The organism is Mesorhizobium sp. BAC0120 (genome assembly GCF_033542235.1).
GTDB lineage: Bacteria > Pseudomonadota > Alphaproteobacteria > Rhizobiales > Rhizobiaceae > JAWRCU01.
In genome coordinates this window covers 1-96661 of the sequence record NZ_JAWRCU010000021.1, presented here as the reverse complement: position 1 = coordinate 96661, position 96661 = coordinate 1, and the positions used below count along the sequence as shown (strand labels likewise).

The window sequence follows — 96661 nt, the reverse complement described above, 5'->3', positions numbered from 1 at the left end:
CCTGCGCCCGAAAGCTACTGATCTTCGCCAATGCCGTCGTCGAGCGCGGCACTCCATGGATAAGAAAAGCACCCCAACAGCATCTCGCCCGCTAATGGTTGCGCTTCTCCCACAAGGGGAGAAGGGGCGCGCTGCGATTTTCGTCTCTGCAAATCTCCTCCGTCGCGGATTCGCGGCGACTTCGATGCCAGGCTCCCCCTTCTCCCCTTGTGGGAGAAGGTGGCCGCGAAGCGGTCGGATGAGGGGTTCTCCAGTGGGCGATTGGATTAAAATTGTCCCTGCGGCAGACCTCAGCAATTTCTCGATATGCTGCAAATTTCATGAAATACGGCAGCTCGATACTGTGCGTAGCTGACACTGCGGCACTATCTCTGGTTGGGAACTGCACCGGCAGTTGCGCGGCAGGGCGGGACCTTTTGCGGGGCCCCGCGGTTGTGCGTAAGCGGCGTCAGTTCCTCAGCCATCAGATAGTCATTCAAACGACGAGGACCCCAATGCACCAGCTCGCTTCACTGCAAGCAACGCGCCTTCTTTCTCTAAAACGTCAGAAGTCGCTGCAGTTCTTCGCTCCAGCATGACTTTCGTTGGTTGACACAGAGAGAGAGCAGAGTTCTCACCGGGCCTTGAGCTACGACGCAGGGGAGGGCGTCGGCACCTGCTTGGCTTGGCGGCGTCGAAACTGATGGAAGATCAGGAAAATTGCAGCAGCGTGCCTCTCAGCGTCACCGAGCAGACGCCAATTCAGATATTCTGGGCGTCATTCCCGAATCCGCCGGGCCCCGCCTGGTCACCCCGCGGGGCGGGGCTATTTATTCCCTTCGCGAGCCTGGATCCCATGCGCTGACACCGGAAGTCCATTTTGCAACCGTGACGCTTGCTCCGGTGTCGGGAAACCAGGCTGCATTGGGAAGCGACAAGCTGCACGCCTACGACGCGTCGGCCGGGTCCATATTCATCCATCCCATGGGTGTGTACGGCCGCAAGATATGGTCTCGCACCAGGGAAGCCCTGATCATCGCGCTGCGGCCCGAGAGGCTGCTCGAGCTGGCGGCGAGCGAATTCGATCTCGGCCATGTGGAGCTTCGGCCGCCGGCCTTTGGAACGGTCGATCCCAGGGCGCTCAACATTGCCAGGCTGCTGAAGGCGGAGCTGACTGACGAAGAGGCGCCGAGCGAGATTTCCGTCGATTCGCTGCTGACGGTCTTCAGCATGCATTTGCTGAGGAATTATTCTGGAGCGGGCAAGCCGGCCGCGGACATGAAGGGCGGGCTCTCCAGCGCGCGTGCACGCACAATTCAGGAATATCTCAACGAGAATTTCCAGCGCAAGCTTACTATCGCCGAGCTTGCCGCCGTGGCCGGTCTGACGCCGTTTCACTTCATTCGGGGTTTCACCAAGAGATTTGGAGAGCCGCCGCACCGCTACATACTTCTCATGCGGCTTGGCCACGCCGAAAAACTGCTGCTCGAAAGCAATATGACGATCGCAGAGATTGCCTATGTCAGCGGATTCTCCAGCCAGAGCCACCTGACCGCCATGATGACCAAACATCGGCACGTCACGCCCGCCGAAATCAGGTCAAGGCGCTAGGATGATTCGAATGTTTAAAGAACTATGAACAGCTACGCCCCAAAAGTTGTAACGTAAGCTTTTCCGCAACTCCAAATTGAGCAGAAATGTGGCAAAATTGTTACGGCTCCTCGACCGTCGCCACATAATCAGCAAGTTTCTGACACGAAGCTAAATTCGTGAAATACCTCTCCCGGGGTTTCTGTCCTTCTGGCTGCCGGACTATCCGGTGTTTCGAGCCGCTTTTGCTTTGAACGTTGGGTGGTGCGGCAGGTCCGTGAGGGCTGGCTGCATGGGGTGGGGTAAATAGCGAAAGGCGCTCGGCCATCGAAAGATGTGAAGTCGAGGGGCCAGTCATGGATGAACTCGTTTCGCTGTCGGCGGCAGCGCGGCGTGTTGCCGGACAATTCAGATATGCCGGGGCGGTGGCGGGTAGCGCTGCCGTCGGGGGCAGGACAATCGCATCTGGCGGAGTGGGGCTCGACCTCGTAGGCGACTGCCTCGCCGTCGCGGGTGCGTACCAGGGGCAACGGTCGTGAGCGGTGCGCCGGCCGTGGAGGCTGCGCAATCCTTTCCCCAGGAGATCTGTTCCAGGGTTCAGTCGATATTGAAGGCCCTGGACAGACAATACGGGGAGAGCCTGCCGGAGTCGAAGCGCGACGTGCTGCTCGCGACCTATCTGTTCGGGCTGACGGCGGTGATCTTCGCGGACGACGCCCCGGACATTCAACTGGCGGCGATCCAGGCCTCCCTCGAATCGGCGATTCCCCCCGCTCGCGCCGCAGCCGCGCTGGACGCCGTGCCGGAGGATGGCGACGCCTGGTTCCTGAGCGCGCTCGAACGCGTCGAGGCGATCGGCAGCAAGCACGGCCATGAGCTCGCCGAGCGCGGCGCTGGTGCCGCGCGCGTCATTCCATTTTCAAGCAAACATTCATCGACGGCGGCATCGGCGGAACCTGCCGCGGTCGACCGCAATGCGGGTGAGGAGGTACTTATCCCATGACGTCCAGGCAAAGCACGATCTCCCAGCTGACAATCGCCCAGCGCAGGCCGGCCCGCTTCGCCGGAAACTGGGTTTTCGGCGCGGCCGACAGCCGTCCGCTCCGGCGTCGCTTGATGGCGGCGCTGCGCATGGCGCATCGCTCGCTCGGCATGAAGCGCGATCGGCTGGGGCTTGGGGCGCTCGGCGCCAGTGGCGTCGCTCGTTTGGGCGGCCTGATCGCAATCGGTTCGCTCGGCTTGTTTACCAGTCCTGCTGGCGCAAATGACGCGCTGGGTGGCGCGACGGTTGCTTCCCCAACCGTGGGGGCCATCGCGATCGGCGCGAATGAGGCCGGATGCGCCACCACCATTGGGCCGAACGCCTATGCCGCGATCGTGGTCGGGTGCCAAGCAAGCGGCGATGTGACCGATCCGACAGCGTATGCGCCGGCAGCGGGGTTCCACGGGCCGATCGTCATCGGGGCTACCTCGACCTCGACAGGCGCTAATGCCTTGACGCTCGGCTACTCGAGCGCCAGTCACGGCGACAACGCCATAGTGATAGGCGTCGGCTCCGTCGCCGGCGTCGCTGGCACCAACCTTGACAGCGCTATAGCCATCGGCCGCGTTGCAACAGCGACCAACCTGCACGCGACGGCGTTAGGTTGGTCCGTTACAGCGAGCGGGGCCGACTCCCTGGCGGTGGGCTCTGGCGCGCAAGCGACCATGGACTACGCGACGGCAGTCGGTCGCGGCGCGCGGGCGACAAATATCGCCACCAGCGCATTCGGAAATTTCGCCGTCGCGCAGGGTAACAGCGCGCTCGCGCTCGGGGCGCAAGCGCGGGCTGTCGGCGACAGCACGGTTGCCGTTGGACAAGGCGCCGGGGCTGGTTCAACCACTGGGAATTCCGGCTCTGTTGCGATGGGTATTGCAGCCGGCACGCTCGTAAGCGGCGCGCAGAACACTGCCATGGGCGGAGGCATCGCGAGCGTTATGCGAGGTGCCGGTTCAGGTGTCACAGGTACCCGCAATGTCGCGCTCGGAACCGGCGACGGCAGCGTTACCTATGACGGTACACTCCAGGCCTCGGCTGGCAACCTGGTGACGGGCAGCGACAATATCGCGATCGGCACCAACGCCGGTATTGGCGTAACTGCTAATGCGACAACATCGATCGGCCTCAACGCAAACGGGTCCGCAGACAACGCCGTTGCGATGGGCTTCGGCTCGACCGCGTCCGGGTTGAATTCCGTCTATCTCGGATCGCGCACTGCTGTGGGAACGGGTGCTCTCGCACAGAGCGCGATCGCTATCGGTACGGATGTGACTGCATCGCAAGTTGATAGCATCGCGATCGGACGTCAAAGCATCGCGGCTGGCAACGGCGCCAGTGCTGTGGGGGTGAGCTCCAATGCTACAGGGTTAAGCTCAGCAGCGTTCGGCCGCTCAGCCAATGCCTCGGGCGACTTCGCCCTGGCGATGGGCAATGCGGCCGTGTCAAGTGGAACCGCCTCCGTTGCGATGGGGTCGGGGGCGCAGGGGACTGATATCGGCACCATAGCGATGGGCAACAATGCGGTGGCCGGTGCGGCGGATGCTGTGGCGATCGGCACCGGCGCGCAGGCCACAGGTGCAAACAGCATCAGCATCGGCGCCGGCAATATCGTCAGCGGCGCGAATTCCGCCGCCATCGGTGACCCGAGCACCATCACCGGCTCGGGCTCCTATTCGCTCGGCAACAACAACACTATCAACGCTAACAACGCCTTCGTGGTCGGTAGCGGCGTAACGGTCGCCACCGGGTTAGATGGCGCAGTGGTGCTCGGCAATGGCTCGTCGGTCTCGGCCGCCGTGCCGGCGCCCAATGTCGTCATCGGCGGCGCGACCTACACCTTCGCGGGCGGCGCGCCGGCGGCGGGCGATGTCGTGAGCGTCGGTTCCGCCGCCGCGCCGCGCCAGATACAGAACGTAGCCGCAGGCCGGATCAGCGGGACCTCGACCGACGCGATCAACGGTTCGCAGCTCTTCGCGACCAACCAGGCGGTCGGCATACTGAACACGACCGTGAACAACATCACGACCGGCGGCGGCATCAAGTATTTCCATGCCAATTCGACGCTGCCGGATTCGGTAGCCGCCGGCACGGATTCGGTCGCCATCGGCCCCAATGCGGTCGCCAACAATGCCGGCGACGTCGCGATCGGCTTGAACTCGGTTTCCGGCCCGACAACTGCGGTCGGCAGCGCCGTCATCGGTGGCGCAACCTACACCTTCGCGGGTGCGACGCCGGCTGGTGGTGCGTTCTCGGTCGGCCGGGTGGGCGCAGAGCGGCAGATCCAGAATGTGGCGGCCGGACAGTTGAGCGGCACGTCAACCGATGCCGTCAACGGCTCGCAGCTCTTCGCGACGAACCAGCAGGTGACGCAGAACACGACCGACATCGCCAATCTCGACAGCAGCCTGACCAATATCGGCGACACCATCAACAACATCGCCGGGGATACGTCCACGGCCTACACCGATGCCAATGGCGACGGCATCCGCTATGTGCGCACCAATGACCGGACGCTGCCGGTCACCGACTCCTTCGCGCAAGGGATCGGCTCCACCGCCGTCGGCTATCAGGCGACCGCCGTGGCCGACAGCTCGCTCGCGCTCGGCCGAGGCAGCAACGTCACCATAGAAGGCGGCGTGGCGCTGGGCTCCGGCTCGGTCTCGGATCGGCCGATCGCTCCCGTCTCCGGCAGCATCATCTCCGGCACCGGCATCATTCCCTACAACACCACAGACCTCGCCCTGCTCGGCGCCGTCTCCGTGGGCGATGCCACGCACTACCGCCAGATCACCAATCTTGCCGATGGCACGGAGGATCAGGACGCGGTGTCGCTCAGGCAGTTGAAGGGGGCGCTGAGCTCGTTTGCGGTGACGGGCACCAAATATTTCCACGCCAACTCGTCGGCCTCGGATTCTGCGGCCGTCGGCGCGGAATCGGTGGCGATCGGTCCTCAGACTACCGTCAACGGCGACAACGGTATCGGCATGGGCAACCACGCCATCGTGCAACAGACGGCGCCCGGCGGCATCGCAATCGGCCAGAATTCCACGGTCAACCTCGCCGATGGCATCGCGCTCGGCACGGGCTCGACCTCGAATGGAATCCAGGCGACGGCCGTCGGCGCCGGCGCAACGGCCAACGAGCCGGGCAGCGTCGCTCTCGGCGCGGGCTCGACGACCGCGGCGGCGGTGGCGACCACCGGCGTCACGATCAAGGGCGTGGACTACGCCTTCGCCGGCGCGAACCCGACGAGCACGGTGAGCGTGGGCAGTGTCGGCAATGAACGCACCATCACCAATGTGGCGGCGGGGCGGATCAGCGAGACCTCGACCGACGCCATCAACGGCAGCCAGCTCCACGCCACCAACCAGGCAATCGAAAACCTGGAGACGGGTGTCGGCGACCTCACCGAGTTTGCCGTGCAGTACAACAAGAACGTGGACGGCTCGAAGTCGAACGCGATAACGCTCGTCGGCGGCGATGTGAACGCGCCTGTCGTGATCCACAATGTCGCCGAGGGCAAGGCACCCACGGATGCTGTCAACGTCACGCAGCTTCAGAACACGCTGACAGAGTCGAAGAGCTATACCGACAAGGTGGCGGGCACCACGCTCCAGACGGCCAATGCCTATACCGACAGCAAGTTCGCCCAGCTCAACATGGATCTGGACGGAATTCGCAGTGAAGCTCACCAGGCGGCTGCAGTCGGCCTCGCCGCAGCGTCGCTGCGCTACGACGACCGGCCCGGCAAGCTCAGCGTGGCCGTCGGCGGCGGCTATTGGCAGGACGAGGGCGCCTTTGCGTTCGGCGCCGGCTACACCAGCGAAAGCGGCCGCGTCCGCGCCAACCTGTCGGGCACGACCACGGATGGGAAGTGGGGCGTCGGTGCAGGTCTGAGCCTGACCTTGAACTGAGGTCTCGGCGAGAGTTGGAGTCCATGTTCGAGATGCGGCGGAGGTGGAGGGGCGCTCAAGCGTTTGACGTAGGCGCTGCCCCTCACCCTTACCCTCTCCCCGTGAAGGACGGGGAGAGGGGGGCACCGACGTTGGCGCTTCTCCGCCTCCGCCTGTTCAGGCATTTGAGCAGGCGGGAGCTTAGCCGCGACGCTGACGTCCCCCTCTCCCTGTCTCTTTACGGGGAGAGGGTAAGGGTGAGGGGCAGCGCCAACCTGACAACAGAAGGCAAACATGATCCTCTCCCGATCATCGGTAGCGGGGACCGCCGAAGGCGGTGGAGGGGGCAATTCCACCATTTTGCGGCGGCCTGTGCGCTCCTGGCCGGCGGCCTTCCGGCCGCCGGCCAGGAGGCTCAGCCTTACAGGATCAAGCCTTCTGACATCGTGCTGCCGCAAGGCGTGGCGCTCGGCAATTATCGGCGCATGATCCAGCCTTTCGAGAACTGGAACCTGATCTGCGACGAGAACCTTCAGGCGAAGAGGAAAGTCTGCAATATCAGCCAGTCCTTCGTCGACGAGAGCCAGGCGCCGGTCTTCAGCTGGTCGCTCGCCGCCGACGAAAGCGGCAAGCCCTTCATGATATTGCGGGCGCCGGCCGGGATCGGCGCGGGAAGCAGCATTTTTCTGAAATTTGCCGGTCGCGAAAAGCCCGTCGGCGTCAAGCTGGAGGGCTGCGACGGGTCGGTTTGCATCGGCTACGTGCCGGTCGGCCCGATCCTTCGAGAGGAGATCGGCAAGGAAGCCACAGCGCAGATTTCCTATTCGATGCCTTCGGGAGCGACGGTTGGCCTCGACGCACCCTTGAAGGGCCTCAAGGCTGCCCTATCCGCGATCAACTAGCGAGACCTTCGAAATGACCGAAGCGACCCGTCAATCCATCCGCGACAGAACTTTGATGCGCCTGCCCGGCATAGAACGGGAGGCGCCGTCCGCGAGTGCTGTGCCTGCACCGCAGCCCGCGCGGCGGATGCTTCGAAACATCGGGCTGGCCGGCTTGCTCGTCGTTCTCGTCGCCGGAGGGGTGGTGCTTTCGCTGCGTGCTTTTCCGGCTCTCGGAAACCTCGTTGCGGGCGACGCTTCCGCCCAATCGCAGAAGACCGCCGACAATGCGCCTGCGGCAGGCGATACGCCCTTTGGAAAGCATGCGGACCAGGCTGGCGTACGCACCTGCGCCAACGTTTTCGCCGCGCTCGGGCAGGCCGTGACGGCCGGCTCAACCTACGCCGTGCAGACGCAATGGGACAATTCGGCGCCTGATGCGCACTCCATGCAAGCCGTGGCCGGCATGACCTACGACCTTCCGGATTACAAGGCGCAGGCGGCAGGTGTCGTCTTTGCCTCGCCCCTCGGGAAGGGTTGCGAGGGCGGATTCGTGCGGGTGGCCCCGTTCCGGAAGTCCTGCCAGGAAGTCGCCGCAACTCTCCCGAAGGGCAGCGTTCTGGCAGACACGCTTGCCGCCTCGACACTTTTCAATCTCGCCGACAATGGAGGCCAGGCCCTGCTGGTTCCTGAGGGCAATACCTGCATTGTCGTCTCCGTGGCACGCATGGGCGGATGAGGACCAAGGCCTCGTGATGCGATGGGGAAGACCAACAGCATGGAGCATGAACATGACTGCCGGCCGTAACGCATCGGACCGAAAAGTGCATAGCGGTTTTCGGGCAAATCCGATGCCCAAAGGAGATAGAGCGGTGTGGCGTTCCTGCTTGAACGCATGCCGCTCCAGCCTTGCGACCTTGTTGCTTGTGGTTCTCGCGAGTCTCCCGCTCGCCAGCCGCGCCGCCGATCTCATGCGTTCGGAGGTCCCTGAGCCTCCGCCGAACGAGGAGAGGGGTATCTGGGGGGCGATCGCCTTCTCGCCCACGGACGGCAAGCACGGCTTCTTCTGGGGCGCGGACAAAAGGAAGGAAGCGGAGGAGATCGCGCTCAAACATTGCGAGCATGCCAAGGGCGAAGCCTGCAAGGTGGTAGAAGTATTCCGCAACCACCGGCATTGGGACGATGACGACGACACCGGGTTTCCCTACCAGCATTGCGCGGCCCTCTCGGTCGGGAAGACCGCCCCTGCAGGCGAGTCATTCTGGGGCGCCGCATCCGCCACGACCCGCCGCGAAGCGGAGGAAAAGGCGACAAGCCAATGCGGTGCCGACAAGAACGAGTGCAAGATCCGCGAATGGGTGTGCACATAGGGAAGCAGGGAAGTGCCGGGGACAGTTTACTTTTTTCCGCTTGCGCCAGCTTCTGAAGCGCCACGGACTTTCTGCGGAAAAAAGTAAACTGTCCCCTGCGCCAAATTTGCGGTGCGCCAAACTTTCCCTGTCAGTAGGCTCTAATGAAGAGAGGGTGAGTGCCAAGCGGCCAGCGCCCCCATCGCTTTATTCCGCATACATTTCGCGCAACGTGCGCAGCACCCGCTTCAGTACGGCGTCGGGCACCTCTCCGAGGTGCTTGACCAGCCTGCGCTTGTCCAGGGCGCGGGACTGTTCGAGAAGGATCAGTCCCTCGACACCGTTGAACCGGACCGGCACCCGGAAACCCGCCTGGCGGCTGCCCGATGTCATCGGCGCAGCGATCACCGTGCGCAGATGGTCATGGATTTCCGGCGGTGACACGATCACACATGGCCGCGTCTTCTGGATTTCACTGCCTACCGTCGGATCAAGCGCGGCGAGCCAGACGTCGCCGCGCTTTACCATGTCAACTTTGCGTCCTCGTCATTGGCGAAGTCGGGCCAGGCCGGCTCGTCATCGCCCTCGGCTGCCAGCCGGCGCGCGTCATCCGCCCAGCCCTTGCGCGGGGGCGTATCGATACGCTCGATGACGATCTTGCCCGCCTCGACGCGCAATTCGATATTATCGCCCGCCTGAGCGCCGAATTCCGCCAGGAGCGGCTTGGGGATGATAACGCCGGCGGAGTGTCCGAACTTCTTGACTGCGCTGATCATGACGGCCTCTTTACTCCTCCTCGCAATATAGCGGCTTGCGGCGTTGGTTACAACATTGTTAGTACAGCGACCGGCAACCGCAAGCCCGCGAGAGATCGAGGACGATCATGTACGAGGCATTCGGATGCTGATCGGCGGTGAATGCACCCAGGCCCCCGACGGCGGCAGCCTGGGGATTCTCGACTATCTCACGCCCAAATATCTCCGTCACAAGCTGGTCCGCGGAGGAGCGCATGCCTAACCGGCCCTTTGGCCTCGACAACGGGGTCACCAATTACGGCGACAAGGAATTCGCGCGCTATCTGCGCCGGTCCTTCGCCAAGTCGATGGGGTACACCGACAAGGCGCTGGACAAGCCGATCGTCGGCATCTGCTACACCGAGAGCGGCTTCAACAATTGCCATCGGCATTTTCCAGAGATGCTGGAGGCGGTGAAGCGCGGCGTGCTCGCCGAAGGGGCCTTGCCGATCGTTTTCCCCGTCATCTCGCTGGGCGAGGTGTTTCTCAGCCCGACTTCGCTGGTCTACCGCAACCTGATGGCGATGACGGTCGAGGAGATGATCCGCGCCCAGCCGATGGACTCGGTGGTGCTGATGGGCGGCTGCGACAAGACCGTGCCGGCGCTGCTGATGGGGGCGGCGTCTGCGGGAAAGCCGGCGGCACTGGTCGTCGCCGGCCCGATACTGACCGGCCGCCATCGCGGCGAGCGCGTCGGCGCCTGCACCGACTGCCGCCGCTTCTGGGCGAACTATCGCGCCGGGACGATTGATGAAGCCGAGATCAATCAGGTCGAAGGCCGGCTGGCCGTGACCGCCGGCACCTGCGCTGTGATGGGGACGGCGAGCACGATGGCGCTGCTTGCCGAGACGCTCGGCATGATGCTCCCCGGCACGGCCGCGATACCGGCGGTGCATGCCGATCGCCTGCGCGCCTCCGAAGAAACCGGTGCGCTGGCCGCGCGCATGGCAATTTCGGGCGGGCCGCTCCCGGACAAGCTGATCACGCGCCAATCGGTCGAGAATGCCTTGCGCGTGCTGCTTGCCGTCTCGGGGTCGACCAATGCGGTCATTCATCTCACTGCGATCGCCGGGCGGCTTGGTATCGAGATCGATCTCGACCGCTTCAACAGGTTGAGCGACGAAACGCCGGTTCTGGTGGACCTGAAGCCGGTCGGATCAGGCTACATGGAGGATTTTCACGCTGCCGGCGGACTCGATGGGGTGCTGCGCGCCATCCCCGGAAAGTTGAACGGCGAATGCATCGACGTTACGGGAGCACCGCTCGCCGAGCGCCTGGCCCGCCCACCGGAAGACCCGATCGACACGAGCGTCATCCGTCCTGCCGAGATGCCGATAAGCCCGGTCGGCGGGCTCATCGCTCTCTCGGGAACACTGGCCCCCTCCGGCGCCATCCTGAAGCGTGCGGCTGCCACACCGGCGCTGCTGGAGCATGAAGGCCGCGCCGTGGTGTTTTCCTCGCTGGAAGACCTCGCCAACCGCATCGACGACCCGGAGCTCGACGTCACCCCCGACGATATCCTCGTCCTGCAGAACGCCGGGCCGCGCAGCCCCTCGGGAATGCCGGAGGCAGGTTATTTGCCGATCCCGAAGAAGCTGGCCCGCCAGGGAGTGAAGGACATGGTGCGCATCTCGGATGCTCGCATGAGCGGGACCGCCTTCGGCACGGTCGTGCTGCACGTCACGCCGGAGGCCGATCTCGGCGGTCCGCTGGCCCTCGTGCGCGACGGCGATCGGATCCGGCTGTCGGCATCGCAAAAGCGCATCGACCTGCTGGTGCCCCCAGACGAGCTTGCTCGACGGCAGCCTGCCGCGCCGGCCGGCCAGGCCGCGGCCGAGCGTGGGTACGCCAGGCTCTACCGCGAAAGCGTTCTGCCGGCGACGCAGGGCTGCGATTTTGATTTCCTCACGTGGCAAGGTCCGAGTCGCACGAAGTCGGGGAGGTAGAACCCTTCTGCTTTTACCAGAGCGCTCTCTCGGGCAACATCGCGCCCTGCAGACCTTACCCGTCTCGGCGCAAACTACGGATGAGCCAGCGCGCTTCGCGCCCCCCTCTGTCCTGCCGGACATCTCCCCCGCAAGGGGGGAGATTGGCTGTCATCGGGGATTTCGCCAATCGCCGACGTCGCATGGTGGCGAAATCAAAGCGGCCGTCCAATCTCCCCCCTTGCGGGGGAGATGTCCGGCAGGACAGAGGGGGGCGCTGTCCCGCCGAGCTGTCCGATAGACCCAACTGCCGTCAGCGATTTGCGGTGGGGTAAGCGACTCCGGCTGTTCACTGCGCCTTCCGCTCCGCCTGCACATCAAAACGAGCCGAGCATCGTCCCCAACAAGATCACTACGATCAATGCAACGATCGGGCCGATGATGCCGGCTACGACGATATCGCCATAGCTTTCCCTATGCGTCGAGCCACAAACGGCGAGCAAGGTAACGACAGCGCCGTTGTGGGGCAGCGTGTCCAGCGTGCCGGCCGCGATGACGGCGACACGGTGCAACAGCGCAGGGTCGAGGCCTGTCTCCTGGGCACGCATCAGGTATGTACTGCCAAGCGCGTCGAGGGCGATGGTGAGACCGCCGGAGGCGGAGCCCGTGAGCGCCGCCAGGATGTTGGTGGCCACCGCGATCGAAACGAGCGGTCCTCCACCGATACCGAGTACCCAGTTGCGTACCATCTCGAAGGCGGGCATCGCCGCAACGACCGCTCCAAATCCTACCAGGCTCGCCACGGCGAGCGCGGGAAGCACGGAGGCGTTGGCGCCGGCGTCGATTGTCTCGCGCAAGGTGGGCAGTCGCCGGAAATTCAAGGCGAGCACGGTCGCTATCGCGGCAGCCAGCGCCGTCACCACAGCCCATACGCCTCCGACGTCGGACAGTGACAGCCCGCCCCATCGGTCTTGCGAAAGAAAGCCGAGATCGAGCGCCGGCAGGATGAGCATCGTCATGCCGAGATTGACGAGGACGACGACGGCGAGCGGCAGCACCGCAAGGATGACAGGCGGCTGAGCTTCGGCTTGCCGGCCATGCGCAATTTCGGCCGGGTCGAACTCCCTGCCGGCGGTGGCGCGTTCGCGCAGCCGGTCGTCGGAGCCGAGACGTTCGGCTGTCGCGGGCGTGCCTTCTCCGAAGCCTTCGCCGGATCTGCGGGCAGCCGCCGCGGCGCGACTAAGCCACCATAGGCCGAAGCAAAGCATGATCGCCGAAGCGACGAGGCCGAGGCCCGGCGCTGCAAATGGCGTCGTGCCGAAGAACGGCATCGGGATGGCATTCTGGATCGATGGCGTTCCCGGCAATGCCGACATGGTGAAGGTGGAGGTTCCGAGCACGATCGTGGCAGGCATCAGACGGCGCGGAATGCCGGCCGACCGGAACAGCTCCTGCGCCATCGGCGCAAGCACGAAGAAGGCGACGAAGAGGCTGACGCCGCCATAGGTGACCAGCGCGCCGGCGATGACGACGGCGAGGATGGCGTGGGCTTTTCCGAGCCGCCGCATCATGAAATCGGCAATGGCAGTCACCGAACCGCTGTCCTCCATCAGCTTGCCGAAAAGTGCGCCGAGCAGGAACAGCGGAAAGAAGCGGGCGAGGAAATCAGCGGCGCTGTTCATGAAGGTCTGCGTCCAATGCGCCAGCACCGGCTCGCCGGCAAAGAGAGCGGCAATGATGGCGCCGAGCGGCGCCAAGAGAAGCACGCTCCAGCCGCGGAAGGCGAGCCAGACCAGCAGCCCGAGCCCGATCAGAATGCCAAGGAGCCCCAAATGTCAGACTCCTTCCAGCAAGCTGTTGAGATCGAGCGACGAGCGGCGGCCGAGATCGTCGCCATGCGTGTCAAGGAATGCGGCGGCAGAGGAGCGCCCCTCGTCGCGCAGCATGGTGAGGAACTTCCATTCCGCGTTGAGCTTCGAGGAGTAACCGAGGTCGGTCATGGCGTCGCTGGCGATCCGGTGGATGCGCATCGCTGCCCAGCGTGCACCTTCGTCATCGTCCACCTGCGCCAGCTTTCGAAGCAAGGCGATCATCCTGAGCTCCTTCAAAAGGACGGCATTGAAGGAGACCTCGTTGATACGGTTGAGGATCTCGCGCGCGGACCGAGGCGTGCCCGGCCTCTCGACCGGGTTGATCTGCACGAGGATGGTGTCCTGGGACTTGCATTCCCGGATGAGCGGCGTGATCGTCGGGTTGCCGGCGTAGCCGCCGTCCCAATAGGCTTCACCGTCGATCTCGACTGCCTGGAACAGCGTCGGCAGGCATGCGGAAGCAAGCAGCACGTCAGGGCTCAATTCGCCGTTACGGAACACGCGGCCGCGGCCGGTGCGGACATTCGTGACCGTCACGAACAGCTTGATCGGACCGTCCGGAAGCCGCCCGAAATCGACAATCTGAGCCAGTATGGCGCGCAGCGGGTTGGCGCCGGCAGGATTGACATCGTAAGGCGAGAATACACGCGCCATCATGTCCATCCCCACGAAAAGGGGCGAGTTGTCGAGCGTCCAGCGGCCGAGCAGGACATCCAGGGGGCTGCGTTGGAAAGGGCTGAAGCGCGCAGCCTCCGAAACCTTGCGCCAGAATGCCTCCAGGGCCTCACGAGCACCTGCGGCGCCGCTGGCGGCGAAGCCATGTGCCATGACGGCCCCATTCATCGCCCCGGCCGAAGTGCCGGAGATGCCCTCGATCGTGAGCCATGATTCCTGCAAGAGCCGATCGAGCACGCCCCAGGTAAAGGCGCCATGGGCGCCGCCGCCTTGAAGAGCAAGGTCGACGCGCAGCGGGCGCTTCTGCATTGGCTTCCGAGTTGCCGGCATGGCCTTGCTGCTTCTGAGCTTGTGCAGTGCACAAAGAGTAGCGCGCAATTGCGTGGTCGTCATCCTCCTCGCGGCAATGAGGGCAGGGCAATTGCATCTGGAAGGCGCGGCGCCGGTGACCCCCTCCCCCTTGTGGGGAGGGATTCAGGGTGGGGGTGCCTCGCGATTACCTTGCAAGATTAGCTGAAGCAGGCGGCACCTCGGCTTGAACTGGCGCGCGTCGCACCCCCACCCTGAATCCCTCCCCACAAGGGGGAGGGGGGCACCAGCGCCGCGCCCCGTGCCACCCCTCACAGCCGGCCGGCGAGATATTTCTTCAGTCGAGCAAGCTCTTGGGGAGACCAGTCTCGGATATCCGTCACCTCGACCCAGCCATCGATGTAGTGCTCCGGGGCAAAGACATGGCCGTGACCGATCGGAGCGCCCAGTGCCATCGATATGTCGACCAGGAGCTGAAGCATTGTCACGATCGGATACCAACGCATCTCAGGCGATACGTCCGGACCGCGTGGAGGCCTCATCCAATCCGGTTCGCGGTAGGCATAGCGATAGCCGAAGAAGGTTACCGGGTCGCTCGCATACTGGAGATAGAGGATGCGCATCGGTCCCCACTGCGAGCCTGGGCTCGCGGCGACACCGTATTGGTTCATGAAGCGGACGAATGACCCGTCCCGAAACAGCGGCAACCAGGCCGGCGAGCCCGGATTGCGGTTGGCTGTGGTCCACCGCCAGAGCCGGCTCGCGTAAGGCGGACCGCTCCACAGCGCGCCGCTGATGGGATCGCCGAGGAGCTCGACCAGGTCTGTCGACAGCTCGGAATTCATCGCGCCGAGGCTAACGCCATGCAGATAGAGTTTCGGGCGGTGGTCCCTCGGAAGGATGCTCCAGTAGCCGTAAACCTCTTTGAACAATGCACGCGCGGCATCGGCGCCGTAGCCCGGCTCTAGGAGCAGGGAAAGCCAGCTTGAGAGGTAAGAGTATTGGAGCGCGACGCTGGCCACGTCGCCGTTGCGCAGATATTCCAGACTGTCCATCGCCGCCGGATCGACCCAACCGGTCCCGGTTGGCGTCACTACGACGAGCACGGAACGCTCGAACGCTGCGACGCGCTTCAGTTCTTCGAGCGCGAGCCTCGCGCGCTCTTCAACGCTTTCAGCCGATCGCAGCCCGACATAGACGCGAATGGGTTCGAGCGCTTGCCTGCCAGCGAAAGCACTTATGTCCCCGCTCGTCGGCCCCGACGAGATGAACTCCCGTCCGGCTCGCCCCAATTCGTCCCATTTGAGCAGGGAGGCGTGGCTGCCGGTCCTGGAGGCGTCGGTCGGCTGCTGGTTTTCGGGCTCGATCAGGGCATCGAATTCCTGGAATGACGAGTCCGCGAGATGCAAAGCGACCCGGAACAGAACGCCGGTGATGACCGACCAGAACAACATGACCGCTGCGAAGAGGCCGACAACATTGGCCACTCTCCCCGGCAAGAAGCGGTTGACCCTCCTCGATATGAAGGCGAGCGTCAGCCTGAATACCCTCGCCAGCACGATCAGCACCGCGAAAGTCGCGAGCGCGATCAGGCCGATCTCGAGCGGCTCAGCGCTCGCGACTGGATCGAGCCCCATGAGTATGCGGATCGAATTCTGCCAATGCGCCGCCTGCCACAGAAAGGCGACCGCCACGAAGGTGCAGATGGCTGCGAGCACGAGTTTGACAACACGCAAGACGCTGCCCCCGGGCTTCGGCAGCTCCATGTAGGTCCAGAGCCACTGCCCGAAGACGCCCAAGCCATACCCGGCTGTCAGAGAGCATCCTGAGAGGATCCCTTGCGTCAGGTAGGTCCGGGGAAGGAGAGATGGCGTCAGCGAGGCGGCAAAGAACAGCGTTGCCAGGAGAAGCCCAGCAGTCGAGAACGAATGCCATACTCTTATGAGCCAGCTTCCCTCCATGGAGTTAGTCTGCACCTCTCCTGGGTTATGTCATCCTGCAGAGCCGTATCGTGCCTCGAGAAGATCGACTTCCCGCACGAGCTTGCGCTGGATGTCGTCGGATATCTTGCGGCTGCGCCCGAGCCGATACAGTTCATCCCGCTCAGCGCGTATGGCCGCCAATCGCAGGCGACGTTCGACTTCTTCGATCGTTCTCACCTGATCGGCCTCGTCACCTGTCTTCAAGCGTCCTTGATGCGCCGACGATAGAGCTCCATCAGCCGGCCGCCAATGTCTGAATAGAGGTCGGCATCGCTGCGCCCTTCTCCCATCTTGTGCTGCAGCGACTCGATGGCCTTGATCGCGGCTTCGGCCGCTGCGATCCGGGCTGCATCCTCCTGCTGCCGACTGGACGACTCCGGCGGCAGTTCGAGGTTTTTCAGGAGAAACGGCAGGCCTATGCTGGCGGCCACGAGGGAAACCACGATGACGCCGCCAGCCAGGAAGATGGCCAGGTCGCGCGCCGGAAACGGCGTGCCGTCATACATCGTCAAGGGAAGTGTCAGAATGCCTGCAAGCGTAATTGCTCCCCTCACGCCGGCAACCGAGGTCGCCACGACCAGACGCCAGCTGGGCTTTCTTATCGTCTGGCCCCTCATTGCCGCGCGAAACAGCGTAAATCTGAGCGACACCCAGACCCAGCCAAGGCGAAGAGCGGCCAGGGCGACATTGATCGCGATCACATAGATCACAAGCCATGCCGGTTCGTGGTGCCCGGTTTGTCTCACGATATCCGCTGCGCCCGAAACGATGTTCGGCAGCTGCTCTCCCAACAAAACGAACATAATGCCGTTCAGGGTAAACTGGACAGTATCCCAGACGGCGGTGCTGCGCACCCGGGTGACCGCGAGAGCTTGCCCCTTTTGCTCTGCATAGCTCATTGCAATGCCGGCTGCGACGGCAGCCAGAATACCTGAGCAATGCAGATGCTCGGCAACAAGGTAGGCCCCGAACGGGATCAGGAGGCTGATGAGGATCTGCGAGGCAGTGTCCTCTCCGAGCTTTCGCGAGACATAGTCCCTGACGTTTGTGACCGCCCAGGTGACGCCAATCCCTATCGCGACACCACCTAGCGCAAGCCACAGGAAGGTCGCGAATGCCTCGCTCAGGGAAAACGTGCCGGTGAGGGCGGCCGCGACGGCAAACTGCATGGAGACGAGCCCGGAGGCATCGTTGAGTAGGGATTCCCCCTCGAGGATGTGCATCAGCCGCTTCGGAATAGGAACACGCGCCGAGATTGCCGACACCGCCACCGGATCCGTCGGGGACAGGATTGCGGCGAGGGCAAAGGCGACAGCCAGCGGCATCGACGGAATCAACCAGTGGATGGCAAGCCCTAGGCCCAGGACCGTGAAGACGACTAACCCGAACGCCAGCTCAAGGATCGTCTCCTTGTCGTGGAAAAGACCCTCCTTGGGTATGCGCCATCCATCGAGGAACAGGAGCGGAGGCAAAAACAAGAGGAAGAAGGTGGTCGGCTCGATCGCGATCCTGGAGCCTGTAACGCCTGCAATGGCGGCGCCCAAGCCAATCTGGACCAGTGGCAATGGCAGGGCGACTGGAGAAAGTCTCGCCAGGACTCCACTCAAGACGACGGCGAGGAGAAGGAATAGTGAGACGGTAACGCTGTCCAATGTCCGCGCTCCCAAGGCCGCCCATGCAGGAAGCCTTGTCCTGGGCTAGATACCAAGATAGCGCTCCAGGAGTTCCGGCCTGGTCCTGATTTCGCTGGTTGGGCCTTCGTGGACGACGTGGCCGTTGTTGATGATGTAGGCACGTTTGGCAAGCGTCAGCGCGGCAGCGATGTTCTGCTCCACCAGCACGATGGTCTGGCCAGCCTCGGCCAGTTCGCGGCAGGTTTCGACAAGATCCTGCACGATGACCGGCGCGAGCCCTTCGAAAGGCTCATCGAGCAGGATTATTTTCGGATCGCGCACAAGCGCACGCCCGATGGCCAGCATCTGCTGCTCGCCACCGGACAGATCGGTGCCGCGGCTCCTGCGCCGTTCCTTCAGCCGCGGGAACATTTCGTAGATGCGCTCCAGCGGCCAGCGGCCCTCAGCAGTCAGTCCGGCGAGAATAAGGTTTTCCTCGACGTCGAGGCTCCCGAAGATGCGGCGGTCCTCGTGGACGAGCTGCATGCCGTGGCGGGCGATGACGTGGCTCTTGCTGCCGGCGATCCGCTTGCCGTCGAATACGATCGATCCGCTGCTTGGCTTCACCACGCCCATCAGGCTCTTCAGTGTCGTGCTCTTGCCCGCGCCGTTGCGGCCGAGCAGCGCCACGACCTCGCTGCGGTCGACCCGCAACGCAACGTCGAACAGGATATGGCTGTCGCCGTAGTGGGCGTTGAGGCCGGTGACTTCGAGCAGGCTCATTCGGCTGCCAACACGCCGCGCACGCCGCCCAGATAGGCTTCCTGCACTTTGGTGTTGCCCTTGATCTCGTCCGGCGTGCCTTCGACCAGCACGCGCCCTTCATGCAGAACAGTGACGCGCTCGACCAGTTCGAAGAGCGAATCCATGTCATGGTCGATGATGATCATCGTGCGCCCGCGCCCGATCGATTTGAGCAGAGCCACGGTCTCGGCGCGCTCGCGCGGGCTCATCCCGGCCAGCGGCTCGTCCAGCAGAAGCAAGCTCGGCGAGGTGGCGAGCGCCAGCCCGATTTCCAGCCGCCGCTTCTCGCCATAGGCCAGTTCCGAAACCGGCCTGTCCAGCCGCGCCGTCAGGTTTACCAGCGCGGCGGTACGCTCGACTTGCTCGTCGAGGCCGGGGACGCTGGAGAGGCTCCTGAACAGGTCGAGCCTGAACTTGCCGCGGGTCTCGCCGAGCGCGGCGATCATCAGGTTACGCCTTACTGTGAGACGATCGAAGAGCTGGTTGATCTGGTAGCTCTTGGTCAGGCCGAGCTGGCAAACATCGGTGATGCCCATTCCGGTGATGTCGCGGCCCTCGAAGACAATCTTGCCCGAGCTCGGCGCGATCTCGCAGGTGAGCATCTTGAAGAAGGTGGTCTTTCCCGCGCCGTTCGGCCCGATGATGCCACGCGTCTCGCCATGGTCGATCGTGAAATCGATGTGGCTGTTGGCGACCAGACCGCCATAACGTTTGCTGAGGCCGGTTGCCTGCAGGATCGGTCCGGCGCGGGGATGACCGCCGCGGCGGCGTGCCGGCATCGGTGCGATGGCGGCCTGCTCGAAGCGCGAAGGGGCGGCCGCTGTCTGGTCCGGCTCGACGGCTTTGCGGCCGCCGGTCGCCAGCCCATATAGATCGACGATCGCGCCGACGATGCCGCGCCTGAGGAAGCATACCAGCAGGACGAAGACGACACCCAGCACTAGCTTCCAGGTGGCCCCGAGATGGAGCGCGTTCTGGAAGAAGTCGCTGAGATAGAGCCACACCGTGGCCCCCAGCAGCGGACCAAAAAGGGTGCCGGCCCCGCCAATCGCCGTCTGCATGACGACCTGGCCGGAGGTCTCGAACATGAAGGCTTCCGGCGGCATGAAGCCCTGCATGACGCCAAGCAGGCCGCCGGCGAAGCCTGCATAGATCGCCGCCACGACGAAGGCGGTCAGCTTGTAGCCGTGAATGTTGTGGCCGAGTGCTGCAGCGCGGAGCGGGTTATCGCGGATCGCCGAAAGGATCGAGCCGACCGGCGATCGCACGATGCGCAGGGCTACCACGATGCCGATGAAATACCAGAACGCGAGGAACGAATACATCGTCCAGTCGGTATTGAATTCGAGCACGGTGAAGCCGAGGTTGAGAACCGGTGTGGGCACTCCGGGCAGTCCGTTCTCTCCGCCGGTGTAGGCCGACAGCGGATTGAACTCGACGAAGAAGAAGACTTCGGCGATCGCCACCGTGATCATGGCGAAATAGATGCCCGTGCGCCTCAGCGCGATCAGGCCGATCACATAGCCGACGATACCCGCCACGGCTGCGCCGATGACGATGGCGGCCATAACATAGGAGAAATCCGTCTGGGTCAGCAGATAGGCGGCAAACATGCCGCCGGTGCCGTAAAAAGCCGACTGGCCGAACGACAGCAAGCCGGTGTAGCCGAACAGGATATCGAAGCCGATGCCGAACAGACCCCAGATGAGAATGCGATTGATCGTGCTTGGCGAGAAGCCGAAATGGGGCAGCACGAACGGCACCAGGATCAGGGCCACTGCCGTCAGAAATTCGACGAGAAGGGGACGTTTGACGTTCATGGCGGACCGCGTCTATTCGCGGCCTGCGGTGCCAAGCAGCCCATGCGGGCGAAGCACCAGGACCAGCGTCATCGCCACGAACAGCATGACATAGGAATAACCCGGGTTGAACATCGAGGTGATGCTGATGATCTCTCCGGCGATGAGCCCGCCGATCACGGCGCCGGGAAAGGAACCGACGCCGCCGATGACCACGACCACGAATGTCTGGACGAGGATCGCTTCGCCGACATCGGGCGCGATCGACACCACCGGAGCATTGACGATGCCGGCAAAACCTGCCGCCATGGAGCCAATGCCGAAGACGAGCATGAAAATCCTGTAGACGTCGATCCCCAGCGAATCGACCATTACCGAGTCCTCGATGCCTGCCCGCACGATCATGCCGATGCGAGTGCGGTAAAGCACGAAATAGAGCGCCAGCAGCGCCACGGCCACTATACCCAGCAACGCCAGCCGGTAGGTCGGGTAAACCATGAAGCCGAGATGAGTGATGCCGGTCAGCGCTGCGGGCGGGGGAACGGTCTGCGACAGGCTGCCGAAGAAGAAGCGGACCGTCTCGACGAAGACGATGCCGAGACCAAAAGTAACCAGAAGCTGGTCCTCGTGCGGTCGCCTGTAGAAATGGCGGATGATCACCCGTTCCATCAGCACGCCGACAACCATCACGAATAGCGAGCCCGCGACTACGGCTGCCAGGAACGAGCCAGAATAGGTGTAGGCCACCCAGCCGGCATAGCCGCCGAGCATGAACATGGCGCCATGTGCGAGGTTCAACACGCCGAGCGTGCCATAGATGATCGTCAGGCCGGAGGCGATCAGCGCCAGAAGCGCGCCGAGCACGAGCCCGTTAAAGCATTGCGAAATGAAGTTTGCCCAATTGATCACTTTGCCCGCCTCGAATGTGAAGCATCTGCCGCGTCATCTGCTCCGCCAGACCTTGGCAGTTTTGCCGGGGAGAACCCAGTCCGCCTGACTGCCGGCCGCAAAGGGCGCCTTCGCATGTCATGGACCCGGCCAAGGCCAAATCGGAAAGCCTTCTCCGCATTTGAGCGGAGAAGGCCAGGGACGGATGTCAGGTATAGTCGCCGAGGCTGCAGCCGAACGCGTCGGGCTTCTGCATGAGCGGAGCGCCCTCGACCACCTCGATCACGTTCCAATAATCCTCGTTGTTCTTCATGTCCTTGGGGTCCTTGCCCTGGACGATGACGACCGGGCGGACACACTGGTGATCTTCCGGGCGATAGTGCACGTCGCCGACGAGGGAAGGAAGCGTCTCGCCCTTCTCATACTGCTTGATCACGTCAGGCGGATAGAAGCTGCCGGCCTCCGATACCATGCGCGCCCAATGGGCAAAGCTGACGTAGGAGTTTTCGGCACCCCATTCGGGCCGGTCCTTGAACTTCTGCTGGAACGCCTCGACGAACTGCTTGGCGAGCGGATACCTGTCCTCGAGCGTCCACCAGAAATCCGTGGCGGCGAAAACGCCGGCAGTCAGTTCAGGACCCACTTCCTTGGCGAGGAACGGGATCTGGTAGGGGATGACCATCTTCATCTGAGGCGTCAGGCCGAATTGCTTGGCCTGCTGGATCGACAGCACGGCATCACGGCCCCAGTTCACGTTGACGATGAACTCAGCGCCCGAATTGGCGATGTTCGTCAGATACTGGCTGAAGTCCTGCGTCCCGAGCGGCGATACCTGGTTCGTCACCATCTCCCAGCCACCCTCCGAGGTCAGGTAGTCGTTCACCGATTTCGTAACGGTGTGGCCGTAGGTATAGTCCGGCGTCATGAATGCCGCCTTCTTGCCCTTGCCATAGGTCTTCACCAGGATCGGACCGATCGCGTTGGCCGCGGTCTGGCCATAGAAGTTCTGGCGGAAGCCATAGCGCACGCAGTCCTTGCCGGTCGTGTCGTTCGAGCCGGAAATCCCTGCGAGGTACAGGATCTTTTCGCGCTGGGCGAATTTGTTGAGCGCAACGGCGACCGCGGACGAGGTCGAGCCCGTCATCAGGATGATCTTGTTCTTGTTGATGAAGTTCTGTTCGGCCTCGACAGCCTGATTGGGCTTCGCCGCGCTGTCGGCGGACAGCAATTCCACCTTCTTTCCGAGCAGCCCCTTGTCGAGCTTCGGCGCAAACGCCTTCATCAGTTCGTGGCCGTTGTTGATGTGCTCGACCGCAAGCTGCCAGCCCTTGAGCTCGTCCGCACCTTGCACCGCATAAGGACCGGTAAGCGGCACGGCGGCGCCAATGTATACGGTGTCACCCTCCGAGCCGGCCGGCCATGTACCGATCGCGGGCTTGTCGTCGGCGGCGAATGCCCGGCGAGTGAACGAAGCGGGCAGGGCAACGCTGCCGGCAAGGGCGGCGCCCGCCTGCAGCAAGCTACGTCGCGACAGATAGGCTGGCATTTGGTCGTCAGACTGCATGTTTTGTTCCTCCCTGCGGTCCTGAATCCATGCGCGCTTTCCAGTCGACGCTGGAAAACGCCTGATCGAGTGGCATTCGCGGCTGCGCGGGAGGCTCGGTCAATGCTACATTCGTTGTATGATTTCGCGCATTGCTCTAGATTAACAAACAAACGCAGGAAGCTTGGGACTGCATGCCGCTGACTGGCCACCCGATCGTGAGCAGGCTGACGGGCGCGATGAAATTGGGGGCGGCCGATCTCGCATGTCTCGAGGCCATCTTCGAGCGCGACCTTTCAATAAAAAGGCAGGGTGAACTTGTCGTCGAAGGATCGGAGTTTCGCAAGCTCTGCTTCGTCAGGGAGGGGTATGCGATACGCTATAGATTGCTTCGCAGCGGCAAGCGGCAAATCCTGAATGTAATCCTTCCCGGCGACGTGATTGGATTTGCGGTCTGCTTTTTTGATCGATCAGCCTATGGAGTCGTTTCGCTCACCGAGCTGTCTTGTGCAGTCTGCTCCTTGGATGCCTACATTCGCCTCTGCTACACGCAGCCTCAATTCGGTCTCGTGCTCAGCTGGCTCGCCGCCCATGAGGCAGCGACTTACGCGGAACACATCGTCAATCTCGGCCGGCGTACTCCGCTCGAAAGGCTGGCGCACTTTCTGCTCGAGCTTCATGCCCGCCTGCGGGAGGTGGGACGCGCGGAAGAGGCGAGCTTCGATCTGCCATTCTCGCAGCCAGTCATGGCTGACGTTCTCGGGCTGAGCGTGCCGCATCTCAATCGCGTCATGCAGCGGCTGCGCGCCGACAACTTCATCGCCAGCAACTCGCGCCGCGTCGAGTTGACCAACCTCGAGGGGCTGCGAAGACTGGCTCAGTACCAGCCGCTGAGCCTCGTCTCCCTCCCTCTGCCGGAGCGGAAGTAGCGATCACTCAACTCGCCTCCGCTTCCGGCGAGGCAGTTATCGGGGCGGAAACACCATCCGGCGTTCGCCCCAGGGACCGCTTTTGCCGGCTCCATTCACATATGCGCAACTTCAAGGGCGCCGCGATAGATCATCTCAACTGCCACATAGAGGATGATGGCGAGACCCACATAGGCGATCCAGCGATGGCGATGGAGCAGCCGGGCAATGAAGGTTGCGGCGAATCCCATTAGCGCAATCGACAGGATCAGGCCGAACACCAGCACGACCGGATGCTCGCGCGCTGCACCGGCCACGGCGAGCACGTTGTCGAGAGACATGGAGATGTCGGCGATGACGATCTGCCATGCTGCCTGCGAGAAAGTTTTGCGCGGGGCGCCAGCCGCTCCTCCCGCCGCGTCGTCCGAGCTTTCGAGCGCCTCTTCAGCTCGGAACTCCTCGGCATTGCTCGTGCGCAACTCCCGCCACATCTTCCAACAGACCCAAAGCAGCAGGATGCCGCCCGCAAGCACGAGGCCGACGACCTGCAGGAGCTGCGTGGTCAACACGGCAAAGATGACGCGCAGCACTGTCGCCGCGCCGATGCCGACCAGGATCGCCTTGCCTCGCTGCTCCTTTGGAAGACCAGCAGCCGCGAGCCCGATCACGATCGCATTGTCGCCGGCCAGTACCAGGTCGATCATGATGACCTTCAGGAATGCGGAAAGGACTTCGGGGGTCAGTAGTTCGTTCATGCAGCACCCGTTTCTGCGAATTGAACGGGTGACTGAATGTCATGGATGGACCGATCGACCGCTGATTACTCAGTGGGTCCGCCGGACGGCGGAGCAGGACGGCTATCGGCTGAAGATTTCCACGGCACCAGGCACCCTGATTGGACATCCAGTCCGACATCGCAGCTCACGGGAGCTGCCAGAGGGGCCCGGCCTGGTGGGGTGCTTTTACTTTTGTGGCGAGGGACTTGCAAGAGAGATTGGGGGTGGTGGGCCCAATTGTGTGTCCTTCATCTTTCATGACGGCGGGATTGAGCCTTTCCCTTCTGGGTCAACGCCGCCCCTCACCCTTACCCTCTCCCCGTAAAGGACGGGGAGAGGGGGCACCATCGCTGTGATTAATCTCCTCCCCTTGAATGCCTTGCAGGGACAAGGGTGAGGGGCGGCGCCAACCTAAAAAATGCAAGGCCCTGACCAGCCGGCAGGGCGAGGGATGCGGCTAGTCGCGCGGATCCAGACGCGCCAGGCGGCCGAGCAGGAAATCGACCTCGGCGCGTGCGGCGGCGGTCAGCGCGCTGCCGGGCTTGCGCTGCGCATCGCTCGCGATGGCGCCGCGCTTCATCATGACGTATTTGCGCACTGCGAGGCCGATACCCTGCTGATGCTCGTAGCGCAGGTAGGGCAGGTGCGCGTCGAACAGGTCGTGCGCCCTGTCGCGTTCTCCGCTGGTGGAGAGCCTTACCAGGTCCACGAGCATGTCCGGGAAGGCATATCCGGTCATGGCGCCGTCGGCACCACGCTCCGTCTCGAAGTCAAGAAAGAGACCGCCATTGCCGCACAGGATCGAGATTGGGCGCATCGAGCCGTTCTTCTGGAAACCGCGCAAGGCCGTGATCTTCTCGAGCCCCGGCCAATCCTCGTGCTTGAGCATGAAGCAGGCGGGATTGTCGGTGACGATGCGGCGGATCACGTCCGGCGTCATGATAACCGAGAGCGTGAGCGGATAATCCTGCAGGACGAAGGGCACGTCTTCGCCGATCGCTTCGGATGCGTTGCGGAAATAGGTGACGATCTGGTCGTCGGTCCTGAGCGAAGGCGGCGGTGCGATCATGACCGCCTTGGCTCCCGCATCCATGGACGAACGGGCAAGTGCGCGCATGGCGGCGAAGCCGGGCGACGACACGCCGACGATCACCGGCAGTCCGGTGCGCTTCACGATCCGCTTGACCAGCTCGAGCGACTCGGTCGCCTCCAGCTTCGGCGCCTCGCCCATGATGCCGAGGATGGTCATGCCGTCGATGCCGCATTTTTCGTAGAAGCCGACCATGGTGTCGACGGACTTCCAGTCGAGCCGGCCGTCCGCTTCGAACGGAGTCGGCGCAATGGCATAGACGCCCTTGGTGTCGGCACCCAATGTCATGCAAAACCTCCACAGTCGAACGCAAATGGGACCCGACCCGAGAGGGCCGGCGCGAAGCGTTCATAATACAGGCAGCGGCCCGCCGTCACTATGAGCCCATCCCGCGCCCATGAGCGAAGCGGAGCAAGGCGCGCGGCGGGCTCAGGAGGTCGACAGCGGGGGTTCCGGCGGTGAACCGAGAATGTTGGCCACCGTCCGCAGGCCCGTCGACAGCTGGTCGATATCCACGGAACCGAGGGAAACGCGAATGGCCGGATACGGCAGGTTGTCGTTTGCCAGGAATGACGAGGCCCGTGCGACGGCAACGCCGAGCGAACGCGCGTGAGCGATGAAATCCGCCTCATTATGTCCATCGGGCAGGTGAATCCATCGGTGGAGGCTCTGCGGATGCGCCGAAAACCCGCAGGGGCCCATGATCTGCTGGAACAGCCCGTGGCGTCGAGAAAGGGCGTCGCGCTGCCAATGAACGAGATCCATCGCGGTGCCGTCTTCCACCCAACGCGTCGCGATCTCCTCCATGAGCGGCGTCGCCATCCAGCTCGTCACGAGGTGCCGGTTGGTTGCCGTCGTTACGTATCTCGCGGGCATTGCCATGTAGCCGATGCGCAAGCCGGGCATCACGACCTTGGTGAAGCTCGTGACATAGAATGTGCGTTCGGGTGCCAGCGCATAAAGTGTCGGCGGCTTGTTCGTGACCAGTGGGCCGAGCGCGTCGTTCTCGATCAGTGGGACGTCGAATTTCGCGGCGATCGCCACAATCTCTCGCCGCCTGGCTTCCGGAAGCAGGCTGCCGGTCGGATTGATCACCGTCGGCTGCACAACAAGAGCGTTGATCTTCTCGTCGGCACAGAGCTTCTCGAATTCGCCGGGCAGGATGCCCTGATCGTCGACGCCGACCGCCGCGAGACGCACGCCCATATAGTTCGCGAGAGGTCGAAGCGAATGATGGCCCAGGATCTCGGTGGCGACCACGGCGCCCGGCGGAGCCACCGTCATCAGCGCGACCGCGAGCGCCGAGGTCGCGCCGTTGGTGACGCAGACGTTCTGCGGCGGCGTTTCGCTCCCGCATTCTCGAAGCCACCGCACTGCCGCCGTCCTGTGGCGCGAGCCCGTGCTCCCGGGGCGGAAGGCGTGCACGATGCGCGGCGAAAGGTCGGCGGCGAGCGCGGCGAGCGCCGCCTTCATCCTTTCCTCGTGGATGTCCTCGCAGACCGGCTTCAGGATCGACAGATCGATGATTTCAGGAACGCGCTGCAAGGTGAAGGGAGGGCCCCGATCCGGCTGCGCGAGCTTGACGAAGGTGCCTCTTCCCGCTTCGCCCGACAGCAGGCCACGGCGCGTGAGATCGTCATAGGCGCGGCTGACCGTCTGGATGGAGACGTTGAGGTCCTGCGCCATGTGGCGTTGGGGGAGGAGCCGCGTGCCCCCCGGCAGGCTGCCATCCGAGATTGCCGCGGCGATCTCGTCCGCGAGCGACTTGTAGATCGGTGCGGTCAACCGCTTCGGGTCTGGCTTCCAGTCGCTCATCCTGATGCGGACCTCATATCCCTCGCGCATGGGGCTAGGGCCCCGTTCCCCTGCTGCTTCATAGGCGAGCCGCGATCCCTCGTCCACGAAACGATATCAGGACAAGCTGCATATCGTTATGCTACAATAAACCAATTGACCATATCAATATACGCCATTACGCTGATCTATGTCATGACAAGTTGTGACGGAGCGTAGCAACCGCGCGCCGCAGCCCTTTGCTGGTGCGTGCCAATTCCTGGAATTTCGCGAGATGGAAAATCAGAATTCGATACAGACCCCACCGCAAGTGCCTGTGGTGCCTGATCGCATGAGCGCCGTATTGCTCACCGGGCATGGTGGTCTCGACCGGCTCGTCTACACGACGGATCATCCGGTGCCTGAATGCGCTGCGGACGAGGTTCTGGTGGAAGTGGGGGCCTGCGGGCTCAACAACACGGATATCTGGGTGCGCGAGGGCGCGTATGGCGCCGAGGACGACCCGCAGGCCGTCTCCACGTGGCGGCGCGGGCGCTCGACGCTCGAGTTTCCCCGCATTCAGGGCGCCGACATAGCGGGCAGAATCGTCAAGGTGGGGTCAGCTGTTTCGGAAGAGCGGCTGGGCGAGCGCGTCATCGTCGACGGCTCGATTTACAATCGCTCCGACGACAGCCTGGCCGACATCGATTACATCGGCCACGGGCGCGATGGCGGCTACGCCGAGTATGTCGCCGTGCCGACCGACCACGCCCACGCCATCCGTTCCGATATGTCGGACGCGGAGCTTGCCACCTTCTGGTGCTCCTACCACACAGGCGAGCAGATGCTGGAGCGCGCTGCCGTAAAGGCCGCCGAGCGGGTGCTCATCACCGGCGCGTCGGGGGGAGTGGGTTCCGGGCTGATCCAGCTATGCCGGGCGCGCGGAGCAATTCCTTATGCCGTGGTCGGAAAAGGCAAGGAGAAGGCCGTGCTCGACATCGGCGCCGAGGCGGCGATCGTGCGCGATTGCGCGGATCTGAGGGCGGAAATTCGCAAGGTGCTCGGCGACAAGGAAATCGACGTGGTCGCCGATCTGGTCGCCGGCCCTATGTTCCGGAGCCTCTTGAACATCCTGCGTCCGGAAGGGCGCTATACGACGGCGGGCGCGATTGCCGGCCCGGTGGTGGAACTCGATCTTCGCACCATGTATCTCAAACAGCTTCAGCTCAACGGTTCCTCGCAGGGAACGCGCGCGGCCTTCCGGCGCGTGATCGATCTGATCGAAGGCAAGCAGCTGAAAGCGTTGGTCGCGGCGACCTATCCGCTGTCGCGGATCCATGACGCCCAGCGCCATTTCATGTCCAAGTCTTTCGTCGGCAACATCGTGGTCATCCCGGATGCAAAGGGTCGATAGATCAGGCTGCAGGACGACGTCGACCGGCGATGCGGTCGCGGCACGCATTGACATCATACACACCGCGGGCGGATAATACTTTCAACGTTTCTTCCGGAGGAGGGAACGATGGGAAAGGTTTCTTTCGCCACCAGCCTAGCTGCGCTCTCAGTCGGAACGATCGTTTCGCTGACCGTCGCAGCAAATGCGCTCCCAGCCTACGTTGGTCAGATGCCTCGAGGCGAGATGCGTTCTGACACTTGGCAGGTACATTGGCGGCATTATTGGGGGCGCGGGTACTACGGTTGGCGCGGCTGGCGGGGTCCTTATGCGCCCCGCTATTGGCCTTACAGAAATTACTACCGGTATTATCCTTACTATCCAAGCTATTATTTACCATACGACTACAATTATTATTTGCCATATGGTTATCCTCCCTATGCCTACTATAGACCTTACATCTACTATCCTCCGAGCGTATCCGTCTGGCTCGACTTCTAAGGCAAGATGAAACAGAGCGGAGCGGCGTGCGTTCGGGCAGGACCGCCATGCCGCTCTATCTTTTTGTTTGCACATCAGATTATCCGAAGCCGCTATGCCCCTTTTCGGTCCGAGACCTTAGAGCTCGCGAGGCGCTGGGCTGACTGAGAGACCGTGCTTTGCTGAAGAGAAGTTAGGGGGTCTTTCGGTTTGCTGACTACACGATAAGGGCTTGCTTGGTTGACTAACCGTCGGTAATCGAGCACCGCTCCCAAGCTTGAAGGATACGCAATGACTGACGAGAATTCCCAAGAGGATGTGATCACTCTGACCGCGCAGGTCGTTTCGGCATATGTCTCCAAGAACCCGTTGCCGAGAGTGGCGCTTCCCGAACTGATCGGACAGATCCACAGTTCGCTTCAGGCTCTGAAGGCGCCGCCGGCCGAGCCGGTAGCGCCGCTCGTTCCGGCCGTTCCGATCAAGAAGTCGGTCACGCCGGACTACATCGTTTCTCTGGAAGATGGGCGTAAATTCAAGTCGTTGAAGCGCCACTTGATGACCCACTATGGACTCACCCCCGACGAGTACCGCCAGAAGTGGGGTTTGCCCGCCAGCTATCCCATGGTGGCGCCAAACTATGCGGCCGCTCGGTCTCAACTGGCCAAGGACATGGGCCTGGGCCGGAAGGCGGAGGAGGTCAAAAAGCCGAAGCGAGCACGGTCCAAGCAGCGCTAGTTCAGGCAGCTTCTCCTGCCGGCTGCCGAAGGTCAGTCGACCACGTTATAGCCGCCGTCAACGTAAAGAACCTGGCCGGTGATGAGGCGCGCCGCATCATGGGCCAGAAATGCGGTCGCGGCACCGACATCGTCGATATCGACAAGTTCGCGTGACGGCGCCTTGCCCTTCGCCTTCTCAAGCAGATCGTCGAAGTCGGCGATGCCCGAGGCGGCGCGAGTGGCGAGGGGACCGGGCGATATGGCGTGGACCCGGATGCCTTTGGGACCGAGCTCGGCCGCCATGTAGCGCACGGCGCTCTCGAGAGCTGCCTTGGCGACCCCCATGATGTTGTAGTTCTCGACGACCCTCTGCGACCCGTAGTAGGTCATCGTGAACAGGGTGCCGCCGTTCTTCATCAGCGGTTCGGCAAGATGCGCCATGCGCATGAACGACCAGCAGGAGATTTCCATGGTCGTCAGAAAGCCGTCGCGCGGCGCATCGGTCACTCGTCCAGCGAGAGTTTCCCTGGGCGAGAAGGCAATCGAGTGGATCAGGAAATCCAGCTCACCCCAGCTGTCGCTGATGTGCTCGAAGACCGCCTCCAGCTGGCCGGGCACTGACACATCCATCGGCATGAAGATGCTTGCTTCAACCTCGGTCGCCAGCGGCTCGACGAATTTCTTCGCCTTGTCGTTCAGATAGGTGAGGGCAAGGTCCGCGCCGAAGGCGCGAAAGGCGCGGGCACAGCCCCATGCAATCGAACGATCGTTGGCAATGCCGACGATCAGGCCTTTGCGACCCTCGAGAAGCTGGGCCTTGACTAAAGGAAGGGTCATGGCTGTCTCCGCTGATTCAGGTGCTTTGTGCGAGCCCGGTGAGCGCAGCGGTGTGTCGCGCCACCATCAGCTCCTCGTCGGTCCGGAGGACGAGCAGGGCGACGCGGCTGTTGGCGGTGGAGATCAGCGTCTCGCCAGCCTCATTCGCTGCGGCGTCCAGTTCCGCGCCGAGCCATTCGAGCCGATCGGCTATGCGGGCGCGAATGGCAGCGGAATTCTCCCCGACACCGGCCGTGAAGACGAAGGCGTCGAGCCCGCCGAGCGCCGCCGCAAGCTGGCCGGCATTGAGAGCGCAGCGATGGATGAAGTGGTCGATGGCGAAGGCTGCCGCAGGGCTGTCGCTCGCCAGCAGATCACGCATGTCGCTGGAAATGCCTGAGAGCCCCTTCAGTCCGGACTGGCGATAAAGGAGGTCCGAGACCGAGTCGGCGCTCATCCCCTTCTGCGCGATCAGGTATAACACGACGCCGGGATCGAGCTGGCCGGGACGCGTGCCCATCGGCACGCCGTCAAGGGCGGTGAAGCCCATCGTGCTGTCGATGCTCTCTCCGTCGCGGAGGGCGCACATCGAGGCGCCGCTGCCAAGATGTGCGACGATCGTGCGACCTGCCGCCGCTTCAGGTGCCACGTCGCGCAACCGCTCTGCAATGTATTCGTAGGACAGACCGTGGAAGCCGTAGCGCCGCACGCCGGCGTCATAGAAGCTCCGCGGAAGCGCGTAGCAGGCAACATGCGCGGGATGCCCACGGTGGAAGGCTGTATCGAAGCATGCCACCTGAGGGACGGTCGGATCGATCTCCATTGCCAGACGGATGGGGGCGAGGTTGTTCGGCTGGTGCAACGGTGCCAGCTCCTGATAGCTGGCGAGCTGGTCAAGCACGGTCTCGTCGATCAGGACCGGACGCACGTAGTCTGGCCCGCCATGGACCACCCGGTGGCCGATGGCACGCAGTTCGAACCCTTCGAGCGTACGCAGCCACGAGCGCGTCTCGGCTATGGCCATGGGCAGGTCCGCGACGGCATCGGCGGCTAAGCTGCGGTCGATCAGCGTGCGCTCGTTATCGGCCGCGCGAAACCGCGGACGCGTGCCGATGCCATCCAAGTGACCACGAAGCTGGCGCGCCAGCTGACCCTCAACCACTCCGAAAATCTGAAACTTCAGGCTGGACGAACCAGCGTTGACGACCAGGATTGCGTCCATGTCAGGCGGCCGCCACCTGGGCTGATCGGCGCCGCGCCGCCGCATAGAGCGATGCGACTGCGCAAGATGCTAGCCGCGTGCGAACCGAATCTGCGCGCGAGGTGAGGACAATCGGCACTCGCGCTCCCAGCACGATGCCGGCGGCATCGGCGTGAGCAAGGAAGGTCAGGTTCTTTGCCAGCATGTTGCCGGCCTCGAGGTCGGGCACGACTAGGATCTGGGCGCGCCCCGCAACCGGCGAGGTGATGCCCTTGATGCGCGCGGCCTCCGGATCGACGGCATTGTCAAATGCGAGCGGACCGTCCAGCACGCCGCCGGTGATCTGACCTCGCTCCGCCATCTTGCAAAGCGCAGCAGCTTCGATGGTCGTAGGGATCTTGGTGGTGACTGTCTCAACTGCCGACAGGATCGCAACCCGGGGTTCGCCAAGCCCGATGCCGGTAAACAGGTCGATCGCGTTCTGCACGATGTCGCGCTTGGCGTCGAGGTCGGGAGCTATGTTGATGGCGGCATCGGTGATGAAGAGGGTATCGGCGTGGCCCGGCACGTCCATCACGAAGACATGACTGATGCGGCGTTGGGTCCTGAGACCGGTCGCCGAAGCGGTCACCTCGCGCATCAACTCGTCGGTATGCAGCCCGCCTTTCATCAGCATCTCGCCACGGCCCTCTCGCACCAGCTCGACGCTGCGGGCGGCTGCAGCGTGGCTATGAGCGACGTCGATGATCTGGTGGTTGCCGATGTCGAGCCGGTGCTCGGCGGCGACCGCTCGCACCTTCGCTTCGGGGCCCACCAGGATTGGCAGGATCAGACCGGCCTCGGCCGCCTCGATGGCGCCGCGAAGCGATGTCTCGTCACAGGGATGGACCACGATCGTCATGGCCGGGGCGTGCATGCGCGCGGCCTCGATCAGGCGGTCGTATTTGGAGGGTTGCGTCGGGCTCGGGGGCGTATTCAGCACCTGGACCTCCTTGACGTAGTAGATATCACGATGCCTTGCGCTCCGGGGAGCGCAGCTTTCGGGCGGGCTCACGTTCGATGCGGAACAGGGATCTCATCCGCTCGAGCCTGTCGGCCTCTTCGTCGGTCAGCTGCCCGCGGGCCCCAAGCAATTCGAGCAGGGTGTCAAAGGCAGCCTGTCGTTCCTCGACATTCTCCGGCAACAAATCCGGGATGGCCGATAGCGCGCTGTCCTCGTCGATGAGCAGCAGGAAGAACTGCTCACGCAGCATGGCCTTGAATTCTTCAAGCGTTCTGGTTGACTCGTCGGCAGCCGTCTCGCGGATGCGCCGGATGGCCTCGAAGCCTCGCTCGTCGGTAGTGCCACCTGGCATGCGAATGTAGAGCATCGCGCGAGCAAGCCCTTCCGAAACGCCGCCGCGGGTCATGTGAGATTTGAGCTCTGCGATGCGCGACTGAACTAGGGCGGCATGCAGCATGTTCTTTGCCGCCTTGCGAGGCGGCCGTGCGGAATTCTGGTCGATGCCCAGCGCTGCCTGATGGGCTCGCGAGCCATAGACCGTATGGAAGACTTCTTCGGACCACTTTTCGCTCGCCTTGCGCCATGCCTCGAGCCCGTCGACGATCCGCTCCGATGCTTCCCGCTGGAGCCCCAGGAAGAAGTTTTCGGGCGAGACTGGCTTTCGGTCCTCGCGGACCCGCTCGGCAGCTGCTCCGATCCATGCGCTCCACGGATTTGCAGATCCAAACATTTCGTATTGCAGGCGCAACGGGTGCAGGCGCTGCATGGCGTCAGCCATGACCGGCGTCGCCAGCGCTCGGACCCAAGGCTGGGCAAAGGCCCGGTAGAGAGAAAGATTGATTTCGGACATGCGGGCGACCGCTGCGAAGCGACGCTCGTCGTCGAGGTCATTCCCTCCGAGCGCGCGGATATCGTCAAGCGTGCGAGCCTCGCAGCGCATCACCCATTGACCGGTCACGAGGTCGGGACGCTCGACCGCCTCGCCCTTCGGCTCCAGCACTGCCTCGTAGAGGCCGGGCGGCAGCACGTCGATGAAATCGATGTTGGATGCGAACTCGTCGTGCTCCTTGCGGGCGACGCCTGCAGAAACGAATATGCCCAAGTGGCCGATCTTGTCGTGAATGCAGTACACGATGGTCTGCCCATTGGCCCGGATGTCTTCGACGCTGTCGTAGAGATCGAGGATCCAGTCGAGGGCCTGCTGCGGCGGGGTGACGTTGTCGCCGCTCGAACAGAAGACGAGGATCGGCGAGCGGATGTTGCGCAGGTCGACGGCCGTGCCGTCTGACGTGCGGATCTCGCCGGCCGCGAGCTTGTTGCCGACGAAAAGCTCGTCGACGATGAATTGCATCTCCTCGGCATTGAGCATCACGTGGCCGCCCCACCAACGCTCGAAACCCAGATACCGCTCGGCTTCGGTGTCGATTTTGGAGTAGAGGTTATACTGCTTGGTCCAGAGCGTGTTTGCGGGATTCTGGTTCTCGAAGTTCTGCACAAGCCAGGCGCCGTCGAACTTGCCCGCGCCGAGATCGCTTGTCAGCGCGGTCAGCCAGCTGCCGCCGAGCAGGCCGCCTGTATAGCGCATCGGATACTTGCCTTTGACGCCGGCCCAATAAGACAGCGGCGAGCCTGCCACGATGATCGGGCCGAACAGTTCGGGCCGCAGTGACGCAAGGATGGTGACTGCCCAACCGGCCTGGCAGTTCCCGATCACGCACGGCTTTCCCTCGGCTTCGGGATGGCGGCTTATCACTCTCTCCAGAAAGACCGCTTCCGCCCGCGCGATGTCCTCGATCGTCTGGCCGGGTTCCGGTTCCGGCAGGAAGCCGATGAAATAGCAGGGATGGCCGGCGTTCAGTGCGACGCCGATCTCGCTGTCGGCCTTGAAGCCGCCAATGCCGGGGCCATGGCCGGCCCGAGGATCCACTATGACGAAAGGTCTTTTCCTGGGATCGAGAACGATCCGTGGCGGAGGAACGATGCGCACCAGCGCATAGTTGACGGGTCGTGCCAGGGTCCGACCGTCACATACGAGCTCGGCTTCATAATCAAGGACGTGAGGCGCGGTTTCGGCTGCGTGCTCGCGGTATTGAACGGCCCGCTGACGCATCACATCCAGAAACAGAATGGAGCGCTGATATGAATCGACTGCGTATGAGATTGCCTCGGCAAACATCACGAACTCCTCCGCTACTCACGTCTTCCTCGCGCTCAGCGGTATTTCAGAGAGCCCGCGGCCATGCGCCTTGGCAACCGCCGGCCCCCAGGGCGTGACGTTGACCTGCATTGAGCCATGATCAAAGTGAGGGAGGGTAACTTACCGTAGGATTCAGGGCTGTCATAATTCCGTCAAACGCCCGGCCCTCGGTGCTTGGCGGGCAATCGAGCAAGTGTGCACTCGCAGGTCGTCAGCGGGCGGGGTGAGGTGCCCTCTGCCGTTTTCATTAGCAGGGAACGATGTATTCCATCCCGCGTTTCTCGGCTGAACACGCAAAGGGGCGTGTTCTGTCGGGGGCAATGTGATGGAAGGCCAATCTGATGCATCCGAGGCTGGCTGGGCGGGGCGTACCGCGCTCGTCGACGCGCGTCTCGTCCACTTCGCTCTGATCGGCATATTCATCCTCTCATTTGCCTCCGCACTTTACTTTGCGCGCGACTTCTTCATGCCGGTGGTTCTGGCATTCCTGCTGGCTCTGACACTCAGCCCGGTTGTTCGCTTCATGGCCAAGCGCGGCATCCCGGCCGCGCTGTCGGCGACACTGCTTGTACTGGTCGCCTTTGCTGCAATTGGTAGCACTGGCTACTTGCTCAGCGCACCGGTCGTGCAACTCATTTCGGACGCACCGTCGATCGGTCGCCAAGTGACGGAGAAGCTGTCAGAGTTCCGAAGACCCTTCCAACATCTGCTGGGGGTTTTTCAGCAGGTCGAGCAACTAACGGAGGTGGTCGACCAACCGGGTGTGAACCGAGTGGTCGTGGCTCAACCAGCCATCGTCTCCCAGGCTGCCGGCACGTTGGCCTCAGCGGCGACGTCCTTGGCAATAATGTTCGTGCTGTCGCTCTTCCTGCTCGCGTCTGGCACGATGTTCTACGAGAAGATCGTGCAGTCGTTCGCCAAGCTAAGCGAGAAGAAGCGCGCCTTGCGGATCATGTACGACGTCGAGCGGGAAATCTCCCGCTATCTCTTGACCATCGCGCTGATCAACAGCGGACTCGGTCTGGCCGTCGGTTTGGGGTTGTGGGTGATCGGGATGCCGAACCCGCTTCTTTGGGGCGTAGCGGCCGGCCTGCTCAATTTTCTGCCCTATGTCGGGGCGACGCTTACGATACTTACCGTGGCCGCTATGGCGCTCGTCTCCTTCGACAGCATGTCCTACGCCCTGTTAGCGCCAGCCTATATCATGCTTTGCGACATCATCGAGGGACAGGTCGTTACACCCTTTGTGCTGGGCCGGCGGTTGGAAATCAACGCGGTGGCCATCTTCATTGCCGTGGCCTTCTGGTCCTGGCTGTGGGGATTCGTCGGCGCCCTCATCGCAGTGCCGCTGCTGGTGGCGGTGAAAGTGTTCTGCGACCATTTCGAGAGCCTGCACCACGTCGGCAATTTCTTATCGGCACAGCAGGCTATCGAGGAGCCACAGCCTGCGGAAGCTGAAGGCCCGGCGTCGTAGCGCCCGTGTTTTTCGTTTCCCCTACTCGCCTCTCGGCTCGATGTGCCCCCGGAAGCTTTGTAGTTGCAATCATTCTCATCAAGTCGGACGCGCCCCGCTACGTCGGCGGGGCGCAGTCCATCAATCAGTTCGGCCAATTCTGGCGGTCATACCAATCATCGACATCGCGACGAATTTGATCCTTTGCGAGGCCATACCGTTCCTGAATCTTGCCTTCGAGCTGGTCGCGGCGTCCGTTGATCCGGTCCAGATCGTCGTCGGTCAGCTTGCCCCACTGCTCCTTCACCTGGCCCTTGATTTGCTTCCAGTTGCCTTCGACACGGTTCCAGTCCATGGTGTTTTCTCCGTTGCTACTGGGATGGTTTCGCCTGCAGTTAACGCTGCTGTGGCAAATAAGTTCGACCGTAAGTGAGGCGAAAACGACGTATGTCCCGCGCAGCGGTAGCGTTCACAAGTGCTGGGCAGGTAACATAAGCGGGCCGTTATTGCACAGCTCGACCGGCTTGGCTTGGTTTGTTGCCCGCCACCCGAGCCCTACTCCGAAGGCGTTATCCCATCTATTTTTCGCTGTGCGCGCTGCACAAGAACTACTTCCCCCTCATCAAGTGAGGCAACCACCTGGTCGGGGAGGGGGGCGATGGAGCCGGGCTCGAATAGCTGGGCAATCCACTCTCCGCTATTCCAATAACGAATGAGCCAGCCACGGTAGGATGCTTCATTAATCGGCGGCCGCCCGTCAAGGTCGCGAGCTGTTTCGGTCGATGTCTCTAGGGAAGGTTGAGTTTTTTGCTCGGCGCCCATGGCTCAATCCTCCTCTCGCCAACAGTGCAGCTTAAAACTCGTTTCGAGTGCTAGAGTTCCGGATCTCTGCTTGTGGCTCGGGGCCGGCATCGAAGCGCAACCAGTTGCGTTACGCCGTTGTCGATAGTGGGCGAGATCGCGGATGCCCGCGTCAACGTAGCGCAAATATTCGGGGTGCCATCGGCCTGAAATGGGACCAAAAGCTTCAGCTACCGCAGCCTCTGCTTTAGGGCGCCAGGATCTCACGCCCCTCCGACGCCAGGCTCTGCAACCCTCGTTCTCGGGAGCGCTGCTGATCTTTCGCTCTTCTCAGCGCGGGGGTCGCGGATCCTCGCGCCGGTCTCCGTGTCAAACAGGAATACGGCCTGGTCGGCAAAAGTGACGCCTATCGTCTCGTCCATGTCATAGTGTGCCGACTTGTCGGCCTTGACGGTGAGCGCAGCCTCGCCGAGCCGGCATGTGATCAGCGTGTGGTCGCCGATGAGCTCGAGCGCGTAAACGCGCGCCCTTATCCTGCCTTGCGACGGCGCCGTCACCCGGCAGTCCTCGGGGCGCAGCCCGGCAGTGATCTTCTTGCGGCTTTCTGCGAGCCCGGTCTCGAACCGCGCGTCCGGGTGGATGAAAGTGCCCTGGGAAAGCTCGCCCTCCAGGAAGTTCATGGGCGGCGAGCCGATGAAGCCCGCGACGAACAGATTGGCGGGGTCGTCATAGATCTGCCGCGGCGTGGCGATCTGCTGCACGACGCCACGGTTCATGATCGCCACGCGATTGGCGAGCGTCATCGCCTCGATCTGGTCGTGCGTGACGTAGATTGTGGTCACACCGAGATCGGCCTGCAGGCGCTTCAGCTCGGAGCGCATGTGGCCGCGCAACTTGGCGTCGAGGTTGGAGAGCGGCTCGTCCATCAGGAACACGCTCGGTCGCCGCACGATGGCGCGCGCCAGCGCAATGCGCTGCCTCTGCCCACCGGAAAGCTGGCGGGGATAGCGGTCGAGGAACTCCTCCAGATGCACCTTGCCTGCGGCGCTGCGCACCGACCTGTCACGCTCGGCGGGCGGAACTTTCCTGAGCTTCAGTGGATAGGCGATGTTCTCGGCGACCGTCATGTGCGGATAGAGCGCGTAGGACTGAAACACCATCGCGATGTCGCGATATTTGGGCAGCACGTTCGTGATGTCCCGCTCGCCGATGAGGATCCGGCCGGAGGTGACGGATTCCAGCCCGGCTACCATGCGCAAAGCTGTCGTCTTGCCGCAGCCGGAAGGTCCGAGCAGGACCAGGAATTCGCCGTCTTCGATCGTCAGGTCGAGACCTTTGACGACTTTAACCGTACCGAAGGATTTGTGGATATCGGCAAGCGTGACCCGCATCAATCAACCCTTCACGGCGCCGACCAGCAGGCCGCGCGCAATGTGTCTTTGCAGAATGGTCGAGATCAGCACCACCGGCGCGATCATCACGACGATCAGCACCGACATGTTCCACCATTGTGGTCCGCGCGTGGTGTTCTGGGCCGAGACCAGCACGGGCATGGTCTGTGCCTTCGCGTTGGAAAGAAAGAGGGCGAGCAGATACTCGTTCCAGGCAAGGATCAGCACCAGGAGGAAGGTAGCGACGAGCCCTGATCGAACCAGCGGCAGCGCGATGGTGAAGAACACGCGGAACTTCGAGGCGCCGTCGATCTCGGCGCTCTCCTCGAGGTCGAGCGGAATGGCGGCGAAGAAGTCGCGCGTCAGCCAGACCACGATCGGCAGGTTGACGGCGGTGTAGGTGGCAATCAGCGCAACCTGCGTGTCAAGTAGCCTGAGCTGCTGGAACATCACGTAGATCGGCAGGACCGCGACGATCGGCGGCATGATGCGGTTGGAGATGATCCAGAATTCGACGTCGTTGTTGCCGACCGCGAGCCGTGTTCGACGCACCAGCGTGAGCAGCGCGATCACGAACAGCGCCAGCGCCACGCCCACTGCGAGCTCCCAGGCGATACCGAAACTGGCAACCGCCCCGATGACGGCAGCAAGCAGCACGAGGAAGATAGCTACGCCGGCCAGCTTCACCTGGAATCGGATGCGCACCAAGGCATAGGCAGCGAGCGAGCCGATCAGCACTGCGAGCACGGTGCTAACCAGCGCGACGACGACGGAGTTGAGGTAGGGCCCGAGCGTGTTGTTCTCCAGGAGCATGAAATTCCAGGCATCGAGCGAGGGGGTGAAGTCGACGAAGGGTATGTAGAAGGGACCGTTGTCGACCTCGCCCGCACCCTTGAACGAGGTGATCAGCACCCAGTAAAGCGGAACCAGCACCACCAGCGACCATAAGATGAGCAGCGCATAGGTGATGACCTGCGCCGCGGGTGCCTGGCTGTCGACGGAGGCCGGTTCGAACAGCCGGCGGAAAAGGGTGCGATTCTCGGCCGTCATTGCTCGAACCGGCGCGCCGGCCGGACCACGAAATTGAAGAACGACACGCAGGCGATCGTCGAGATAAAGAGCAGCATGTACCCGACGGCGGCGGAGCCGCCGAGATCTTGCGTACGCCAGGCGATAAAGGAGTGCAGTGTCATGGATTCCGTCGCGAGCCCCGGGCCGCCGCCGGTGAGCACGTTGGGGAGGTCGATGATCTTGAAGGCCTCGATCAGCCGGATCAGGACGATTGTGGCGGCGACCGGCGCGATGGCCGGCCAGGTGATGTCGCGGAAGATCTGGAAGCCGCTGGCGCCGTCGAGGCGGGCGGCCTCGATCTGGTCGCGCGACTGGTTTTCGATGGCCGCCAGCAGCACGATGAACATGAACGGCGTCCACTGCCAGGTGTCGCCGATCAAGACCATCAGACGGGCCGACCATGCCTCGTTCGCCCACGACCATTCGGTGACCCCGAAGGTGCGCAGCAGGGGCGCGAAAGGGCCCTTCTGCATGTCGGCCAGCATGCGGAAGGTGTAGGCGATCCCGACAGGCGTGACCATCAGAGGAATGAAGAACAGGACGCGAAAAAAGTTGCGTGCCCGGATCGGCTGGCCGCAGAGAAGCGCCAGCCCGAGGCCGAGTCCGAATTGCACTGCAACGCCGATGATCACATAAAGCAGCGTGTTGATCGCCGTGCCAGGCACCCCGCCAGGGGCGAACGTCGCCACCGCGACGGTTGCGAGGCCGAAGGCGAGGGCAATCGAGATGATCCGGCCGAGCGTGCCGAGGACGGTCGCTCGGCCCCGCAGCAAATACCGGGCAAGGATGAGAAGCAGCCCTGCCGCAATCAACGCCAGCAGGCCCCACTGCAGGACGCCCATATCGCCGAACTTGCCGAGGAGGTGATACTGTTGCGACCCCGTCAACAGCTTGCGGTAGTTGACCAGCCCTATGAATTTCAGCGTGAAGCCGCCCGGCGCGAGCGCGAAGCGCGACAGCGACAGATAGGCAGAGATCAGCAGCGGGAAAATCGCGAAACAGAGCAGCACGATGACGGCCGGCATCACCATGACGGGCCCGGACTGGCGGTCCAGCCATTCGGCCCAGCCGCGATGTTTGGCTGTTGCGGGAAGCGTGTCGGTGGTTGCGGTCATTCGGTACCGGATGTGCCGAAACGGTCGAGACCGGCACGGGTAGTGACCCGCGCCGGCTCGATGTTCAGATCCTAATCCTTGGCGCCGATGGTCGCCTTGTAGAACTTGAGCTGCTCGTCCTTGCCGATCTCGTCGTTCAGCTCGTTCCAGCCGTCCTCGACGGCTTTGACCGTGGCTTCCTTGTCGATTTCGCCGGCGAGGAAGCGAGAAATCGCCTCGTCGAGCACGACCTGCTGGTATTTCTGGTTTTGCGGAATACGTAGGTCGAGGATCATGTTGGGGCTGTTCATGCTCTGGTTGATTGCGCCCAGATAGACCTTGGCCTCTTCTTCGCTCATGCCGGCATTCTTCCAGAGATCGCTATAAGAGAGCTGCGACGTCCGGTAGGGGTTGAAACCAGTCCCACCGATCGTCACGTCGGAATTCGACTGCTCCGGTTGCGTCATGTAGGAGAAATAGGCAAAGGCGGCGTCCTTCACCTTAGGATCGGCAGCCGCGTTGATGCCGCCGCCCCAGCCACCAAAGGCCGCGAAGGGAGCATGATTGACCCCATCGATCGCATGCGGGCAGCTTTCAGCCGTGCAAGCCTCCAGCTTTCCGGTTTCCCAATTGAGGACCTCCTTCGAGCCGGGCATGATCGCGGCGCCCCACTTGCCCATCACCTTGGACTGCTTGGGATCAATCGAGATCGTGCCGACGTCGCCCCAGTCGAGGTTCAACGCGCAGCGGCCCGACGCAAAAAGCGGGCGCGTGTCGGCGACGTCGAGATTGAGCTCGTCCGGCGGACCGTATTTCGTCGATTCCTGCAGGAAATCGAGCGCCTTGCGAAAGGCTTCATTGTTGACCAGCGGCGTCATGTCTTTCGTGTTGAAGAACGTGCCCTGGCTGGTGCCCCGCGACTGGGTCATCGAGCCGACCACGTCGGTGACGAACCAGTAGCTCTGCGCATTGCGCTTCTTGGCGATGCAGGAGCCGAAATCCGGCGTGCCGTCGCCATTCATGTCCTTGCCGTGCACCGCCTTGGCCACGGCGAGATATTCGTCCCACGTCGTGGGCACCTTCTGCCCGGCGGCGTCGAGGACGTCCTTGCGGTAGTACATCATGTGGAAGTCACCATCGAGCGTGACCATGTAGGCCTTGCCGCTATACTTCTCCGAGAAGTCGCGGAAGAAAGCGCCGACGTCGTCCTGCTTGATGTCCTTGTCGCCTTCGATGCGCGTGGTCAGGTCATCGAGATAACCGCCGGCGATGTAGTCGACCATCCATTGCGGAGCGAAGACCGCGGCGTCGACGGAATTGGTGCCGCTCGCCCAGTCGGTCAGGATCTTCTGATAGAGATCGGAAAACGGCACCGCGATCACGTTGATCTTCGCGCCGGTGAGCTTTTCGAACTCGGGGGCGCGCCGCTGCAGCGGCTCTTGGATCGCCCCGGTCTGGGTTATGACGTTCACAGTCACGCCGGCAAACGGCTTGTCCTGTGCGAGCGCAGGCATGCATGCCGCCGCACAGGCGGCCGAAGCGCCGGCCAACAAGGCTGCAATTCTCATCGAGTTCCTCCTCCCTGTTGATGCAATCCGACCTCATCGAATTGCGGTTAGAATCTGATCCTCCCGTCAGCTGAAGCGTCTTCGCCGCCATCGACATGGCGGCAGAAGGGCGATCTTAGGTCGTGGCTTCGCTGGAATCCATTCCTCCCATTGATACCGCTTCGGCCAGTCGGCTTGTCCCGACATATGAGCTCCGGACCTCCCCTGTCCGAGCACAACTGTAGCATAGTTACAGGAACTTCAACGTCAACGCCGCGGCTGGCCAGAATTTTCCACCTTTTCGATTTCAGCTTTGGGCGGCGGTCGCAATCATGTAATTTTACTACCTAGGGCAGACGCCCGATTTCCTTCGAGGGATCCCCTTCAGACGATGCGTACTGAGCGGGTCTCCCGCAGGAGCTTCTTCATTGCCGTTATCCGCTCCCGGTGGTTCGGATCGCGGCGCATGGCTACGGCCGTCGAGAGAATATCGACGACGGTCAAAGCTGCGATCCGCGAAATGGTCGGCGTGTAGATGTTGGTATTGTCGAGCGTCTCGATCAGAACAGGCACGTCGCAATGCTCCACCAGCGGCGAGGGCGCCCCGATGAGACCGACCACCTTGGCACCGTTCTCCCGCGCGATCCGGGCCACTTCGATGATCGACCGGGTCGTTCCCGTGTTGGAAATGACCACCGCGACGTCGCCGGGCTTCATCATGGCGGCCGACATGAGTTGCTGGTGGGAATCCTGCTCGGCGCCGCACGGCACGCCGAAAAGCGGGAACTTCTGCTGCGCATCCTGGGCAACAATGCCCGACGCGCCGAAGCCGAAGAACTCGATCGCACGAGCTTGCGCAAGAATGTCGATCGCTTTCTCGAGCTGGGTCTTGTCCAGATGCTTACGGGCCCAATCGAGGCTCGTCATCGTGTAGTCGAAGATTTTCCCGGCAACGGCCTCGATGCTGTCTGTGTCGAGCAGCACCGAATGCGTCGCCGGCGTTCCGAGCGCGAGGCTTTGCGCAAGACGCAATTTGAAGTCCTGGAAGCCGGTGCAGCCGATCGAGGTCGCGAAGCGGATAACCGTCGGCTGGCTGACAGCTGCGAGCGCAGCCGTTTCAGCCACCGTCGCATTCAGGATGCGGCGCGGATCGGCGAGGACGACATCAGCGACCTTGCGATCGGATTTGCGCAGCTGATCCCGTTTCGTGCGAACGATCTCGATGATGTTCATGTTCGCGATCCGCCGCTCTTCAAGTCGCTCATCCAGGGCCATGCTCGCTTTGCCCTCGCGGCTTCCATTCCCGCACTGGTAGCACGTGACGCTGGAGCGTGGCCGTGTGCGATCAGTCGCTGCCGGGCGGCCGGCCGCCCGCTTTGTTACCCGCAGCGGCGGAGGAGGCCGTAGCTCCGGCGGCAGCTGCGATCTCAGAAAGGCGATCGAACCCGGCGCCGGATGTCGGGATTTCGATGTCGAACACCTCGGCAATCACCTGTGTCCAGCCGTGAATGAAATAGGTCCAGCCGTCTTCCACCTGCAGCGCCTTTGCCTGCTGCTGGCGCCGCGCCTGGTCGAGGAAAAGCAGGTCGCCGCGATAATTGAGTTCCCACGCGATGGCTCGATCGGGAAAGCGCGCTGCGTCCGTCAGCGGGGACCCAGGCGCGTCCTTTCCCAAACCTGTCGCGTTGATCACCAGCGAAGCCGGAGGCAGCGTGGACATTACATGGTCATTGGCGTCCGGACGTTCTGGGAGCACATATTCGACCGGCACGTCGCATTCGATCTGGCGGTGGATGCCCGCTATCTCGTCGAGCCGCTCGGGGCTGCGATCGGAGACGACGATCCGCGAGGGGACATCCTTGCCGCGCGACCGGCGCATGAGGTGCCAGGTGATGGCAATCGTGGAACCTCCAGCGCCCATCGAAAAGAGCGCGCCGCCGGTGCGGGCGAAATAGTCCTGGCCGAGGAAGCTATCGAGGGTAAGCCCGGAGGAGATCGGGTCCTTCGCCTTGCAGATGAACCGGCCGTCGCGCTTCGAGAGGCAGCTGGTCTCGCCCATGAGTCGCGCATGCGGATCGATCTCGTCGAACATGTCACGGCAGGCCCGGTAGAAATCGATCTTGTGGGTCGTCACGAGCGCGCCGAGCGAGAGCGGATCGTCCCGAATGAAAGCCGCCGCTTCGCGATAGAGCGCAGCATCGGCATGAAGCGGGAAGTCCATCCCGACAATGGCGGCATCTTCGAGGCCGAGGTGCTTTGCCCAGGCCGGAAAGACCCTCATTATGGAGCTCTTGCCGGTGCTGACGCCGATGAAATAGATCGTCGGGCGGCGTGCGGAAGTGTATCTCATGAGAGCAAACCGTGTGTTGCGGCCGCAGCGACGGCGCCCCTGGTTGGTGCCGAGCGAAGCGAGGCGGAGCGGGGGTCCGCGTCGCCATATGCGATTGCCCTGCGGGCGCCTTTCATGCCGGATGCCTCATCAGCTGCCCCACAGCTTCGGCGGAGCGCGGAACATAGTGTTCGTTCTCGATCAGAGCCCAGCCTTTGCTGTCGTCGGCGACCACCCGATGCCGCATCCCGCGGGAGCGTTCGATGATGCCGTAGTCCTGGCCTGAATCCGCTGGATAGCTGAACATCATCACGAAATCCTCCGCACCGGTGTTGACGGACCGGTGGATCCAATACGGCGGAACGTAGCAGATGACCTGAGGACCGATCTCGACGACCCGCGTTTCGCCCTGCGGCGATTCCATGAGCATCAAGCCAACGCCCTTCTGGCCGTAATATACCTCCGGCCGGTCGGCGCGGGCATGGATATGGCCACGCGTCATAAAGAACTCGGCTCCGATCCTTCCGGGGCTCATTCGCGTCAATCCGAAGATCATGTCGCCCGCGTCGGCCGACGGTCGAAATTCCGACACCTCGTAGGCGATCGGATCCCCAGCCTTGTCGAGAGCAAGCTGGAACGCGCGCTCGTCCTCATAGAGGCCGTGCAGGTCGCTCATTCGTTTCACATAGCGTCCCGTACCCCCGGTCATCCTCCCCGATGCGAGCTCGACCGCGCAGCTGGCGGGTTCGCGCAGTTTCATACGTCTCTCCGTTCTGTAGCGGAACTACATAAAGCGAGCGCTTGAGGGAAATCAATAGCCCCTGAAGTCGCAATTCCTGCGGGTCGAATTCGCGTTGACCCAAAGATTTCTGTAACTATGCTACCAAATAAGTTCGCGCGCGTGCAGGCTCATCAATGGATGCCTTTGCGTGCAATGATGGTCGGCGCCATCCTCCTCCAATATCATTCGATGTGGTTGCTGCGCCGCTGAGGCGACCTAAGGGGAAACACGAATGAGCCGCGATCTGATTCTGGCCATCGATGTAGGTACGGGCAGCGTGCGAGCTGCGCTGGTCGACCGACAAGGCAAGATCGTTTCGCTGCGCGCCTCGGAGCACGATCAGGTCGTTCCGGCCTTTGGCTGGTCGGAGCAGCGACCGCGCGACTGGTGGACCGGGGTCGCAAGCGCGATCCGCGCCGTCCTCGAAAGCGTGGAGGGCGCCCGCACAAGGATCTCCAGTGTCGCGGCCTGCGGGCAGATGCACGGGACCGTGCTGATCGACGAAAACGGTGAGCTTACCCGCGAAACGGTGCCGCTTTGGAACGACAAGCGCACAAGCGCCCTGGTGGCGAGCTTCGAGACGCGCTTTGCTGCTTCGGACTACCTCGCCGACTGCGCCAATCCCGCCACCCCGGCCTGGCCCGGTTTCAAGCTGCAATGGATCCGGGACAATGATCCGACGGCATATCGGCGGGCCGCCGCGGTCATGATGCCCAAGGACCACATCAATTTCCGGCTGACCGGCGAGGTCGCCATGGATCGCACGGATGCTGCCTGCAGCTTCCTCATGGATCCTCGGACAGGCCAGTGGTCGAATCTGATGTGCGAGAGACTCGATCTCGACATCGCCAAGCTCCCGCAAATCCGCATGCCGGTGGAGATTCTTGGACATGTCACCAAAGCTGCGGCTGACGAGACCGGGCTCAGCGTCGGCTTACCCGTGCTCGTCGGAGGCGGCGATTATCCCGTGGCGCTTCTCGGCTCGGGCGTCTGCCGGCCGGGTCTCGGCTCGGATGTGACGGGCACATCCTCGATCATCACCCTGGTTTCGGAAAAGCCGTTGCTCGATCCCGAGATGTGCAATGTCGGCACGCCCGAAGGCAATTGGGGCGCCTTCATGCTGCTCGAAAGCGGCGGAGATGCCGTGCGCTGGGCGCGTCGTGCTTTCCACGAGAAAGCACTCGGCTATGAGGAAATCGTCGCGAAAGCGGCGGAGGCGCCCGCAGGCTCCGAGCGGCTCTTCTTCATGCCCTATCTGGTGGGGGAGCGGCTCGGCAAGCACCGCAACGCCCGCGCACAGTTCTTCGGCATCACGGCAGGTCACGGACTTGCCCACCTGCATCGCGCAGTGCTCGAAGGTGTTGCCTTCGCTGTGACGCGGCAGATACGCGTGATGGAAACGAAATCCGGCCGGAAGCTGGAACGCGTCGTCGCGTCCGGCGGAGGCGCCAAGACTAAGCTGTGGCTCAAGATCAAGGCCAGCGCTTACGGAATTCCGATCGTCGTGCCGCAAGAGCCGGAATGCGGCGTTGTTGGCTGCGCTATCCTTGCTGCAACTGCCGAAGGGCGTTTCTCCAGCCTGCAGCAAGGCGCCGATGCCTTCGTGAGCTATGCGGAGGAAGTTGCTCCCGACCCGCGATGGGCAGAGACCTATGCCGGGATGCAGCCGGTTTTCGATAGGCTCTATCGCCATTCGCAGGCACTCTATGACGATCTGGACCGGTTGGCCTGATCCCTGCGACCAGAATAGCGCTAAGGCACGATCAGCACCTTCACCTCGCCCGGCGCAGGCGCCGAAGCGATGGTTTCGGCGGCCGCCTCCAGCGGGATCACGCGTGAAATCAGGGGCGCGACGGCAATCCTGCCAGACGTGATCAGGTTGGCGGCGCGCGCCTGGGTGAACGGGTTGATGAAGGCAAAGTGAAGCTGGACTTCCCGGAACAGCAGATCGAAGGGCTCGATCGGTACCTTCAATCCTTGCGGAAGCACGCCCAAAATGACGATACGGCCACCCGCCCGTGTCAGCGGCGCGGCGCAGGCGACGGTTTCCGGCACGCCGGCGCATTCGAGCGTCAGGTCCGCCCCCTTCGGCCACAGGCGAGCAGCCTCGTCCGGCGTGGCGGCGGTCTCCGTCGCGCCGAACTCACGGGCGAGCTCATGTTTGGCCGGGTGGCGGGTGAGAAGCATGGTTTCGGCTCCGGCAAGGCGCGCGAGCTGGAGCGCGAGCAGGCCGATCACGCCGCCGCCGATGACAAGCACGCGCTCGCCGGCCAGAGGCGCACCCATGTCGACCCCGTGCAGCGTGCAGGCGAGCGGCTCGCAAAATGCGCCATGCAAGGGATCGAGATCGGCCGGAAGCGGCACTGCCTTGCGCGCCGGGAAGACGGCATACTCGGCAAAACCGCCGTCGCGGTGGATGCCCGTAGCGACGTTGCGCTCGCATAAATTCACCCGGCCGCGCAGGCATGCCTCGCAGCGCCCGCACCAGTCATTGGGATCGCAGACGACGCGAGAGCCCTCTGCTATGTCGACGCCGGCACCGGCGCCGATCACAACGCCCGAGAATTCGTGCCCGAGCGTTACCGGCGGCTTGCACGGGAACTCACCTTTGAAGAGGTGGCGGTCGGTCCCGCAAATGCCGGCCGCCTCGACCCGGATCAGCACCTCGCCTGGACCGGGATCCGGCACCGGGAGCTCGGCCGTGCGGATATCGTGGGTGGCCATCAATCGGGTCGCACGCATGGCTCTCTATCCCTCTTGTCGTCGCGAAGGCCGGCGTGAATGGGACGGCCGCTTCGTTGTGCTTGCCAGAGGACTACCCCTCGCGCGCATCTCCGTCCAGGCGAGCGCGCCCCTGGAGCAGAATGGAGACGCGGCACCTCGAACGGCGGTACTCGACTCAACTTTCATGCAGGCTGGTGAGCAATTCAAGCACGAGCCTCATTTGCTGTTCCGGATTGTCCGACCTTTTTCGAAGGATCAGCCGCTCGCTCTTCCACTCCAGATCGCCATCGGATTGTGCGAGGTGATCGCCAAATGTCCCTCGCGGATCGGATCCGGACTGGAAGGTCAACGCAATCGCCTTCGGGCCGGCCGCGATTTTCACGATCTTCAGGGATCGGCCAAGCGTCCGTATGGCTGCAAGCTCGAGCAGGGTGCGTACCGGTCCAGGAGGCGGCCCGAAGCGATCGGCAATTTCGTCGGCAAGGCGGTCAATGTCGGCCGGTTCGGAAGCCCGTGCGGCGCGATGATAGAGATTGAGCCGGATTTCGGGTTCAGGGATGTAATCCTCGGGCACTCTGGCGGGTGTGTTGATCTGGAAATCGGTGCTCAGATGGCGGATCTGCTCCCCGCCCACTCGCCGGATCGCTTCGCTCAATAGCTCCTGATAGAGGCCGATCCCGATCAACCTGACATGCCCGGCCTGCTCCTCGCCCATCAGGTCTCCGGCGCCGCGCAAACCGAGGTCGCGCGCGGCGATTTCCATGCCTGCCCCGAGCTGGTCAAACACCCGCAGCGTATCCAGCCGCTTCAACGTGCTCTCCGGTAGCTCGCTTCCCGGCTCGGTCATGAGATAGCAGAATGCCTGCTGCGATCCGCGCCCCACACGCCCGCGAAGCTGGTGCAACTCGGCCAGGCCGAACAGTTCGGCTCTGAGCACGATCATGGTGTTGGCGGCGGGGACGTCCAGTCCGCTCTCGATGATGCTGGTCGACAGAAGCACGTCTCCCCGACCTTCCGAGAATGCGACGAAGGTTTCGTCCACTTTGGCGGCCGGCAGCTTTCCATGGACGACCTTGATATCGAGATCGGCTGCGACTGCGCGCAACTGCCCGAGCGTCGGCTCGATATCCTCTATTCTCGGCACGACAACGAAACTCTGCCCGCCGCGCCGCTTCTCGCGCCGCAGGGCCACCCCAACAAGTTCTCGCTCGAATGGTATGCAGAAGGTGCGAATCGGCCGGCGCCGAGAAGGCGGGGTCGTGATCACCGAGAGGTCCTGCAGGCCTATCAAGGCGATTTGGAGCGTACGGGGGATTGGCGTGGCGGTGAGGGTCAGGACATGGATCCCGTCTGCCATCTTCCTGAGCTTACGCTTGTGGGCAGCGCCAAAGCGATGCTCCTCATCTATCACCAGAAGCCCTGCATCGGCGAAAGCCACGGTCTTGCCCGCCAGGGCATGGGTGCCGACCACCACCTGCACGCTGCCGTCGGCCAGCCCCTTTTTCGCGTAGGCCGCCTCTTTGCGTCCGACCAGACGCGATAGATGTGCCACCTCGATACCAAGGCCGGCGAAGCGGCGTTTGAACGTGTTGAAGTGCTGCCGGGCCAGAACGGTGGTGGGCACGGCGATGGCGACCTGCTTTCCCGAGAATGCGGCTGCTGCCGCGGCCCTGAGAGCAACCTCTGTTTTGCCGAACCCCACGTCGCCGACCACCAGCCGATCCATCGGCTGACCGGACGCGAGGTCCTTCAGCACAGCTTCGATGGCACTGCTCTGATCGGGTGTTTCGGAAAACGGGAATCTCGCCACAAAACGCTCATAGGCGGGCAAAGGCGGCAGCAGTTTCGGTGCCTTCGCCTCCTTGCGTCGTGCGGCGTATGCGTGCATGGCGCGCGCCGTCCGTTCGAGTACACGCTCAATCTCGCTGCGGCGTCTCAGCCACCCATCACCGTCCAGCCGGTCCAGAGGCACCGCACCTTCATTCGAACCATATTGCCAGAGCTTGTCGGCATCATCCGAGGGAACAAGCAGGGTGGCATCCTTGGCATAGCCGAGCCGGATCGCCTCTTGCGGGCTTTCAGGCGCATCCACTCGCTCCAGGTCGCGCAGCGCGCCGATGCCGTGGTCGATGTGGACCACCAGATCGCCGAGGTGGAATTGCGCGGCCTCGCTGAGCGAGTATGCCGGCCTGATGGAGCGCGCATCCTGGCCGCCTCTGATGCGGCTGCCGAGCACGTCGGGTGCTGCGACGACGGCAATACCGCGTTCCTCATCCAGGAACCCTTCCTCCAGATCGGCCTTCAGGGAGAGGATGGAGGGCTTGCCAGCCTTCAGAACAGCCTGCCAGTCGGAGACAGCTTCCGGATGGCGAGCAGTCGCACCCTCGGCGCGGCGGCAGAGCCTTTCGAGAATATCCCCGGAGGCTGCCGTCAAGACGATCCGTCTTTCTGCGGCTATCTGGCCGTGCAGGAAATCGACAAAGGCACGCCCGGGACGGGGGGCGGAGGCGAAGAAGGGCACTGGTTTGGCGCTGCCTCTGGATTGAAGCCGAATAGCCCGGTGGGCGACGAGATCACTCCATTGCTGGGGCTCGAGAAATAGCAGGCTGGGTTCCGGGACTGAGTGCCTGGAGGGCGCCTTCCCCTCGGGAGTGCCTATTCGGTCGCGATATGCTTCCGATATAGCTGCCAGGACGGCTTCGCAGCGCTTGCCAGCCGACGGTTCTATCACAAGCCGAGCTGTCGGCAGGTAATCGAACAGCGTCTCCATCTGTGGCTGGGCACGGGAATGCGCCTCACCTTCAGGCGGCCTCAGGCCGTGAGCAGGTATCCCTTCCAATACGGCATCCAGGAGCAGGAATTCGAGCGCTCCTTGCGTGCGCTGACTTAGGGGATCATACGGGCGAATGGCGCCGATCTTCCCGTTTCGCATCTCCAGCCGGACCGGAGAAGGGGAACCGGCGGGAAAGATGTCGATGACTTCACCACGCAAGGCGGCTTCGCCCACTTCGTCCACCCGATCGTCGAGCACATAGCCGGCAAGCTCGCAAAAGCAGCGGAATTCGTCAGGATCGAGATGCTGTCCAACCCGCAGCTCAAATGTGCGCAGCGCCGATCTCGGCGGAACGCGCTGCAGGGCCGCATCGGGTGTGGTAATGACGATGCGGGTTCGCTCTGCAGGCCGGGTCAGCATGCGCAGCACCTTCATGCGTTCGCCGATGATCTCGCGCGACGGCAGGATGCGGTCATAGGGGAGGCAATCCCAGGGCGGAAAGACCACGATCCAGTGGGAACACACCGCTTGCAGGAATCGGGCGACGCGCCTCGCTCGGCGCTCGCTCGCGGTTACGAACACGAGGTCGGTGTCGTCACTCTGCTCTACCAGCGCAAGCAGATCGATCGCGGTGGCTCCGACCGGCAATTTTCCAGACATCACGAACCTCGCGGAGCAGCCTCACCCGGCAATGAGGGGAATCTGATAAGAAGTTCACCGCCGCAGCGGCCTCAACCTCCGCGATGCTTCCGGGTTCCGCGCCGATGAGAGAATTGCCTGTCGCGCCGCTCTATCGCTTTGTTCAAGCATCGGATTGGTCCGAAAACCGCCCCGCTCTTCGATGCTCCAAAGGCAGGTTGTCACCTCGCCACCACCGCATAACGCGGCACTTGCCGGAAGCGGAGGCGGTCGAGGCAGAGATAGACGACGGGCGTGGTGTAGAGCGTCAGCAATTGCGAGACGAGGAGCCCTCCCACGATGGCGATGCCGAGCGGCTGGCGTATCTCGGCGCCGGTGCCCGTTTCAAGCGCCAGCGGGAGCGCGCCTAGCAGCGCCGCGCAGGTCGTCATCATGATCGGCCGGAACCTCATGACGCAGGCCTTGTGGATGGCTTCGCGCGGAGAGAGGCGCTCCAGCCGCTCCGCCTGCAGTGCCATGTCGATCATCATGATCGCGCTCTTCTTCACGATCCCGATCAGGAGGATGATGCCAATCAGTGAAATGACGTCGAACTCCATGCCGGTGAAGATCAGTGCAAGCAGCGCGCCGATGCCAGCGGAGGGGAGGGTCGAAAGTATCGTGATGGGGTGGATATAGCTCTCATAGAGAATGCCGAGCACGATGTAGATCGTGGCGAGCGCTGCAGCGACGAGGAGAAGCTCGTTCACCAGCGCCGAGCGGAAGGCGGAGGCCGTCCCGGCCAGCGACCCGCGGATCGTGACGGGCATACCAAATTCGGCCATGGCCCTGTCGATCGCTGCGGTCGCGTCGCCGAGCTTGGCACCTGCGGAGAGGTTGAACGAAATGGTCGTGGCGACGAAGTGTCACTGATGGCTGATCGACACCGGCGTGGTTGCAGGCGCATATTGGCTGAAGGCGGAAAGCGGCACCATGTGTCTCGCCCGAGCGGATGGTGAGGCAGAAATTCCTGCCACGCCCAAGGGCCGGGATATGACCAAAATGTAATTTTGGATCGCTCGTGCATTCAAAGCTGCATCACGCATCCTTGAATGCGCGGAAACCAAATGGCTCACTTGTAAGCTGATAGGCGGGGCCATCTATATTACCGTCCCGCTGAGGTCTGGCCGATCCCAGTCCCCCAACCACCCTGAAAGGCTTGTTGTTCTTGTCAGCTAGTGGGCGGCATCATGAAGACTTCCAAAAACAGCCAAGGGAAACCGCGTAGGCGCGCTGGCGGCATCGTGCTTCTGGTCGCGCTCGTGTTGCTGGGCGGCGGCTACGGCCTGTGGCGCAATCACGTCGATGCGACGGTAAAGGCCGAGCAAGCAGCAAAGTCATCGCAGCCTGCGCCCAAAGTCCCGGTCACTGTGGCTAACGTGCAGAAATCCGATTTCGCTCTCTACCTGTACGGCCTCGGAACGGTCACGCCCCTGAACAGCGTCACCATCTCCAGCCGCGTCACCGGCGTCGTCATTCAGGTGCCGGTCAAGCAGGGGCAGATGGTCAGGCAGGGCGACCTGCTCGCCGAGATCGATCCCGCACCGTATCAGGCGGCGCTCGACCAAGCGAAGGCCAGGCATGCGCAGGACGAAGCAACGCTCAAGAATGCGCAGGGCGTCCTCAATCGCCTTTCCACCCTCCTGCAAAAGACCTTCGAAACGCAGCAGGATGTCGACAACCAGCAGGCCGTCGTCAACTCGACGGCCGCCGAGATCGAGGGCGACAAAGCCGCAATCGAGTCGGCCCAGCTCAATCTCGACTGGACCAGGATCACCTCGCCGCTGACCGGGAAGACGAGCTTCCGCACGATCGACCCCGGCAACATCGTGCAGGCCAATCAAAGCCCCGGCCTTTTCACGGTCGTTCAGCTTCAACCCATCTACGTGTCCTTCACCGAGCCTCAGGAGCAGATATCGGCCATCAACAAGACCTCCGCGGCCGGCCCCGTTTCGATCGACGCGCTTGGCCCGGACATGAAGACTGTGCTCGCGACCGGCAAGCTCGAGGCGGTCCAGAACCAGGTCGACCAGGCGTCGGGCACGATTTCGCTCAAGGCGACATTCGAGAACCAGGACAATGCATTGTGGCCTGGCATGTCGGTCAACACGCGTATGCGCATCGGCATGCTGCCCCAGGCAGTCGTCGTGCCCGACGAAGCCGTGCAGCACGGCCCGGACGGGCTCTTCGCCTATGTGGTCGGCGACGACGGCAAAGCCCATCGTCAAGCGATCGAGGCAGGTCCGTCCGATGGCGGCAACACCGTCGTCACCAACGGCCTGAACCCTGGGCAGCGTGTCGTGGTCGCCGGGCAGTACCGGGTGGTAGACGGCTCAAGCGTCGACGCGAAGCCTGCTCCTCAACCAGAAAGCGGCGGACAGATCCATACCGGTACCGCGCAGGCGGGGAGTACAGGCTGATGGCAGCGATCGGCGTCTCCGCACCCTTCATCCGCTTTCCCATCGCCACATCGCTCTTGATGGTGGGAGTGCTGTTCGTCGGCGTGGTCGCGTATTTCACCTTGCCGGTCGCACCGATGCCGAATGTCGACTTTCCCACCATCCAGGTGTCGACCAATCTGCCGGGCGCCGATCCGATCACCATGGCATCGTCGGTGACGCAGCCGCTCGAGACGCAGTTTGCGCAGATTCCCGGCATTGCCGAAATGTCGTCGAGCAGCCTGTCCGGCTCCAGCCAGATCACGTTGCAATTCGATCTCGACGTCCAAATTGCAGCGGCCGCCGAACGAGTGCAGTCGGCCATCAACGCTGCCGGCGGACAATTGCCGAAGAACCTGCCTAATCCACCGACTTACAGGGAGATCAACCCGACCGATTCGCCGATCATGCTGATCGGGGCCACTTCGACCGACTTGCCGCTGACGACCGTGAGCGACGATGTCTATACCAAGCTCGCCCAGGTGATCAGCCACGTCAACGGCGTCGCTCAGGTGCTGGTCGGGGGACAGCAGACGCCCTCGATCCGCGTGCAACTCGATCCGAGCAAGCTCGCGGCGAGGGGCCTTTCATTGGAAGCGGTGCGCGCCCCGCTCTCGATCAACACGGTGGATATGCCGAAAGGCAACATCGAGGGCGCAGTGCGATCCTTCACCATCTTCGCCAACGACCAGATGACCGCTGCCCACGACTGGAACAATGCCGTCATCGCCTATCGTGACGGGGCACCGGTGCGGGTCAAGGATATCGGGCGGGCGGTGCTGGACGCGCAGGACTACACCCAGGCGGGCTGGGCCGACAGGACACGCGGCGTCGTCCTCGTGATCTGGAAGCAACCCGGCGCCAACATCATCGAGACGGTCGACAAGATCAAGGCGGAGCTGCCGATGTTGACCGCCTCCATGCCGGCTTCGCTGAAGGTGCAGGTGCTTTCCGATCGGACCCAGACCATCCGCGCTTCGGTCACGGACGTGCAGTTCACGCTGATGCTCACCATCGGGCTGGTCGTGATGGTGATCTTCCTCTTCCTCCGCAATGTCTGGGCCACCGCGATTCCGGCCTTTACAGTGCCGCTTGCCCTGTTTGGCGCATGTGGCCTCATGTGGCTTGCCGGCTACAGCATCGACAACCTGTCGCTCATGGCGTTGACGATTTCCGTGGGGTTTGTGGTCGACGACGCCATCGTGATGCTGGAGAACATCGTTCGCCATATCGAGCATGGCGAGAAGCCAATGGATGCGGCCATCCTCGGCGCCAGCGAGATCGGCTTCACCATTCTGTCGATCAGCATCTCTCTGGTAGCCGTACTGCTCCCGTTGCTCCTGATGAGCGGCATCATCGGCCGCCTGTTCAAGGAATTCGCGGTGACGCTTGCCATGACCATCCTGGTCTCGGCGTTCGTTTCGCTAACACTCACTCCCATGCTGGCGTCGCGCTTCATCAGGCCGGTGGCCGAGGCGCGTCACGGCAAGGTGTACCAATGGAGTGAGCGGTTTTTCGAAGGAATGCTGCGCGGCTATGAGCGCGGCCTCGACACGGCGCTGAGGCATCGCTTCATCACCTTGCTGGTGTTCCTCACCTGCGTCGGGCTTACCGGCTACTTATTCACGATCGTTCCCAGCGGTTTCTTCCCGCAGCAGGACACCGGCCTGATCTTCGGCCAGGCGCTCGCCGGGCAGGACGTCTCCGTCGATCAGATGCAGTCGTATATGAGGCAATTCGCCGAGATCGTTTCGAAGGACCCGGCTGTGGCGCATTTTGCGGCATCCACGGGCGGCGGCGGGAACACGCAGAATACCGGCCGCATGTTCATCCAGTTGAAGCCGCGGAGCGAGCGTGATGCCTCGGCCGGCCAAGTGATTCGGCGACTACAACCGCAACTAGCTGCGGTGCCGGGCGCGCGCCTCGTCATGCAGGCCGCGCAGGACGTGCGTGTCGGCGGCAAGCTGTCCGCCTCGCAGTATCAGTATGTCCTGGAAAGCAGCGATCTTGACGCGCTCGACCAATGGGCACCCAAACTGTTGGGCGCCTTGCAGCGCCTGCCCGAACTGGCGGCCGTCACGACCGACCAAATGAGTTCCGGCACGACGCTGACGCTGCATGTCGACCGCGACCAGGCTTCCCGCTACGGGCTCACCGCCAACGATGTCGACAACACGCTGAATGACGCCTTCGGACAGCGCCAGATCGCGCAGTACTTCACGCAGCTTTCGACTTACGACGTGATCATGGAGGTGCTGCCGTCGCTGCGCGGCAGCCTCAAGTCGCTCAACGAGATCTATTTGACGGCGGCAAACGGCGCGCAGGTGCCGCTCTCGGCCATCGCCAAATGGACGACGGCGCCCGTGCAGCCGCTGGTCATCAACCACGAAGGCCAGTTCCCCTCGGTGACGATCAGCTTCAACCTGCCGCCCGGCGTGGCGCTCGGCCAAGCCACCGCCGCGATCGACAAGACGGCCGCCGATATGCGGCTGCCCGCGACCATCCAGACCAGCTACACGGGAACGGCGCAAGCATTCAAGCAATCGCTCTCTTCGGTGCCGCTTCTCATCCTCGGGGCACTGGTCGTGGTCTATCTGATCCTCGGAATACTTTATGAGAGCTACATCCACCCCCTGACCATTCTCTCCACGCTGCCTTCCGCCGGGCTCGGCGCTTTCGGGACGCTGCTTCTATTCCATATGGAGTTCAACCTGATCGGCCTGATCGGCGTCATCCTGCTCATCGGCATCGTGAAGAAGAACGGCATCATGATGGTCGACTTCGCCATCACGGCCGAGAGGGACCAGCATCTCAGCTCCCTGGACTCGATCCGCCAAGCCTGCCTGCTGCGTTTCCGCCCCATCATGATGACCACCATGGTCACCATGCTCGGTGCGCTGCCGCTGATGCTCGGGAACGGCACGGGTGCGGAAATCCGCCAGCCGCTCGGCTACACGATGTTCGGCGGGTTGCTTGTCAGCCAGGCTCTGACGCTCTTCACCACACCGGCGATCTATCTCTACCTCGACGACCTTTCTCGCTGGCTCGCCTCGTTCCGTCGACATGAGGGAGACTATGGCGAGCTCGAGCATGCGGAAGACGAGATCGAGGTGCCGCGACGCAAGCTGGCGGCTGAGTAGGTGACCAACACGGCACGGCTTTTCGACCGACGATGATGGCCGTTCGGTAACAGGCCGATGCCAACGGTGCAGTTCTGATCGCCCCTTTGTGGTGCCTGCGGCCGGATCCCATCACTCGAGGACCGGCGGCGCGGCGCCACTCCGAGCCGCCGACAGGGACGGGAATGAGCGGATGCCGGTGTCATCGAAAACGGCGTCGGCTTGCTCGATCGTCGGATCGTAGAGCCAGCCGGTCAGGATACCTGAAAGCACGATCCTGGCTTTCGCGAACTGTCGCGAAGCGCAGAGCGCAAGCATGAGAGGCAGAAGCCGAATGGTGAAGTCGATCGCGGCACGCCGACCGGAATATTTCCTGAACGTGTACAGCCTGTTCCTGAAATAGTGAAGGAAGTATGAGACGCGATACGCGTTCTGTTCTTTCTTGATGTCGATCATCCCATTGAGTTGCCGCACGTGGACGACCTTGCTGTCGCCCACCAGATAGCCCGAATGCTCGGTGGTCACACGCAGCGTGTATTCCGTATCCTCGCCCCAGATGAACATCGATGCTATCGGCAGGCCGTGCGTCTGCAGGGTGTCGCGCGGCAGCAGGATCGATGCGAAGGTCGCTCGTCTGACGGGAACCATCTTGTGTTCGAGCAGAGCCGGCCAGTTCTCGTAGGCTTGCTGATTGTGACGCTTGTCGATCGTCGGCACGTTGGTGACCATGCCATTCGGCGACCGCGCCACCGACATCAGGAAGGGCACGGATCGCCCCTGGTCTCGCAGAACGTCGTTGGCGGCCAGGAGGCATTCGAGCGCGTCCGCCTCCGGAATTACGTCATCGTCCATGACCCACAGGAAGTCAGCCCCTCCCTGGTAGGCTATGCGCATTCCGATATTGAAGCCGCCGGCTGCGCCCACATTTTTTGGAAGGGAATGAATCTCGACGCAATCTCTCCAATCTTGCGTCAACATTTCGAACGTTCCGTCGGTGCTCTCGTTGTCTATGACGACAATCTTGTCGCAAGTGCGCGTTTGAGCGCTGACCTTTGTCAAGCATTCATGGAGAAGATCTTTGCGATTGAATGTAACAATTATTGCGAATATCTTAGACGAGATATTCATACGTCGCCCCCGATCTCCGGATCGCTATCTTCTAGAAAATACTACATCGAAGCATAGTCAAGTGCTATGAATGAAGTAGCCAGCATGACGCATGGACGGCGCCAAAATTCGGTAACGGAAGCTTACGGGTGCTTGTTCCATCAGTGGAAAAATCCCGTCCGGAAGAGCTGTAGCCCTTCTCGCAGCGTCTCTCGCCCGGCCGGAAACAGAAGCGCGACGGCGACAACGACCATGTAGGATGCGATCGCAGCTGCCAAGAGGGCGGCCACGGGCTGGTGCGCAAGGAGGCTGTCCTTCGCAAGCAAGACGAGCGCAAGCGCAAGGTGGGAGCCGAGGACGAACGGGCTTGCCGCGCGGACAATGTCGGCAACGCGCAAAGGTCCCTTTCTGCCCACGTAGACCCACAGAATGGGTGTCCTGAAATACTCGCTGGCCGCATAACCGACCGCGACCCCCCAGGCGCCATAGGGAAGACCTATGATGAAGGCCAGGACCGACGTGATCGCCGCCACGATGCCCCAGCGCATGAAGTCTCCTGACCGCCCCTGGCTGATGAACAGCCAGCCGCCTGGATTGTTCAGCGGCTGCAGCAGGCCCGCAAATCCGAGCGCCGCAAAAATCTCCGAACTCCCCTGCCATTTCGGGCCGAGCACGAAGGGAACCAGGACATCGGCCATCGCTGTAGCAAATGCTACGCCTGGAAGCACGGCCAGCAGCAGGAGTTGGATCACCTGGAGGTAAGCCCTGCGATATCGATCCGGCTCATGCTGCAGCCGGGCAAGGGCAGGGATCATGACCTTCGCAAGTGGATTCGCTGTCTGGTTCAGCGGGAAAATCAGCAGCTTGTAGGCGCGATCGTAGAGGCCAAGCTGAGCGCCTCCCCAAAACTTGCCGATCAGGACATTGTCAAGATTTCGCGAAAAGAAGTTCGCGAAATTGAAGCCGGTAACGCCCGCTCCGAACCTGACGAGGCCGCTTCCTCCCGCCACCCTCCGCGGTGGCCCGGGACGCCACAACGAGCTCGCCCAGGCACATGAAGTCGTCAGGACGGCCCCTGTGAGCGCGCCTGCGTATAGCGCCCAGTAAGAGCGGTCCATCATGGTCCAGGCAATGGATACGAGAAATACGGTGAGAGCCCCGGCAACCTCGATGGTGGCGACCCGGCCAAATTCCATGCGGCGGGTGAGCAAGGCGAAATGTTGTGCACCGAGACCATAGACGATGATCTGCAGGCCCATTGCGGCGGTCAGAGGCCCGACCTTCGGGTCGCCATAGAATAGTGCGACCAGCGGGGAGGCCGCCGCGAGCAGCCCGGCAAGCCCGATGCTGATGCCCACATTGATCCAGAAGAGATAGTTCACCTCCTGCTGGGTCACCTCGCTCTTTTGGACGGTCGCCTGGGTTAGGCCGAAGTCCTGAAAAAGGGCGACGAAGGCGAGGACCGGCGCGCACATCGCAACCACCCCGAAGTCCTCGGGAGCAAGCAGGCGGGACAGGACGACAACAGATGCGACCTGCGCCGCCAACTTCACAGATTGGGCCAACGCCGTAGCGACCACCCCGCGTCCGACCGATTTTCGCAGAGAGCCTCGGGGAGGATCGAATATGCCGGGTTCGGCACTCACACCGTCCTCCGGCCCCGATGATTCAACACTTTCCTGTCCGATACGCTAGCTGAGGTCAAACTTCGCAAATGGGTTCATGCACAAACGCGGACCGAGATAGCGGACAGGTTCGTCCGGCGACTGCCGGTGGGCATAGCTGGTCAGAACTTGGAATTCGGCGAGCAGCCAGCGTTCGAAGTGCTCCAGTCGCGGCGCGCGATTGCCCGGCAGAACCGGACGGACGGCACTCGCCAATCCCAACTCTTCCAGAAGCACGGCGACGTCCGCCAGCTTTTCGGTCGGAAAGCTTGAAGAGTTTCGCCGGCGGAAAGCTTGCGTGAATGATCGCAGATCATCCGCGGCTATTTTCAGCGGCCCGAGATATCGCTCCAGCACCAGTTGGACGAGGTGTTCGTCCGAAAGCGAACGCGCGGCGGCATAGCCGGCACCGACCGAGGCGGCCCCGCCCCCCAGAAGCCACAGCGCAGCGCGCCTGGAAAGCTTCATCTCGCCCATGCCCTCAGTCATGCGACCCGGCTCGCGGCTCTGAGCGAGAGGGCAGCCGCCGTCAGGCTGGGCGGGATACTCGAGCAGGTGGGAAAGGTGCTGGTTCCCACGACGACCAGATTTCTCAGCCGGTGGTGGATCATGTCCCGATCGACCACAGAGTCCGTCGCATCCGTGCCCATTCGCAGCGTGCCCTGCAGATGCGATTCCGTGCGTCGCCGGCCGCGATCGAAGATCTGCTCGACCGGCAGCGGCCGTAGTAGTGCGGGGAGCTTCTCCGCCGCCCTGACTATCCCTTCGGTCGCGTAGTCGGAGGGGCGGTCGTAATTGACATAGGCATTCGCGTTCTCGTCGAGGCTGACGAAGTTTTCTGTCCTGGGAAGGTCCTCTGTCGTGACGACCAGCGCCAGGGTCTGCCGCAACCGACCTGGTTCGGCACGCAGGCCGTAGGGCCAGCGGTTCTCGAAGAACACCATGGCTGCGCCATATCTGGTCCTGTGCTGCCCTTCGTACAGGCCGAAATTCGCCCCTGTGGTGATGGTGCTGCCGTCGAAATTGTCGACGCCGTCGAGAAAGACTTCATAGCTCCACCCATAGGCCTCGTGCAGGCCGCGCCCCACAAATTCGCCGCCGAGATCCGATCTCAGCATGATCGCCGGACTCTGGATGGCGTTGGCGCCGAGCACGAACAAATCCCCGCTCACCCGGTATTCATTGCCGCCATTCACGAAAGTGACGGAACGGACCGATCCTCCGGTGTTTTCGAGCCGCCGCACCTCTGAGCTGAGGCACACAGAGACCTGAGGATGCTCGAAGACGTGCATGAGACCGTTGTTGGCGGTGAACTTCGCATCCGCCGGGCACAACCAGCAGCGAAAACTCGCGCAGCAAGCAGAACGCTGCCCGGTCGCCACCCGCGCCCGCGCGGTCGGCATGACGAAATGCTGTTGCGGCTGCGACGCCTTCATCATGCGGTCGGGAGTCGACATGCGATGGGGCGGCTGTGGGAAGGGGACGGAACGCGGCATGACCGTGGCCATGTCCGGATCCCCGGATATCGACATGATGGCCTCGGCCTCGCAGTAGAAGGGCTCGAGATCGTCGTAGCTCAACGGCCAGTCCTGCCCCACTCCGTACAGGCTCTTCAGCTTGAAATCGCTCGGATAGAAGCGCGGCGTGTTTGCGTACCAGCAATTGGTGCCGCCACCGAGGCCAATCGTGTAGTTCCATGGCTTGGCGGAATTGCTCCTATAGGTCTTCTTATCCTCGATGTCGGAATTGGCGTCGTGCCCGATCTGCCATTCATGCGTGTTATGGCGCCCCCATTCCAGGACGACGGCGCGTACTTTCCGGCGCTTGATGAAATCGTGCAGGAAGAAAGCCGCTCCGAAGCCGGAACCGATCAGGACGACATCGAAATGCTCGTCGGCAATTTGCTCAGGCGCGATGCCCAGAGTCATTTCAAGCGGCCCCTCTCACTGGCTCAGGTCGTATCGGCTCGCAGTAGCGACTCGATCGTTTCCGCCGTGCATTCCTCGAAGAGGCGTCCCGCTGCATCGCGTTTCAAGGGCGGCTGATCCCAGACCTTCCAGGGCGCGTGTCCGGTCGCCCACTCCTTCTCCAGCACCATCCTGTCGCGCAAGGAATCCATGCTCTGCCAGTAGCCACGATGCCAGTACACGCCGAGTTTGCCTCGGGCTACGAGACGCTCCATCGGCGCTTCTTCCCAGACGGTCGTGTCATCGTCGATGAGCTCGAAAATATCGGGCTCGCACACGAAGAAACCGCCGTTGATGAGGCCGCCGTCACCTGCCGCCTTCTCGCGGAACGCTAGCACCCTGGTCATATCCCGGGACAATTTCAGCGCTCCATAGCGTCCAGGCTGCGTTACCGCAGTCAGAGTGACCCAGTTCCGGCTTTCTTCATGCGACCTGACGAGTTCGAGAATGTTGGCATCCGACACGCCGTCGCCGTAAGTGAGGAGAAACCGTTCCGAGCCAATGACGTCATGCGCGCGCTTCAGGCGGCCGCCGGTCATCGTGTCGAGACCGGTGTCGATCACGGTCACCTTCCAGTCCTCTGCCCGCGTGCGCGACCAGATGATCTCGCCGGTAGCCAAATCGGCGGTGAAGTCGCTGTTGAGCTTCGAGTAGTTGAGAAAATAGGACTTGATAAAATCGGCCTTGTACCCGGCAAGAACGACAAAATCGGTGAAGCCGTAGTGGGCATATATTTTCATGATATGCCAGATGATCGGACGACCGCCGATTTCAACCATCGGCTTTGGGCGCAGAGTGGTCTCTTCCGAAAGCCTGCTGCCATATCCGCCGGCAAGGATGACCACTTTCACATCGCACCTGCCTCTCTGCCTTCGCTGCCGGCATGGGAGCCGCATGCGCTCGGCGCCGGAGCGGCGCTGCGAGACAAGGCTTGCGCCTGTTCGCGTCCGTGAACCGGAAATAACCTGTCCTGCTCGCGTCGCAGCGCGTGCGCCAGGCTGTCGGCAGGGGACTCGACATCCTCGTAGGTCAGCACCTGATCGACCGGAATATCGCGCTTCAGTCGACAGCCTTCGGCAAGCCCCATCGGCAGGAGATTCTGCCGGCGCGATGTGTCGTAGTTTTCCGCCAACCCGTAAGTGGCGTATCCCCCGATGCCATCGATGACCTCGCCGCGACTGAGCCCTTTCTTGGCAGCGGCGACAACATCGGCCGACGGTGGATGCGTCGTGCCAATCACCGTGTCGCGACAGAGGGCGACACGGGCGATCGAGATGCCGAACTCCAGTGTCGTAAGATGCCACGCGGTGTAGAAACTATAGAGAGGGCCTTTTCCAAGCTTGCCGAGATCGAGGAAGAAGGCCTGGTTTTCGTCCCGCGCCTCGGCCAGGACATAGATGCCGGGGCTTGGCTTTGCGCCGACGACGTAGTCGACTATGCCGCCGAGGGCGCGCAATTCCTCGATGTCGTAGTGATCGACAAGCCCATCGACATGGCCGTCATAATTCTTGCCGATCATGCCGCGCTGCGAAACTTTCAGCCCCAGCGCGTTGGCGACGATCACCTGCTCGGCTGTCATCTTCGTCCCGTCGGCGAAGCTCGCCACCATGCTGGGAGTCTGGTTCCACTGGCGCGCGTAGGCCGCTTGGGTGGTCGGATTGCGAAACCGGTCCTGCAGGCCCTTGATGTTGCCGCAGACGAGCGGCCGCAGCCCCATCGCCTCGATGTGGCGGACCAGGTTCATGGTCACGCCGGGCTGGTCCCCATCGGCGCCTGAGAAGATGACACCGGCCTTCTCGGCCCTGCTGCGCAGCAACGGCCCGACGGTGGCATCGAGCTCGACGTTGAGCGAGACGATGTCCTTGCCGTTCGCGATGCACTCCGCCGTGACCCGGGCCCCGTATTCCACGTGCCCGGTCCCCTCGAACACAACCTCGATCGCCGGTGACCGGGCGATCAATGCGGGGTCACTCGTTACGGCCCTTTTGCCGGCCTTCAGCGCCTGCTCGAGGTCCTTGTCGCTGTTCACTTCTCTGATGTCGGCCGGGTCGATTCCTGCATCCAGGAAAGCCCTGATCGCCCGCTCGATGTTGCGATTGCAGATCGCGGCGACATTCACGACCTTCATGTGCCGCTCGATATTGATCAGCATGCCGCGCGTCATGAATCCGCTGCCATACATGCCGACGACGATCGGGCGGCCGGTCTTCAGTCTCGCCCTGATGGCGCAGTCTACGATGATCATTCGCGGCTCCCGCAGCCGCGCATCGCTGCCTGGCTTTCCCGCGCAGAAGGTGAGGGGGACCGAAACGCCTCGATGCCGTGGTAGTCGGGATCGAACAGGCGCCAGGCTCTGTCCTTGGTCGACATTTCGGCAGGCAGCCGTGGCCATCGAATATCGAAGAACGGGTCGTTCCAGCGCAGACCGCGCTCGCGCTCAGGTGTGTAAGGTGCGCTCACGAGGTAAAGCGCCTCCGTGTCGGCGGTCAGCGTGATGAACCCGTGCGCGCAGCCCGGAGGCACATACATCATCGTCCGGTTCTCGGAGGACAGCGTCGCGCCGAACCACATTCCGAAGGTTCGCGATGAAGGCCTGAGGTCGATGATGCAGTCCCATAGCGCACCGCGGATGCATCGGATCAGCTTCGTCTCGGCAAAGGGCGGAAGCTGGTAGTGCATGCCTCTCAGCGTTCCTGCCTTCACGCTGAGCGAATTGTTGATCTGAACGAAATTCGATTCGAGTCCGGCGGCGGCGAATTCGTCCTTGCAGAAAACTCTCGCAAAAAAGCCGCGCTCGTCCTCGCGTCTGAGGAGATCCACCAGCAAGGCATTCTTCAACCGAGTTTCACGGAATGTCGTTGACGCCCCCACGGGTCACTACTCCACGTCCTGGGCGACCCAATCGAAATCAAAATTGAAAGACAGGGCCGGTTGCAGCGACGGCGGCAGACGCACCGGCCGTCTCGGTTTGTCATGGGCCCATCGCAGATCGGGCAGCAGTCGCCCCTTTCCGAGCGCATTTGCCAGGACGTTGAACCTGATGAGGTCGGAGGCGCGGTAGTCGGGATCGTTGAAACCGATCCCCTTCAGCCCGTCCCGGACATCCTCGACCGCCGCTGCCAGAGAAACTTGCGGCTGGTGGCCCGGTGCAAGTGATCTGTAAAGGGCGAAGTCGACCCGATAGGAACGCCCGTCCGGCGCGGCATGCGGGTTTATGTCGATTTCGGTTCCGGGGATCGCGGCGCGCACGGCCGCCGCCAACTCCGCCACCTGAAAGTTCGATTCATCCGCGCCGACATTCACCGCTAGGAATCTGCTGTCGTCGGAAACGGGCCGGCTAATCGCCCATTCTATCGCGCGTGCCATGTCGCTGACGTGGATCAAGGGCCGCCACGGTGTTCCGTCGCTGAGGACGGAAATGCGACCGGTCGACAGGGCCGAGGCAACGAAGTCGTTGAGGACGAGATCAAGCCTTATGCGGCCCGAAAAACCGCATGCGGTTGCAAAGCGCAGCGCCGTCACGGTCATTCCCGTCCGTGCCGACACTTCCCTCAGGCCGATCTCAGCGCCGACCTTGGAACGGGCATAGGCGGTCAACGGATTGAGGCTGTCGCCTTCCGAGCGCGCGCCTTGATCCGCGAAACCGTAAATTGAACAGCTCGACGCAAAGACGAAGTGCTTGACGTGGCTTTCGGCTGCCAGGCCAGCCACACGGAGAGTCGCCTTCTGGTTGATCTCTTCCGTCACGGCCTCAAACCGTGTCCCCATTGGATCGTTGGATATTGCGGCGAGATGAATGACGGCATCGATGCCTTCAAATAGATCAGCTTCTATATCGCGAATATCTTTGAATATCTGGGCGTCCAGAGAAAGGTCAGGGAGAATATCTCCGACAATGCAATGCGCGAACAGTGCGCTATCAACCCCGATAAGAATTGCATCCGGAATTGCATTTCGGATGTGAGATGCGACGATCGGGCCGAGATACCCCATGTTGCCAGTAATCACGATTTTCATTTTGGCGTCCCCGGCACTGCAACGCGGCGCTCGCTGAAGTAGTCCTTCAGTGATCGCTTTTATAGTACAACCTAATATGTGCTAACCGCCACTCTAACGTGCGCAGCACAGCCGAGTTCCTGAACCAAAAGTATTCGGCAATTCGGAGCAGGTGTGCAGCCAAAGGTCGCATGCAGACCACACTTTGGTCCGTCAATCGTACGCACATTGGTTGTGAAGAGCTTCCGCCGGCTGTGGCGCCGCCGCGCCTGATCAGATGAATTCGCAAGAAGGGGGCAGTTGTGCACGCAAGTGCTCAATTCGCGGACAAAGGCCCGCTATCGGTGCTGGCGCTCGCCCTGCCGACGCCTATGGAGGTGCACTCTGCGGCTGACCCGAGCAGCAGGAAGGCTGTTACCAATCTGATCGCCATTTGCAGGTTCTCTTAAGGGTTCAACATAACTGTGCCGGAAATGGGTTACTCCGGCTGCAGGCTCGGAACCGAATTGACCCGCCGCTCACCAGGAACATCCGATGCTCGGTGCTGTTAGGCCGGCACATGATGGGCTTTGGGCAACGGAGAATCTTAATGAGACGACTTTTACTCACATCGGCAGCGATCGCTGTATCAACCTGTCTGGCGATGGCCCAAACCGGAACCGGAGGCGGGTCAGCAGCCGGCGGCTCCACTGGAACCGGCGGTTCGGGCACCAGCGGCTCCATGGGCATGGGCAGTGCAACCGCAAGCGGCACCGGTAGAATCGGTGTCACCGGCACCGGGAACACACGCTCAAACGGCAGCGGCGCGAATACCGCCAGTACCACCGGCATGGGCAGTGCAACCGCAAGCGGCACCGGTAGAATCGGTGTCACCGGCACCGGGAACACACGCTCAAACGGCAGCAGCGCGAATACCGCCAGTACCACCGGCATGGGCAGTGCAACCGCAAGCGGCACCGGTAGAATCGGTGTCACCGGCACCGGGAAAACACGCTCAAACGGCAGCAGCGCGAATACCGCCAGTACCACCGGCACCGGCAATGCAACCGGAAGCGGCACCGGAAGAATCGGTGTCACCGGCACCGGAAACACAAGCTCAAACAGCAGCAGCGCGAATACCGCCAGTACCACCAGCATAGGCAACGCAATCGGTAGCGGCACGGCCAGCAGTGGTATCACCGGCACCGGCACCGCAAACTCAAGAGCCAGTGGCACCCGCGCGACGGGTGTCACCGGTACCGTCGGCGCAACCGGCAGCGGCTCGGGCAACTCGAGCGGCGCCGGAAATGTTCAAGATCAGAACCTCGGTCAAAAAGGCGACACCAGGGCGACAAGCTCGATCAACCAGGACTCAAATTCAAGCCGCGACTGTTCGCCCGGACACCAGGCCCAGAATGCACTCCCAGGGCAGTTGGCACCCAATACGAATACCTCGGCGCCTGGTCAGATGAATTCCGAGGAAGGAGGCTGTTGAGCACTCATCATGCTCGCTTTGCCAAGGTACGGGGCGAGCTGCCTGGCCCCGTACCCCAGGCGCAAAAGGGGGGGCTTCGCATTCCTCAAGGAGACAAGAGACGAGCGAAGTGCCTATTCTGCGGCAGCAGACAAGAAAGGCTTTTACCGGCCGGAGGAAGTTGACCTGTTTGCCCGCGTATTTGATCGGCTTGTCTATCCAAGCAACGGCCCCGACGCCCGCGAGCAACTGGCGTCGAGGGTGATAGAAGTTTCTCGCCGGGATAGTGGACGAGGACGAACTCGCCACCCTTTCCTTTGACGGCGGCGCTGGCTGACTTACCTTCTGTCTTGGTGATGGTGGCGTTCCTTGCAGGGAATCAGGTGACGTGAACATCACCAGCCTGCCATGACCGCCCATCTCTCGCGAATTTGCAGAACTCTCCGCACACTACCCTGCTATCATCGGCCGCCCGCCGCCCTAAGACTCCGTTGGCCCTGCAGGTAAGTCCGGGCTGGGTCCCTCTCATCTGCCCAACTGGCTCCGGCCGGCGGGGCTCATTTTTGCGTGTAGGGTCGCTTCGTCGAACCGATGTTGGTGACCTTGGTCGAGGAGCCGAAGGTCGGGCCCGATTGGTTGCACGAGATCAAGTGCGCTTGGCTGCCTACAGGCCCGGCAAGGCCTTTCGGCGGGAGTTGCTAGGCTCCGTCAAGTAGGCTGAACTTATTCGCCCATATCATTAAGCAAACAACTTCCCCTTTTGGGGACCCGCAGCATAGGTTGGTGGAAACATTGCGTGGCTTGGCTCTCTCTGAACCCTCAGCTCAGTGTAGGCACCAGCCCGCCGATGCGCTCTCGCATTTCATGTCGCGCTTATCTCGCGTCGATTTGCCGAGTGTCAGCAAAAAACGTTGAAACGCAAGCATCGCCAGTTGCAACATGATGCAACAGGAAATCGCGATCTTTCCGTCTAAGTCATGAAAATCTTGGTAGCGGAGGAGCGCTACCGCCAATACAGCGCTTCGATTGAAATCACCTGTTAACATGGCGCTCTGCATCGAACGCAGCTTGTCGCTGAGTTTCCCTATGCGCGCGATACCGGTGGTGGCAAGATGATGAACAATCTCGGTCGAACCGTGCAGGACAATCCTGCCCCCACTGCTCTTGATCGGAGCTGGTATCGCCTGGATGATGGCGAGCAATCGTGCCTCTGGTCGCTATACTTGGCGGGGAGCAGACTGGGGTCCTCGAAGCTCCAAGGGATCTAGCTGGTCGGATACCGCAGCGTCGGTCGCCGATGCGGTCCGCCACGCGGGCGAACAGGCCGTTGACCGGATTTCCTCCATGGCGTCTGCCGCCGCGGGCAAAGCGGCCGATCTCCGCAACTCGGCAACCCGCAGTGCTCATGACCTGCGCGACGCAGCTCCTCGAACGGGCGATTCAGCATACGGGCAAGCACGCGACGTAGGGGCGACCATCAGGGACATTGTCGGCGAGCAACCATTCGTACTTGGCGCAATGGGCGTTGCGATCGGTGCGGCCTTGGGAGCAGCGCTACCCGAGACGAAGGCCGAAGACAGACTGACGGGCGAGGTTAATGATGCGCTAAAGGACGGAATCGGCACGGTCGCCTCCACGGGCTATGAGAAGGTCAAAACCGCAGCGGAGAAGACACTCGCCTCGGCAACGCAGCAGGCAGAAGAACAAGGTCTCACGATGAAAGGCGCGGCGAACTTGCTAAGCGAAGGGTCCGAGCCAAACGCTGACAGAAGAATCTGACGAGCAAGTCCGGGCCCGGCAAGCTGGGCAGCTAGTATGGCGGAGAAAGCGAATGCCAAGGCTCAAAGGGCACGCTAGCTCTTCTGGGCGGGTAGATGAAGCTGAGCGCGGCCGACAAGCTTATTCGCCTTCGGAGATTCCCATCCGCGGCTGGAAGGCACCCGCGGGCTTAAGGCTCGGTCAACCAGGTTGGCCTGAAACCACGCATCGAGGATCAAAAGCTCAGCATGCCGGGGAACCGCGTTGGGCGTTTTCACGCTGGATGGGGGCGGGCTCGGCTCCACTACCAGCACAATGCTGCCCCGCGTCAGCAATTTTGCGGGCTCCAACGATATCTTGCCGGAGACGCTGGGCGGGCGGGCTGCGTCTCCGGTTTTTCTCCGCCGGTCCCGGCTCAAGTGACAACCACGGCGCGTCTCGTCGTCCGAGGCAGCGATACATCCGAGGCACCTGGGTGTTGTGAGATCATCGTCTTATCAGGGCCGAGAAGGGTGAGACCGTCGCCATCAACTCCCCGCACAACCTTTGTCCCGCTCGGCAACACTCCGGAGCGCTCCCGGTGCGGCAGGTAGGATCTAGTCGGCGGACCCGTCCCTTTAGCGAGCACATCGCGGACGGCGGTCAAGTCTTCTATGACAAATGCGTGCCAGCTTCGGAACAGTCGAATGAGCACAGAGTTCGGCGAACATGCGCTACTTCTTTGATAGCCGCGACGGGGAAACGGTAGTCCGTGACCGCAACGGCATCGAATGTCGTGACTTCGATTGCGCAAAGCATGAAGCGGCGAAAGGGCTGGCCGATCTTGCGTCCGACGTGCTGCCGGCGTGCACGCTACCTTGCAAGCTCTCGATTGAGATACGCGACGAAAGCGGTAGTTGCATCGTAGTCATTGACGCCATCATCGATCTGCACGTCTTGGCCTTTCGGATTTCAAACTGAGACACGTATCGCACTTGCTGGCAGCCAAGGTCTCGGTGGGGATAGCGGCTCGATCGCCGCGGTGCAATGATCGTCATTGCTGCGCCGTGCCAATTTAACATCGCCGTCGTCGCGGCGCTCGAAAAGAACCATACGGTGGGCAAAGACCTGCCCGCGGCTGAAGCTGAACCCGCCGCGTTCGGCGGCCATGAACCTGATGCACCCGCGGCAGGCGGGTGTAGAACCGGCACCGCAATGACACGCAACCGTTCAAGGGTGGATTCTTAGCCATCCCGCATAGTTCATCTACCGCTACCCCGGTAGTGGCTCATTTGAATTTCGCCGCCGTTGACGGCGCTGTCACACTCGCTCGCGACCTCCTATATGCTTACCGCAAAGCATGGGAGCAAGCGCAATGGCCTACACCGTGATATGGTATGGAAGGCAGGGCATCGTCGAAAAGGAGACCTTCGATGCCGAGAAGACCGCGAAAGACCATGCAGTCGCCATGTTCCCGACCCGCAAGGGTGACGAGGCAGTCGTATGTGTCGAAGTTCGCAAAGACAACGGTACTGTCGTCTTTAGCCATGCGGAGAGCTAGCAGTTGCCCACCGAACCTAAAGGACAGAAGCCCCTGCCGACGTGATCGGCAATGCCGTCAAAGTTATGCGCATTGCGACGATGAACACGATGCACCATCGATCGGCAGAACGCGCGATGTCCGGGGCACTACGCGCCATCAAGAAAAGTCCGCGAGACTCAGAAAAAAGTTCAGCAGATCAGGCGACATGCGCGCAATCTGCTGCGTCGCACGAAGCCCGTTCTGCCCTACACGGATTAGCTGAGGCGGCTTTGGGTGATCCGGCATTGCCCGGTGACGAACGGCAGCGTGGTCGTTGCAGCCGTCGGTCGAGATCATCGGCCCCCTTTGCTAGTACCCCAATCATCGGGCAGGCCTGGGCCGCGCAATGTAAAAGAAAAGTCCGCAGGACCGGGCCAGTGACGATCCGATGGAGTGGGGATAACTCAGTGCCAGGGGAATGACAGGCACGACCAGATCGGCAGAAAGATAAATGCCGACACAGTGGCCAAGCTATATCGGGAACGCACTTTGGATTTCGCATTCGCCTGTTGTCGACGCTACCTGCAATCGCGCCCGTGCCGAGAGTGGCGGGGAAGTCGAAAGGTAGCTCAATACAGCGGCAAGACGGCTCCTCCGGCACCAGTTAACCTGCCTGACAAAGGCGCTTCACATCCCAAAGCTTTCTGGGTCTATGCCGGCTTCAAATGCCGAAAGCCAAGAGGTCTTTCGGATTATGCGTCAAAATCCGCGTGGCCTGGAATGGTGGCGTGCCAGGCGCCCGGACCATTTCAGCCTGGCCGACCCCGGAGACTCCCTTGTAGTCGCCGGGTCGTCCGGGACCTGACCGCTCGAGCGGCCATGTTGGCGATGGCGTCAGGGTCGACCCCGATCGGAAAAACGCCAGAGCGAAGGTCGCGATCAAACGCGCGAATGCTACCATCGGCCGACACCTTGCCGCCAACGCGGCGAACAACAGCATCATGGAAGGCGGTCAAATCCTCAATTGTCTGGAAGCCGACGAGATCGTAGGCGCACAGTGACTTCAGAAGCTCGATGTAATGAGGAAGGGTCGCCAGCACACCCAAAGATGGAAACGGCGTATGCAGAAAAAATCCGATCCGTTGCCTGGCTCCGACACGGCGAAGTTCATCAGCCATCGGGATTAGATGGTAATCATGAACCCAGACGACGTCGTTCGGCTTGAGAAGGGGCGCGAGTGTGTCGGCGAGGCGGGCATTGACCCGTAGATAGGCGGCGAAGTCGCGTCGGGTGAAATTCACGAGATCGAGGCGGTAGTGAAACAGGGGCCATAGGGCGGCGTTGGAGAGGCCGCTGTAGTACCCATCATGGTCTGCGCGGGTGAGATCCACCGTGGCATAGGTGACGCCATCGGCTTCAAGAACGTTCGGCGCCGACGGTGTCTCTGCGAGCTTGCCACTCGATCCGAACCATAAGCCACCGGCCTGGTGCAGAGCGTCGACAAGGCCGGTCACGAGCCCGCCGCTCCGCTGAGCGCCTTCTCCCGGCAGAGCAACACGATTGGAGACAATGACCAAGCGGCTCATGAGGGTTCTCCTGTAGCAACCACCATCGCCTCAGGGCGAAGTGTAGACGCTTGCCGCGAACTCAATACCGTAACAGCCAAGGACAATTGCTCGCCTAGCCCCCATGAGCGGAGAAGCGACAGATCGCGGTTTCATCGTCGATGGCTTTCGCCATTGCAAGTCGACCCCTTTCACTCGCGGGAGTTTGCTCCTGGCCAGGGCCGAGATCGAGACATTGAGCGCAGAGGAGCAGGATGGTGCCCGCCATCGCCTCGATGCGAGGACGCTTGCCGCGAACTGCTCGGCCGCAGTCACTTGGGCCTGTCGCCCTGCGGCAGCTGCTTCAACCGAATTGCGAGAATTGCCGTGCTTGGTGCCTCGCTCCGTTGGTCGGTATGAAACGCGTGCGAGCTGACGTTAGGCCGAATCGAACTACCGCCTTCGCGGCAAATCGCGGGCTCGTTTCGCGGCCTGTCCAGTTGCCGACTGCTGTTGAATGCGGCACAAGCGGACGTGCGGTGTCGCCGGAGAAGTCCTCATGCTGCGCGCCAAGAAGGTTGCGATCGACCACATCTACGTGCCGATGGCGCGGCGCAAGGTCCTGCGCCCGGAAACGGTGCGGCTGCTTGCCGAAGACATTCTCGAGAATGGGCTGAAGACGCCGATCCAGGTGCGCCCCGACGGCAAGCGCTATGTCCTGATCGAGGGTCTGCATCGGCTGGAAGCAGCTAAGTCGCTCGGCGAGACGCTGATCGAAGCCTATTTGGTCCAGGCTCGCCGACACTAAGGCGCCAGCCCGTCTGAAGGATGGCCGATTCGGGCGCCGGCGATGGCCTACTGACGGTCTTGGAATATCGCCGCAAGAACAACATATATACGGCGGAGACCGGCCAAGCTCTCGAAATCCAGCCATTGCGCGAACTCGCCGCTGCCTCCTAGGACGGCGGCGGTCGCAGGGTGGTATATCGGCGCGACCCGGAAGTTCTCCGGTTTCATCTGCTCATGCCTCCCCAGAGGTCTATCATGGGCTTCGAAACGGGCATCATCGCTCGTACCGGTGGGACGGAAAACCGTCTTCTCGGAGCGATAGCGTATGGCGACGAAAATCACGGCCGCGCCGTAAGGAGAAATCCCATGAAGGTCGTCAACAACTCGAAAGCGCTCCAGGGCGTCAACACTTCGAAGGGCGTGGTTTATCTTCGCCCTGGCGAGCTCAAAGATGTCGACTTCACCAAGGAAGGTTTGGAGCAGGCAAGACGTCTGCCGTTCCTCGCCCTTCGTGGTGATAAGGACGACAAGGCGGCCGCCGACAATGAACGCGATGAGCTCAAGAAGCAGGCGGATGAGCTTGGCATCGAGTATGCCAAGAACATCCCGGCCGACAAGCTGAAGGAACTCGTCGACGCCAAGTTGGCGGAGTAACAGGCATGGCCGGCTACGCAACAGACGAGGCCATGAAGGCCTATTGGGACGCGGCCGGCCATATCTATGCCAGCGATGACCCGTTTGCCGCGCTGCGGCAGCGGGGCAGCACCTATATCGACGGCACCTTATGTCTGCCGTTTCCCCGGCTGCCGCTCAGGAACGGGAATGGCCGCGCACCCGGGCACTGATTGATACGGCAACGCTATCGATCCGAATTTTGTGGGCCGATTCACACCGCACATTCGACACCTGCCAACGTCCACCTCGCGCTGTTCTCACGCCGCGTCCGTTCAACGCGGCCGCAATGGCTCGGTAGCTCGACACCCAGATATCAGCAGGAGCGCCGCCTTCGAGCCCTCACTCGCCTTCTCCTACGCCTACCGTGCCGCGCTCGGCGCGTTTAGAAAACTCTATGGCGCCGGTACGCCGTCGAAGCGCCCTCAACCGACATTGTTCCCGACTATCAAAGGCCAGCAACTTTCGTTCTGGCAAGGAGGTTCCGGACATTGGACACCTGCCAGCTCCCGCCACGAGCCGTCCTTACGCTTCGACCGTTTAGGGCAGCGGCGATCCCGCGGTAACTCGTCACGCCCGCCTGCTGCAGTGATGTGATTATGGGCAATACGGCCCTGGCGAACAGATCGGCGGCCATGACTTGCGCCTCACGTCCGGTTGCAGCTGCCTTGCTCGCATTACGTGGATTGCCGAGCTTCGTACCTCGCTGCTTGCGAGCCGCCAGGGCAGCCCGTGTACGCTCCGAAATTTGACGACGCTCCTTTTCGGCCAGCGCTGCATAGAGATGCAGCATGAAAGGATCTGCATCGGCTCCGAGTTCGGCAACGATAAACGGCACTCGCTGGGCCATCAGACCGGCGATGAAGGCCACGTCACGCGAGAGCCGATCGAGTTTGGCCATAAGGACCGGACATTTCTGCTGCCGCGCTGTGGCCAGCGCTGCGGCGAGCCGAGGCCTCCGATCGAGAGCATCGGTTCCTTTGCCTGTCTCGACTTCGGTGAATTCGCCCCCGACCGTGATCCCTTCGGCTTCAGCGAAGCGAGCTACTGCAGCTCGTTGGGCTTCGAGACCGAGACCCGATCGACCCTGCCGCTGAGTGGAGACTCGATAATAGGCGATTGCCGTTTTCATGGCCGCTTTCCGTCTGAGCAAACATCAAACCACCGTTTGCTGTTTGCTCAGACGACCGAACTAGGGAACCAAACAGAGCGAAGCGATGCGAATTCGACGTTGCAGTGCAACATCTCAAACGCCAATGACGCCTGGACGCACCGCCGCCGCAGGGCGGGTTGCCTTTCCGCATGGAAACAAAGCGCAAGGCCTACCTGCCACTTATGCCCAATGGGCCGATAAGGTCCGCAGAGAATTCGGCGGCCTTCGACTTCAAAAGAGGGTCGCGCATCTCGCCGAGAGACCTAAAAAGGATGAGGTCAGTGTCTCGGGTCCGTATCTAAAGCCGACCAAGATGTGCAATGTGTTCGGCCTGAATGCTTTCAAGCATGGCCAGAAACGCCTTTGCCTTTTCATCAGGCAGTTTGAGTTCCGTGAGGCGGGCCACTACGGCGCGCTGCCGGTCAATGGCGACTTGCCCCTCGCGAACGTGTCGCTCAACCATTTCCCGTTTTGTCTCTCCGGGACGCATGTCCTAAGGTACCAGCTTTCTTGCGCTTCTCATAGGAACCATGCCCGACTTGGATTTGGGTCGCCACCACCTCCTCCAAATCGACCGCACGTGATCAGTCGCGCTCTCTACGCGTGATCGATGTTCGGTTCTGCGGCAAATCATCCGTTCTGGCCGGCCTCACAGGTTCTTCTCCAGTGATTGCGTCCCGCTGACACGCTCGGACCAAAGTTCTAAGTCCTTTGGTCGGGCCGGACTTAACGAAGGTTATTGAAGCCGTCAGTTTCAGGGGGAAAATTCTGTTCATCTGACTGGCAGATTTGAAGGCCCTATCAACCCGGCGGCCGGAAACAGCCCACCGTGCAAAGAACCCCGGAGCGCGGCGGGCTTAAACCAGAGCGATGTCTCTTATACGTTAGCGGAACATCAGGGGCGTTTGATTCCGGTTCCCGCTCGCGGCGCTTCGTTGCCTGTATTCGAACGGAGCGCCTTCCCTAGGAGGGGGATGAGATACAGCAACAGCGATTTGGCGAAGGACGCGGTAGGAAGTGCACGTGACAAGGCCGGAACTCGCGGACCGCGGCAAGCTGGCCGGCGCAGATCAAATGGCGGAATTTGCACGCGCCGGCCGCGGTGCTGCAGACGATCTGGAAAAGCAATCTCCCGAAGTGGCGAGCTATGTGCGGCAGGCGGCCGACGGGCTGGAGCGGGCCGCCTCATCCATCCGCAGTCGCATCATAGGAGAGTTCGTTGACGTGATCGACGATTTTGCTCGACGCCAGCCGGCAGCGTTCTTCGGCGGTACTGTCTTGGCAGGATTCGTTTTGTCGCGCTCGTGAAGAGCAGAGCGGATCGCAATCCTCAAACTTCAACTCGCTGGACTGAGGGCGCCAACACAACCGAGGCAGCTCAGCCGCGACCGAAGTCGTCCACAAATTTCGGGGAGATGTCATCATGACCATGCAAAATGACCTTCGCTCACTGCCCGAGCTGTTTTCGTCGCTCGTCAATCAGATGTCGACGCTTTTCCGGCAGGAGATACGTCTGGCTCGCGCCGAGACGTCCGAGAACATTGGCAAGATGACGGCCGGCGTCGGAATGTTGGCTGCGACCGCAGTGCTGTTGATTCCAGGGTTGGTAATCCTGCTGCAGGCAATCACAGGGATGCTAGTCGCGCGAGGCGTGCAGCCACAATGGGCGGGGCTCCTCGTCGGCCTGGTCGTCATCGTAGTCGGGGCGATCCTCCTCGCCGTTGGCCTAGGGCGCCTGAAGACTTCCACGCTGACTCCCGACCGGACAATCGATCAGGTCCGTCGTGATGCCACCGTTGTGAAGGAGCAAGTAAGATGAGCATCGTAGAGAACAAGTCGAGCGGTGAAATCGAGCGCGACGTCGAACAGACGCGAGCTGATATGACCGAGACATTGGACGAGCTGCGGGCCCGTATGTCGCCCGGGAAAATCCTGGATGAGGTGTTGTCCTATACGACGCGTGTGGCCGACAAGATCTTGGGCTGCATCACCCCGACCAGCGAATTCGAACTGGCGGAATATGGAGCATTCAACATCTGGGCAATAGCCCAATGGCACTCGAGGATGCTCTAGCGCTCGCAAGATGAGTGGCTGGAACAAAAAGGATAATTGCCAAAAAGGCCCTTAAGCTGGTATTCATTGGCCGCAGCGGTACCATTCCATTTGGTATCCGTACTCGCCCGCTCGGCCATAACACCAATCGGCGGCTGCCAGTCTGGATTCAATCTCGGTCCGCTGCTCACAAGCTTGCATCGTCCTGGCAGAGTCGCCTGAGCCGCCCCGGCACAATCCGTTCAGTTCATCCCAGCGTTCGAGAACCGGTGTGATATCCGGCTTTTGAGCCTTAATGACTTTGCCGGTTTCCCTGACAATCTTTCTTCGGTTCGTGTCTATTAATAGCTCGAACGAAGCCACTCCGCTGGCAGACCTTTTCCGGGCTTCGCTTTTGGCAAACCAATCGATCAACGAGGTGACCCTGCAAAGGAAGCCGCTGCAGCTAGCCGTTATTGAGCCCTCTCGGATGCTATAAGCCCGGAACGGCCAGCGGCAGCGAACTTGCGCTTCTCCGCGATTACCTCCGAGGCCGGCTTCGGCTTGCCGTAGAACTGGACCGTGTCAGCGTATGCTGCTTGCATAAACTCGATCGCAATCTCATTCCTCTGAGACCAGGCGGCCTGACACTCGGCCGCGAAATCGATTGCGACCTGTTCGCTTGAGATTTGAGAAGCGGCGCCCTTGGGGTTGGGCTCCGCATCCATAGGCGGCGTGGCTGCGCCCGGGGTCTGGAGAAGCCGTAGCGACTGACGTTTGGGCATCGCTGCGATGGCAAAGCACATGGACAACAGCTGGTGATACCCTTTCGGCCAAATCCGCAGTCGACAAATCAGGGCCGACCGGTGAGCTAAACGTGAACTTGATATTCCTGCTCTGCAAGAAAATCTCGAGCACATCGGCTTTGACCGCAAAGTTGACGTTCTGAGGCAAGCTGCCGGCGTCTAGTGCAGCCGCAAGGCCGAGGGTGGCCGTCGCAACTCCGAGGACTGCGCCGTTTTTCCCAACCACCGGCCCACCCGAATTACCGGGCTGTATCGGCGTCGAGATTTGAATGAACCGAGTGTCGTTTCGGAACCGACAATCGAGTTGACATTGCCGGTGGTAATTTTCACGGAATCTGAAAGTAGCGTCGATAAGGGGAAGCCGAGAGCGGCGACGTCCTCACCTGGCAGCCAATTGAAACCGCGCCGACGGACGGTATTGGTCGCGTGCCCGTTCGATGATGGCTCGTTCGAGCTATCCGTCGCATCATGGTGGGTAGCAGCTTGGGCCGCGCGCGGCAAAGACAATGACATTCGGTTGCCAATGCTTGTTCTCGATCGGCAGCCGACGCACTGGATGCCTCTACCTGACCCACCTGCGCCTTGATCCACAAGGCTCGTTACGCCACCGAAACGGCCTTGACAATGGTAACCTCCGATGCCAAATGGAATTCTGAAGAATTGTCTCAGTTGAAGCCCCGTTGAGCTCGCCAGCTCCGGGGCTTTCGTTTCAGCGGGATAGCTCAGCTTGCAGAGCACCGGACTCTGCACGACGCCTGCGGCAGCTCAGGAACCGCCGCACCGCGCAGCTCGCACCTCCCATGGCGGGGAGAAGGTGCCTTGCCACATCCCGGCCCGCTCAGCCTCGGCCGCGGCCTGGTCGGCAGCAAAAGCGCCATGCGAGTATGGAGGCCAGTCGAGCGCGTGACCGTTACGAACAAGCCAGTGATTGACACTCTGACCGTCGGCGCGGGAGCAGTTCGCAACCATACGGTGATAGCGATCCCAGCTCACGAAATCGCACGTAACCGGGCGCGACGCGGCTAAGAATTCGTCCAGGGCATCGGCTGCCACCTTGCCGCACTGGTACTTACGACCGGCGGCGTCGTTGCAGAGCTGCCAGCTTTCCGGCGCATCAATGCCGTTGAAGCGGATCCGCTGCCCCGCAACCTCGATCGTGTCGCCATCGATCACCGAGGCGCGGCCGGTGACCCGATCGGCCGAAACCGCCGGCACCGTAGTAGTTAAAGCGACGATGGTGAGGAATGCGGCCTTTGCCAATGCCTCAATGGCAATGAAAAGTGCCGGCCTTGCGATCCATATGGCAGCATTGACCTGGTGGTGAATCCTTGCGGCATCCGCCGCCGTGGGCCTGAGCAACGCCACAAACAATCATTAGAAGTGCGAAAGCACTGGTCACTATTCTCATCATCCCCCCTCCCAGGGTGGATGAAGATAGAAGCACGTTTCCTTTTCGCGGCAAACTCATTTCCACAATGCCGGCCCGTCTAGCGGGCGCGGTCGCGCTTCAATTTGGCAGCCAGTTCCGGAAACACCTCAGCAAAGGGCTTTGCTTGAGCCAACTCTTCGTCGGTTGCCTCGGGCGCATCGGGATCAGCGGCTATTTCGCGCTGGATCTCGGCTTCCTCCTCATCGCTGAGCGGGGACAGGTGCTTGAACTTGATACCCATCAGAGGCTCCTTTCTCGGGGGTTCGCCCAGGCACCCACCAAGGGCAAAACTGCATGCATCAAGCCGCGTGCAGAGTTGGGATCTTGCTCACATCAACCTCGCGTTCGGCGTGCCAGGCATCATGAGCGGCCTGCATCCTGAGCCAGATAGCGGCACCGTCGCCGAACATCTTGCCCAGGCGAGCTGCAACAGCAGGAGACACAGGCTTCCTCTCGCGGAGGATGTCATAGAGCTGCTGGCGCGAGATACCGAGAAGATCGGCGATCTCCACCTTGGTCTTGCCGGTGGCCGGAATGATGTCGTCGAGAAGTGCGCCAGGGTGGGAAGGGCAGCGTTCCGTGGGCCGATTGGCTTCGTACATGATCATAAACGGACTTCTCCAGTCTGGCCGCCTCAGTGGTACTGCTCGAAATCGACGCGGGCAGCGTCTTTGCCGTCGAATTCGAAGGTGATGCACCACGGCCCGTTCACATGCACAGTGTAGCGGGTCGGGTTGAAGCCGTTAAGGGAGTGGAAGTTGAACCCCGGAAGGTTCATGTCTTCCGGCCTCTCGGCCACGTCCAAACGGTCAAGCCGGACAAGAATGCGCTTGTGCATCTTGGCGTCGATCTTGCCGGATTTCCCGGTTGAGAAGAGGTCCGCCAGCGCCTTGTTCTTGAACGACTTGATCATGGCTCATGTAAGCTAATCGCTTACACAATGTCAAGTGTGTGTAAGCAGAAAGTTTACAGACAAGTGCGGTAGGGCATGGTCGGTGAGGCCATTTCAGGTTTCCTAGGGTCGTTCTCACCGCAAGCCGTACAGCCGGACGAAGGGCCGGCGATAAACGGGCTTTCGGTGACATGGTCGCCCGGCTTGGTATCGCGGAACGGTGTGCGCTACTTGCGTTGCAGAACGTGGCGCGTCGCAACCAAGCGCCGCGATCTGCAGGTGTTCAAGCAGAGCAAGCTGGAGCTTTAGGTCGCGCGATGCTCGCGATCTCACCGGTTGCAAGTTTTATTTCCCACACGCCTTGTTTTCAACACCGTGAAGCTCCATAGTTGAGATATCGATCTTTGCTTGTCGAATTTTGTTTCTGGCGCGAGCAGCGCCTTCGGCGATTTTCTTCCCTCAGAATCGACTTAACGGTTTGCCGCACACATTGTCCGGCAAGCATTCTACTGTGACCGATTGAAAGGAAATCGTCATGACTACTGGAACCGTAAAGTTCTTCAATTCGACCAAAGGGTTTGGCTTCATTGAGCAGGGCGGCGGCCAGCCAGACGTCTTCGTCCATATCTCTGCCGTTGAACGCGCCGGAATGCGCTCGCTCGTAGAGGGCCAGAAGGTCAGCTTCGACGTCGTGCAGGACCGCCGCAACGGCAAGAATGCGGCCGAAAACCTCCAGGCGGCGTAAGTAACTGCGCTTCTGGTCTTTGACCACGGATGTACTGGCCCTGACCATTGAGGCGCACATAAGAGGCCGGGTTCGCTCGGCCTTTTTCGTTTAGACGGAGTGGACTCAGGCACATAGAGGCGGGTGCCCAGAAGCCAAAAGCCGCAATTCAAGGACGACTTAGCGACGGCGCCGCAACGCGGGTCATCCGCAGCGGAAATGGCAGTCGTTCCTGACGAAGTTCAGGAAAGAGGAGAAGCTCCGGTAACAGCCGCTAGCGCGGCTGGCGACCATTCGGGCCTAATCAGGTGGCCAAGCGTACTTGTTTGCTCGGGATCTGCTAGTTGGCGGAAAGCTAATCGGTCGACCCGGGCGGTACAGGTATATGGTGCCGCCGCGTTGGATGACGGGGGTACGCTGCTACCTTAATAGCCTCGCGGATCGATCCGGCTCGGTGGATCGCAGCCGAACTTCGCACCGGGCCCTTCAGGAGACGACCGTGAACGAAGAAGAACAACTGGAAATGCAAGGGCAGATCGACGGGCTTAAGATCATCGTGAGCTCCCTTCTGCATGCCCTACCTGATCACAGGCTGTTCGCATTGCGATTCAAGGAGCTGGAAGTTCTAGCCAGGAAGCAGAACGCATTGCCCTCGACACTTGAGACCCTCCGCTGGTTCCGGACACAGATAGAAAGCTCGATCCTCAGCGCATCAATGTCCGCATAGGCAACACTTATTGCTCCCATCCTTATTGGGTTTTACGCTCTTCCCATGGCTCACTGGCTCGCCCTCGAAAGTCCGCTCATCTACTGGCTGTTGACTGATGCAAGACGGATCACCGAGCCCAAAGCTTTCCTTGCGGCCCTCGCAGAGCAGCTCCTTGCTCAAGGCATCGAGGTCTCGCGGCTCGTCACCGGGGTGCCGATCCTGCACCCGCAGGTCTATTCGTACAGTGTGCGGTGGGATCTCGGGAACGGCGTCTCGGAGCGTTTCTTCCGCCTCACTGCCGAATCGCTGCCCGTTCTGGAGAACAGCCCGGTTAAGACGGTGTATAGCGGCGGCGGATCGGTGCGCTGCGATCCTGGCGCACCGCCGCGTGACGGCGAGTTCAACATCCTCTCCGACCTTCGCCGCGACGGCATGACCGACTACGTCGCGCTGAGCATTCCCTTCTCGGACGGAACGAAGAAGCTCCTGTCGGTGGCGACCAAACGGCCCGGTGGCTTTTCCGACGAGGAAATGGAGCTGCTGGAGACCATCACGCCGGGCATCGCGGTCAATCTGGAGATTCAGGCGCTGCGCCTCACGGCGCGCACTCTCCTCGAAACCTATGTCGGCCGCCAGGCCGGCGCGCGCGTGTTGGAGGGGGCGATCCGGCGCGGCATGGGCGAGACCATCCGCGCGGTTATCTGGCTTTGCGATCTTCGTGGCTTCACCAGCCTTTCCGAACGACTGCCGCGCGATGCCCTGATCGAGCTTCTCAACGAGTATTTCGGCTGTATGTGCGCAGCGCTCGATGCCAGCGGCGGCGAGGTGCTGAAATTCCTCGGCGACGCGCTTCTGGCGATCTTTCCGATCCTTGACAAGGATCCGGCCTCGGCCTGCGCCCGCGCACTCGCTGCGGCTGACAACGCGCAAAAGGCGCTTGCCGCATTTAACGCTGGGCGGATCGACATCGGCGAGGCGAGGATCGACTATGGCATCGCTTTGCATATCGGCGATGTGATGTACGGCAATATCGGCGGGGAGAACCGGCTCGACTTTACCGTCATTGGTCCGGCCGTCAATCTCGCGGCGCGAATCGAGAGACTCTGCCGCGACCTGGGCCGTCCAGTTCTGCTCTCTGCAAGTTTTGTTACAGCCTCTGGTCTGAACGCCGAGCACCTCGGGGCATTTTCGCTGAAGGGTCTCTCCGACCCTCAGCAGGTATATGCGCCCGTAGGCAGTGGCTCAGGCTAAGTTTATCGCACTAGGCTAAGGTTAATCGAGCGAGATCATGAGGGCCGCCAGACCAACCGCCCGCAGGTCAATACTTCTGAAGCCGCGCGCAGTTCGCGAAGGGATCCCGAGTGAGCGCGGTCGAGGATCTTGTTCCAACGCTTGAGGCCGCATTCGCCGATGGCGGCGTCCATCTGGTCGAGGTTCCGATCGACTATTCCGAGAACACCCGTGTTCTGGTCGACGAGTTGCGCAACCGCACGCCAGACGTGGAATGTGCTTGAGACAGCTCCGTGATTCCGGAGCGCAGCATTCGAAATGTGAGGAGATCGACAATGTTGAAGGTCGTCCAGGCACTCGATCGTGCGCCGATCGGGGAGGTCCAGACCGACGATGCCGCCGCGTTGGAGCCCAAGCTGCAAGCCGCCGAGCGCGCCTGCAGGTCGGGTTCCAGCGCCTTCTTCACATCGTCAGAAGTCCATTCCCGGATGAGCTGCTTCGCCTGGGCATAAACAACGGCGTACCCACGCAGCCCATGACCAACCGCTCCGACCATTGCCGCGCCAACTCCGGCGCCGCGCTAGGGGTCCTTGTTGGCAGCTTGGAGATGGGCGTATCAGTTGGCGTTACACTCGGCGCGAGCGTTAGCGCAATGCTGTATCACCCCACCACAACTAGTCGCCACATGACGCGCCGGTAAGGTCTTGCCCTAGCAAAAGCCATGTGCCGGCATTTCTGCGCACCCGCTACGTCGCCTTGATCTTCGCGCGGATGGCTGCAAGCTTTTCTTCGGCAGTCCGGATTTTCGCTATCAGGTCGTCGGTCGATGAAAGCAGGCCGGCGTCGAACTCGTCCTCCAGATTGACAAGCTCAGCGCGCGCGCTCCGCAATTGGTCCAGCAATCTCGCCTGCGCCGCGGACGCCATCGGGTGAACGGCCCCGGCCTGCTGGCGTATTCGCTTTCGGCGAAGTGACATCACGGCACTTTAGGATGATGGTGAGGAATTGCAACGGGACACCAGCTCCGCTACGGTATGGCCCACCAAAGCTGACGCGCCGGCCCTGATGTGCACTTTGCGGGGGTGGGCCGACGCGGCCTCGCTTATGTGGCGGACGAAATTAGCTTAGCACATATCAGCTACGGCCACGCCACGAAAAAGCCTGCTCAAGGCGGGCTTCCTTGCGACGGGGTTTTTGCCGATGCGGCCCGTTGAGGCACGCTTACTGGGCAGGTTGCTGGGTAGTTGCTGGCGGCGTGGCCGGGGGCGTCTGGGCAGCGGGCCGAAAGAGATAGTAGCCGAGAACTAGAACGACCACGACCGCCGCCGCGATGATCCAAATATTTCGATTGTCCAATGTTTCCTCCCTCAAGCGGCCCGCTGGCACGCGCGCCAGCGCTGTAGTTTGGGCTTGCCGGCTGGCCGCGCGGAGATGACGGCATTAGTTCAAGGTCGGATGGTCTTCGTGGTCCACCTTCGCCGCTTCATCCCAGCCCAACAGCCAGTCGCTGTGCTCTCTCGTGTCGAGCTCATATGGACAAGTGGTGCGCGGCTGCCCATAGCGATAGGCTTCAATGCCCTCCGTAAGTGCCCTGACTTCAATTCTTCGCGATTGCATGACCAAAAACTGGCGCACTCGGTATCGACGTCAAGAGCTCGGCCCGCCGTGTCCGCCCCTCTATTTCCGGTAGACCCAAGGCGGTTCATCGTCGGTCAGCGTGATGATCGTCCGGCGGATTGTCTCACTTAGATCCTTCAGCGCCCCAAAATGCTCGGAGCCGCCGTTCTAGCCGTATCGCCTCAGGTCCAGCCTCGCCCGAGGGGGCAGTATCGTTGGAGATCAGGCCGCGGCTCTGGCGGCGGACCAGCGAGTTTCGCAGTTTTAACTACCTCGGCGAATGGCATTCTCATCCAAGCTATCCTCCAATATGCGCATCTAGCCGCATCGGGTCTAAATTAATTCGAAGCAAAAATCGCAGATCAAGTCCGCAACTTTAACCGCTTCAAAATCCGTCATGTGCGCCGCTGTCTCAACAGCGGTAGTTACCATGTCGTCCTGATCAACGGCCAGGAGGTCCAAAATCCTTGCAAACTTAACCTTCAGCTCCGGGTCACCCTGAAACTCATCGATGGTGACTTCGAAAATACTCTCATTCGCTTCGATCAGCCTCGTTTGAATGCTGTCTGATGACGCTGCCAGCGCCCTTATTGCGGCGAAAAAATGCCCTCGCGCCTTGGAATATTTTTCGTCCATGGGTACCGCCGGTGCTGGTGATTGAGGATTTTGGCTTGTGCGCGGCTTACGCTGTGATAGCCGCATCCGGCCTTAGCGTTCCCTTCAGATGCCGCCCTATGATGCTCCGCCCTAAGCTTCTCGAGAGGTTCCGCCAGTCGCTTGCCTCCCTGTGATCGGGTCAGGCGCCGCCACGCCGCTTTACCGAAGTCCGTTTCGGCTTCGGTGTAACAACGGGCTCGGCAGCTTCTTTAGCCAGTCGAGCCAGTCTAAGCCGTTCGGTCTTCGACTCGCGAGCTGCTACCTCTTCGTCCATGATCTCTCGTGCGGCTTGTGTGGTCGCGTCGCCCTTACTTCCTCTAACCGTCGGCTTCGGCCTAAACACGGCCTCTGCAATTGCATTACGCATCATTAGTCATCCCTAAAATCAAAAAGGCCGGGGCGAGCCCGACCTTTCCATAACGCCTCGACAGCCAGTGCCAGTACATCCGTGGTCAAAGACCAGAAGCGACATTCCTTAGGCGGCCTGAAGGTTCTCGGCCGCGCTCTTGCCATTCCGGCGGTCCTGCACGACATCGAAGCTCAGCTTCTGGCCTTCTACGATTGTGCGCATACCGGCACGCTCTACAGCAGAGATATGGACAAATACGTCCGCACCGCCCGTTTCAGGAGCGATAAAGCCGAAGCCCTTGGTCGCATTGAAGAACTTTACGGTTCCAGTGTTCATGACGATTTCCTTTCAAATCGGCACAGAATTTCGCGTCTGGCCACATGCCAAACGTCATATTCGTCGAGATTTGAGGAAGATTGTCGGGCGCCAGAGCGCAGAAACAGTATCAACTGCAAACATCGATAACCGGTATATAGGCTTGAATTGCTCTCAATGCAAGCCGTTCACCTCACCCTGAACACTTCCGGGCATTTGGGAGCATTCTCCCATCCGGGAGATTGGGGTTGGGCAGATCACGACGGGACAAGCGCTCTGACCGGTGCCGGAAGCGCATTGGCGAGAGCGCTTAGGTTGGCGGCCGACTGAACGACCGCTTCGCGCCTTCATGCACGACCCGCTTCGCGGGAGCCGCGAGCGGTGAGGGAAGCGTGATTGTTTGCCCTCGACGTCACGGGCCGGGTAAACCGCGCCACAGGTAAGCGGGAAGGCGGAGTGATCGGGCTCACCTCAGCCCAAGAGCGATACGTTGCCCGAACGCGTCAAGAGCTTCGTTCAGGCGAACCCGATCAGCTGCGCAACTACCTGACCCGCGAGCGCCGCGACAAGCGATTTGATCGGATCGTCACGGCGGCCATTCGGGACGGTATACCGATCCCTGCCGAGACTGTTAACCGTGTCGTCGGGCGATACCCGGACAAGCTGCTGCAGCTTCGCGGGGAGACGGTCGCGAAACGGAAACCATCGTCTCACCGCCAGGGATCGACGGTGGGCTCACGGTAAGGTGCGCAGCTAGAGGGTCGTCCACCTAGCAAGCACAACGTATGTTCCCGCGAGAAGCGGCCCGTGTTCGGATGCTACGGCCCAACCTGCGCCGCTCGTGCCTTCAATCCACTTCCAATGCGTTTCCGGCAAGATCTTCGGACTGGATACGGATTGAAACACGGACCAGAGGTGAGCGCGTTGCGTCGAGCACAATCATCTGAACTTCGCGAGGAATGCGTTCGGCTGAGAACTCTTCGCTTCCGATCGCGCCTAAAGCCCTAACGGCGTTCTTCGAACGCCTTGTCGGGGTTGCTGCGCTCTGTGCCCAGCTGGTCCTCGACCCATCGGCCGTCATCCGTGCAATCAAAATAGAAGCGTGGCATTGCTATCGCTCCGGCGCCAGCGGTCTCGACGCGCCCGCCCTTGGTCAGCTTCAGGCTGAACCTGCGGTCCTCATTGGGTTCTCAGATGGAGATATTCAGGGTCGAATTCTCCAAATGGTATGACGCATCTCGATCGTAAATCGTCAGCTTGTGAGCGTTAAACCAGACGCAACGGCCAGGCACAATCCCAGCCTGTCCCTGCGTTGTCGAAGGGACTCCCCGAAAATGGCTAAAGGACAGAAGCGCAGAAACCGAGATTAACCTTCTATATGATCGGGCTCGGTTACTCGAGAACTCAACCGAAAATCCACTTCGACCGGCGTATCGTGATAGGCCTCGTGGTGAAGTGAAATCTAAATAGCTCGAAGATTGTCAGCGTTGGTTTTGCCCTTACGTGGATCCATAACGACGTCGAAGCTCACTTTCTGGCCCTCAACCAGGCTCTGCATTCCTGCGCGTTCGACAGCGGAAACGTGGACAAAAACATCCGACGAGCCGTCATCAGGGGTAATAAAGCCAAACCCTTTGTTGGGATTGAAGAACTTCACAATTCCGGTTGCCATTTCGACTCCTCCGATGCCGGGATGCGAATTCAACGCTGGCAGGTCGCCATGCACAGGCGTGATCGATGTTGAAGGGAAGATCGTCGGAGGCGCGACGCGCCGGAACAAAGTTCGACTAGCAAGATCGACAGTGCGTTCTAAACGAGATGCGCTTCGGCCACAATGGTTGTCGGCTAAGACGGCCGACAAACCAATCGTTTGGCCCGGACCGGAGTGGGCATTGCAAGCGGCTAGGTCGAATTGGCGTGCTTGTCGAACAGCGCGACCTTGTCGCTATAGGTGATCCGTACCTGTTTTTGGCATCGTACGCATCTGAATCCACTGGTCGTCTGAAACCAGGTTCCCGTCTTCACCAAGGGATGCGCGCAGAACGGGCAATCGAAAGTCATTTCGATATGGAGCAGGCTGGACGAGAGGGTCATCGCATTGCTCCACATCGGCGGGCGGGAGGACGACTCTGTCTCTCTGTCCACGGAAGTACCCGAGAGAGACGATCCAATGATGCGGCGATTTTAACCCCCTCGCGCGGACTAGCAAGTTGGAAATGTTGTGAGCCGAGCCGGACCGCGCTGCGCCTTACCAATGCGTTCTTGAAGAAGTTCGAGAACCACGTCCCCATGGTCGCTCTGTACACCGTTTGGTACAACATGATCCGCGTTCGCAAGACGCTGCGCATGTCGCCCGCGATGGCCGCTGGCGTGACTGACAAGCTCTGGTGCGGGATGATGGACGCTTTTGCGCCGAAGCGGGGACCGCGCGGTCCGTACAAAAAGCGCACCTAATCTAACTTTTTTTATCGCCGAACAATATGGTACTGCCAAGTTCGGCTGTGATGCGGTTTCAATGGCCCATGCCGGACTTGGCCATGGAGCGTCGGCCACCTCGTTCGTGCCGACAAGATCATCGTCGCGGGACAACAGCGCGCGACGATGCAGCGGCTTTGCATCGCTAGGCTGGAAAGCGCCGGCCTCAGCACCCGGTACGCAGAACACCAACTCGAACTCTACGAGGGAACGTTGCGCACCTTCTATCGTCATCGTGCCATGATCCTTGATGCGATCGATCGAGCTGGCGGAAATTCAAACTGAGACACTACCCACGGCCAAGATGACGGAGACCGGTAACTTCTCTGGGGTCGGCCACGAATTGTTAGCACCCGCTGGGCCATCACCGTCGCTTTTGTTGCTGAGAGAGTGATGGCGATGGAGTGGACGATCTCGATCAAGGGAAAGAACGAACTCGGCGACGTTTGTCGTCGGGAAGTCCGGATCGACAAGAGCGATGAACGCCTGCGCGACGGAGATATCGGATTGTCGATCAGCGATGGCAAGAGGATCATGGCCACCCTCCAAAGCGCGGTCGTGAACCTTGAGGCGGAAACCTATGCCCTGTTTCGACGGGTCTGTCCGGATTGCCACACCTTTCGGCCAGTCAAGGACTACACGACGCGCCGAATTCGAACGGTTTTCGGCACGGTAGAGGTGCGCAATCCCCGCTGGATGTTGTGCCGGGATTGCCATCCAGGGATGGACGCAGCGTTCGCGCCGCTCAAGGAAATCTGCCCGGATCGGGCAACGCCCGAGCTGATGGAATTGACGGCGCGGCTCGGCAGCTTGATCCCGTACCGACAGGCGGCCAGCGTGCTCGCTGAATTCTTGCCCGTCGAGCCGACCGAGACGCATGCAACCGTGCGCAAGCGGACGATCAAGGTGGGCGAGCGGCTCGACGATCAGATCACCAAGGAATCGTGGTGTGCGAGAACGCAGATGGATGAGCAGCACCAGCTCGAAATGCAGCTTCCTGGCGATCGACGCAAAGAGTTCGTCGTCAGTATCGATACCGCTCATGTGCGCAGCGCCGATGCAAACTCAGCAAGAAATTTCGAGGTTGTTGTTGCCCGCTGCGGTCGTGGTGGGCGGGGAGATGCGGGCGGCCGGTATTTCACCACCAGCAACACCGGCCAACACGCGATACGGGATCGCGCCGTTCATGCTCTCCGGCGAGCGGGGTATTGCGGCTTTGGCGATGTGGCCGTGATTTCCGACGGCGCCGAGATCCTCAAACGGCTACCTCGTGCGATGCCGAAGCCGACCACGCACATCATCGACTGGTTCCGCATCGCTATGAAGATTCAGCCTATGCAGCAGATCGCGGATCACATGGTTCGATCGCACTCAGGTCTCACCGGCGCGCTCCCGTCCATCGACAAGGACATCAGAGCGGTAAAGTGGCGTCTGTGGCACGGACGCGTGGACCGAGCGATCCGCGACCTCGTGAGGCTTGTAGCGGAATTCAAGACCTGGCAGGAAGAAGGGGCATTCGCCGCCGTGCGCCTTCATAACCTTGGTGCGCAGCTCGTCACCTACATTCGGTCCAACTGCGGTGCGATCATCAATTATGGCAAACGCTACCGCGCCGGCCTTCGCGTCGCCACGACCCTTGCCGAGTCGGCGGTCAATTCGCTGGTGGCCAAGCGGATGGTGAAGAAGCAGCAGATGCGGTGGTCTCAGCATGGCGCCCACATGCTGATGCAGGTAAGAACCGCCGACATGAACGGCGAGCTTCGCGATCGGCTGCGCGCAAGATTTCGGCTGCCAGAACCTCAGGCGCCTTCGCTGTTCAAGCCCAAGCCACCTCTACTCCGAGCCGCGTAACCCCAGAGAAGTTACCGGTCTCCCAGGGGGTGTCTATGAGAAGACCGAAGCCGTTTTTGGCCTCAGCCGCGGACATAGATTTCATCCCCAGGCTCCGGAATCCCCCGTTCCGGACATAATGGCCAAATTGGCCAGAGGGGCAACCTATGATTTCGGCACCTTTCGGTCCATACGCGATCGCGTATATTCCGTCTTTATGCGGAGTCGCGTATAATCTTGTTTTAAACGCGAATGCGTATATTGCAATTTTATACGGAGTCACGTATATTCTTAGCGGAGGTTGCCCCATGAACGAACAGATTGCCCGCACCGAAAAACAGCTAGGCGCCATTCTGCGCCGCGCCCGCAAACAGTACGGCCTAACGCAAGGCGCACTGGGTGAGCAAATCCATCTGCGCCAGGGCACCGTTTCGCGCCTTGAGGCTGGAGAGCCGGCCGTACAGCTCCGGACCCTTATGGAAGCTCTATCAGCCCTACGGCTTGAACTCGTAGTCCGCCCGCGCAGCGAAGCGCGCGCCGCCGATATCGAGGACATATTCTAGTGGCGAGAAAGAAAGCAAACGCGCCTCTCCAGGTCTTCCTGAACGGCCGCCTTGTCGGGCTGCTGCGCCGCGAATCCACAGGCGCCATCGACTTCAAGTACCATCCTGAATGGCTGAGCTGGGAGTATGGCTTTCCGGTTTCCCTGTCGCTGCCTTTGCGCGAGGATCGCTATATCGGCGCGCCCGTCATCAACGTGTTCGACAACCTGCTGCCGGACAATGAGCCGATCAGAAAGCGCGTCGCCGAGCGCGTCGGCGCAGGCGGTACCGATGCCTACAGCCTGCTGACCGCCATTGGCCACGACTGCGTCGGTGCCTTGCAATTTCTCCCCGAAGGCATTGATCCGGGACCTGCCGGACAGATCGACGGGAAACCCGTCTCCGACGACGACATCAGCGATATCATCAACAACCTGGCGAGCGCTCCTCTCGGTGTGGGAGAAGACGAGGAGTTTCGCATCTCGATAGCGGGCGCGCAGGAAAAGACCGCTTTGCTCCGCGTGGACGGCCAGTGGTTCAAGCCCATCGGCACGACCGCGACCACCCATATTCTCAAGCCGCAGATCGGGCAGCTTCCCAACGGGATCGACCTCTCAAACAGTGTCGAGAACGAATATCTTTGCCTCAAGCTGCTCGAAGGGTTTGGCATTCCCGTTGCGAACGTGGAGATCGCTGATTTCGGAGAACGGCGCACCCTGATTGTCGAGCGTTTTGACAGACGGTGGGCCAGAGACGGCCGCCTACTTCGTCTGCCGCAGGAAGACGTGTGTCAGGCTCTTTCGGTACCGCCTACGCGGAAGTACCAGTCCGACGGCGGCCCCGGCATGCGCGAGATTATCCAGCTTCTCAAAGGCAGCGACAGACCCGAGGAGGACATCGCCACCTTCATGCGGGCTTGCATCGTGTTCTGGATGCTCGGCGCAACCGATGGCCACGCCAAGAATTTCAGCATCTTTCTTGATCCGGGCGGTCGCTTTCGCATGACGCCATTGTACGACGTGCTGACCGCGCAGCCGAGCCTTGATGCCGGCCAAATCCAGCGCAAGAAATTCAAGCTGGCCATGTCAGTCGGAAAAAGCCGGCACTACCCGGTACTCGACATCATGCCCCGTCACTTTGTGCAGACGACCGACATTGCCGGCGTCGGCAAGCCTCTCATGCGTCCGATATTTGATGACTTGGCCGCGCATACGCAGCGCCAGGCCGACGAGGTATTCAACGCGCTGCCCAAAGGCTTTCCTCAGCAGCTCATAGAATCGGTTCGATCAGCAATCGAGGCGCGATCCTCTATCCTTGCCGACACGAAAGATGCCGCTCTGGCTTAGGCGCGCAGTGCGGTCAAGTGGGAGGCTTTGCTGTTTCATGCGGCTGCGCTATGGTCTCGCTTGAGGGTGATGCGGTCGCCGTTGTGCGAGCCGCCAGGGGTTTCGCCAGCCAGCCTTCCGTTGCCGCCGGCACGCCTGGCCCTTCAGCCGGCTTGGGAGGTATGGGCGTGGGCAGCGTTCATCGGCTTCGCAGGCCTAGGCGCTTGGCCGGGATGCTTCGGCACGATCCTGTGATACGTCTCGGGGCGCTGTCACTTGGAAGAACCCCAAGTAAATGCCATGCGACATCGGTCACCACGCGCTCTGTCGTCCTCCTCGACGATCCTGAAGAAGCTCTCTGCGTCGCCAAAGGAAAACCAGTGGCGAGGCCGCTGCAGGAACTCGGCCGGAGCGAAAGCTCGCCGCAGCGCCGGATGCCACTCGATCGGGGTCCACCACCTTAAAGGGCAGGGGAGGGGCAAGCACCACCACCCGCCCCTGCCCCGGCCGTAAAGCGCAAATCCGGCCCATCCTTCAAAATCTCGCCCGATCTGCCATCAGATCGGCCTTTGCCTGCCGAAACCCTTGAAATCTTCGATTTCGTGCTAAACTCATGGCCCATGACCAACCCAAAGCGCCATCCACAACGCCGCTCCCTCTGGGGAAATACAGATCGCGCCGCCGACGACACCGAAATCGATGCGCGGGCGCAAACCCTGTCGGAGGAAGAGAAGCAACGCGCGCGGCAAGCCTACGAAAACGAGGCCCGCCAACGCGCTGCCATGTATGCCGACGCCGCCCAGCGCGCCGCAAAAGCGGCGCAGATCTCCGACACCGACCGCAATGCGCCAGAAGCCGCCAACCCCGACCCCGACGAAATTCTTGCAAATCTTGATCGTGATAGGCTACTTTCAGAGCTGGAGCAAATAAAGAAGAAGAACAAGATTATTAACGAGGAAAAAGCATTTTATAGAATAGCTTTAGCAATACAGGACGTGTTTGAAGAGGCACAGCTTGATGAAGCGCAGCGCCGTCAACTACTTACCCGCATTTTCAGGGCCTTTGCCGCGCCACAGATTGTCCTTCCGCAAACCGCTCCGGAACGGTATGCCGACCGCGCCGATCGATCCGAAAACGCTGTCGCTTTCATCGGCCGCGTCTACCAGCCCTGGCTCGGCAAGGGCTTGACGCAAGCTCATCTCGGCCGCCTCGACAAGCAGCTCTACATGGCGCTGCACAATTGGCTGCGTCACAACCCATTGCCGCCTGACCTCGATCTGCCCAAGAAGTCCGAAGTCGTGTCGCGCCAGGTCGCTTCCACCGACCCCGCAATGATCCGCGAAGCCCGCCGCCTGGAAACGGCCACCCGCCGCCGCAAGACGCCATAAAAAATAAGTATACAAAAAATGTTGCGTCGATTCTTGTAATTGCGCCGAGCTCTCCTATTTTTTCCTTATAGGCTGGCGGAGAATCCGCCAGAACAGTGGGAGGGAACCACCATGGGCGTGCTGCTTTTCGCAATCCTGGTCCTGCTTACACGGTGGACCACGCTCGTCACGTACCTGCCTGCCGACGCCCAAAGCGGCATCGGCCTGGCCCTCGTGCTGACCGTCATCTTCGGCGGCTTCGCCGCCAAGTCGTGACCCATACCGGGCCGGTATTTCCGGCCCGTCCGCCGCATACGCCGTTCCAACACGATGCTCCAAGGAGATCGCATGAACGCACAGCAGCGCCCGAACATGCCTCCGATGCAGCCGCAGCAGTTGCCGACCGCGCTCACGCGCTTTGTCGGCCTGCTGAGAGCGCTGAGGGGGACCGCAATGACGGCAGGTGTCCTTTTAATCACCGCCGAACTGGTGCTGCCGGGACCAGTCAAGCCTTCGCAGGTGATGGGCGGTTTCTACGGCAAGATCGTCGCCGCAGAATCCAAGGCCGCGCAGGACACGCTTGCCGCTCAGACCCGCAAGGGTGCTGAAGCCCAGGCCTTGCCGCCGGTCGTCGCCCAAAGAATAGACCATTCGCTCGAGGTCCAGACCGGCATCGCCAACCTGGCCGACCTCGCGTGCATCGTCGGACAGTTCATGCCGCGTGAAGATCCGGAAAATCCCGATCTCTCCGCAGTTGGTGAGAAGCTGCGCACCCAGGCCTGTGGCCTTGGCGACGCAATGCGCACCAACATGGCCGAGACGCTGCGCCAAGGCACCGTCCAGCAGGACCAGGGAGCACAGCAATGAACGACCAGACGCGCAGCGCCGCCAAGCGCCGCGCGTCTTTCGCGCGCGCCGAGAGGCTTGCCCGCGAGGCCGCCAACCAGACGGAGCGCAAGACCGACGCTCGCTCCCGGCACGACCAGTCGAACTCCACCGCCCATCGCCTCAAGCAGGCCATCAAGGCCGAGCGGCGCCGCGACGCCCCGTAAGATCTCCAACCACGAAGCGCGCAAGGAAGAGCAACGCCGGATCGAACGCCAGAAGGCCGACGAGATCCGCCGGCAGGACTCGCTCAAGGCCGCCCTGCGCCGCGCCGAAATGGCGCGCAAGCAGACCGAGCAGCGCCGCATTGAACGGCTGCGCGCCGCGACACAGCGCGAATTTGCCCGCAAGGCCGAGGACCGCGTCGCCGCGCAAAAACAGCTCGACCAACAGCGCCGCGAGGCCGCCCGCCGCGACGCCCAGAAGCGCTACGACGCCCGCCACGACCAAAGCCGGGAAAAGGCCGTGCTTCAGGCAAAGGAGCGCGAAAAGCGCCACCTCGCCGATCAGCAGGCCGAACACCGCCACCAGACCGACCGCCTGCGCAAACGGCACGTGATGGAAACGCGCTCGCACAAGGACAATGAGAACGCCGGCATCGCGCTGCACGCCCGCAAGGTCCAGAACATCGATCTCGCCGAAGCGCGGGAGCTCAAGGAGCTGGCCGCGCACAACCGGTCGCTCAAGGGCCGCATCACCAAAATCTGGTCCGCGGGCCCGCAAGGCGATGTCCTCGGGTCGGGAAGATGGCACGGTGGTCTCCTCCTCTCACTTTCGCAGATGAGAAGGCAGACAGGCGCGTTGCGCAGGGCCTAAACTCGCAACGCCATCGGTAACGGCTTGCCCATCGCGGTTCTCCCTCAAACCGCAGGGAATCACACCAAACCCTCAATGGGAATCCTGAATCACGTCAGACGCGACGTGCTTTAGAAAAACTGGAAGCGGAATAGCGGCGAAGCCGGACCGCCGCTTTGTCGTGAGCTATCGGTGGGAGCGCTCCTCGCGCAGAGCCTTCCCGACGCTGTTCTGTTCCTCCCCGACGTCGGGACGGTTCAGCGTGACCGTGCAGCGGATCAGGAAATTCCAGTCGGGACCGTGCTCGATGATGAGGTGAAGGTCCGATATCTCCTCGAAATAGTGCTCGATGCTCTTCGGGTCTTTGTCGGTGCGATATTCGATGACCGCCTTCCAGCGCTTGTCACCATGCAGCGAGACGACGTTGCTCATTCGGTTTCCGTGGTCGGCCACCGGGCCGACTAAGTGTTTAGTCCCGGCATTTGATGGATTGGATCGAGCCTGAAGCGTTCGGGCTCGTTTGTCCAGCATCTGCAGATGTATTCGTAGGGTGTGAGACCGTTGAGGGTCTTCAGCCGGCGGGCGAAGTGGGCGGCGATGAAGTCGGCCAGATGGCTGCCCAGCTAGTGGTGGTCGTCGTAGTGGAAGCGCTGGACCGTGGCTTCCTTGATGGTTCGGTTCATCCTTTCGACCTGGCCGTTGGTCCAAGGGTGCTTGGTCTTGGTGAGCCGGTGCTCGATGCCGTTCTCGCGGCAAACGCGGTCAAAGATGTGCTCGAAGGCAAGTCGGTCCTGTTTGCGATTGGTGAACTGGATGCCGTTGTCGGTGAGCACGGTGTGGACCGCGTAGGGCAGGGCCGCCACGAGGTTGCGCAGGAACTGTGCGGCGGCCATCTTCCCGGCCTTCTTATGCAGCTCCGCGTAGGCGAATTTCGAGGTCCGATCGATGGCCACGAAGAGGTAGAGCCTGCCTTCGGCCGTGCGGACTTCCGTAATGTCGATGTGGAAGTAGCCGATCGGGTAGCGCTTGAACTTCTTCTTGCCCGGCTTGTCGCCCTCGATCTCGGGCAGGCGGGAGATGCCATGGCGCTGCAGGCAACGGTGCAGTGCTGACCGCGTCAGATGCGGGATGGTTGGCTGCAACGCATAGAGGCAGTCATCGAGCGGCAGCAGCGTGTGACGCCGAAAGGCGACGATCGCGGCTTCCTCCTCCATCGACAGGACCGTCGAGCGCGGCTCCTTCGGCCCGGTCCGGCGGTCGGCGACGGTGTCCCGGTTCTTCCACTTGGCGACAGTCTTCTGATTGATCCCGTAGCGTCTGGCGAGCTGCCTTAAGCTCTCTTGACTATTTTGTATTGCTCGACGGATCGCCTCAGTCGTGGTGGCGCTGCTGTGAAGAACCTGACCCATAGTGCATCCTTCCATTCTTGGGAAAACAATGCACCATCAAACCCTGGGATGAAACACTTAGAAGGTGATGCTGGTCAGGACGACCACAGAAGCGTGCCGACCAAAGGGATGACCACCCAGACGGTCGGATCCGCGTTCCGGCGGGCGAGATAGCGCATACGAGTGGTTCCCTGGATAAGCGACG

General features: G+C 61.7%; 91 protein-coding genes and 4 pseudogenes. 40 read left to right on the top strand and 55 right to left on the bottom strand.

The genetic code is table 11. The features are described 5' to 3' along the window. The first annotated feature begins 867 nt into the window (after nt 1-867). The 7 genes from SAZ10_RS29830 to SAZ10_RS29800 all read left to right on the top strand — a co-directional run bounded on the left by SAZ10_RS29830 (nt 868) and on the right by SAZ10_RS29800 (nt 8752). Nucleotides 868-1590 carry an AraC family transcriptional regulator gene (locus SAZ10_RS29830; RefSeq protein WP_318613089.1) on the top strand — a complete coding sequence of 241 codons (723 nt, stop codon included), beginning with the start codon at nt 868-870 and terminating at the stop codon, nt 1588-1590. Between the two features lie 335 nt (nt 1591-1925). Next, nucleotides 1926-2108 carry a hypothetical protein gene (locus tag SAZ10_RS29825; RefSeq protein WP_318613088.1) on the top strand — a complete coding sequence of 61 codons (183 nt, stop codon included), beginning with the start codon at nt 1926-1928 and terminating at the stop codon, nt 2106-2108. Then, nucleotides 2105-2572, top strand: coding sequence for a hypothetical protein (locus SAZ10_RS29820; protein ID WP_318613087.1), 468 nt, complete (start codon nt 2105-2107; stop codon nt 2570-2572). Before SAZ10_RS29825 ends, SAZ10_RS29820 begins: the two co-directional genes overlap by 4 nt. Continuing rightward, nucleotides 2569-6522 (top strand): YadA-like family protein, encoded by a 3954-nt coding sequence (locus SAZ10_RS29815; protein WP_318613086.1) that lies wholly within the window; start codon nt 2569-2571, stop codon nt 6520-6522. Before SAZ10_RS29820 ends, SAZ10_RS29815 begins: the two co-directional genes overlap by 4 nt. Nucleotides 6523-6758: 236 nt before the next feature. Beyond that, the gene (locus SAZ10_RS29810) at nt 6759-7403 is read left to right on the top strand and encodes an invasion associated locus B family protein (RefSeq protein WP_318613085.1); all 645 of its coding nucleotides are present in this window, start codon (nt 6759-6761) and stop codon (nt 7401-7403) included. A 13-nt stretch (nt 7404-7416) separates the two neighbouring features. Further along, a complete protein-coding gene (locus SAZ10_RS29805; protein WP_318613084.1) occupies nt 7417-8121 on the top strand; it encodes a hypothetical protein in 705 nt (234 codons plus the stop codon). A 232-nt stretch (nt 8122-8353) separates the two neighbouring features. Beyond that, nucleotides 8354-8752, top strand: a complete 399-nt coding sequence (locus SAZ10_RS29800) for a DUF4189 domain-containing protein (protein WP_318613095.1) — start codon at nt 8354-8356, stop codon at nt 8750-8752. A gap of 186 nt (nt 8753-8938) precedes the next feature. On the opposite strand, the gene SAZ10_RS29795 is transcribed toward SAZ10_RS29800, so the two are convergent. Both SAZ10_RS29795 and SAZ10_RS29790 read right to left on the bottom strand, forming a co-directional pair. After that, entirely contained in the window at nt 8939-9259 is a 321-nt protein-coding gene (locus SAZ10_RS29795; RefSeq protein WP_318613083.1) for a type II toxin-antitoxin system PemK/MazF family toxin, read from the bottom strand. Further along, nucleotides 9253-9507 (bottom strand): AbrB/MazE/SpoVT family DNA-binding domain-containing protein, encoded by a 255-nt coding sequence (locus tag SAZ10_RS29790; protein ID WP_318613082.1) that lies wholly within the window; start codon nt 9505-9507, stop codon nt 9253-9255. The genes SAZ10_RS29795 and SAZ10_RS29790 overlap by 7 nt, the downstream gene beginning before the upstream one ends. A gap of 233 nt (nt 9508-9740) precedes the next feature. On the opposite strand from SAZ10_RS29790, the gene SAZ10_RS29785 reads away from it, so the two are divergent. Then, nucleotides 9741-11471: a dihydroxy-acid dehydratase gene (locus SAZ10_RS29785; RefSeq protein ID WP_318613081.1), complete on the top strand. Its 1731-nt coding sequence runs from the start codon at nt 9741-9743 to the stop codon at nt 11469-11471. Between the two features lie 356 nt (nt 11472-11827). On the opposite strand, the gene SAZ10_RS29780 is transcribed toward SAZ10_RS29785, so the two are convergent. From SAZ10_RS29780 to SAZ10_RS29745, 8 genes and pseudogenes are all read right to left on the bottom strand, one after another. Next, on the bottom strand, nt 11828-13282 hold the full coding sequence (locus tag SAZ10_RS29780; RefSeq protein ID WP_318613080.1) for a GntP family permease: 1455 nt from the start codon (nt 13280-13282) through the stop codon (nt 11828-11830). Nucleotides 13283-13285: 3 nt separating this feature from the next. After that, nucleotides 13286-14305: a patatin-like phospholipase family protein gene (locus tag SAZ10_RS29775; RefSeq protein WP_318613079.1), complete on the bottom strand. Its 1020-nt coding sequence runs from the start codon at nt 14303-14305 to the stop codon at nt 13286-13288. Between the two features lie 311 nt (nt 14306-14616). Further along, the gene (locus tag SAZ10_RS29770; protein ID WP_318613094.1) at nt 14617-16266 is read right to left on the bottom strand and encodes an alpha/beta hydrolase; all 1650 of its coding nucleotides are present in this window, start codon (nt 16264-16266) and stop codon (nt 14617-14619) included. Nucleotides 16267-16296: 30 nt separating this feature from the next. Continuing rightward, a pseudogene (locus SAZ10_RS29765) lies at nt 16297-17939 on the bottom strand (Na+/H+ antiporter). Between the two features lie 45 nt (nt 17940-17984). Continuing rightward, on the bottom strand, nt 17985-18683 hold the full coding sequence (locus tag SAZ10_RS29760; RefSeq protein WP_318613078.1) for an ABC transporter ATP-binding protein: 699 nt from the start codon (nt 18681-18683) through the stop codon (nt 17985-17987). Continuing rightward, nucleotides 18680-20524 carry a branched-chain amino acid ABC transporter ATP-binding protein/permease gene (locus SAZ10_RS29755; RefSeq protein ID WP_318613077.1) on the bottom strand — a complete coding sequence of 615 codons (1845 nt, stop codon included), beginning with the start codon at nt 20522-20524 and terminating at the stop codon, nt 18680-18682. Before SAZ10_RS29755 ends, SAZ10_RS29760 begins: the two co-directional genes overlap by 4 nt. Before the next feature lie 12 nt (nt 20525-20536). Next, the gene (locus SAZ10_RS29750; RefSeq protein WP_318613076.1) at nt 20537-21412 is read right to left on the bottom strand and encodes a branched-chain amino acid ABC transporter permease; all 876 of its coding nucleotides are present in this window, start codon (nt 21410-21412) and stop codon (nt 20537-20539) included. Between the two features lie 187 nt (nt 21413-21599). After that, nucleotides 21600-22955, bottom strand: coding sequence for a substrate-binding protein (locus tag SAZ10_RS29745; RefSeq protein ID WP_318613075.1), 1356 nt, complete (start codon nt 22953-22955; stop codon nt 21600-21602). Between the two features lie 173 nt (nt 22956-23128). On the opposite strand from SAZ10_RS29745, the gene SAZ10_RS29740 reads away from it, so the two are divergent. Then, complete coding sequence (locus tag SAZ10_RS29740; RefSeq protein WP_318613074.1) at nt 23129-23863, top strand: Crp/Fnr family transcriptional regulator; 735 nt, start codon at nt 23129-23131, stop codon at nt 23861-23863. A 95-nt stretch (nt 23864-23958) separates the two neighbouring features. Here SAZ10_RS29740 and SAZ10_RS29735 read toward each other — a convergent pair whose 3' ends face one another. The 3 genes from SAZ10_RS29735 to SAZ10_RS29725 form a co-directional block, all read right to left on the bottom strand. Beyond that, entirely contained in the window at nt 23959-24597 is a 639-nt protein-coding gene (locus SAZ10_RS29735; RefSeq protein WP_318613073.1) for a TerC family protein, read from the bottom strand. A gap of 478 nt (nt 24598-25075) precedes the next feature. Further along, nucleotides 25076-25996: a dihydrodipicolinate synthase family protein gene (locus SAZ10_RS29730; RefSeq protein ID WP_318613072.1), complete on the bottom strand. Its 921-nt coding sequence runs from the start codon at nt 25994-25996 to the stop codon at nt 25076-25078. Nucleotides 25997-26137: 141 nt separating this feature from the next. After that, on the bottom strand, nt 26138-27523 hold the full coding sequence (locus SAZ10_RS29725) for a PLP-dependent aminotransferase family protein (protein WP_318613093.1): 1386 nt from the start codon (nt 27521-27523) through the stop codon (nt 26138-26140). A gap of 310 nt (nt 27524-27833) precedes the next feature. Between SAZ10_RS29725 and SAZ10_RS29720 the strand changes: the two genes are divergently transcribed. Together SAZ10_RS29720 and SAZ10_RS29715 are read left to right on the top strand one after the other, a co-directional pair. Beyond that, nucleotides 27834-28895: an alcohol dehydrogenase family protein gene (locus SAZ10_RS29720; RefSeq protein WP_318613071.1), complete on the top strand. Its 1062-nt coding sequence runs from the start codon at nt 27834-27836 to the stop codon at nt 28893-28895. Nucleotides 28896-29645: 750 nt separating this feature from the next. After that, on the top strand, nt 29646-30089 hold the full coding sequence (locus SAZ10_RS29715) for a MucR family transcriptional regulator (protein ID WP_318613070.1): 444 nt from the start codon (nt 29646-29648) through the stop codon (nt 30087-30089). Between the two features lie 32 nt (nt 30090-30121). Here the strand turns inward: SAZ10_RS29715 and fabI are convergent, their stop codons facing one another. From fabI to SAZ10_RS29695, 4 genes are read right to left on the bottom strand one after another with little or no spacing between them, the layout of a single operon-like run. Next, on the bottom strand, nt 30122-30907 hold the full coding sequence (gene fabI / locus SAZ10_RS29710) for an enoyl-ACP reductase FabI (protein WP_318613069.1): 786 nt from the start codon (nt 30905-30907) through the stop codon (nt 30122-30124). A gap of 16 nt (nt 30908-30923) precedes the next feature. Continuing rightward, nucleotides 30924-32108 carry an acetate/propionate family kinase gene (locus tag SAZ10_RS29705; RefSeq protein ID WP_318613068.1) on the bottom strand — a complete coding sequence of 395 codons (1185 nt, stop codon included), beginning with the start codon at nt 32106-32108 and terminating at the stop codon, nt 30924-30926. Nucleotide 32109: 1 nt separating this feature from the next. After that, complete coding sequence (locus tag SAZ10_RS29700) at nt 32110-33069, bottom strand: phosphate acetyltransferase (protein ID WP_318613067.1); 960 nt, start codon at nt 33067-33069, stop codon at nt 32110-32112. A gap of 25 nt (nt 33070-33094) precedes the next feature. Next, complete coding sequence (locus SAZ10_RS29695; RefSeq protein WP_318613066.1) at nt 33095-35266, bottom strand: DUF3141 domain-containing protein; 2172 nt, start codon at nt 35264-35266, stop codon at nt 33095-33097. Between the two features lie 346 nt (nt 35267-35612). Here SAZ10_RS29695 and SAZ10_RS29690 point away from each other — a divergent pair, with 346 nt between their 5' ends. Then, the gene (locus SAZ10_RS29690) at nt 35613-36761 is read left to right on the top strand and encodes an AI-2E family transporter (protein WP_318613065.1); all 1149 of its coding nucleotides are present in this window, start codon (nt 35613-35615) and stop codon (nt 36759-36761) included. 124 nt (nt 36762-36885) lie between these two features. Here SAZ10_RS29690 and SAZ10_RS29685 read toward each other — a convergent pair whose 3' ends face one another. The 9 genes from SAZ10_RS29685 to SAZ10_RS29645 all read right to left on the bottom strand — a co-directional run bounded on the left by SAZ10_RS29685 (nt 36886) and on the right by SAZ10_RS29645 (nt 45733). Continuing rightward, nucleotides 36886-37095 (bottom strand): CsbD family protein, encoded by a 210-nt coding sequence (locus SAZ10_RS29685; protein ID WP_318613064.1) that lies wholly within the window; start codon nt 37093-37095, stop codon nt 36886-36888. A gap of 200 nt (nt 37096-37295) precedes the next feature. Further along, a complete protein-coding gene (locus SAZ10_RS29680; protein ID WP_318613063.1) occupies nt 37296-37562 on the bottom strand; it encodes a hypothetical protein in 267 nt (88 codons plus the stop codon). A gap of 242 nt (nt 37563-37804) precedes the next feature. Beyond that, complete coding sequence (locus SAZ10_RS29675) at nt 37805-38935, bottom strand: ABC transporter ATP-binding protein (RefSeq protein WP_412535322.1); 1131 nt, start codon at nt 38933-38935, stop codon at nt 37805-37807. After that, the gene (locus SAZ10_RS29670; protein ID WP_318613061.1) at nt 38936-39982 is read right to left on the bottom strand and encodes a carbohydrate ABC transporter permease; all 1047 of its coding nucleotides are present in this window, start codon (nt 39980-39982) and stop codon (nt 38936-38938) included. Beyond that, nucleotides 39979-41118, bottom strand: coding sequence for a sugar ABC transporter permease (locus SAZ10_RS29665; RefSeq protein WP_318613060.1), 1140 nt, complete (start codon nt 41116-41118; stop codon nt 39979-39981). The genes SAZ10_RS29670 and SAZ10_RS29665 overlap by 4 nt, the downstream gene beginning before the upstream one ends. Nucleotides 41119-41189: 71 nt before the next feature. Then, nucleotides 41190-42665 carry an ABC transporter substrate-binding protein gene (locus SAZ10_RS29660; protein WP_318613059.1) on the bottom strand — a complete coding sequence of 492 codons (1476 nt, stop codon included), beginning with the start codon at nt 42663-42665 and terminating at the stop codon, nt 41190-41192. Nucleotides 42666-43028: 363 nt separating this feature from the next. Then, nucleotides 43029-43919 (bottom strand): SIS domain-containing protein, encoded by an 891-nt coding sequence (locus SAZ10_RS29655; protein ID WP_318613058.1) that lies wholly within the window; start codon nt 43917-43919, stop codon nt 43029-43031. A 70-nt stretch (nt 43920-43989) separates the two neighbouring features. Beyond that, nucleotides 43990-44994, bottom strand: coding sequence for a shikimate dehydrogenase (locus SAZ10_RS29650; RefSeq protein ID WP_318613057.1), 1005 nt, complete (start codon nt 44992-44994; stop codon nt 43990-43992). A gap of 112 nt (nt 44995-45106) precedes the next feature. After that, nucleotides 45107-45733, bottom strand: a complete 627-nt coding sequence (locus tag SAZ10_RS29645; protein ID WP_318613056.1) for a glucose-6-phosphate isomerase — start codon at nt 45731-45733, stop codon at nt 45107-45109. A 253-nt stretch (nt 45734-45986) separates the two neighbouring features. Here SAZ10_RS29645 and SAZ10_RS29640 point away from each other — a divergent pair, with 253 nt between their 5' ends. Continuing rightward, entirely contained in the window at nt 45987-47486 is a 1500-nt protein-coding gene (locus SAZ10_RS29640) for a xylulokinase (protein ID WP_318613055.1), read from the top strand. A 20-nt stretch (nt 47487-47506) separates the two neighbouring features. Here SAZ10_RS29640 and SAZ10_RS29635 read toward each other — a convergent pair whose 3' ends face one another. From SAZ10_RS29635 to SAZ10_RS29625, 3 genes are all read right to left on the bottom strand, one after another. After that, nucleotides 47507-48496: an alcohol dehydrogenase catalytic domain-containing protein gene (locus tag SAZ10_RS29635; protein ID WP_318613054.1), complete on the bottom strand. Its 990-nt coding sequence runs from the start codon at nt 48494-48496 to the stop codon at nt 47507-47509. Between the two features lie 157 nt (nt 48497-48653). After that, nucleotides 48654-51911, bottom strand: a complete 3258-nt coding sequence (locus tag SAZ10_RS29630) for a DEAD/DEAH box helicase (RefSeq protein WP_318613053.1) — start codon at nt 51909-51911, stop codon at nt 48654-48656. A gap of 200 nt (nt 51912-52111) precedes the next feature. Further along, a complete protein-coding gene (locus SAZ10_RS29625) occupies nt 52112-52777 on the bottom strand; it encodes an efflux RND transporter permease subunit (protein ID WP_412535324.1) in 666 nt (221 codons plus the stop codon). Nucleotides 52778-53119: 342 nt separating this feature from the next. Here SAZ10_RS29625 and SAZ10_RS29620 point away from each other — a divergent pair, with 342 nt between their 5' ends. Both SAZ10_RS29620 and SAZ10_RS29615 read left to right on the top strand, forming a co-directional pair. After that, on the top strand, nt 53120-54349 hold the full coding sequence (locus tag SAZ10_RS29620; protein ID WP_318613052.1) for an efflux RND transporter periplasmic adaptor subunit: 1230 nt from the start codon (nt 53120-53122) through the stop codon (nt 54347-54349). Then, entirely contained in the window at nt 54349-57507 is a 3159-nt protein-coding gene (locus SAZ10_RS29615; RefSeq protein ID WP_318613051.1) for an efflux RND transporter permease subunit, read from the top strand. Before SAZ10_RS29620 ends, SAZ10_RS29615 begins: the two co-directional genes overlap by 1 nt. Nucleotides 57508-57618: 111 nt before the next feature. Here the strand turns inward: SAZ10_RS29615 and SAZ10_RS29610 are convergent, their stop codons facing one another. The 10 genes from SAZ10_RS29610 to SAZ10_RS29565 form a co-directional block, all read right to left on the bottom strand. Then, the gene (locus tag SAZ10_RS29610) at nt 57619-58614 is read right to left on the bottom strand and encodes a glycosyltransferase family 2 protein (RefSeq protein ID WP_318613050.1); all 996 of its coding nucleotides are present in this window, start codon (nt 58612-58614) and stop codon (nt 57619-57621) included. A gap of 140 nt (nt 58615-58754) precedes the next feature. Continuing rightward, complete coding sequence (locus SAZ10_RS29605; RefSeq protein ID WP_318613049.1) at nt 58755-60239, bottom strand: lipopolysaccharide biosynthesis protein; 1485 nt, start codon at nt 60237-60239, stop codon at nt 58755-58757. Between the two features lie 45 nt (nt 60240-60284). Beyond that, complete coding sequence (locus tag SAZ10_RS29600) at nt 60285-60746, bottom strand: hypothetical protein (RefSeq protein WP_318613048.1); 462 nt, start codon at nt 60744-60746, stop codon at nt 60285-60287. Next, nucleotides 60743-62185, bottom strand: a complete 1443-nt coding sequence (locus tag SAZ10_RS29595; RefSeq protein ID WP_318613047.1) for a GMC family oxidoreductase — start codon at nt 62183-62185, stop codon at nt 60743-60745. Before SAZ10_RS29595 ends, SAZ10_RS29600 begins: the two co-directional genes overlap by 4 nt. Nucleotides 62186-62208: 23 nt before the next feature. Beyond that, entirely contained in the window at nt 62209-63075 is an 867-nt protein-coding gene (gene rfbF, locus SAZ10_RS29590; protein WP_318613046.1) for a glucose-1-phosphate cytidylyltransferase, read from the bottom strand. Next, nucleotides 63072-64469 (bottom strand): NAD(P)H-dependent oxidoreductase, encoded by a 1398-nt coding sequence (locus SAZ10_RS29585; RefSeq protein ID WP_318613045.1) that lies wholly within the window; start codon nt 64467-64469, stop codon nt 63072-63074. Before SAZ10_RS29585 ends, rfbF begins: the two co-directional genes overlap by 4 nt. After that, nucleotides 64466-65095, bottom strand: coding sequence for a dTDP-4-dehydrorhamnose 3,5-epimerase (rfbC, locus tag SAZ10_RS29580; RefSeq protein WP_318613044.1), 630 nt, complete (start codon nt 65093-65095; stop codon nt 64466-64468). The genes SAZ10_RS29585 and rfbC overlap by 4 nt, the downstream gene beginning before the upstream one ends. A gap of 6 nt (nt 65096-65101) precedes the next feature. Then, nucleotides 65102-66241 (bottom strand): NAD-dependent epimerase/dehydratase, encoded by a 1140-nt coding sequence (locus SAZ10_RS29575; protein ID WP_318613043.1) that lies wholly within the window; start codon nt 66239-66241, stop codon nt 65102-65104. 432 nt (nt 66242-66673) lie between these two features. Continuing rightward, on the bottom strand, nt 66674-67489 hold the full coding sequence (locus SAZ10_RS29570; RefSeq protein ID WP_318613042.1) for a hypothetical protein: 816 nt from the start codon (nt 67487-67489) through the stop codon (nt 66674-66676). 1008 nt (nt 67490-68497) lie between these two features. After that, nucleotides 68498-68875: a hypothetical protein gene (locus SAZ10_RS29565; RefSeq protein ID WP_318613041.1), complete on the bottom strand. Its 378-nt coding sequence runs from the start codon at nt 68873-68875 to the stop codon at nt 68498-68500. Between the two features lie 142 nt (nt 68876-69017). On the opposite strand from SAZ10_RS29565, the gene SAZ10_RS29560 reads away from it, so the two are divergent. The 4 genes from SAZ10_RS29560 (at nt 69018) to SAZ10_RS29545 (ending at nt 70971) form a co-directional block, all read left to right on the top strand. Beyond that, nucleotides 69018-69452, top strand: coding sequence for a hypothetical protein (locus tag SAZ10_RS29560; protein WP_318613040.1), 435 nt, complete (start codon nt 69018-69020; stop codon nt 69450-69452). Between the two features lie 687 nt (nt 69453-70139). Beyond that, nucleotides 70140-70391, top strand: a complete 252-nt coding sequence (locus SAZ10_RS29555; protein ID WP_318613039.1) for a DUF6894 family protein — start codon at nt 70140-70142, stop codon at nt 70389-70391. A 66-nt stretch (nt 70392-70457) separates the two neighbouring features. Continuing rightward, nucleotides 70458-70658 (top strand): hypothetical protein, encoded by a 201-nt coding sequence (locus SAZ10_RS29550; RefSeq protein WP_318613038.1) that lies wholly within the window; start codon nt 70458-70460, stop codon nt 70656-70658. Nucleotides 70659-70785: 127 nt separating this feature from the next. After that, entirely contained in the window at nt 70786-70971 is a 186-nt protein-coding gene (locus tag SAZ10_RS29545) for a hypothetical protein (RefSeq protein WP_318613037.1), read from the top strand. A 770-nt stretch (nt 70972-71741) separates the two neighbouring features. Here the strand turns inward: SAZ10_RS29545 and SAZ10_RS29540 are convergent. Beyond that, entirely contained in the window at nt 71742-72518 is a 777-nt protein-coding gene (locus tag SAZ10_RS29540) for an alpha,alpha-trehalose-phosphate synthase (UDP-forming) (RefSeq protein ID WP_318613036.1), read from the bottom strand. Nucleotides 72519-73035: 517 nt separating this feature from the next. Between SAZ10_RS29540 and SAZ10_RS29535 the strand changes: the two genes are divergently transcribed. The 3 genes from SAZ10_RS29535 to SAZ10_RS29525 all read left to right on the top strand — a co-directional run bounded on the left by SAZ10_RS29535 (nt 73036) and on the right by SAZ10_RS29525 (nt 74110). Beyond that, nucleotides 73036-73284, top strand: coding sequence for a ParB N-terminal domain-containing protein (locus SAZ10_RS29535; protein WP_318613035.1), 249 nt, complete (start codon nt 73036-73038; stop codon nt 73282-73284). 236 nt (nt 73285-73520) lie between these two features. Further along, nucleotides 73521-73919 carry a hypothetical protein gene (locus SAZ10_RS29530; RefSeq protein ID WP_318613034.1) on the top strand — a complete coding sequence of 133 codons (399 nt, stop codon included), beginning with the start codon at nt 73521-73523 and terminating at the stop codon, nt 73917-73919. A 5-nt stretch (nt 73920-73924) separates the two neighbouring features. Then, the gene (locus tag SAZ10_RS29525) at nt 73925-74110 is read left to right on the top strand and encodes a hypothetical protein (RefSeq protein WP_318613033.1); all 186 of its coding nucleotides are present in this window, start codon (nt 73925-73927) and stop codon (nt 74108-74110) included. Nucleotides 74111-74385: 275 nt separating this feature from the next. Here SAZ10_RS29525 and SAZ10_RS29520 read toward each other — a convergent pair whose 3' ends face one another. Then, entirely contained in the window at nt 74386-75069 is a 684-nt protein-coding gene (locus SAZ10_RS29520; RefSeq protein WP_318613032.1) for a recombinase family protein, read from the bottom strand. 319 nt (nt 75070-75388) lie between these two features. Further along, nucleotides 75389-75553, bottom strand: a complete 165-nt coding sequence (locus SAZ10_RS29515) for a hypothetical protein (RefSeq protein ID WP_318613031.1) — start codon at nt 75551-75553, stop codon at nt 75389-75391. Nucleotides 75554-76113: 560 nt separating this feature from the next. On the opposite strand from SAZ10_RS29515, the gene SAZ10_RS29510 reads away from it, so the two are divergent. The 4 genes from SAZ10_RS29510 to SAZ10_RS33670 all read left to right on the top strand — a co-directional run bounded on the left by SAZ10_RS29510 (nt 76114) and on the right by SAZ10_RS33670 (nt 78513). Continuing rightward, nucleotides 76114-76398 carry a hypothetical protein gene (locus SAZ10_RS29510; RefSeq protein WP_318613030.1) on the top strand — a complete coding sequence of 95 codons (285 nt, stop codon included), beginning with the start codon at nt 76114-76116 and terminating at the stop codon, nt 76396-76398. Nucleotides 76399-76513: 115 nt separating this feature from the next. Then, nucleotides 76514-76909 carry a phage holin family protein gene (locus SAZ10_RS29505; RefSeq protein WP_318613029.1) on the top strand — a complete coding sequence of 132 codons (396 nt, stop codon included), beginning with the start codon at nt 76514-76516 and terminating at the stop codon, nt 76907-76909. Beyond that, a complete protein-coding gene (locus tag SAZ10_RS29500) occupies nt 76906-77163 on the top strand; it encodes a DUF3618 domain-containing protein (protein ID WP_318613028.1) in 258 nt (85 codons plus the stop codon). Before SAZ10_RS29505 ends, SAZ10_RS29500 begins: the two co-directional genes overlap by 4 nt. A 1080-nt stretch (nt 77164-78243) precedes the next feature. Continuing rightward, the gene (locus tag SAZ10_RS33670) at nt 78244-78513 is read left to right on the top strand and encodes a DUF551 domain-containing protein (RefSeq protein ID WP_412535323.1); all 270 of its coding nucleotides are present in this window, start codon (nt 78244-78246) and stop codon (nt 78511-78513) included. A gap of 179 nt (nt 78514-78692) precedes the next feature. Here the strand turns inward: SAZ10_RS33670 and SAZ10_RS29495 are convergent, their stop codons facing one another. The 4 genes from SAZ10_RS29495 to SAZ10_RS29480 form a co-directional block, all read right to left on the bottom strand. Beyond that, the gene (locus SAZ10_RS29495) at nt 78693-79187 is read right to left on the bottom strand and encodes a thermonuclease family protein (protein WP_318613027.1); all 495 of its coding nucleotides are present in this window, start codon (nt 79185-79187) and stop codon (nt 78693-78695) included. A 227-nt stretch (nt 79188-79414) separates the two neighbouring features. Beyond that, the gene (locus tag SAZ10_RS29490; protein ID WP_318613096.1) at nt 79415-79597 is read right to left on the bottom strand and encodes a hypothetical protein; all 183 of its coding nucleotides are present in this window, start codon (nt 79595-79597) and stop codon (nt 79415-79417) included. A gap of 58 nt (nt 79598-79655) precedes the next feature. Next, on the bottom strand, nt 79656-79994 hold the full coding sequence (locus SAZ10_RS29485) for a HigA family addiction module antitoxin (protein WP_318613092.1): 339 nt from the start codon (nt 79992-79994) through the stop codon (nt 79656-79658). After that, nucleotides 79991-80269, bottom strand: coding sequence for a type II toxin-antitoxin system RelE/ParE family toxin (locus SAZ10_RS29480; protein ID WP_318613026.1), 279 nt, complete (start codon nt 80267-80269; stop codon nt 79991-79993). The genes SAZ10_RS29485 and SAZ10_RS29480 overlap by 4 nt, the downstream gene beginning before the upstream one ends. Nucleotides 80270-80783: 514 nt before the next feature. Between SAZ10_RS29480 and SAZ10_RS29475 the strand changes: the two genes are divergently transcribed. From SAZ10_RS29475 to SAZ10_RS29455, 5 genes and pseudogenes are all read left to right on the top strand, one after another. Next, nucleotides 80784-80993: a cold-shock protein gene (locus tag SAZ10_RS29475; RefSeq protein ID WP_318613025.1), complete on the top strand. Its 210-nt coding sequence runs from the start codon at nt 80784-80786 to the stop codon at nt 80991-80993. A 478-nt stretch (nt 80994-81471) separates the two neighbouring features. Continuing rightward, nucleotides 81472-81699: a hypothetical protein gene (locus tag SAZ10_RS29470; RefSeq protein ID WP_318613024.1), complete on the top strand. Its 228-nt coding sequence runs from the start codon at nt 81472-81474 to the stop codon at nt 81697-81699. Between the two features lie 45 nt (nt 81700-81744). After that, nucleotides 81745-82932 carry an adenylate/guanylate cyclase domain-containing protein gene (locus SAZ10_RS29465; protein WP_318613023.1) on the top strand — a complete coding sequence of 396 codons (1188 nt, stop codon included), beginning with the start codon at nt 81745-81747 and terminating at the stop codon, nt 82930-82932. 92 nt (nt 82933-83024) lie between these two features. Next, nucleotides 83025-83195: pseudogene (locus tag SAZ10_RS29460) on the top strand (acetolactate synthase large subunit); the annotation flags it as partial. 51 nt (nt 83196-83246) lie between these two features. Further along, a complete protein-coding gene (locus SAZ10_RS29455; RefSeq protein ID WP_318613022.1) occupies nt 83247-83423 on the top strand; it encodes a hypothetical protein in 177 nt (58 codons plus the stop codon). Between the two features lie 234 nt (nt 83424-83657). Here the strand turns inward: SAZ10_RS29455 and SAZ10_RS29450 are convergent, their stop codons facing one another. From SAZ10_RS29450 to SAZ10_RS29425, 7 genes are all read right to left on the bottom strand, one after another. Then, entirely contained in the window at nt 83658-83888 is a 231-nt protein-coding gene (locus SAZ10_RS29450) for a hypothetical protein (RefSeq protein WP_318613021.1), read from the bottom strand. A 463-nt stretch (nt 83889-84351) separates the two neighbouring features. Next, nucleotides 84352-84528: a ribosome modulation factor gene (locus SAZ10_RS33665; protein ID WP_412535321.1), complete on the bottom strand. Its 177-nt coding sequence runs from the start codon at nt 84526-84528 to the stop codon at nt 84352-84354. Nucleotides 84529-84861: 333 nt separating this feature from the next. Further along, nucleotides 84862-85164, bottom strand: coding sequence for a hypothetical protein (locus tag SAZ10_RS29445; RefSeq protein WP_318613020.1), 303 nt, complete (start codon nt 85162-85164; stop codon nt 84862-84864). A gap of 496 nt (nt 85165-85660) precedes the next feature. Beyond that, entirely contained in the window at nt 85661-85870 is a 210-nt protein-coding gene (locus SAZ10_RS29440; protein WP_318613019.1) for a cold-shock protein, read from the bottom strand. A 495-nt stretch (nt 85871-86365) separates the two neighbouring features. Beyond that, nucleotides 86366-86563, bottom strand: coding sequence for a hypothetical protein (locus tag SAZ10_RS29435; protein WP_318613018.1), 198 nt, complete (start codon nt 86561-86563; stop codon nt 86366-86368). A gap of 748 nt (nt 86564-87311) precedes the next feature. After that, on the bottom strand, nt 87312-87521 hold the full coding sequence (locus tag SAZ10_RS29430) for a cold-shock protein (RefSeq protein ID WP_318613017.1): 210 nt from the start codon (nt 87519-87521) through the stop codon (nt 87312-87314). A 230-nt stretch (nt 87522-87751) separates the two neighbouring features. Continuing rightward, nucleotides 87752-87943: a hypothetical protein gene (locus tag SAZ10_RS29425; RefSeq protein WP_318613016.1), complete on the bottom strand. Its 192-nt coding sequence runs from the start codon at nt 87941-87943 to the stop codon at nt 87752-87754. Nucleotides 87944-88081: 138 nt separating this feature from the next. Here SAZ10_RS29425 and SAZ10_RS29420 point away from each other — a divergent pair. The 9 genes and pseudogenes from SAZ10_RS29420 to SAZ10_RS29380 form a co-directional block, all read left to right on the top strand. Then, nucleotides 88082-88237 (top strand): annotated as a pseudogene (locus tag SAZ10_RS29420) (IS1 family transposase); the annotation flags it as partial. A 486-nt stretch (nt 88238-88723) separates the two neighbouring features. After that, nucleotides 88724-90175, top strand: a complete 1452-nt coding sequence (locus tag SAZ10_RS29415; protein WP_318613091.1) for an ISKra4 family transposase — start codon at nt 88724-88726, stop codon at nt 90173-90175. 287 nt (nt 90176-90462) lie between these two features. After that, nucleotides 90463-90717, top strand: a complete 255-nt coding sequence (locus SAZ10_RS29410) for a helix-turn-helix domain-containing protein (protein ID WP_318613015.1) — start codon at nt 90463-90465, stop codon at nt 90715-90717. Further along, nucleotides 90717-92042 (top strand): type II toxin-antitoxin system HipA family toxin, encoded by a 1326-nt coding sequence (locus tag SAZ10_RS29405; RefSeq protein WP_318613014.1) that lies wholly within the window; start codon nt 90717-90719, stop codon nt 92040-92042. Before SAZ10_RS29410 ends, SAZ10_RS29405 begins: the two co-directional genes overlap by 1 nt. 548 nt (nt 92043-92590) lie before the next feature. After that, nucleotides 92591-93409 carry a hypothetical protein gene (locus SAZ10_RS29400; protein ID WP_318613013.1) on the top strand — a complete coding sequence of 273 codons (819 nt, stop codon included), beginning with the start codon at nt 92591-92593 and terminating at the stop codon, nt 93407-93409. Between the two features lie 111 nt (nt 93410-93520). After that, nucleotides 93521-93664: a hypothetical protein gene (locus SAZ10_RS29395; RefSeq protein ID WP_318613012.1), complete on the top strand. Its 144-nt coding sequence runs from the start codon at nt 93521-93523 to the stop codon at nt 93662-93664. 72 nt (nt 93665-93736) lie between these two features. Beyond that, entirely contained in the window at nt 93737-94255 is a 519-nt protein-coding gene (locus SAZ10_RS29390) for a hypothetical protein (protein WP_318613011.1), read from the top strand. Next, complete coding sequence (locus tag SAZ10_RS29385; protein WP_318613010.1) at nt 94252-94440, top strand: hypothetical protein; 189 nt, start codon at nt 94252-94254, stop codon at nt 94438-94440. The genes SAZ10_RS29390 and SAZ10_RS29385 overlap by 4 nt, the downstream gene beginning before the upstream one ends. 109 nt (nt 94441-94549) lie before the next feature. After that, nucleotides 94550-95089, top strand: coding sequence for a hypothetical protein (locus SAZ10_RS29380; protein ID WP_318613009.1), 540 nt, complete (start codon nt 94550-94552; stop codon nt 95087-95089). A 165-nt stretch (nt 95090-95254) separates the two neighbouring features. Here SAZ10_RS29380 and SAZ10_RS29375 read toward each other — a convergent pair whose 3' ends face one another. Both SAZ10_RS29375 and SAZ10_RS29370 read right to left on the bottom strand, forming a co-directional pair. Continuing rightward, a complete protein-coding gene (locus SAZ10_RS29375) occupies nt 95255-95500 on the bottom strand; it encodes a hypothetical protein (RefSeq protein WP_318613008.1) in 246 nt (81 codons plus the stop codon). A 29-nt stretch (nt 95501-95529) separates the two neighbouring features. Further along, nucleotides 95530-96477 (bottom strand): annotated as a pseudogene (locus SAZ10_RS29370) (IS481 family transposase). Between the last annotated feature and the right edge of the window lie 184 nt (nt 96478-96661).

Bases quoted from the DNA above. Each gene is read 5' to 3' on its own strand.
- SAZ10_RS29480 (WP_318613026.1), bottom strand. From the start codon at position 80,269: ATGATCAAGTCGTTCAAGAACAAGGCGCTGGCGGACCTCTTCTCAACC.
- SAZ10_RS29620 (WP_318613052.1), top strand. From the start codon at position 53,120: ATGAAGACTTCCAAAAACAGCCAAGGGAAACCGCGTAGGCGCGCTGGC.
- SAZ10_RS29785 (WP_318613081.1), top strand. From the start codon at position 9,741: ATGCCTAACCGGCCCTTTGGCCTCGACAACGGGGTCACCAATTACGGC.
- SAZ10_RS29725 (WP_318613093.1), bottom strand. From the start codon at position 27,523: ATGAGCGACTGGAAGCCAGACCCGAAGCGGTTGACCGCACCGATCTAC.
- SAZ10_RS29550 (WP_318613038.1), top strand. From the start codon at position 70,458: ATGATCGTCATTGCTGCGCCGTGCCAATTTAACATCGCCGTCGTCGCG.
- SAZ10_RS29490 (WP_318613096.1), bottom strand. From the start codon at position 79,597: ATGGGTATCAAGTTCAAGCACCTGTCCCCGCTCAGCGATGAGGAGGAA.
- SAZ10_RS29635 (WP_318613054.1), bottom strand. From the start codon at position 48,496: ATGCGTGCGACCCGATTGATGGCCACCCACGATATCCGCACGGCCGAG.
- SAZ10_RS29650 (WP_318613057.1), bottom strand. From the start codon at position 44,994: ATGAGATACACTTCCGCACGCCGCCCGACGATCTATTTCATCGGCGTC.
- SAZ10_RS29600 (WP_318613048.1), bottom strand. From the start codon at position 60,746: ATGACTGAGGGCATGGGCGAGATGAAGCTTTCCAGGCGCGCTGCGCTG.
- SAZ10_RS29805 (WP_318613084.1), top strand. From the start codon at position 7,417: ATGACCGAAGCGACCCGTCAATCCATCCGCGACAGAACTTTGATGCGC.
- SAZ10_RS29520 (WP_318613032.1), bottom strand. From the start codon at position 75,069: ATGAAAACGGCAATCGCCTATTATCGAGTCTCCACTCAGCGGCAGGGT.
- SAZ10_RS29505 (WP_318613029.1), top strand. From the start codon at position 76,514: ATGACCATGCAAAATGACCTTCGCTCACTGCCCGAGCTGTTTTCGTCG.
- SAZ10_RS29585 (WP_318613045.1), bottom strand. From the start codon at position 64,469: ATGATCATCGTAGACTGCGCCATCAGGGCGAGACTGAAGACCGGCCGC.
- SAZ10_RS29685 (WP_318613064.1), bottom strand. From the start codon at position 37,095: ATGGACTGGAACCGTGTCGAAGGCAACTGGAAGCAAATCAAGGGCCAG.
- SAZ10_RS29755 (WP_318613077.1), bottom strand. From the start codon at position 20,524: ATGAACGTCAAACGTCCCCTTCTCGTCGAATTTCTGACGGCAGTGGCC.
- SAZ10_RS29390 (WP_318613011.1), top strand. From the start codon at position 93,737: ATGAACGCACAGCAGCGCCCGAACATGCCTCCGATGCAGCCGCAGCAG.
- SAZ10_RS29815 (WP_318613086.1), top strand. From the start codon at position 2,569: ATGACGTCCAGGCAAAGCACGATCTCCCAGCTGACAATCGCCCAGCGC.
- SAZ10_RS29790 (WP_318613082.1), bottom strand. From the start codon at position 9,507: ATGATCAGCGCAGTCAAGAAGTTCGGACACTCCGCCGGCGTTATCATC.
- SAZ10_RS29695 (WP_318613066.1), bottom strand. From the start codon at position 35,266: ATGTTTGCCGAGGCAATCTCATACGCAGTCGATTCATATCAGCGCTCC.
- SAZ10_RS29630 (WP_318613053.1), bottom strand. From the start codon at position 51,911: ATGTCTGGAAAATTGCCGGTCGGAGCCACCGCGATCGATCTGCTTGCG.
- SAZ10_RS29555 (WP_318613039.1), top strand. From the start codon at position 70,140: ATGCGCTACTTCTTTGATAGCCGCGACGGGGAAACGGTAGTCCGTGAC.
- SAZ10_RS29715 (WP_318613070.1), top strand. From the start codon at position 29,646: ATGACTGACGAGAATTCCCAAGAGGATGTGATCACTCTGACCGCGCAG.
- SAZ10_RS29450 (WP_318613021.1), bottom strand. From the start codon at position 83,888: ATGTCACTTCGCCGAAAGCGAATACGCCAGCAGGCCGGGGCCGTTCAC.
- SAZ10_RS29500 (WP_318613028.1), top strand. From the start codon at position 76,906: ATGAGCATCGTAGAGAACAAGTCGAGCGGTGAAATCGAGCGCGACGTC.
- SAZ10_RS29535 (WP_318613035.1), top strand. From the start codon at position 73,036: ATGCTGCGCGCCAAGAAGGTTGCGATCGACCACATCTACGTGCCGATG.
- SAZ10_RS29690 (WP_318613065.1), top strand. From the start codon at position 35,613: ATGGAAGGCCAATCTGATGCATCCGAGGCTGGCTGGGCGGGGCGTACC.
- SAZ10_RS29825 (WP_318613088.1), top strand. From the start codon at position 1,926: ATGGATGAACTCGTTTCGCTGTCGGCGGCAGCGCGGCGTGTTGCCGGA.
- SAZ10_RS29640 (WP_318613055.1), top strand. From the start codon at position 45,987: ATGAGCCGCGATCTGATTCTGGCCATCGATGTAGGTACGGGCAGCGTG.
- SAZ10_RS29530 (WP_318613034.1), top strand. From the start codon at position 73,521: ATGGGCTTCGAAACGGGCATCATCGCTCGTACCGGTGGGACGGAAAAC.
- SAZ10_RS29705 (WP_318613068.1), bottom strand. From the start codon at position 32,108: ATGGACGCAATCCTGGTCGTCAACGCTGGTTCGTCCAGCCTGAAGTTT.
- SAZ10_RS29575 (WP_318613043.1), bottom strand. From the start codon at position 66,241: ATGAAAATCGTGATTACTGGCAACATGGGGTATCTCGGCCCGATCGTC.
- SAZ10_RS33665 (WP_412535321.1), bottom strand. From the start codon at position 84,528: ATGCAATCGCGAAGAATTGAAGTCAGGGCACTTACGGAGGGCATTGAA.
- SAZ10_RS29540 (WP_318613036.1), bottom strand. From the start codon at position 72,518: ATGAGCCGCTTGGTCATTGTCTCCAATCGTGTTGCTCTGCCGGGAGAA.
- SAZ10_RS29445 (WP_318613020.1), bottom strand. From the start codon at position 85,164: ATGGACGAAAAATATTCCAAGGCGCGAGGGCATTTTTTCGCCGCAATA.
- SAZ10_RS29730 (WP_318613072.1), bottom strand. From the start codon at position 25,996: ATGACATTGGGTGCCGACACCAAGGGCGTCTATGCCATTGCGCCGACT.
- SAZ10_RS29515 (WP_318613031.1), bottom strand. From the start codon at position 75,553: ATGGTTGAGCGACACGTTCGCGAGGGGCAAGTCGCCATTGACCGGCAG.
- SAZ10_RS29795 (WP_318613083.1), bottom strand. From the start codon at position 9,259: ATGGTAAAGCGCGGCGACGTCTGGCTCGCCGCGCTTGATCCGACGGTA.
- SAZ10_RS29745 (WP_318613075.1), bottom strand. From the start codon at position 22,955: ATGCAGTCTGACGACCAAATGCCAGCCTATCTGTCGCGACGTAGCTTG.
- SAZ10_RS29665 (WP_318613060.1), bottom strand. From the start codon at position 41,118: ATGACCGCAACCACCGACACGCTTCCCGCAACAGCCAAACATCGCGGC.
- fabI (WP_318613069.1), bottom strand. From the start codon at position 30,907: ATGACCCTTCCTTTAGTCAAGGCCCAGCTTCTCGAGGGTCGCAAAGGC.
- SAZ10_RS29615 (WP_318613051.1), top strand. From the start codon at position 54,349: ATGGCAGCGATCGGCGTCTCCGCACCCTTCATCCGCTTTCCCATCGCC.
- SAZ10_RS29595 (WP_318613047.1), bottom strand. From the start codon at position 62,185: ATGACTCTGGGCATCGCGCCTGAGCAAATTGCCGACGAGCATTTCGAT.
- SAZ10_RS29680 (WP_318613063.1), bottom strand. From the start codon at position 37,562: ATGGGCGCCGAGCAAAAAACTCAACCTTCCCTAGAGACATCGACCGAA.
- SAZ10_RS29660 (WP_318613059.1), bottom strand. From the start codon at position 42,665: ATGAGAATTGCAGCCTTGTTGGCCGGCGCTTCGGCCGCCTGTGCGGCG.
- SAZ10_RS29760 (WP_318613078.1), bottom strand. From the start codon at position 18,683: ATGAGCCTGCTCGAAGTCACCGGCCTCAACGCCCACTACGGCGACAGC.
- SAZ10_RS29670 (WP_318613061.1), bottom strand. From the start codon at position 39,982: ATGACGGCCGAGAATCGCACCCTTTTCCGCCGGCTGTTCGAACCGGCC.
- SAZ10_RS29410 (WP_318613015.1), top strand. From the start codon at position 90,463: ATGAACGAACAGATTGCCCGCACCGAAAAACAGCTAGGCGCCATTCTG.
- SAZ10_RS29770 (WP_318613094.1), bottom strand. From the start codon at position 16,266: ATGGAGGGAAGCTGGCTCATAAGAGTATGGCATTCGTTCTCGACTGCT.
- SAZ10_RS29800 (WP_318613095.1), top strand. From the start codon at position 8,354: ATGCGTTCGGAGGTCCCTGAGCCTCCGCCGAACGAGGAGAGGGGTATC.
- SAZ10_RS29560 (WP_318613040.1), top strand. From the start codon at position 69,018: ATGGCGTCTGCCGCCGCGGGCAAAGCGGCCGATCTCCGCAACTCGGCA.
- SAZ10_RS29720 (WP_318613071.1), top strand. From the start codon at position 27,834: ATGAGCGCCGTATTGCTCACCGGGCATGGTGGTCTCGACCGGCTCGTC.
- SAZ10_RS29740 (WP_318613074.1), top strand. From the start codon at position 23,129: ATGCCGCTGACTGGCCACCCGATCGTGAGCAGGCTGACGGGCGCGATG.
- SAZ10_RS29395 (WP_318613012.1), top strand. From the start codon at position 93,521: ATGGGCGTGCTGCTTTTCGCAATCCTGGTCCTGCTTACACGGTGGACC.
- SAZ10_RS29465 (WP_318613023.1), top strand. From the start codon at position 81,745: ATGGCTCACTGGCTCGCCCTCGAAAGTCCGCTCATCTACTGGCTGTTG.
- SAZ10_RS29775 (WP_318613079.1), bottom strand. From the start codon at position 14,305: ATGCAGAAGCGCCCGCTGCGCGTCGACCTTGCTCTTCAAGGCGGCGGC.
- SAZ10_RS29645 (WP_318613056.1), bottom strand. From the start codon at position 45,733: ATGAAACTGCGCGAACCCGCCAGCTGCGCGGTCGAGCTCGCATCGGGG.
- SAZ10_RS29525 (WP_318613033.1), top strand. From the start codon at position 73,925: ATGGCCGGCTACGCAACAGACGAGGCCATGAAGGCCTATTGGGACGCG.
- SAZ10_RS29735 (WP_318613073.1), bottom strand. From the start codon at position 24,597: ATGAACGAACTACTGACCCCCGAAGTCCTTTCCGCATTCCTGAAGGTC.
- SAZ10_RS29385 (WP_318613010.1), top strand. From the start codon at position 94,252: ATGAACGACCAGACGCGCAGCGCCGCCAAGCGCCGCGCGTCTTTCGCG.
- SAZ10_RS29655 (WP_318613058.1), bottom strand. From the start codon at position 43,919: ATGGCCCTGGATGAGCGACTTGAAGAGCGGCGGATCGCGAACATGAAC.
- SAZ10_RS29455 (WP_318613022.1), top strand. From the start codon at position 83,247: ATGTTGAAGGTCGTCCAGGCACTCGATCGTGCGCCGATCGGGGAGGTC.
- SAZ10_RS29610 (WP_318613050.1), bottom strand. From the start codon at position 58,614: ATGAATATCTCGTCTAAGATATTCGCAATAATTGTTACATTCAATCGC.
- SAZ10_RS29545 (WP_318613037.1), top strand. From the start codon at position 70,786: ATGGCCTACACCGTGATATGGTATGGAAGGCAGGGCATCGTCGAAAAG.
- SAZ10_RS29475 (WP_318613025.1), top strand. From the start codon at position 80,784: ATGACTACTGGAACCGTAAAGTTCTTCAATTCGACCAAAGGGTTTGGC.
- SAZ10_RS29440 (WP_318613019.1), bottom strand. From the start codon at position 85,870: ATGAACACTGGAACCGTAAAGTTCTTCAATGCGACCAAGGGCTTCGGC.
- SAZ10_RS29415 (WP_318613091.1), top strand. From the start codon at position 88,724: ATGGAGTGGACGATCTCGATCAAGGGAAAGAACGAACTCGGCGACGTT.
- SAZ10_RS29425 (WP_318613016.1), bottom strand. From the start codon at position 87,943: ATGACCCTCTCGTCCAGCCTGCTCCATATCGAAATGACTTTCGATTGC.
- SAZ10_RS29375 (WP_318613008.1), bottom strand. From the start codon at position 95,500: ATGAGCAACGTCGTCTCGCTGCATGGTGACAAGCGCTGGAAGGCGGTC.
- SAZ10_RS29430 (WP_318613017.1), bottom strand. From the start codon at position 87,521: ATGGCAACCGGAATTGTGAAGTTCTTCAATCCCAACAAAGGGTTTGGC.
- SAZ10_RS29380 (WP_318613009.1), top strand. From the start codon at position 94,550: ATGGCGCGCAAGCAGACCGAGCAGCGCCGCATTGAACGGCTGCGCGCC.